Origin of the sequence: Streptomyces sp. 8N114 (genome assembly GCF_052245835.1) — a bacterium.
Classification (GTDB): Bacteria; Actinomycetota; Actinomycetes; order Streptomycetales; family Streptomycetaceae; genus Streptomyces.
This window is the reverse complement of sequence record NZ_JBQQBT010000019.1, coordinates 57,672-139,984: the sequence shown is the minus strand read 5'-3', so window position 1 is coordinate 139,984 and position 82,313 is coordinate 57,672. Positions and strand designations below refer to the sequence as shown.

General features: G+C 70.3%; 58 protein-coding genes, 1 tRNA gene, 1 rRNA gene and 1 pseudogene (1 of these 61 only partly in view). 41 read left to right on the top strand and 20 right to left on the bottom strand.

The features are described from left to right. Positions 1-9 precede the first annotated feature (9 nt). From rrf to ACTWQF_RS28745, 3 genes are all read left to right on the top strand, one after another. Positions 10-126: ribosomal RNA gene (gene rrf / locus ACTWQF_RS28755) — 5S ribosomal RNA — on the top strand. Between the two features lie 98 nt (positions 127-224). Next, entirely contained in the window at positions 225-929 is a 705-nt protein-coding gene (locus ACTWQF_RS28750; RefSeq protein WP_443282614.1) for a DegT/DnrJ/EryC1/StrS family aminotransferase, read from the top strand. A gap of 71 nt (positions 930-1,000) precedes the next feature. Next, positions 1,001-1,076 (top strand) — tRNA-Thr (locus ACTWQF_RS28745). 80 nt (positions 1,077-1,156) lie between these two features. Here the strand turns inward: ACTWQF_RS28745 and ACTWQF_RS28740 are convergent. Continuing rightward, entirely contained in the window at positions 1,157-3,778 is a 2,622-nt protein-coding gene (locus ACTWQF_RS28740) for a SpoIIE family protein phosphatase (protein WP_443282613.1), read from the bottom strand. Positions 3,779-4,239: 461 nt separating this feature from the next. On the opposite strand from ACTWQF_RS28740, the gene ACTWQF_RS28735 reads away from it, so the two are divergent. The 8 genes from ACTWQF_RS28735 to ACTWQF_RS28700 all read left to right on the top strand — a co-directional run bounded on the left by ACTWQF_RS28735 (position 4,240) and on the right by ACTWQF_RS28700 (position 18,656). Further along, entirely contained in the window at positions 4,240-9,924 is a 5,685-nt protein-coding gene (locus tag ACTWQF_RS28735; RefSeq protein WP_443282612.1) for a HAMP domain-containing protein, read from the top strand. Between the two features lie 248 nt (positions 9,925-10,172). After that, complete coding sequence (locus tag ACTWQF_RS28730; RefSeq protein WP_443282611.1) at positions 10,173-10,868, top strand: response regulator; 696 nt, start codon at positions 10,173-10,175, stop codon at positions 10,866-10,868. Positions 10,869-11,058: 190 nt separating this feature from the next. Continuing rightward, complete coding sequence (locus ACTWQF_RS28725) at positions 11,059-13,878, top strand: DNA translocase FtsK (RefSeq protein WP_443282610.1); 2,820 nt, start codon at positions 11,059-11,061, stop codon at positions 13,876-13,878. 313 nt (positions 13,879-14,191) lie between these two features. Continuing rightward, positions 14,192-14,995, top strand: coding sequence for a helix-turn-helix domain-containing protein (locus tag ACTWQF_RS28720; RefSeq protein ID WP_443282609.1), 804 nt, complete (start codon positions 14,192-14,194; stop codon positions 14,993-14,995). A gap of 119 nt (positions 14,996-15,114) precedes the next feature. After that, entirely contained in the window at positions 15,115-16,737 is a 1,623-nt protein-coding gene (gene rimO, locus ACTWQF_RS28715) for a 30S ribosomal protein S12 methylthiotransferase RimO (RefSeq protein WP_443282608.1), read from the top strand. Continuing rightward, positions 16,734-17,561, top strand: coding sequence for a CDP-diacylglycerol--glycerol-3-phosphate 3-phosphatidyltransferase (gene pgsA / locus ACTWQF_RS28710; protein ID WP_443282607.1), 828 nt, complete (start codon positions 16,734-16,736; stop codon positions 17,559-17,561). The genes rimO and pgsA overlap by 4 nt, the downstream gene beginning before the upstream one ends. Then, a complete protein-coding gene (locus ACTWQF_RS28705) occupies positions 17,558-18,145 on the top strand; it encodes a CinA family protein (protein WP_443282623.1) in 588 nt (195 codons plus the stop codon). The genes pgsA and ACTWQF_RS28705 overlap by 4 nt, the downstream gene beginning before the upstream one ends. Positions 18,146-18,275: 130 nt before the next feature. After that, positions 18,276-18,656: a helix-turn-helix domain-containing protein gene (locus tag ACTWQF_RS28700; protein ID WP_443245279.1), complete on the top strand. Its 381-nt coding sequence runs from the start codon at positions 18,276-18,278 to the stop codon at positions 18,654-18,656. Between the two features lie 642 nt (positions 18,657-19,298). Here the strand turns inward: ACTWQF_RS28700 and ACTWQF_RS28695 are convergent. Beyond that, on the bottom strand, positions 19,299-20,093 hold the full coding sequence (locus ACTWQF_RS28695; RefSeq protein ID WP_443282606.1) for an SDR family NAD(P)-dependent oxidoreductase: 795 nt from the start codon (positions 20,091-20,093) through the stop codon (positions 19,299-19,301). Positions 20,094-20,142: 49 nt separating this feature from the next. Continuing rightward, positions 20,143-20,988, bottom strand: coding sequence for an Fpg/Nei family DNA glycosylase (locus ACTWQF_RS28690; RefSeq protein WP_443282605.1), 846 nt, complete (start codon positions 20,986-20,988; stop codon positions 20,143-20,145). A 157-nt stretch (positions 20,989-21,145) separates the two neighbouring features. On the opposite strand from ACTWQF_RS28690, the gene ACTWQF_RS28685 reads away from it, so the two are divergent. Then, positions 21,146-21,778: a MarR family winged helix-turn-helix transcriptional regulator gene (locus tag ACTWQF_RS28685; RefSeq protein WP_443282604.1), complete on the top strand. Its 633-nt coding sequence runs from the start codon at positions 21,146-21,148 to the stop codon at positions 21,776-21,778. Positions 21,779-21,864: 86 nt separating this feature from the next. On the opposite strand, the gene ACTWQF_RS28680 is transcribed toward ACTWQF_RS28685, so the two are convergent. After that, entirely contained in the window at positions 21,865-26,703 is a 4,839-nt protein-coding gene (locus ACTWQF_RS28680; RefSeq protein WP_443282603.1) for a DNA glycosylase AlkZ-like family protein, read from the bottom strand. A gap of 127 nt (positions 26,704-26,830) precedes the next feature. On the opposite strand from ACTWQF_RS28680, the gene ACTWQF_RS28675 reads away from it, so the two are divergent. The 3 genes from ACTWQF_RS28675 (at position 26,831) to ACTWQF_RS28665 (ending at position 28,893) form a co-directional block, all read left to right on the top strand. Next, positions 26,831-27,682, top strand: a complete 852-nt coding sequence (locus ACTWQF_RS28675; protein ID WP_443282602.1) for an AraC family transcriptional regulator — start codon at positions 26,831-26,833, stop codon at positions 27,680-27,682. A gap of 201 nt (positions 27,683-27,883) precedes the next feature. Next, positions 27,884-28,591, top strand: a complete 708-nt coding sequence (locus ACTWQF_RS28670) for an AzlC family ABC transporter permease (protein ID WP_443282622.1) — start codon at positions 27,884-27,886, stop codon at positions 28,589-28,591. After that, the gene (locus ACTWQF_RS28665) at positions 28,588-28,893 is read left to right on the top strand and encodes an AzlD domain-containing protein (RefSeq protein ID WP_443282601.1); all 306 of its coding nucleotides are present in this window, start codon (positions 28,588-28,590) and stop codon (positions 28,891-28,893) included. Before ACTWQF_RS28670 ends, ACTWQF_RS28665 begins: the two co-directional genes overlap by 4 nt. A 178-nt stretch (positions 28,894-29,071) precedes the next feature. Here the strand turns inward: ACTWQF_RS28665 and ACTWQF_RS28660 are convergent, their stop codons facing one another. Next, complete coding sequence (locus tag ACTWQF_RS28660; RefSeq protein ID WP_443282600.1) at positions 29,072-29,977, bottom strand: hypothetical protein; 906 nt, start codon at positions 29,975-29,977, stop codon at positions 29,072-29,074. Between the two features lie 79 nt (positions 29,978-30,056). Here ACTWQF_RS28660 and ACTWQF_RS28655 point away from each other — a divergent pair, with 79 nt between their 5' ends. From ACTWQF_RS28655 to recX, 4 genes are all read left to right on the top strand, one after another. Continuing rightward, entirely contained in the window at positions 30,057-30,251 is a 195-nt protein-coding gene (locus ACTWQF_RS28655) for a DUF3046 domain-containing protein (RefSeq protein WP_443245287.1), read from the top strand. A 259-nt stretch (positions 30,252-30,510) separates the two neighbouring features. Then, entirely contained in the window at positions 30,511-31,617 is a 1,107-nt protein-coding gene (locus ACTWQF_RS28650) for an AI-2E family transporter (protein WP_443282621.1), read from the top strand. Between the two features lie 267 nt (positions 31,618-31,884). Then, on the top strand, positions 31,885-33,057 hold the full coding sequence (recA, locus tag ACTWQF_RS28645) for a recombinase RecA (protein WP_443282599.1): 1,173 nt from the start codon (positions 31,885-31,887) through the stop codon (positions 33,055-33,057). Between the two features lie 3 nt (positions 33,058-33,060). Further along, positions 33,061-33,780, top strand: a complete 720-nt coding sequence (gene recX / locus ACTWQF_RS28640; protein ID WP_443282598.1) for a recombination regulator RecX — start codon at positions 33,061-33,063, stop codon at positions 33,778-33,780. A 120-nt stretch (positions 33,781-33,900) separates the two neighbouring features. Here the strand turns inward: recX and ACTWQF_RS28635 are convergent, their stop codons facing one another. The 5 genes from ACTWQF_RS28635 to ACTWQF_RS28615 all read right to left on the bottom strand — a co-directional run bounded on the left by ACTWQF_RS28635 (position 33,901) and on the right by ACTWQF_RS28615 (position 39,406). Continuing rightward, positions 33,901-35,595 carry an FAD-dependent monooxygenase gene (locus ACTWQF_RS28635; RefSeq protein ID WP_443282597.1) on the bottom strand — a complete coding sequence of 565 codons (1,695 nt, stop codon included), beginning with the start codon at positions 35,593-35,595 and terminating at the stop codon, positions 33,901-33,903. Between the two features lie 248 nt (positions 35,596-35,843). Continuing rightward, complete coding sequence (locus tag ACTWQF_RS28630; protein WP_443282596.1) at positions 35,844-36,770, bottom strand: amino acid ABC transporter permease; 927 nt, start codon at positions 36,768-36,770, stop codon at positions 35,844-35,846. Further along, positions 36,767-37,414, bottom strand: a complete 648-nt coding sequence (locus ACTWQF_RS28625) for an amino acid ABC transporter permease (RefSeq protein ID WP_443282595.1) — start codon at positions 37,412-37,414, stop codon at positions 36,767-36,769. The genes ACTWQF_RS28630 and ACTWQF_RS28625 overlap by 4 nt, the downstream gene beginning before the upstream one ends. 181 nt (positions 37,415-37,595) lie before the next feature. Next, complete coding sequence (locus ACTWQF_RS28620) at positions 37,596-38,507, bottom strand: glutamate ABC transporter substrate-binding protein (RefSeq protein WP_443282594.1); 912 nt, start codon at positions 38,505-38,507, stop codon at positions 37,596-37,598. 113 nt (positions 38,508-38,620) lie between these two features. Then, complete coding sequence (locus tag ACTWQF_RS28615) at positions 38,621-39,406, bottom strand: amino acid ABC transporter ATP-binding protein (protein WP_443282593.1); 786 nt, start codon at positions 39,404-39,406, stop codon at positions 38,621-38,623. Between the two features lie 450 nt (positions 39,407-39,856). Here ACTWQF_RS28615 and ACTWQF_RS28610 point away from each other — a divergent pair, with 450 nt between their 5' ends. Together ACTWQF_RS28610 and ACTWQF_RS28605 are read left to right on the top strand one after the other, a co-directional pair. After that, on the top strand, positions 39,857-40,585 hold the full coding sequence (locus tag ACTWQF_RS28610) for a response regulator transcription factor (protein ID WP_443282592.1): 729 nt from the start codon (positions 39,857-39,859) through the stop codon (positions 40,583-40,585). Between the two features lie 30 nt (positions 40,586-40,615). Further along, the gene (locus ACTWQF_RS28605; protein ID WP_443282591.1) at positions 40,616-42,043 is read left to right on the top strand and encodes a sensor histidine kinase; all 1,428 of its coding nucleotides are present in this window, start codon (positions 40,616-40,618) and stop codon (positions 42,041-42,043) included. Here the strand turns inward: ACTWQF_RS28605 and ACTWQF_RS28600 are convergent. Continuing rightward, on the bottom strand, positions 42,009-45,080 hold the full coding sequence (locus ACTWQF_RS28600; RefSeq protein WP_443282590.1) for an alpha-mannosidase: 3,072 nt from the start codon (positions 45,078-45,080) through the stop codon (positions 42,009-42,011). The two genes, ACTWQF_RS28605 and ACTWQF_RS28600, sit on opposite strands and share 35 nt — an antisense overlap. 85 nt (positions 45,081-45,165) lie before the next feature. Then, positions 45,166-46,200, bottom strand: coding sequence for a TAXI family TRAP transporter solute-binding subunit (locus ACTWQF_RS28595; protein ID WP_443282589.1), 1,035 nt, complete (start codon positions 46,198-46,200; stop codon positions 45,166-45,168). 306 nt (positions 46,201-46,506) lie between these two features. Here ACTWQF_RS28595 and ACTWQF_RS28590 point away from each other — a divergent pair, with 306 nt between their 5' ends. The 3 genes from ACTWQF_RS28590 to ACTWQF_RS28580 all read left to right on the top strand — a co-directional run bounded on the left by ACTWQF_RS28590 (position 46,507) and on the right by ACTWQF_RS28580 (position 49,436). Continuing rightward, on the top strand, positions 46,507-46,992 hold the full coding sequence (locus ACTWQF_RS28590; RefSeq protein WP_443282588.1) for an ATP-binding protein: 486 nt from the start codon (positions 46,507-46,509) through the stop codon (positions 46,990-46,992). 81 nt (positions 46,993-47,073) lie between these two features. Next, positions 47,074-48,594 (top strand): tRNA (N6-isopentenyl adenosine(37)-C2)-methylthiotransferase MiaB, encoded by a 1,521-nt coding sequence (gene miaB / locus ACTWQF_RS28585; protein ID WP_443282587.1) that lies wholly within the window; start codon positions 47,074-47,076, stop codon positions 48,592-48,594. 134 nt (positions 48,595-48,728) lie between these two features. Beyond that, positions 48,729-49,436 (top strand): class III extradiol dioxygenase subunit B-like domain-containing protein, encoded by a 708-nt coding sequence (locus ACTWQF_RS28580; protein ID WP_443282586.1) that lies wholly within the window; start codon positions 48,729-48,731, stop codon positions 49,434-49,436. A gap of 201 nt (positions 49,437-49,637) precedes the next feature. On the opposite strand, the gene ACTWQF_RS28575 is transcribed toward ACTWQF_RS28580, so the two are convergent. Then, positions 49,638-49,919 (bottom strand): antitoxin, encoded by a 282-nt coding sequence (locus ACTWQF_RS28575; RefSeq protein WP_443282585.1) that lies wholly within the window; start codon positions 49,917-49,919, stop codon positions 49,638-49,640. Between the two features lie 44 nt (positions 49,920-49,963). Next, positions 49,964-50,356: a hypothetical protein gene (locus ACTWQF_RS28570; protein ID WP_443282584.1), complete on the bottom strand. Its 393-nt coding sequence runs from the start codon at positions 50,354-50,356 to the stop codon at positions 49,964-49,966. A gap of 182 nt (positions 50,357-50,538) precedes the next feature. On the opposite strand from ACTWQF_RS28570, the gene miaA reads away from it, so the two are divergent. From miaA to hflX, 6 genes are all read left to right on the top strand, one after another. Continuing rightward, positions 50,539-51,507, top strand: a complete 969-nt coding sequence (miaA, locus tag ACTWQF_RS28565; protein WP_443282583.1) for a tRNA (adenosine(37)-N6)-dimethylallyltransferase MiaA — start codon at positions 50,539-50,541, stop codon at positions 51,505-51,507. A 107-nt stretch (positions 51,508-51,614) separates the two neighbouring features. Further along, positions 51,615-52,157, top strand: a complete 543-nt coding sequence (locus ACTWQF_RS28560; RefSeq protein ID WP_443282620.1) for a hypothetical protein — start codon at positions 51,615-51,617, stop codon at positions 52,155-52,157. Between the two features lie 72 nt (positions 52,158-52,229). Further along, positions 52,230-53,111, top strand: coding sequence for a diaminopimelate epimerase (gene dapF / locus ACTWQF_RS28555; RefSeq protein ID WP_443282582.1), 882 nt, complete (start codon positions 52,230-52,232; stop codon positions 53,109-53,111). A gap of 207 nt (positions 53,112-53,318) precedes the next feature. Further along, positions 53,319-55,466, top strand: coding sequence for a RelA/SpoT family protein (locus ACTWQF_RS28550; RefSeq protein WP_443282581.1), 2,148 nt, complete (start codon positions 53,319-53,321; stop codon positions 55,464-55,466). Between the two features lie 147 nt (positions 55,467-55,613). Next, entirely contained in the window at positions 55,614-57,161 is a 1,548-nt protein-coding gene (locus tag ACTWQF_RS28545) for a M1 family metallopeptidase (RefSeq protein ID WP_443282580.1), read from the top strand. Positions 57,162-57,363: 202 nt separating this feature from the next. Then, a complete protein-coding gene (gene hflX / locus ACTWQF_RS28540) occupies positions 57,364-58,863 on the top strand; it encodes a GTPase HflX (RefSeq protein ID WP_443245311.1) in 1,500 nt (499 codons plus the stop codon). Positions 58,864-58,997: 134 nt separating this feature from the next. On the opposite strand, the gene ACTWQF_RS28535 is transcribed toward hflX, so the two are convergent. Together ACTWQF_RS28535 and ACTWQF_RS28530 are read right to left on the bottom strand one after the other, a co-directional pair. Then, the gene (locus ACTWQF_RS28535) at positions 58,998-60,200 is read right to left on the bottom strand and encodes a trypsin-like serine peptidase (protein WP_443282579.1); all 1,203 of its coding nucleotides are present in this window, start codon (positions 60,198-60,200) and stop codon (positions 58,998-59,000) included. Positions 60,201-60,272: 72 nt separating this feature from the next. Continuing rightward, a complete protein-coding gene (locus tag ACTWQF_RS28530; RefSeq protein ID WP_443282578.1) occupies positions 60,273-61,499 on the bottom strand; it encodes a trypsin-like serine peptidase in 1,227 nt (408 codons plus the stop codon). Between the two features lie 291 nt (positions 61,500-61,790). Between ACTWQF_RS28530 and ACTWQF_RS28525 the strand changes: the two genes are divergently transcribed. The 4 genes from ACTWQF_RS28525 to ACTWQF_RS28510 all read left to right on the top strand — a co-directional run bounded on the left by ACTWQF_RS28525 (position 61,791) and on the right by ACTWQF_RS28510 (position 68,791). Further along, positions 61,791-63,914: an IucA/IucC family protein gene (locus tag ACTWQF_RS28525; protein ID WP_443282577.1), complete on the top strand. Its 2,124-nt coding sequence runs from the start codon at positions 61,791-61,793 to the stop codon at positions 63,912-63,914. A 40-nt stretch (positions 63,915-63,954) separates the two neighbouring features. Next, on the top strand, positions 63,955-64,761 hold the full coding sequence (locus ACTWQF_RS28520; RefSeq protein ID WP_443282576.1) for a GNAT family N-acetyltransferase: 807 nt from the start codon (positions 63,955-63,957) through the stop codon (positions 64,759-64,761). 73 nt (positions 64,762-64,834) lie between these two features. Beyond that, entirely contained in the window at positions 64,835-66,634 is a 1,800-nt protein-coding gene (locus ACTWQF_RS28515) for an IucA/IucC family protein (protein ID WP_443282575.1), read from the top strand. 174 nt (positions 66,635-66,808) lie between these two features. Further along, the gene (locus tag ACTWQF_RS28510; RefSeq protein WP_443282574.1) at positions 66,809-68,791 is read left to right on the top strand and encodes an ATP-dependent DNA helicase; all 1,983 of its coding nucleotides are present in this window, start codon (positions 66,809-66,811) and stop codon (positions 68,789-68,791) included. Positions 68,792-68,983: 192 nt separating this feature from the next. On the opposite strand, the gene lexA is transcribed toward ACTWQF_RS28510, so the two are convergent. Then, positions 68,984-69,793, bottom strand: coding sequence for a transcriptional repressor LexA (gene lexA / locus ACTWQF_RS28505; RefSeq protein ID WP_443245318.1), 810 nt, complete (start codon positions 69,791-69,793; stop codon positions 68,984-68,986). 722 nt (positions 69,794-70,515) lie between these two features. On the opposite strand from lexA, the gene nrdR reads away from it, so the two are divergent. Together nrdR and ACTWQF_RS28495 are read left to right on the top strand one after the other, a co-directional pair. Beyond that, positions 70,516-71,193: a transcriptional regulator NrdR gene (nrdR, locus tag ACTWQF_RS28500; protein ID WP_443282573.1), complete on the top strand. Its 678-nt coding sequence runs from the start codon at positions 70,516-70,518 to the stop codon at positions 71,191-71,193. 163 nt (positions 71,194-71,356) lie between these two features. Continuing rightward, positions 71,357-74,254, top strand: a complete 2,898-nt coding sequence (locus tag ACTWQF_RS28495) for a vitamin B12-dependent ribonucleotide reductase (protein ID WP_443282572.1) — start codon at positions 71,357-71,359, stop codon at positions 74,252-74,254. 145 nt (positions 74,255-74,399) lie between these two features. Here the strand turns inward: ACTWQF_RS28495 and ACTWQF_RS28490 are convergent, their stop codons facing one another. Further along, positions 74,400-75,233 carry a MerR family transcriptional regulator gene (locus ACTWQF_RS28490; RefSeq protein WP_443282571.1) on the bottom strand — a complete coding sequence of 278 codons (834 nt, stop codon included), beginning with the start codon at positions 75,231-75,233 and terminating at the stop codon, positions 74,400-74,402. 46 nt (positions 75,234-75,279) lie between these two features. Further along, positions 75,280-75,685: pseudogene (locus ACTWQF_RS28485) on the bottom strand (ATP-binding cassette domain-containing protein); the annotation flags it as partial. 272 nt (positions 75,686-75,957) lie between these two features. Between ACTWQF_RS28485 and ACTWQF_RS28480 the strand changes: the two are divergent. From ACTWQF_RS28480 to ACTWQF_RS28460, 5 genes are all read left to right on the top strand, one after another. After that, on the top strand, positions 75,958-76,566 hold the full coding sequence (locus ACTWQF_RS28480; protein WP_443282570.1) for a YdbC family protein: 609 nt from the start codon (positions 75,958-75,960) through the stop codon (positions 76,564-76,566). A 15-nt stretch (positions 76,567-76,581) separates the two neighbouring features. Beyond that, entirely contained in the window at positions 76,582-77,259 is a 678-nt protein-coding gene (locus ACTWQF_RS28475) for a histidine phosphatase family protein (RefSeq protein WP_443282569.1), read from the top strand. A gap of 12 nt (positions 77,260-77,271) precedes the next feature. Beyond that, positions 77,272-78,441: an ADP-ribosylglycohydrolase family protein gene (locus ACTWQF_RS28470; RefSeq protein WP_443282568.1), complete on the top strand. Its 1,170-nt coding sequence runs from the start codon at positions 77,272-77,274 to the stop codon at positions 78,439-78,441. A 164-nt stretch (positions 78,442-78,605) separates the two neighbouring features. Continuing rightward, the gene (locus ACTWQF_RS28465) at positions 78,606-79,283 is read left to right on the top strand and encodes a ribonuclease HII (protein ID WP_443282619.1); all 678 of its coding nucleotides are present in this window, start codon (positions 78,606-78,608) and stop codon (positions 79,281-79,283) included. A gap of 395 nt (positions 79,284-79,678) precedes the next feature. Further along, complete coding sequence (locus ACTWQF_RS28460; RefSeq protein WP_443282567.1) at positions 79,679-80,014, top strand: hypothetical protein; 336 nt, start codon at positions 79,679-79,681, stop codon at positions 80,012-80,014. A gap of 351 nt (positions 80,015-80,365) precedes the next feature. On the opposite strand, the gene ACTWQF_RS28455 is transcribed toward ACTWQF_RS28460, so the two are convergent. Next, positions 80,366-82,313: the 3' portion of a RecQ family ATP-dependent DNA helicase gene (locus ACTWQF_RS28455; RefSeq protein ID WP_443282566.1), read on the bottom strand. It continues 245 nt past the right edge of the window; only the last 1,948 of its 2,193 coding nucleotides appear in the window; its start codon lies beyond the right edge, outside the window; its stop codon occupies positions 80,366-80,368.

The following is an 82,313-nucleotide window of genomic DNA, read 5'->3' as shown; positions in this document are numbered from 1 at the left end:
TCGCCGTGTTTCGGTGGTCATAGCGTGAGGGAAACGCCCGGTTACATTCCGAACCCGGAAGCTAAGCCTTACAGCGCCGATGGTACTGCATGCGGGAGCGTGTGGGAGAGTAGGACACCGCCGAACTAACTTTGCAAGTCGTGGTCCCTGGACGTCAGTCCAGGGACCACGACTCTTTTGTATGCGGACACCGGCAGTTCACATTGCGTGGACATGATCCGACCATGGGGACAACACAGTTGACCGCAGCGGGCGTCGGTGCAGGTGACGAGGTCGTGGTGCCGTCGTTCGGCGGGGCCGACGTCGCGCAGGCCGTACGAGAGCTCGGAGCGCGGCCTGTCTTTGCCGACATCGATGCCGACACCTATTGCCTGGATCCCGCGTCTGTGGCACATGCGGTGACTTCGCGGACCGCAGCCATCGTTCCGGTTCATCTCTTCGGTCACGCCGCGGATGTGAACGGCCTGCGCGGGCTGGGCGCGGAGCATGACGTACCTGTCGTCGAGTGGGAGCCACTGCCTCGTACGGACGCGATCGACGCGGTCCGGCGGCGCCAGTACGCCACGTACCTGGGGCGCCGTCTCAGGGGTGTCGTCGTGCCGACGGCCGGAGACGGAGATGAGCACGCCTTCACGGCGTATGTCGTGCGAGTGCTCGGGAACGGGCGGCCCGACCGCGACGCCTTTCGGAGGGCGCTGCGGATGAGGGGCCTTGAGTGTGAGGTTCCGGTGCGGGTGCCGGCTCACCGGCTGCCGGAGTTCGCGCAGTACACGGAATACGCGCCGACTGTGCCGCTGCCGGAAGCGGAGCGGGCTGCTGACGAGTGCTTGTCGCTTCCACTGAGTGCTGCCATGACGAAGAAGGACCTGCACCGCGTGGTGTCGGCATGCAACGGGCTCGGAGGGCTGTTGCGGGAGCGCGCCAGCTGAGCGTGGTGGGGCGGCCCAGCGCCAGTTCGATCCAGTGCCGTGGATCGGGTAAGATCTCTTTCGCTGACCGCGCCCCAATAGCTCAGTCGGCAGAGCGTCTCCATGGTAAGGAGAAGGTCAACGGTTCGATTCCGTTTTGGGGCTCCATACAAGCGAGTTGAAGGCCCCCGCCGTATGGCGGGGGCCTTCTTCGTTTGGTGTTCCGCTGTATGCGTTATCCCGAGCTTCTACTCCGGGACCCGCATCGCCAGGATGGCCATGTCGTCAGAGGGGGCGTCGGTGGCGAAGCGTTCGACAGCGCGCATGATGCGGGCTGCCACCGCACCGGCGTTGAGGCCCGTGCAGGTGCCGAGGACGTCGGCCAGGCCGTCGTCGCCGAGCATGCGGGTGCCCTCACGGCGTTCTGTCACGCCGTCCGTCACGCACAGCAGTACGTCGCCCGGGTCGAGGGAGACGGTCTGCTCGTACAGTTCCAGGTCCTCCATGACGCCGAGCAGGGGCTGGGGGTCGGCGGCGGGTTCCACGCTGCCGTCCTGGCGGAGGCGCAGCGGCAGGGGGTGGCCCGCGCAGACGACCTTCAGCTCGGCGCTGCCGTCCTCCTGGGGACGCATCTCGCCGTAGAGGAGGGTGAGGAAGCGGCTGCGCGCCCCCTCGTCCAGGATGGCGGTGTTGAGGCGTTCCAGTACGGCCGGTCCGCCGAGGCCCTCGCGGGCGAGCAGGCGGAGCGCGTGCCGGGCGAGGCCGGTGACTGCTGCTGCTTCAGGGCCCGTACCGCAGACGTCGCCGATGGCGAAGCCGTAGACACCTTCGCGGATCTCGAAGAGGTCGTAGAAGTCGCCGCCGACCTCGTTGCCCTCGCCCGCGGCGCGGTAGATGACCTCACGCTCGATCCCGCCTGTGATGTCGGGCAGTTCGGGCGGCAGGAGGCTGCGCTGGAGGGACTGGCTGATGGCGGTGCGCTCGGAGTAGAGGCGCGCGTTGTCCAGGGCGAGCGCGGCGCGGCGGGAGAGGTCCTCGGCCAGTTCCAGGATCTCCTGCCGGAACCGCTCGTCGGTGGGCTTGCCCAGGGTCAGCATGCCGATGACGCGGTTGCGCGCCACCAGAGGCAGTACGACGGTCTCGCCGCCGACGGCCGCCGCGGTGGCCAGGCTTGTGCCGGGGGAGAGTTGGTGGTTCTCGCCGTCCAGCGAGACGTTGCGCAGCGAGGTGCGCAATGCGGCCGAGTGCGCGGCCTCGGTGGGCGCCGTCCAGACGCGTGCTCCGGGCGTGGGGACGGGCTCGGGCGGGTCGACCTTGGCGAGCAGCGCCTTGAGGTTGTCGATGCGGTCCTCGTCCTCGTGCAGTACGTACGAGAGCTTGGGGTCCGAGCCCTGGTCGGCGACGGTGTAGACGGCGCACCAGGTGGCAAGCGTGGGGACCGTCATCTGGGCCATCAGGGCGAGCGTCTGGTCGCGGTCGAGGGTGCCGGCGAGCAGGTCGGAGGCTTCGACGAGGAAGGAGAGCGAGCCGCGTCGCAGCCGTTCCAGTTCGGTGAGGCGGGCGCGCTCCACGGCGAGTGCGATGCGGTCGGCGGCGAACTGGAGGCGCAGGGCTTCCTCGTTCGTGTAGCGGCCGGGCGCCTCAGTGGCGACGCCGAGGGAGCCGGTGAGCCGACCCTCGACCTTGAGCGGGACGGTGACAACGGAGCGCATGCCCGTGCCGTCCAGGAGCGGCACGGCGCCGGGTACGACGGTGAGGTCCTCGTGCACCGAAGGCATCCGGGCCGAGCCGTACCGGCCGCTGCCGGTCTCGACGGGGACGCGGGCGAACCGCTGGCGGGCCGAGGGGAGACCTGTGGAGGCGCGGACCTCCAGTTCGGTCTCGTCGTCGGTGGCCAGCAGCAGATAGGCGGAGTCGCCGTCGAGCATGTCCCTGGCGCGTTCGACGGTGCGCTGGAGAAGGCCGTCGAGGTCGTCGGGGGCCGGGGAGCCGATGAAGACCTCGAAGGGGTCGGCGGCGGACTGCTCCTGGGAGTCGCCAGCGGTGCCGGTGTTGTCGTGGGAGTGCACGCGGGGCGGCGACTGGAGCACGGCGCGCTCGTGCTCCCGTACCAGCAGGCAGACCGTGGAGGGCTCGCCGTCGCTGTCCCGTACCCGAAGGTGGGAGGCGTAGACGGGGATGGTGCGGCCGTCCGAGCCGCGCATGCCGTAGGAGCCCTCCCAGCGGGAGAGGCGCAGCGCCTCGGCGACGCCGGTGCCGGTACCGGGGGTGTGGGGCCAGGCGGCGAGGTCGGTGAGGGGTTTGCCGACGACCTGTTCCGCCGGGTAGTCGAACAGCTCCGTGGCGTCCTCGTTCCAGGCGCTGATCGAGCCGCTGCGGTCCACCTGGATGACGGCTACCCGGACGCGGGTGTCGGTGACCGGCAGTGCGGTGTCCGGGAGCGCCGGGCCTGCCGTACGGGTGCCGACGGGGCGCTCGGGGAGGTCGAGACGGAACCAGACGCGCTTGTCGGCCGCCGTGTAGTCGACGCCCCAGCGGGTGGCCAGTGCCGAGGCCAGCAGCAGCCCGCGGCCCCCTTCGCGGTCGGGGCTGGCGGGCTGCGGGTTGACTTCTTGGAGGGGCAGCTCGCGCTCGGGGTAGCGGTCGATGACCTCGATGCGGACGCCGTCCTCGTCACGCAGGCACAGCACCTCGGCAGCCGTGCCGGCGTGCACCACGGCATTGGTGACCAGCTCGCTGGTCAGGACGACGGCGTCGTCGACGATGTCGGACAGGCCCCAGCCCTGGAGGGTGTCGCGTACGAAGCCGCGCGCGGTGGCGACGGACCGGCCCACCGGCTCGAAGGTGGCGGCGGCTCGTGCGGTGATCACTTGTCTCCCCATGGATGTCCTGTCGGCCAGGCGCACTCCTGTGCGCTGTGCGGTCAGGGCCGTAACGGTCCCCGCCTCGTCGTTCGGGCCTTGTTGTGAGCCCACGGCGCTCGGGGGGACCCCGGTCGGGAGCCCCCCGCGCTCGGCGCTCTGCTCTTGCGTCACCGCAGCGCCCCTCCGTCGCCCTTCGTACTCACACCGCTGCCCCCTGCGAAGCCCCTACCCAATCGGACCCGGTCGGGCACCCCGCCGACATGGGGGTGAACGGACAGCCGGGTGCCAGGTTACTTACGTATCCACGGCGAGTGGCTGCCGGATGCGGGTGATTTCCCTCCGGGCCCGCGAACGCAGTGCGATATGCCATGCTGCCGAACTGTTATCGCCGGGTTCGGGCAGGGTGAAACACTGGGAAGGCTCGGAGTACAAGGGCCCGGGCAGGAAGGTCGACCGCAGGAGGGGCAGTGGAGTCTGGCACAACCGCGCGTAGCGCCAACACGCGCGTGAAGGGCGGACGGTCCCGGAAGAGCGGGACGATCGAGGTGGACGCCGCCGCCGTCAACAAGCTCCTGGCTGGGCTGACGGCGATGCGGGACGGCAATTTCCGCAAGCGGCTCACCGTGACCGGTGAGGGCCCGATGGCCGAGATCGCCGCGGTCTTCAACGAGGTCGCGGACCAGAATCTGCATCTGACGGGCGAGCTGTCCCGGGTGCGGCGGGTGGTGGGCCGTGAGGGAAAACTCACAGAGCGGTTGCAGACCGGTACCTGTGAGGGCTCCTGGGCGTCGGCGATCGATGCGGCGAACGCGTTGGTGGACGACCTGGTGTGGCCCGTCTCCGAGGTGGGGAGGGTGCTGTCGGCCGTCGCCGACGGTGATCTGGAGCAGCGCATGGATCTGCGCTCGCGCGGGGCCGAGGGCGGCGGGCATCCGCTGCGCGGGGAGTTCCTGAAGGTCGGCCGTACGGTCAACGGGCTGGTGGACCAGCTGTCGGCGTTCACGGACGAGGTGACGAGAGTCGCCAGCGAAGTCGGCACCGAGGGCAAGCTGGGCGGCCAGGCGCGGGTGCGCGGAATGTCCGGTTCCTGGAAGGATCTGACCGATTCCGTCAACACCATGGCGTCGCGGCTGACGGCCCAGGTGCGGGACATCGCGCTGGTGACGACGGCGGTGGCCAAGGGCGACCTGTCACGCAAGGTGACCGTTCATGTCGCCGGTGAAATGCTGGAGCTGAAGAACACCGTCAACACGATGGTCGACCAGCTTTCCTCCTTCCAGTCCGAGGTCACCCGGGTCGCCCGCGAGGTCGGCACCGAGGGTGAGCTGGGCGGCCAGGCGCGGGTGCAGGGCGTCGCGGGCGTGTGGAAGGACCTGACGGACTCCGTCAACCTGATGGCGGGAAATCTGACCTCCCAGGTGCGCGAGATCGCCCAGGTGACCACGGCGGTCGCGAACGGCGACCTGTCGCAGAAGATCACCGTGAACGCGCGGGGCGAGGTGGCGCAGCTCGCCGAGACGATCAACGCGATGACGGACACGCTGCGCACGCTCGCGGACGAGGTCACGCGGGCCGCCAGCGAGGTCGGTACGGACGGTGTGCTGGGCGGCCAGGCGGTCGTCCCGGGCGCTGCCGGGATCTGGAAGGATCTGACCGATTCGGTCAACTCCGCTTTCCGGAATCTGACCGCTCAGGTGCGGGACATCGCTCAGGTGACGACGGCGGTGGCGAACGGTGATCTGTCGCAGAAGGTCACCGTGGATGTCTCCGGCGAGATGCAGGAGTTGAAGAACACCGTCAACACGATGGTGGACCAGCTCTCCGCGTTCGGCGCGGAGGTGACCCGCGTCGCCCGGGAGATCGGCGTCGAGGGTGAGCTGGGCGGCCAGGCGGCAGTGCCGGGCGCGGCCGGCACCTGGAAGGATCTGACCGATTCGGTCAACACCGCCTTCCGCAACCTGACGGGCCAGGTGCGCAACATCGCTCAGGTGACGACGGCGGTGGCGAACGGTGATCTGTCGCAGAAGGTCACCGTGGATGTCTCCGGCGAGATGCTTCAGCTGAAGAACACGGTCAACACGATGGTGGACCAGCTGTCGTCCTTCGCCGAGCAGGTGACCCGGATGGCCCGGGACGTGGGCACAGAAGGCCGACTGGGCGGTCAGGCGCGGGTGGACGGCGTCTCGGGTACCTGGAAGGACCTGACGAACTCCGTCAACTTCATGGCCAACAACCTGACTTCTCAGGTGCGGCAGATCGCTCAGGTGACGACGGCGGTCGCGCGCGGTGATCTGTCGCAGAAGATCGAGGTCGATGCCCGGGGCGAGATCCTGGAGCTGAAGAACACCATCAACACGATGGTCGACCAGCTCTCCGCCTTCGCCGACCAGGTCACGCGAGTGGCCCGGGAAGTCGGTACGGAGGGCCGGCTGGGCGGTCAGGCCCAGGTGCCGGGCGTCGCGGGTGTGTGGCGAGATCTGACTGATTCCGTGAACGGTATGGCGGGCAACCTGACCAGCCAGGTGCGCAACATCTCGCAGGTGGCGACCGCGGTCGCGCGCGGTGATCTCTCGCAGAAGATCGACGTGGACGCCCGGGGCGAGATCCTGGAGCTGAAGACCACGCTGAACACGATGGTCGACCAGCTGTCGTCGTTCGCCGAGGAGGTCACGCGGGTCGCCCGTGAGGTCGGCACTGAGGGCATGCTGGGCGGTCAGGCAGAGGTCAAGGGCGTCTCGGGCACCTGGAAAGACCTCACCCAGTCCGTGAACTTCATGGCGAACAACCTGACTTCGCAGGTCCGCAACATCGCCGAGGTGACGACGGCTGTCGCACAGGGCGATCTGTCCAAGAAGATCACCGTCGACGCCAAGGGCGAGGTGCTCGCCCTGGTGACGACCGTCAACACCATGGTGGACACGCTCTCGTCGTTCGCCGAGCAGGTGACCCGGGTGGCCCGTGAGGTGGGCACCGAGGGCATCCTCGGCGGTCAGGCGCGGGTGCGTGATGTGTCGGGTATCTGGAAGGACCTGACCGACAACGTCAACATCATGGCCAACAACCTGACCAGCCAGGTGCGGAACATCTCGCAGGTCGCCACCGCGGTCGCGGGCGGCGACCTGACCAAGAAGGTCACCGTCGAGGCCAGTGGCGAAGTGGCGCAGCTCGCGGACACCGTCAACACGATGGTCACGACGCTCTCGTCGTTCGCGGAGCAGGTGACCCGGGTGGCCCGTGAGGTGGGCACCGACGGCGTGCTGGGCGGTCAGGCGCGCGTGCAGGGCGTCGCGGGTACGTGGAAGGACCTGACGGAGTCCGTGAACTCCATGGCGTCCAATCTGACCGGCCAGGTGCGGCAGATCGCCATGGTCACCACCGCAATCGCCAAGGGTGATCTGACCAAGAAGATCGACATCGAGGCCAACGGCGAGATCCTCCAGCTGAAGACGACCATCAACACGATGGTCGACCAGCTGTCGTCGTTCGCCGAGCAGGTGACCCGGGTGGCCCGCGAAGTGGGCACCGAGGGCCAGTTGGGCGGTCAGGCGCGCGTGCCGGGCGTCGCCGGTACGTGGAAGGACCTGACCGACTCCGTCAACGAGATGGCGGGCAACCTCACCCGTCAGGTGCGGGCGATCGCCGAGGTCGCCACCGCGGTGACCCGCGGCGACCACAACGTCCACATCGACGTGGAGGCGGCCGGGGAGATCCTGGAGCTTCAGGGCTACATCAACACGATGATCGCGAACCTGCGCGACACCACCCAGGCCAACCAGGAGCAGGACTGGCTCAAGGGCAACCTGGCGCGGATCTCCGGACTGATGCAGGGCCGCCGCGACCTGCGGGACGTGGCCGGGCTCATCATGAGTGAGCTGACGCCGGTGGTCTCCGCACAGCATGGCGCGTTCTTCATCTCGCTGCCGGAGGGCACCCCCGAGGGTGCGGTGGGCGTCGGCGCGGGGCCCGGCGAGGACGGCTCGTACGAGCTGCGGATGCTGGGCAGTTACGGCTACTGCACCGACAGCATGCCCACCTCCTTCCTGCCCGGCGAGTCCCTGGTCGGGACGGCCGCGAAGGAGAAGCGCACCATCGAGATGGGCAATGTGCCGCCCGGCTATCTGAAGATCGCCTCGGGGCTGGGTGAGGCGCCGCCCGCGCATCTGGTGGTGCTCCCCGTCATCTTCGAGGGCACGGTGCTCGGCGTGATCGAGCTGGCATCCTTCCAGCCGTTCGGGCAGATCCAGCGGGACTTCCTCAACCAGATCGCCGAGATGATCGCGACGAGCGTCAACACCATCAGCGTCAATATGCGTACGGAACGGCTGCTGGAGCAGTCGCAGGAGCTGACGGCGCAGCTGAAGGAGCGCTCGGGGGAGCTGGAGAGCCGGCAGAAGGCACTCCAGGAGTCCAACGCGGCGCTGGAGGAGAAGGCCGAACAGCTCGCCCAGACCAACAGCGACATCGAGATCAAGAACCGGGAGATCGAGGAAGCGCGGCAGGTGCTGGAGGAGCGTGCCGAGCAGCTGTCCGTCTCGATGCGTTACAAGTCCGAGTTCCTGGCCAACATGTCGCACGAGTTGCGTACGCCGCTCAACTCGCTGCTGATCCTGGCCAAGCTGCTGGCGGACAACGCGGAGAACAACCTGTCGCCCAAACAGGTCGAGTTCGCCGAGACGATCCACGGAGCGGGCTCCGACCTGTTGCAGCTGATCAACGACATCCTCGATCTGTCGAAGGTCGAGGCGGGCAAGATGGACGTCAGCCCGACGCGGATCGCACTGGTGCAACTGGTCGACTATGTGGAGGCCACTTTCCGGCCGCTGACGGTGGAGAAGGGGCTGGATTTCTCGGTGAGTGTCTCGCCGGAACTGCCGGCCACGCTGCACACCGACGAGCAGCGGCTGCTGCAGGTGCTGCGCAACCTGCTGTCGAACGCTGTCAAGTTCACCGACAGCGGCGCCGTCGAGCTGGTGATCCGCTCGGCCCGTTCGGATGTGCCCGACGCGATCCGCGAGCAGATGCTGGAGCACGGCTCGCTGCGGGACCCGGACGCCGACCTGATCGCGTTCTCGGTGACGGACACCGGTATCGGTATCGCGCAGAGCAAGATGCGCGTCATCTTCGAGGCGTTCAAGCAGGCGGACGGCACCACCTCGCGCAAGTACGGCGGCACGGGCCTGGGGCTGTCCATCAGCCGGGAGATCGCCCGGCTGCTGGGCGGCGAGATCTACGCGGTCAGCGAGCCGGGCCGTGGCTCGACCTTCACTCTCTATCTGCCGCTGCATCCCACGGAGCTGCCGCCGCAGGGTTACGGGCAGCTCGCCTCCGGCAGCAGCCCGCTGGCCCTCCCGGAGGCGCGTACGGCCGCGGCGGCGGCCCGGGCCGCCGAGCACGACGAGGAGGCGGCGCAGGCGGCACCCGGCGAGGGCGGCGAGACGCCCCCGGAGGCCGTCGAGCAGACCGCGGAGGAGGCGGCGCACTCACTGGCCGACCGGCGGCGGCTGCGGGACGCCAGCGGACAGGCGCAGCCCGAACTGCCCCCGGAGGCCCGCCCGTCGTCCCCGAGTGCCGAGAACGGCGCAGGGGCGGTCAACGGGGCCGTCAACGGGGCAGGGCCATGGGGCAACGGGGCGACGCCGCGAGCTGCCGCGCCCGATGGGCAGCAGGGAGGGGCCGCGGCCGACACCGCCGGCGGGACCGCCCAGGCGCCCGGACTGGGAGCGGCCACCCAGAGTGACCAGGCGCCGTCCCCCGCAGCGGGAGGAACCGGCGATCTGGCCGGCCGGAAGGTGCTCATCGTCGACGACGACATCCGCAATGTCTTCGCGCTCACCAGCGTGCTGGAGCAGCACGGACTGCAGGTGCTCTACGCCGAGAACGGCCGGGAGGGCATCGAGGTGCTCGAACAGCACGACGACGCGGCCGTGGTCCTGATGGACATCATGATGCCGGAGATGGACGGTTACGCGACGACGGCGGCCATCCGTAAGATGCCGCAGTTCGCCGGGCTGCCGATCATCGCGCTGACCGCCAAGGCGATGAAGGGCGACCGGGAGAAGAGCATCGAGGCCGGTGCTTCCGACTACGTCACCAAGCCGGTGGACACTGATCATCTGCTGGATGTCATGAGGCGGTGGATGGATGGCGGGTGAATATGACACCGTGTCGATGAGGGCCACATGTTGACTCAGTGTGGTCAAGTGCGTGTGGAAACACGGTAAAGCGGGAACCTTTTGGTCCCCTGGGGCGTTTCTGCTACGTGCACAGTGACATCTCGGTGACAGGGTGTGGCGGACCGCAGGGTGCGGCTACCATGACCGGCACAAGGACGGGCGGCGGCGACAGGAAGCCGCTCCCAGGGGCGGCGTCCGAAAGGCTGCCGGGGCGAGGAGGACGGGCCATGGTGCAGAAGGCCAAGATCCTCCTGGTCGATGACCGGCCGGAGAATCTGCTGGCGCTGGAGGCCATTCTCTCCGCGCTCGATCAGACGCTGGTACGGGCATCGTCAGGGGAGGAAGCGCTCAAAGCGCTGCTGACCGACGACTTCGCGGTCATTCTGCTGGATGTCCAGATGCCGGGGATGGACGGTTTCGAGACGGCGGCCCATATCAAGCGCCGCGAGCGCACCCGCGACATCCCGATCATCTTCCTCACGGCCATCAACCACGGTCCGCACCACACCTTCCGCGGCTATGCGGCCGGTGCGGTCGACTACATCTCCAAGCCGTTCGACCCCTGGGTGCTGCGGGCGAAGGTCTCGGTCTTCGTCGACCTGTACATGAAGAACGTTCAGCTGCGCGAGCAGGCGTCGCTGCTGCGGCTCCAGTTGGAGGGCAACGGCGAGCGGCGTTCCGGCACTGCCGAGGACGGCGACGACGAGGCTCAGGGCCTGCTGGTCGAGCTCTCGGCGCGGCTGGCAGCCGTCGAGGAGCAGGCCGAGGCGCTCACCAAGCAGCTGGGCGACTCGGCTGACGCAGCGACAGCCGCGACCGCCGCACATCTGGAGCGCAAACTGGCCGGGCTGCGCAGCGCACTTGACGCGCTGGGGCCGGGCGCCGACGGAGACCCCTCGCCCCAGGTTCCCTCCCAGAACTGACCGGTTCCTTCCGCAGGCGACGGCCGCTTCCTTCCGCGGCCGACGGGTTCGTCCCGGAACTCACAAGCTCCTCCCGGAACTGACGCCGGGTCCGGCCCGAGCTGCCTCCAGCTCCGGAATCGGGCCCGGTGCATGTGTGGTGCCCCGGGCATCCGTGCCTCGGGTGCCCGGCACAGGTAACCTCACACCTATGGCCTCACGCGCGTCGGGAACAGGAAAGGCTGCCAAGAAAGCACCCGCGAAAAAGGCTGCCCCGAAAGCCGCGAAGGCGGCCCCGGCGAAGAAGACGCCGCCCAAGAAGGCACCCGCCAAGAAGACCGCGGCCAAGGGCGGCAAGGGCAACGGCAAGGCCAAGGCGGCGCCGTCGCCCACCAGTGGCGTCCTCAAGGTGCTGAAGGCGTGCTGGCTCGGTCTCGCCCACGCCGTCGGTGCTCTCTTCCGCGGTATAGGACGCAGCGGCAAGGCGCTGGACCCGGCCCATCGCAAGGACGGCCTGGCGCTGCTGCTGCTCGGGATCGCGCTGATCGTCGCGGCGGGCACCTGGTCCAACCTCCAGGGCCCGGTCGGTGATCTGGTGGAGATGCTGGTGACCGGCGCGTTCGGCAGGCTCGACCTGCTGGTGCCGATACTGCTCGCCGTCATCTCCGTGCGGCTGATCCGCCATCCGGAGAAGCCCGAGGCCAACGGCCGTATCGTGATCGGGCTTTCGGCACTCCTCATCGGCGTGCTGGGGCTCGTCCACATCGGCTGCGGTGCACCCGGCAGGGGCGAGGGCGACGACGCGCTGCGGGACGCGGGCGGTCTGATCGGCTGGGGGGTCTCCCGGCCGCTGATCGTCACCATGGGCGAGATGCTGGCTGTGGCGCTGCTGGCGCTCGTCACCGTCTTCGGGCTGCTGGTCGTGACGGCCACCCCGGTCAACGCCATCCCGCAGCGGCTGCGGGCCGCCGGGGTCCGGCTCGGCATCGTCCAGCCGGTGGCCGGCTACGACTACGACACCGAGCCGGACGACGAGGACCAACCGGCTTCCGCGCGGCGTGCGCACAACATGCGCAAGGAACAGATCGCACCCGCGCTCGCCGAGAAGGAAGCGCTCGACCGCCGTCGGCGCTCCGGCCGCCAGGGCAGGCGGGGTGCCGGGACGCAGGAGCCGCTGCCCGAGGACGGCGTGGTGGTCAGCGCGAGCGCGGGCGAGACCGAGCGGACGCTGGACGCCGTCGATGTGGCCGCCGCTGCCGCCGCCTCGCTGGACGGCGCCGTGGTCAACGGCATCCAGCCCTCTCCGGTGGTGGCCGATCTGACCAGTTCGGTCGCCAAGTCCCGCGGCAGGAAGCGCCGGGGCGGGGACGCGGAGCCCTCCGTGCCGGGTGCCCGGGGCGACGGCGGCCGGCACGGCGCCCAGGCCGGCCACGCCCAGTACGCCGACCCGGCGGGCAACGACGTCACCGAGCAGACCCCCGTGCCGGACCTGACCAGGGCGCCGGCGGCGCCGGAGCCCGCCGACCTCCCCCCGCGTGCCGAACAGCTCCAGCTGGCCGGGGACATCACCTACGCGCTGCCGTCGCTGGACCTGCTGGAGCGCGGCGGCCCGGGGCGCTCCCGCAGCGCCGCCAACGACCAGGTGGTGCGATCGCTGACCACCGTCTTCACCGAGTTCAAGGTGGACGCCGCGGTCACCGGCTTCACCCGCGGCCCGACCGTCACCCGCTACGAGGTCGAGTTGGGCCCGGGCGTGAAGGTCGAGAAGATCACGGCGCTGGCCAAGAACATCGCCTACGCCGTCGCCAGCCCCGATGTGCGCATCATCAACCCGATCCCCGGCAAGTCCGCGGTGGGCATCGAGATCCCCAACAGCGACCGGGAGATGGTCAATCTCGGCGATGTGCTGCGCTCCGCCGAGGCCGCGGGCGAGGAGCATCCGCTGCTGGTCGGGCTCGGCAAGGACGTCGAGGGCGGTTATGTCTCGGCCAACCTGGCGAAGATGCCGCACATCCTGGTCGCGGGGTCCACCGGCTCGGGTAAGTCCTCCTGCATCAACTGCCTCATCACTTCGGTGATGGCCCGGGCCACGCCGGAGGATGTCCGGATGGTGCTCGTGGACCCCAAGCGGGTCGAGCTGACCGCCTACGAGGGCATTCCGCACCTGATCACGCCGATCATCACCAACCCGAAGAAGGCCGCCGAGGCGCTGCAGTGGGTCGTCCGCGAGATGGACCTGCGCTACGACGACCTGGCGGCGTTCGGATTCCGCCATATCGACGACTTCAACGACGCGGTGCGCTCCGGACGGGTCCAGGCGCCGGAGGGCAGCGAGCGGGAGCTGACGCCGTACCCCTATCTGCTGGTGATCGTGGACGAGCTGGCGGACCTGATGATGGTGGCTCCGCGCGACGTGGAGGACGCGATCGTACGGATCACCCAGCTGGCGCGGGCCGCAGGCATCCATCTGGTGCTGGCCACACAGCGGCCCTCGGTCGACGTCGTCACCGGTCTCATCAAGGCCAACGTCCCCTCCCGGCTCGGTTTCTCCACCTCCTCCCTGGCCGACAGCCGCGTGATCCTCGACCAGGGCGGCGCCGAGAAGCTCATCGGCAAGGGCGACGGGCTGTTCCTGCCGATGGGCGCCAGCAAGCCGATCCGGATGCAGGGCGCCTACGTCAACGAGCGCGAGATCCAAGCGGTCGTCGAGCACTGCAAGGGGCAGATGACGCCCGTCTTCCGGGAGGACGTCACCGTTGGCGAGGGCAAGAAGAAGGAGATCGACGAGGAGATCGGCGACGACATGGATCTGCTCTGCCAGGCGGCGGAGCTGGTCGTCTCCACGCAGTTCGGCTCCACCTCGATGCTCCAGCGCAAGCTGCGGGTGGGCTTCGCCAAGGCAGGGCGGCTGATGGACCTGATGGAGTCGCGGGGTGTGGTGGGCCCGAGCGAGGGCTCCAAGGCGCGCGACGTACTGGTCAAGCCCGACGAGCTGGACGAGGTGCTCGCGGCCATCAGAGGCGACGAGTAGCCCTCGCGGCACCGAGCGGATCCCGCGGCACTGAGCGGACCCCGCAGCGCTGGTGACACCCGCTGCGCGGGCGGCACGCTCACTCGAAAGGGCGAGCGAGGCAACCGTTTCCGTGGTCTGTACGTCAAGTTGAGGGAAGGGACGGCTAAGGCGTCGGCGCACCCGGTTCGCGCGGGCGCCCACCCGGCGCAGCTCGGTCATACGTACGCCATACATATGGCGTACAAAGTTGCTCCGCCCGCTTGCCCCACCCTTTTGCCTCGCCCCTAGACTGAACCTCCAGCAGGTGGCTACACGCTCGAAAGGCGCCCCCGTGTCCATCGGCAACTCCCCCGAAGAGGACCGGCCTCCGGTCGGTCGAGCCCTCCAGCAGGCCCGTATCGACGCACGGTTGACCGTGGAAGAGATCAGTACCTCCACGCGGGTGCGAGCCCCGATCGTGCAGGCGATCGAGCAGGACGACTACTCCCGGTGCGGTGGGGACGTGTACGCGCGCGGCCATATCCGCACTCTGGCGCGCGCTGTCGGACTCGACGGTGACGCCCTGGTCGCGCAGTACGACGAGGAGCACGGCGGCCGTCCCGAGCCGACCCCGCCCGCCACGCTGTTCGAGGCGGAGCGCATCCGCGCCGAGCCGCGCAGGCCCAACTGGACCGCTGCCATGGTCGCCGCCATCGTCGTGGTGATCGGTTTCGTCGGCTTCACTCTCGTCAGCGGTGGCGGCGGGGACTCCGGCAAGCAGGCCGCCGAGGAGGCACCGTCCCCGGCCCCGTCCAAGGGAGCCTCCGACAAGCCGTCCCCCTCCAGGACGAGCGACCCCAAGCCCTCCGAGAGCGCCATCGCAGGGGCACCCGCCGACAAGGTCACCGTGCGGATGACCGCGGAGAAGGGCAACAGCTGGGTGTCCGCCAAGGACCACAACGGGCGGCTGGTCCACGAAGGAGTGCTCAAGGAGGGCCGCTCCAAAACCCTCACCGACGACAAGCGGCTCGACCTGGTGCTGGGCAACGCGGGCGGCGTGAAGCTGTACGTCAACGGCAAGCAGGTCAAGCACGCGGGCGAGGTCGGCCAGGTGCAGCGCCTCAGCTACACCCGCGGCGACCCGGAGGCCGGCTGACCAGCTGTCGGCCATCCCTGACCGACCGGCCCACGGTGACGCAGCTCGCCGGGGCCGGTGAGCTGCGCGGTCGCAACCTGGCGGCGGGTGGTGCTTACGGGACGAAGTAGGCTGAGCCCATGCCCGATCGCCGTACCGTCGCCCTTGTCACTCTCGGCTGCGCACGTAACGAGGTGGACTCGGAGGAGCTCGCAGGCCGCCTGGCGGCGGATGGCTGGGATCTCGTCGAGGACGCCGCAGAAGCCGATGTCGCCGTCGTCAACACCTGTGGTTTCGTCGAAGCCGCCAAGAAGGACTCCGTCGACGCGCTGCTGGAGGCGAACGACCTCAAGAGTGCGGCCCGTCAGGGCGAGGGCAGAACCCAGGCTGTGGTGGCCGTCGGCTGCATGGCCGAGCGGTACGGCAAGGAGCTCGCCGACGCGCTGCCGGAGGCGGACGGAGTCCTCGGGTTCGACGACTACGCGGATATCTCCGACCGGCTCCAGACCATCCTGAGCGGCGGCGTGCACGCGCCGCACGTCCCGCGCGACCGGCGCAAGCTGCTGCCTGTGAGCCCCGCCGAGCGCCAGGGCGCCGCCGTCGCGCTGCCCGGGCACGGTGCATCCGAGCCGGCCGGGGCTGCTGCGGCCGATGCGGTCGAGGCGGCCGAGTCCGCGCCCGCGGACCTGCCCGAAGGGGTCGCGCCTGCCTCGGGGCCGCGTGCGCCACTGCGGCGGCGGCTGGGCAGCAGCCCCGTCGCCTCTGTCAAGCTTGCCTCCGGCTGCGACCGGCGCTGCACCTTCTGCGCCATCCCCTCCTTCCGCGGCTCCTTCATCTCCCGCCGGCCCGCGGACGTGCTCACCGAGACCCGGTGGCTGGCCGAGCAGGGCGTGCGGGAGATCATGCTCGTCTCGGAGAACAACACCTCCTACGGCAAGGACCTGGGCGACATCCGGCTGCTGGAGACGCTGCTGCCCGAGCTGGCGGCCGTCGACGGCATCGAGCGGGTACGGGTGAGCTACCTGCAGCCCGCCGAGATGCGGCCGGGGCTGATCGACGTCCTGACCGGTACGGAGAAGGTTGCGCCGTACTTCGACCTGTCCTTCCAGCACTCGGCGCCGGGCGTGCTGCGCGCAATGCGGCGCTTCGGCGACACCGACCGTTTCCTCGGGCTGCTGGAGGAGATCCGCAAGCGGGCGCCCCAGGCGGGTGCGCGGTCGAACTTCATCGTCGGCTTCCCCGGGGAGACCGAGCAGGACCTGGCCGAACTTGAGCGGTTCCTGACCGAGGCCCGCCTCGACGCGATCGGTGTGTTCGGGTACTCGGACGAGGAGGGCACCGAGGCCGCCGGATACGCGGAGAAGGTGCCCGCCGACGAGGTCGCCGAGCGGCTCGCACACATCTCGCGGCTCGCCGAGGAGCTGACAGCCCAGCGCGCCGAGGATCGTGTGGGGGAGACCGTGCGGGTATTGGTCGAGGCGGTGGACGAGGAAGAGGGCCCCCTCGGGCGCGGTGCGCACCAGGCCCCGGAGACCGACGGTCAGGTGCGGCTGGAGCTGCCGGGGACGTCCGGTCCGGCGGCGGACGCGGGGCAGGACCTGGCGGTCGGCCGTATGGTCGAGGCGCGGGTGGTCGCTGCCGAGGGCGTTGACCTGGTCGCGGAGCCGCTCGTGGCGGCCGTTGCGGGGCAGGGCGCTGCGTCGGCCCCTCGCGCCGGCGTTGCCGGCGGGGCTCGCCAGGTCCGCGAGGAGGCGGGCAGATGACCGGAGTCCCGGCCTCCGCGGCACGGCATGGCACCGTCCCCAAGCCGAAGGCGGTGAGCACCGTACGCCCTGTGAGCCTGTGGAACATCGCGAACATCCTGACCATGGTGCGGCTGCTGCTGGTGCCGGGGTTCGTGCTGCTCATGCTGGCGGACGGCGGGCACGATCCGGCCTGGCGCTCGTTCGCCTGGGCGGCCTTCATCATCGCCATGATCACCGACCTGTTCGACGGGGAGCTGGCCCGTCGGTACAACCTCGTCACGGACTTCGGGAAGATCGCCGACCCCATCGCGGACAAGGCGATCATGGGCGCCGCGCTGATCTGTCTCTCCGCCCTCTCCGACCTGCCCTGGTGGGTCACCGGCGTGATCCTCTTCCGGGAGCTGGGCATCACGCTGCTGCGGTTCTGGGTGATCAGACACGGAGTGATTCCGGCCAGCCGTGGCGGCAAGATGAAGACGCTCGCTCAGGGCGTCGCCGTCGGCATGTACATCCTGGTGATGACCGGGCCGCTGGCGACCGCGCGGTGGTGGGTGATGGCGGTGGCCGTCGCTCTGACGGTCGTCACCGGCCTCGACTACGTACGGCAGGCCGTCGTGCTGCGCCGGGCCGGGCTGGCGGCCGAGGCCCCCGGAGCCGCTTCCTCCGCATCGAGGAGCGAAGGGGACGGTCCCAACAGCGCCGCAGCGGCCGACGGCGCCGACGAGGCAAACGGCAGCAACGCGGGGAACGGCAGTGCTGCGGGGAACCGCAGTAACGCCGGAAGCGTGGGGAACGAAGTAGACCCAGAAGGCGAGGGGAACGCGGGGGGTGAACGATCCTGACGGACGTGGATTCGCGGGCCGGCGGTGTGCTGGCACTGCTCACCGGGCGGAGCCAGACGCTCGCCGTCGCGGAGTCGCTGACCGGAGGGCTGCTCGCAGCTGAGATCACTGCCGTCCCCGGAGCCTCACGAGCCTTCCGCGGTTCCGTGACGGCATATGCGACCGCACTCAAGAGGGATGTACTCGACGTGGACGGGGCACTCCTTGAGGAGCGGGGCGCTGTCGACGCCGAGGTCGCGCTCCAGATGGCGCGGGGCGTACGTACCGCGCTCGGTGCCGACTGGGGCCTCGCGACGACGGGTGTGGCCGGTCCCGAGCCCCAGGACGGGCAGCCGGTCGGAACGGTCTACGTCGCCGTCGTCGGTCCCACGGCCGCGGCGGTGGTGGAGAAACTGCAGCTCGAGCGCAGCCGGAGCGGCGATCGAGCTGGCGAAACCGGTGAGGAAGCCGGGGAACGTGTGCGTGCCGGTATCCGTACGGAGAGTGTTCGAGGAGCGCTGGAGCTGCTCTACAAGGAACTGATCGAAAATGCTGGAGGGCAGGATAGGGAACAGGCCGGGGGGAATGGATGTTTGCAGCCCTGAGTGAACACGACATCGCTCCCCGCACGCCTGCGTGCCAAGGCGGTACGGTGGAGCCTGAAGGAGTCGGGGCCAACTGGCCGTCCCGATACAGGCTGTGGAAGACGCCGCGCGTTGAGAGGGAGGAGCACCGATGATTCTGCTCCGTCGCCTGTTGGGTGACGTGCTGCGTCGGCAGCGCCAACGTCAGGGTCGTACCCTGCGCGAAGTCTCTTCGTCCGCCAGGGTCTCGCTCGGATACCTCTCCGAGGTCGAGCGTGGCCAGAAGGAAGCCTCGTCCGAACTGCTCTCATCGATCTGTGATGCGCTCGATGTGCGGATGTCCGAGCTGATGCGAGAGGTCAGCGATGAGCTGGCGCTCGCGGAGCTGGCCGCGTCCGCGCAGAGCGACGCCGTGCCCGCGCCCATGCGGCCGGTGCTCAACCCGCTGTCCGTCACCTCGGTCACCGGAGTGCCCGAGGAGCGTGTCACGATCAAGGCGCCGACGGAGGCCGTGGACGTGGTCGCGGCCTGACCGCCGTGCGATCGTCCCAGGCCGTGCCTGCGCCGTGCCGCGTACCGCTTCGGTCGCGTGGCCTCCGGGCCGCGGAAGGCACGTGAGACGTGAACGAGCGCTTGAGACGTGAACGAGCGCTTGAAGCAGGAACGAGCGCATGAGACGTGAACGACAGGCCCCGCCGGACCGGCGGGGCCTTCGTGCGTTCGGAGGGCCGGACTTTCCTGAGGCCCCACTTTTGGCGGCGCAGGGGGCGTTGTTGCAGGCCGGGTGCGTGAGGGCTGTTCGTCGCACTGTGTGACCTACGTTCCGTGGTCGCGAGGTCGCCCGGAGTGCGGGACGATGGCGGTGTTCTCGACTTCGTCGACGGTCTCGCGTCCTTGCCGCGCGTGGCGTTGCCGCCCGGTCTGGACGGGCACCGTCGCGGGAGGTGGCGGCGTGCCGGGTGTGAGGCCCTTGCTGCTGTGCCGCTGGGCGCTGGGCAGCGCCTGTGCTGTCGGCTGGCTGTGTGCGATATGGCGGCTGGCCGTTGGGGAAGGCGGCCCGGTGGAAGCCTCGGTGACCGCGGGGGGATGGGGGTTGAGCGTGCTGCCCGTGCATGTGGCGCAGGGCGGTGCGCGAGAGGGGGCGCGGGAGAGAGGGGCCGGCGCCTCCGGCCGGTTACCACGGCATCGCGACGCCGCCGTTGGGCCGCAGGATCTGCCCCGTCGTGAAGGATGAGGCGTCCGATACCAGATGCAGCACCGTGTGGGCGACCTCCTGGGCCTCGCCGACCCGCCCCAGCGGCGACATCCTGGCCAGCGCCTCTTCCGTACGCTGCCGGTCGGCCGCGTCCTCCCGTTCCGTCATGGGCGTACGCACCCAGCCGGGTGCCACCGCGTTGACCCGGATGCCGTGCCCGCCGAGCTCGGTGGCGAGGGTTCTGGTGAGCTGGACGACGGCGGCCTTGGCGACGCCGTAGCACAGCAGCCCTGGGGAGCCGGTGTCCACCGCGCCGGAGGCCATGGTCACGAGGGCGCCCCGGGTGCCGGTTCCGATCATGCTGCGGGCGGCCTCCTGGCAGGTGTACAGGACGCCCTTGAAGTTGACGGCCAGGACTCGGTCCAGGTCGGCGTCCTCGGTCTCCAGGACGGTGCTGCGGTGCATGACACCGGCTATTGCGGCGGCGATGTCGAGACGGCCGGTGGTGCGCGCCGCGGCGGCGACAGCGCCGCCGAGCGCCGCACGGTCGGTCACATCCAGCGGGTGCGCCCAGGCGTCGCCTCCCGCCTGGCTCATCAGCTCCGTGGTGTCTGCCAGGGCCTTCTCGTCCCGGTCCGCGCAGTGCACGGCTGCGCCCGCCTGGGCGAGCAGCACGGCGGTCGCGCGGCCGATGCCGCTGGCGGCGCCGGTCACCAGGGCGGTCCGGCCGGTCAGGTCGTAGGCCGGAAGGCTGTTGTGCGCCGGGAGGCTCATGGTGAACGACGCTACGGAGAAGCTGACGGGACGTCAATTAGTTGGTCGTCTATGAGTCGTTGCTGCGGTCGACGGGTGATTCCCCGTTGTGCGGCGGCTGGCAGTGCGGGCAGTACCAGACCGTGCGCGGACGGTCCGGCGGGCCGTGTGAGCCTGTGCGGACGGGGGTGCCGCAGCGGTAGCAGGGGCGGTTCTCACGGCCGTAGACGGCCAGATTGCGGTCAGGGCGCGGGCTGTTGGTCGTACGGCGGCGGACGCGGTCCTTGTTCGCCTCCAGCAGGCGCTTGGCCGCCGTGAGCAGGCGGGCAGGCAGCGGAGCCGACAGCGAACTGACCGGAGCCCAGGGGGAGGTGCGGGCGAGGAAGCACAGTTCGGCCGCGTAGACGTTCCCGATGCCGGCGAGGTTGCGCTGATCCAGCAGCGCCTCGACCAGCGGCCGTGCCGGGTCCTGGAGCAGCCGCCGCTCCGCTTCGGCCGCGTCCCAGTCGGGACCGAGCAGATCCGGCCCCAGATGGCCGACCGCCGTGAACTCCTCCGCCGTACGCAGCAGTTCCAGTACGGGAAGCCGGATTCCGGCCGCGGTGTGCGAGCCGGTGGCCAACAGGGCGCGGATCTGGTGAGCCGGTCCGAAGCCGCCGGGAGAGCTGGTCCTGCCGGGCGGGTTGGCCTTCACGCGCCAGGCGCCCTCCATGCCCAGGTGCGAGTGCACCGTCAGGCCACCCTCGACGCGCATCAGCAGGTGTTTGCCCCGCGGGGTCACGTTCAGCAGCGTGCGGCCGGAAAGATCGACGGTCGCCAGCCGGGGCACCCGGAAGTCGGTACGGGCCAGCACCTGCCCGGCCAGCGCGGAGTGCAGGGTGTGCGCCGTACGCCAGACGGTGTCTCCCTCGGGCATCCGACCGTCACCCCTTCAGTGATCTTCCGGCATGCTGGCGGCATCGTCCGTCATCAGCGGCCCCATAAGGACATATGCCCATGGTCGCAGGTACCACTGACCGAACAGGGGACAGCGGCGAGAAGTGGGAGACGATCACGGGATACGATCCGGGGCCATGGGGCAGTGGGGATACGAACGACAGCACGACGCGCTCGATGTGGACGGAGAGGCCGAGGCCGAGCAGAGGGACGCGCTGGAGGGGGCGCGGGACTGGGTCGACGACCATGTGGACCGCTGGCAGCCGGTGCTGCCCGAGCTCAACCCCCATATCGAGGGCGCCGTCACCCGCATGCAGTTTCTCGCCGACCATTTGCGACGGGCGGGTGAGCGGGCCCTGGCGGAGTTCGGACTGCGCCGGGAGGAGCACGAGGCGCTGCACATGCTCGCCGGACACGGCGGACGCAGAGACCTCACCCAGCTCGCCATCGACCTGGGGGCGGCGCCCAACGCCTTGTCCGAGCGGCTGGACGTACTGGAGAAGCGCGGCTTCGTGGCTCGTAAGTCCGCCGGCCGCCGGTCTTCGGCCGAGGGCGAGGGGGGCGACCAGCTCGAACTGACCGACGAGGGGCACGCCACCTGGCTCGCCGCCATCGAGGCGGCAGGCGAGGAAGAACGCCGCCTGTTCGGCACGCTCGACTGGCATGAACAGCGCCTACTCTCCGGCCTCCTCCGCCAGATCATGCTGGCGACCGAGACGTCGTACGACGAGACGGACGGGACGTACGAAGAGACGGACGACGAGGGCTGACGGGGAGCTGCCGCGGGCCGGCCTTGTGTCGGCGGCAGTGGTGGCGGGACGGCAGCCGCAGGCGATAGGGCGCCGCCGTCGGTCGGCTAGCCCGCCCGCAGCCGCAGACCGCGCGGGGTCGGGTGGAAGCCCGCGGCCTCCAGCGCCGTGCCCAGCGGGGCGGAGAGGGCCGCAGTGCCGTTGACACGCTCCACCGTGACGGTACCCAGCGCTCCCTCGCGTGCTGCCTGGGCCAGCGCCTCGACGGCGGCGGCCAGCCGGGCGGTGCCTGCCTCGCTGTCGGCATACGGGGCCGCCTCGGGTTCCCCGGCGGGACCCTCCGGCGACTCGGGGTCGTGTGTCCAGGCCAGCAGCGTCTTGCCGCCCCGTTCGACATAGAGCGTCAGCACACCGTCGACCAGCACCACCAGGGCGCCCGCCTTGCGGCCCGGCTTGTGTGTGGCGCCCGGTGGGGGCGACGGCCAGGGCAGAGCCGCGCCGTAGGCGTTCGCGGGATCGGCGGCGGCCAGCACCAGCGCGCGCGGCCCGGTGCGGGCGCCGCCCCGGCGCGACCCGCCGTACGCCCCCAGCCCGCCGTACGCACCCGGCGCTTCGCCCTCCCGTTCGCGGGCCGTGCTGACCGCGCGGAGCCTGTCCACGGCGCCGTCCATCGCGAACTGCGCGGCGCCCAGGCCCTCGACCACATAACCGCGTCGCGCCTGCCCGCTCTCCTCGAAGGCCGACAGCACGCGGTACGCCGCGGAGAAACCGCCCTCCACCCCTTCGGCGGCCACGGCACCACGCGTCACCACACCGTGCCGGTCCAGCAGCGTCCGGGCCAACGCGTGTGCCCGGTGGGTGGGTTCGCTCTCCGGCGTGGGCAGCAGCGACCAGCGGCCGGCGACGGTCGGTGGCGCGGAGGCCGGTGCGCGGCCCGGCCCCCGGCGCCCGACACCGCTGCCCGCGGCAACCGCGGCCGCGGTGAAGGAGCCGTAACGCCCGCGTGGGGTGGGCCGCTTGGCCCGGTGCGCCGTCGATCCCGCCGTACGGCCCGAGCCCAGCAGCGCCCGCAGCGGTGCGAGCGTGTCGCCGGTGACCCTGCCCGACCACACCAGGTCCCACAGCGCCTCGGTGATGTGTGGATCGGTCGCTTCCGGGTGCTCGGCGCGTGCTCGTTCGGCGAGCTGCCGGAAGAACAGCCCGTATCCGCCCTCCAGCGCGGCAAGCACCGCCTGGTGCACAGGTGTCAGCTCCAAGGGGTGCGGGGGAGGCAGCAACAGCGGGGCGGTGTCGGCCAGGTGGAGGGAGATCCAGCCGTCCTTGCCGGGCAGCGCCCCGGCACCCGCCCAGACGACCTCCCCGGAGGCGGTCAGCTCGTCCAGCATGGGCGGGGCGTAGTCCGCGACCCGGCCGGGCAGCACCAGCTTCTCCAGCGAGGACGCGGGAACGGGCGCGCCCTGCAACTGCTCCACTGTGCGCAGCAGTCCCTCCACACCGCGCAGGCTGTTGGTGCCCACGTGCTGCCACTGCGGCAGAAAGGCGGCCAGCGCCTGTGGTGCGACCGGCTCCAGCTCCTGGCGCAGCGCCGCCAGGGAACGGCGGCGCAGCCTGCGCAGCACGCCTGCGTCGCACCACTCCTGGCCGATCCCGGACGGGTGGAACTCGCCCTGCACCAGTCGCCCGCTCGCCGCCAGCCGGTGCAGTGCGCCGTCCGCGACGGCGGTGCCGAGACCGAAGCGGGCCGCGGCGTCGGCGGAGGTGAACGGGCCGTGCGTACGGGCGTAGCGCGCGAGCAGGTCGCCCAGCGGATCGGCGACGGGCTCGGTGAACGCCTCGGGTACGCCGACCGGCAGTGCGGCACCCAGTGCGTCCCGCAGCCGTCCAGCGTCCTCCACCGCCGCCCAGTGCTCACGGCCCGCGACCCGTACCCGGATGGCCCGGCGGGTCGCCTCCAACTCGGGTGCCCAGCCCGGCTCCGCGCCGCGCTCGGCCAGCTCCTCGGAGGTGAGTGGGCCCAGCAGCCGCAGCAGGTCCGCCACGCCTTCCACGTCCTTGAGGCGGCGGTCCTCGGTGCGCCACTGGAGCTCGCGCTCCAACTCGTGCAGTACGTCGGCGTCCAGCAGTTCCCGCAGCTCCGCCTGGCCCAGCAGTTCCGACAGCAGCCGCGAATCCAGGGAGAGCGCGGCGGCCCGGCGTTCGGCCAGCGGGGAGTCGCCCTCGTACAAGTACTGCGCCACATAGCCGAACAGCAGGGAGCGGGCGAACGGGGACGGCTCCGGAGTGGTGACCTCGACCACCCGCACCCGGCGGGACTCGATGTCGCCCATCAGCTCTGTCAGGCCCGGCAGGTCGAACACGTCCTGGAGGCACTCGCGGACCGCCTCCAGAATGATCGGGAAGGAGCCGAACTCGCTGGCGACCTGGAGCAGCTGGGAGGCGCGCTGCCGCTGCTGCCACAGCGGGGTGCGCTTCCCCGGGCTGCGGCGCGGCAGCAGCAGTGCGCGCGAGGCGCACTCCCGGAATCGGGCCGCGAACAGCGCCGAGCTGCCCACCTGGTCGGTGACGGTCTGCTCGATCTCGCCCTTGTCGAAGAGCACGTCGCTCACGCCCAGCGGCGGCTGGTCCGGGTCTGCCGGGAGGTCCTGTTCCGGTGTGCGGGGGGAGCGGGGCTCAGCGTCGAGGTCGGTGTCGAACTTCGGGTCGAACAGGTCGAGGTCCATCAGCTCGGCGTCCGGCAGCCGCAGCACCAGTCCGTCGTCGGCGTGCATGACTTGGGCGTCCATGCCGTACCGCTCCGACAGCCGGGCGCCGATGGCCAGCGCCCAGGGGGCGTGCACCTGCGCACCGAACGGGGAGTGCACCACGATGCGCCAGTCGCCCAGCTCGTCGCGGAAACGCTCCACGACGATCGTCCTGTCGTCCGGCACATGTCCTGCCGCCTCGCGCTGTTCCCCCAGGTAGGCCAGCAGATTGCTGATCGCCAACGCGTCCATGCCGGAGGCCGTCAGCCGCTCCTCGGCCTGCTCGCGGCTCAGCGAGCCGATCTCGCGCAGGAATGCGCCCAGCGCCCGGCCCAGCTCCAGCGGCCTGCCCAGCTGGTCGCCCCGCCAGAACGGCAACCTGCCCGGCACCCCGGGCGCGGGAGTGACCAGCACGCGGTCCCGGGTGATGTCCTCGATCCGCCACGTCGTCGTCCCCAGGGTGAAGACATCGCCCACCCGGGACTCGTAGACCATCTCCTCGTCCAGCTCCCCGACACGGCCGCCGCCCTTCTTGGGGTCGGCGCCCGCCAGGAAGACCCCGAACAGTCCGCGGTCCGGGATGGTGCCGCCGGAGGTGACGGCCAGCCGCTGAGCTCCCGGCCGGCCGGCAACCGTGTTCGCCACCCGGTCCCACACCAGGCGCGGGCGCAGCTCGGCGAACGCGTCGGACGGATACCTCCCGGCGAGCATGTCCAGCACCGACGTGTACGCGGACTCCGGGAGCGCGGCGAAGGGCGCTGCCCGCCGCACGAGAGCCAGCAGCTCGTCCACGTCCCACGTGTCGACAGCCGTCATGGCGACGATCTGCTGGGCGAGGACGTCCAGGGGGTTGGCGGGGACGCGCAGCGCCTCGATGGCCCCCTCGCGCATCCGCTCGGTGACCACGGCGGACTGCACCAGGTCGCCCCGGTACTTCGGGAAGACCACGCCTGCCGAGACGGCACCCACCTGGTGACCCGCCCGCCCCACGCGTTGCAGCCCCGAGGCGACCGAGGGCGGCGACTCGACCTGGATCACCAGATCGACCGCACCCATGTCGATCCCCAGCTCCAGGCTGGAGGTGGCCACCACGGCGGGCAGCCTGCCTGCCTTGAGGTCCTCCTCGACCTGGGAGCGCTGTTCCTTGGAGACGGAGCCGTGGTGTGCCCGGGCGATGAGCGCCGGGGCACCGGTGACCGCGCCCGCGTTGCCCATCAGTTCGGCCGGTGAGTGGTCCTCGGGCATGGGCTCGCCCGTGGCTCGCTCGTAGGCGATCTCGTTCAGCCTGTTGCACAGCCGTTCGGCCAGGCGGCGCGAGTTGGCGAAGACGATGGTGGAGCGGTGCTCCTGGATGAGATCGGCGATCCGCTCCTCCACCGAGGGCCAGATCGACGGCTTGCCGCCACCACCCGGGCCCGAGCCGTCGGTTCCCGCTGCGTCCTGCGCCGGGGAACTGCCCAGCTCGCCCATGTCCTCGACAGGCACCACGACCGACAGCTCGAACTGCTTGCCCGAGGGCGGCTGCACGATCGCGGCGTTCCGGCGGGGCGAGAGGAAGCGGGCCACCTCGTCCACCGGGCGTACGGTCGCCGACAGCCCGATACGGCGCGCGGGCCGTTCCAGCAGTTGGTCCAGCCGCTCCAGGGAGAGCGCCAGATGAGCGCCGCGCTTGGTGCCCGCCACCGCGTGCACCTCGTCGACGATCACCGTCTCGACGCCACCGAGCGCGTCCCGGGCGCCGGAGGTCAGCATCAGGAACAGCGACTCGGGCGTGGTGATCAGGATGTCCGGCGGACGGCGGGCGATCGACCTGCGCTCGGTGGCGGGGGTGTCACCGGAGCGGATCCCGACCTTGATCTCCGGCTCGGGCAGGCCCAGCCGCAGCGACTCCTGCCGGATGCCGGTGAGCGGGCTGCGCAGGTTGCGCTCCACATCGACGGCGAGCGCCTTCAGCGGCGACACGTACAGCACGCGGCAGCGCTTGAGCGGGTCGGCGGGGGGCGGCGTTGCGGCGAGGGCGTCCAGCGAGGCGAGGAATGCGGCCAGCGTCTTGCCGGACCCGGTCGGCGCCACCACCAGCGCGTCCGAATCCTCGGCAAGCGCACGCCAAGCCCCCTCCTGCGCCGCAGTGGGCTCGCTGAAGGCGCCCGTGAACCATGCACGGGTCGCAGGTGAGAAGGCGTCCAGCGCCGATGTCCGACCCATGCTCCCCATCGTGCAGCACGCCACTGACAGCGGCCTGAGGCCGGCGCCGAAGGCAGCGCCGGAAGCCGGGGCGCGGGCGGTGCGGGCGGGGCCCGGTCGTTGCGCTGCCGGGGCGGAGAATGGGGGCATGACGCAGAGGGAGAGCGCGCACTACTGGCAGTCGCCGAAGCTGCCCGGTGTCGACCTGCTGCGTGCACGCTACATACGCAAGATCTTCGCGCGGCACACCCACGAGACCTATGTGATCGCCGCGATAACGGAAGGCGTGGAGGCGTTCCACCACGGCGGCAGCGTGCACCGGGTGGGCCCCGGAGGACTGGCTCTGATCAACCCCGACACGACGCACACCGGGCACGCCGGGACGCCCGAGGGCTGGTCGTACGAGGTGCTCTACCCGGACGCCTCCTTGGTGGCCCGGATCGCGGCCGAGACCACCACCATCCGGGGCACCCCCGGATTCACCGCCCCCACGGCCGACGACTCCGTCTCGGCCCGCCATGTGCAGGCGATCCACCGAGCCCTTGAGGAGGGCAACGCGCTGGCCGCCGACACTCTCATGCATGCGGTGGTCGCCCGGCTCCTGCGGCTGCACGGAGGCCCGCTGCCCGAGCGGTCCGTTCGCACTGCGGGCGCCCGGTACGCGCTGCGGGCCCGCGCGGTGCTGGAGGAGCGGATGGCGGACCCGCCGTCCTTGGAGCGCCTCGCCACCGAGCTGGGTACCAGCCCCTTCGCGCTGCTGCGCGCCTTCCGGCAGGTGTACGGAATGCCGCCGCACACCTGGCTGACGGACGCGCGCGTACACCGGGCACGTGCCCTGCTGGACGCGGGACTGCCGCTCGCCGAGACCGCCACCGCCGTCGGCTTCACGGACCAGGCCCATCTGACGCGGCACTTCGGGCGGATCATGGGCGTCCCGCCCGGCGCCTACCGCCGCGGGCGTGCAAGAACGTACAAGAACGGGTGGTCCCCGGCCTCCTAGCGTGGCCGTGTGCCACAGCAGAGAGAAACCTTCGACCAACCGAAGGCGCCGGACACCGGTCCGGCGCGCGAAACCCCCGCCATACCGGACACACCCGATGAGAGCGCATCGGAAAGCCCACAGGGCGGACCGGACGGCAGTGCTGTCGTACGGGACGACGGTGCTGTCGAAAGGGACGATCGTGCAGTCGTACGGGATGCGCTGGGCGTCGGGATCGCCGTCGGGCTGTCCGGCTTCGCATTCGGTGTGACGGCCGCCGGTGCCGGCATCTCCCTGGCCCAGACGTGTGCGCTGAGCCTGTTCGTGTTCACCGGGGCCTCGCAGTTCGCCCTCGTCAGCGCGCTGGCCGCCGGTGGCGGTCCACTGACGGCCGCTGCCGGTGCCTTCTTCCTGGGCTTCCGGAACGCCTTCTACGGACTACGGCTGTCCCGTCTTCTGGGGCTGCGCGGTGGTGCGCGGCTCGCAGCGGCGCACTGGGTGATCGACGAGACTTCGGCCGTCGCTCTCGCGCAGCGCGGACAGCACGCCGTCCGGCTCGGCTTCACCGTGACAGGGGCGACACTGTTCGTCCTGTGGAACCTCACCACCCTGCTCGGCGCGCTGGGTGCGGAAGCACTGGGCGACACGAACGCCTGGGGCCTGGACGTGGCCGGCCCTGCGGCCTTCCTCGCGCTACTGGCGCCCATGCTCCGAGGCGGCGTCGAGCGGGCGACAGCCGGACTCGCCGTCGTCCTGGGCCTGGGCCTGCTGCCCGTGCTGCCCGCCGGTGTGCCGGTCCTGGTGGCAGCCCTGGCGGCACCTCTCGTCCTGCTCGTGCACAGCAGAGCGCTGCCAGGGAAGTGGGCGGAGCGAGATGCAAAGTCGGCGGGGCGAGCCGGAAAGCGGACGGCGAAGGAGGAGTCGCGGTGAACGTGTGGATCGCCATCGGGGCCACGGCCCTCGGCTGCTATCTGGTGAAGCTGCTCGGTCTCTCGGTGCCCACGGGCGTGCTGGAGCGGCCGTTGGTCCAGCGGCTGGCAGCGCTGCTGCCGGTGGCGCTGCTGGCGGCACTGATCGCTCAGCAGACGTTCGCCGAGGGAACGACGCTCGTACTCGACGCCCGTACAGCCGGGCTCGCTGCTGCCGGGCTCGCACTGGTCCTGCGGGCGCCGTTCCTCGTGGTCGTTGCCGCCGCCGTGCTGGTGACGGCCGGGGTGCGGGCGCTGGGTTAGCAGAGGTGGACGGAAGTCGGTGGCGCACTGCTGCGGCACGCTGTTCGTCTATGACTGCGACGGCGACTGCGTCTGACGCGCCAGGGGGCACCCTCGCCTGTTGAGGGTGCCCCTGCCGCAACCGTTCTGGCGCGCTGCCGCAACCGCCGTGAGCGCGCCCGCCCGCCGTGGGCGTATGTCAGAGCCGTCCGTACGCGCGCAGCGTGTGCAGGGCCTCCAAGGTGACCAGAGGGCGCCCCTCCAGGGCTGTTCCGGGGGCCCATTTGCGCCAGTTGATCTCCCATCCGCCGTCGTCCTGCTGGCGGCTGACCAGGTGGTCGAGTCCGCGTTGCAGCTCCGCGTCGGAGAACCAGCGGCGGGCCAGGGAATCGGGCCGGTGCGCGAAGTCGGTCACATAGTGGTACTCGCCCGGCGCGTAGCCGTCGGGGAGGGGGAAGTCGGCCGTGCGGTCCGGTTCCGTCACGGCGAGCCGCTGCTCGCGAACGAGAGTGCCCAGCCGACCCGCCGCGGCCTCGGCGCGCGGCCGGTCGGGGACGCCGTCGAGGAAGGCGAGCGCTGCCCGCACCTCGTACGGATGGGTCTTGCCCATGGACTCGATGGTGCTCCAGCAGTAGTCCGTGGCGCGGAACAGCCAGGCGTGCCAGACGCTGTTGCGGTGCAGGGTGCCGACCACCGGGCCGGTCGCCAGCAGGTCGCTGGGCGGCGAGTCCTGCACCGGGATCCAGGGCGCGACGGGGTAGCCGCGCAGCGAGGGGTGTACAGCGGGCAGGGCACCCTCCGGTGTGGAGACCGCCGTCAGATAGCGGCCGATGCGTTCCACCCGCTGCCCGGCACAGCGCCCGATGCTGTCCAGTACCTGCACAGCGGTGGCCGTGTGCAGCGGCTGGCTCACGGGACCGCGCAGGTCGGGCTCCAGCGCGTGGCCGTAGCCGCCGTCGGCATTGCGATAGGCGTCGAGGGCGGTCTCGACAGTGCTCGGGTCGCCGTCCAGGAAGTCGTGCTCGAAACGCCGCTGTTCCAGCACGCGCGCTGTCAGCCAGATGAAATTCTCCGCGCGGGAGAGAACCGATCCACAGGGAGCCATTCTCCGACGGTAGGCCCGCGCGGTCCCCGGGTCACGGCTGTCGGCCGGAGCCAACCCTTCAGGGCGGGATACTGGAGTCATGCGGTTGACGGACTTCTGGCAGCGAATGGCGGAGCACTTCGGCGAGACATACGCCGACTCCTTCGCGCACGACCACGTGATGTCCGGTCTCGGCGGCCGGACGGTGCACGAGGCTCTCGCCGCGGGCTGGGACGCGAAGGACGTCTGGCGCGTGGTGTGTGACGTCATGGAGGTACCGGCGCACAAGAGGTGAGTCGTTTGCCGGGCGCCGTGTTCCAGGGCGCGAAACTTGCCCGGTGGGTGCACCAGACGACGGCGACCGGGACCGGGACGAGAGGGACGGCGACGGGGAGCGGGACGGTGGTGCCGAGAACCACGCCGACAGGAGCGGTGCGGACGGCCCTCCGGACGCGAGTGCGGGGCCACCGAGCGGGGGTGGGGGACCGCAGGGTGGGAGTGGGGGATCGCCGGGGACTGCTCAGGGGCCGGATCGGGAGTTGCGGTCCGCACGCATGCCGCGCTGGCTGCCGCGTGCCTTCGTGCTCGCCCTGGCCCTCTTCGGTGCCTACCAGATCCTCAGCTGGGCATTCCTGCGCACTCTCGGACTGCTGCTGAACGTTCTGATCGCGTTCTTCCTGGCGCTGGCCATGGAGCCTGCCGTCGCGGGTCTGGCCCGGCGCGGTATGCGGCGCGGGCCGGCCACCGCGCTGGTCTCCGTGGTGCTCCTGGCCGCCGCGGCCGGATTCTTCGCGGCGCTGGGCTCACTCTTCGCCGAGCAGATCAGCCGCATCGTGGAGAACCTGCCCCGATACGTCTCCGAGGTGCTGCGCTGGAGCAACGCCCACTTCCACACCGATCTGGACGTCGACAAGCTCCGCTCCAAGGTCATCCACTCCGACTGGGCACAGAGCTTTCTGCGCAGCGGAGCGCAGAACGTGTGGGGCATCTCCGCGACCGTGCTGGGCGGGGTCTTCCAACTCCTGACGGTCGCCCTGTTCACCTTCTACTTCGCCGCCGACGGGCCCCGGCTGCGGGTGGCGCTGTGCTCCGTACTGCCGCCCGCACGGCAGGCGGAGGTGCTGCGTGCCTGGGAGATCGCGGTGGCCAAGACCGGGGGCTACATCTACTCGCGTGCGCTGATGGCGCTGATCTCCGCGGGTGCGCACTACGTCTTCCTGGAACTGCTCGGGGTGCCCTACGCCGCCGCGCTGGCCGTCTGGGTCGGGGTGGTCTCGCAGTTCGTGCCCACGGTCGGTACCTACATCGCCGGCGCGCTGCCGTTGCTGATCGCGTTCACCGTCGATCCCTGGTCGGCCTTGTGGGTGCTGGTGTTCATCGTCATCTACCAGCAGCTCGAGAACTACATCCTCCAGCCGCGCATCACCGCGAGGACCGTGAACATCCATCCCGCCGTCGCCTTCGGCTCGGTGATCGCCGGGACCTCGCTGATGGGGGTCGTCGGCGCGCTGGTCGCGATCCCCGCCATGGCGACACTCCAGGGGTTCCTCAGCGCGTATGTGAAGCGCTACGACGTGCCGGACGAGAGGCCCGGGAGAAGGACATGGGGGCGCCGAGGCGGAAGTGGACGCGGACGGTGGCGGTGGCGGCGCAGCCGATGAACGGGGTGCTTTTCCGTCGGCGCACGGCTTGAAGCGCCTCCGCGAGACCGCCTCAAAACCACCTCTCACCTGGGCTTTTCTGAGTTATCCACAGGAAAACGGGGCGACTTGACGCAAAAATCGAACATCGATTCTTATAGAGGCTCCGGTGAGCACGCCGCTCAGGCCATGGCCCAGAGAGCGCGGGTCCGGACCGATTGTCAGTGGCAGGCGCTAGCGTCTTGAGACGTGAAGCGATCGACTCAAGCAAACAACCGGGTGGCACCCATGGCAGGAACCGACCGCGAGAAGGCGCTCGACGCCGCGCTCGCGCAGATTGAACGGCAATTCGGCAAGGGCGCCGTGATGCGCATGGGCGAGCGGCCGAACGAGCCGGTCGAGGTCATCCCCACCGGGTCGACCGCCCTTGACGTGGCCCTCGGCGTCGGCGGTCTCCCCCGCGGCCGTGTGGTCGAGGTCTACGGACCGGAGTCCTCCGGTAAGACGACCCTGACTCTGCACGCGGTGGCCAACGCCCAGAAGGCAGGCGGCACGGTGGCCTTCGTGGACGCCGAGCACGCGCTCGACCCCGAGTACGCCAAGCGCCTCGGTGTCGACACCGACGCGCTGATCCTCTCCCAGCCGGACAACGGCGAGCAGGCCCTCGAGATCACCGACATGCTGATCCGCTCCGGCGCGCTCGACCTGATCATCATCGACTCGGTCGCGGCGCTGGTGCCCCGGGCGGAGATCGAGGGCGAGATGGGCGACTCCCACGTCGGCCTCCAGGCCCGGCTGATGAGCCAGGCGCTGCGGAAGATCGCCGGTGCGCTCAACCAGTCCAAGACCACCGCGATCTTCATCAACCAGCTCCGTGAGAAGGTCGGCGTGATGTTCGGCTCTCCGGAGACCACCACCGGTGGCCGTGCGCTGAAGTTCTACGCCTCGGTGCGGCTCGACATCCGTCGGATCGAGACCCTGAAGGACGGCACGGACGCCGTCGGCAACCGCACCCGCGTCAAGGTCGTCAAGAACAAGGTCGCGCCGCCCTTCAAGCAGGCCGAGTTCGACATCCTCTACGGCATGGGCATCAGTCGCGAGGGCGGCCTGATCGACATGGGCGTGGAGAACGGCTTCATCCGCAAGTCCGGCGCCTGGTACACCTACGAGGGCGATCAGCTCGGCCAGGGCAAGGAGAACGCCCGCAACTTCCTGCGGGACAACCCCGACCTCGCCAACGAGATCGAGAAGAAGATCAAGGAGAAGCTGGGCATCGGCGTACAGCCGCAGGATCCAGCGGGCGAGCCCGGCGCGGACGCCGCGGACAGTACCCCGGCAGCTCCCGCAGCGGCGGCCACGCCGGACGGCACGGACGCCGCAGCGGCCAAGACCGTTCCGGCCCCGGCGGCCAAGACGGCGAAGACGAGCAAGACGTCCAAGGCCGCAGCGGCCAAGAGCTAGCCCGTGACACGGCGCAGCGACTGGCCGGAGTACACCCCGTCCCCGGAACCGGTCCCGGCCTCCGCCCCTTGGGCTGAAGCCGGCCCGGTGGCGGACGTTCAGGACAGCGATGGTCCCGCTTCGTCGAGGGCCGAAGCGGGACCATCGCGTGCGTCGGCCCGGAAACCGGGCCGAGGCCGGGCCGGGGGCCGGGGGCAGGAGGGGGACGCGGAGCCGGCGGATCCGGTCGAGCGGGCCAGAGCCATCTGCCTGCGGCTGCTCACCGGTACGCCCAGGACGCGTCAGCAACTCGCCGACGCGCTCCGCAAACGCGAGGTGCCCGAGGAGGCCGCCGAGGAAGTGCTGGCCAGGTTCGAGGACGTCGGCCTCATCGACGACACCGCGTTCGCCGCAGCCTGGGTGGAGTCCCGTCATCACAGCCGGGGGCTGGCCCGCAGGGCGCTCGCCCGCGAACTGCGGACCAAAGGCGTGGACTCCACGGTGATCGACGAGGCCGTCGGCCAGCTCGATTCCGAGCGCGAGGAGGAGACGGCACGCGCCCTGGTGGCCCGCAAGCTGCGCTCCACCAGGGGGCTCGACAGAGACAAGCGCCTCCGCCGGCTCGCCGGAATGCTGGCCCGTAAGGGCTACTCCGAGGGCCTCGCTCTCCGGGTGGTCCGGCGAGCGCTGGAAGAGGAGGGCGAGGATCCTGAAGTGCTGGAAGAGCACTTCCCCGGCCTTTGAGGGGAGGCCGGTCGGGTGGTTCAGCCGTGGCCGGGCAGAGCCGTCGGGCCTTGGACTCGTTCTTGAGCTTCGCGCCCCCCGCCGCGCCCTCGCTCAGACGCACCCCCGCCCCGCCCTCACTCAGGAGTGCGCTCCTCCGCGTACCACCTCCGCGCAGGTGCGCAGCGCGTTGGAGCGTCCCGCGGGGAAGGCGGCCGCGAGGTGGCCGTCGGCGCGGATGGCCAGCACGGTGTGCGCCGCCGCCCCCGGATAGCTCTCGGCGACCAGTAGTTTGGCGCGCAGCGGAAGTGCGTCAACGGTGGCCGCCAGTTCGGGCATCATTCCCGCCGTCAACCAATGGCGGCTGTCCCACACCCCGGTCCCCGGCGCCACCAGCAGCACCAGTAGCTCCCCGCCCGGGCCGCCCAGCCAGTCGTGCAGATTGCCGCGCGACCCGTCGGCAGCGGTGACCGGGACGTCGCACACGGGGGCGCCGGGTGCCGTACCGACGGACACTTCACCGATACTCCCGCGCGCCGGTGTCAACGGCGTGCGGGAGTACGCGGGCGGTGCGCCCAGCAGGCCCCGCCCCAGGTGACCATCGGTGAGCAGGCCCAGATCGGCGCGTGCGCCGCCGCCGGGGAGCAGCGCGCGCAGTCCGCCGCCGCGCCGTACGACGGGCAGGGCCTGGTCGACGGCGCGCAGCCGGGCGACCATGGCGCCGCGCCGCTCCGTCTCGTAGCTGTCCAGCAAGGTGTCGGCTGCCGGGCCGTGCCCGTGGTGCCAGGCCAGCGCGAGCTTCCAGGCGAGGTTGGCGGTGTCCCGCAGTCCCTCGTCGACGGACTGCACCCCCAGCGCACCGGTCAGATGTGCGGCGTCCCCGGCGAGGAAGACCCGGTTCACACGCCAGTGCCGGGCCAGCCGCTGATGCGCGGTGTGGACACCGGTGTCCACGAGCTCGTACGGGCCGATGCCGCTGCTCGGGCCTCCGTCCTCGGTGCCGGTCCCACGTCCGCCGGCTCCCACGGGCCTGCGGCGGGCAGGTGCGGTGCTAGCGGCAGATTTCAGCGACTCCTCGGACCAGACGGCGAGGGTGTCCGCCACCCGTTCCAGCATCTCCTCGGGGGTCACCAGATCGCCGCGCGGGGGCAGCAGCCAGTCCAGCCGCCACCGGCCTCCGGCGAGCGGCCGGGCCGTGACCTCGCCCGGCGTACCGCCCGGGTCGCGGTGCAGCAGTGCGCCGCCCGCCTCTCCGGGCTGCCATGCGCCCTCCTCGTCGTACTCCCCTTCCTCCCACGGCAGCCGCACCCGCAGCGCGGCGACCGCGTGCCGCTCGACCGCCGTACGACCGGGGAAACGCACCCCGAGCAGTTTGCGGACCATGGAGCGCGCGCCGTCGCAGCCGACCGCGTAACTGCCGCGCCACCAAGTGCCGGAAGCGCCACGGGTGTGCACCGTGACGCCGCTCGCGTCCTGTTCCAGCAGGTCGACGTGGCTGCCGGTGACGATCCGGGCGAGCTTCTCGTCCGCCAGCGCGCTGCGCAACGCGCGCTCCAAGGCGTGCTGTTCGATGTGCACCGGTGCCTGCTCCGGGGCGAGATCGACCTGGTCGACCGGCTGCGCGCGCCGCTGGGTGCGCCAGGAGCGCCAGCGCAGTCCGGGTAGTACGGGCAGGACGGCGGCGGTGTCCGGGCGCAGTACGCAGGTGCGCGCCGCGCGGGGCGGCGGGTTGCCGTCGGTGGAGTCCAGGACGACGGAGGGGACGGCGTGCCGGGCGAGAGCGAGGGAGAGGGCGAGTCCGGCCGGACCCGCCCCGACGACGATCACCGGATCCACAGTGTGGAAACCTCACAGCCCTGGTGGTGCTGACGGGGGCGGGGTTTCTCTGGTGGTGGAGCCTGGTGCGCGATCACGCTGGTATGCAACCCACTGCCTGAGCACGCGTCAAGTGACGCCATAAGATGCCAACGCGGCCCACGGCGCGGGCGGGTGGCCCGCGCCATGGGCCGCGGCGGATGTGCGGTCCGGGGCACTGGTGTCCCGGGGGTGGTGTTCGGCTCAGCCGCTGGACACCGCCTTGTGGCTCAGTCCTTGGGCCGGGCGTCCTCGGGCTCGGCGTCCTTGGGGTTGGGCACCGGCGTCAGGTCCGTGCTGCCGGACGGCACCATCTCCTTGGGCTCCTTCGCCTCCGCGGGGACGATGCCCGCCTTGGACCGGCGCCCGCGCTGCTCGACGAACTTCGCCAGCCAGGCCAGGGCCAGACACAGCACGATGTAGATGGCGCCGAAGACGATGACCGTCTGGACGGTCGGGTAGACGCCGCCCACCGGGGTGTTGTTGGCGATGAGCCGGGCCGAGTACAGCAGCTCCGGGTAGAGGATCATGAAGCCCAGCGAGGTGTCCTTCAGGGTCACCACCAGCTGGCTGATGATCGAGGGCAGCATGGAGCGCACGGCCTGCGGGAAGAGGATCGAGGCGGTCACCTGCGTCTTGCGCAGTCCGAGCGCGTATGCCGCCTCCACCTGGCCCTTGGGCACCGCGTTCACACCGGCGCGCAGCACCTCCGCCTGGACGCAGCCGTTGTAGATGGTCAGGCCCAGCACGAGCGCCCACATGGGCGTCATGTCGCCGAGAATGCCGACCCACAGCGCGAAGATGGTGATGAGCAGCGGGATCGACCGGAACAGGTCGATGAAGACGACGGCCACCCAGCGCACCGGCTTGTGGTCCGACAGCCGTGCCACGCACAGCACCACGGCGAAGACCAGCGAGAAGACACCCGCAAGGGCGAACACCTTCAGTGTGGACAGCAGGGCGTCGAGGATGTTCTCCCGGATGCCCGAGTAGTTGAAGATGTCCCACAGCTCGCCCGCGAACTGCCCCTTGTCGTACAGCCGGTAGCAGACCCAGGCGATCAGGCCGAGGACGGCGAGACTGCCGACGACGGAGTAGATCAGATTGCGGACGCGAGCCTTCGGGCCGGGCGCGTCGAACAGGACGCTCGCGCTCATCGGGCGACCTCCAGACGGTTCTCCAGCAGCCGGAAGAGGCCGTTGATTGCGTAGGTGATGATCAGGTAGCCGACGGTGATCCAGATGAAGATCATGGCGATGTCGTAGCCGTCGTTGCTCAGCGTCTTCGAGACGTTGAACAGGTCGACGTTGTCGAAGGCGCCGGCGATCGCGGTGTTCTTCGTCAGGGCGATGAAGATGCTGCTCAGCGGCGGCACCACCGCGCGCGTGGCCTGGGGGAGCACCACGATCCGCATGGTCTGGGTGAACGTCATACCGATGGCGCGGGCGGCCTCGGCCTGGCCCATCGACACGGTGTTGATGCCGGAGCGGACGGCCTCGGCGACGAAGGACGAGGTGTAGAAGCCGCAGGCGCAGACGGCCAGGACGAAGGAGTTGATGCCCGGGAAGAGCACCTTGGGCACCACGAAGAACGCCACCAGGAAGAGCAGCGTCAGCGGGGTGTTCCGCAGCACCGTCACCCACAGCGTGCCGAATATGCGCAGCGGGGGCACGGGCGAGACGCGGCAGCCCGCGATCACCAGACCGAGCACGACGGCGAGCACCGCGCTGACGACCGTCAGCCACAAGGTGCCGAGGAATCCCTCGCGGAACAGCGCCAGGTTGTCGAGAAGTACGTTCATGAATTCTCCGCGAGGAGTCGCGTAGGGGCGGCGGAAAGGGCCGGACCGGGCACGGGACTGTCACCCGCCGGGTGGGGGGCGACGCCGGAGCGAACGGTGTGCCCGCAGGAGCGAACTGTGTGCCCGCAACAGCACGCCCCGCCCCGCGCGGCGCTGACGCCGGGGAGCGGGGCGTGGGACATCACTTCTCGGTGATCTGGGGCGGCGTCTTGAACTTGGAGCCGGACTTGCCCAGCGTGGCGTCGTACGCCTTCTTGTAGTCGCCGTTGTCCTCGTGCTTCTTGATGGCGTCGGCGACGGCCTTCTGGAGGGCCTTGTCGCCCTTCTTCAGCCCGACGCCGTACGGCTCGTCGGAGAAGGGCTTGCCGACGACCTTCAGCTTGCCGGGGTTCTGCGCGGCGTAACCCATGAGGATCGCGTCGTCCGTGGTGACCGCGTCGACCTGGCCGTCCAGGAGCTGCGAGACGCACTCCGAGTACTTGCTCAGCTCGGTGACCTTGGCGCCGTACTTGGGCTCCTTGATGGTCTGCAGCGGCGTCGAGCCGACGATGGAGCAGACCTTCTTGCCCTTGACGCTGTCCGGCCCGGTGACCGACTTCTCGTCCTTGCGGACGAGCAGCGAGGCGCCGGCGTGGAAGTACGGACCCGCGAAGTCGATCTGCTTCTTGCGCTCGTCGTTGATCGAGTACGTACCGATCATCAGGTCGACGTCGCCCTTGGAGACGGTGGTCTCACGCGCCCCGGAGTCGACCGTCTTCCACTCGATCTGCTTGGGGGAGAAGCCCAGGTCGGCCGCGATCATCTTGGCGATCTCGATGTCGAAGCCGGAGTACTTCTTGGTCGACTGGTCCTGGAACCCGAGGTAGGGCTGGTCGGCCTTGGCGCCGATGATGATCTTCCCGCGCTTCTGGGCCTTCTTCAGGACGGCGGAGTCGACCTTGACGTCCTTGGCGACCGAGTACTTCGGCAGCGCCTTCTCGTCCGTCTGGTCCTTCGGCTTGTCGCCGGCCGAACCCTCCTTGCCACCGCAGGCCGCGGTGGCGGCGAGAGCCAGGACAGCGGCTGCCGCCGCGGCGGTCTTGTGGAACTTCATAGTGAACATCCCTTGCTTGAACAGTCGTTGGCCCAGTGCGCTGGTGCGCCGCCCGCTCGGCGCACCGTCCCTGCTCGGGGCGGGGCCGCGGTGCGGCCTCAAGTGGTGAAGGCTCAGTGGTGCAGGATCTTCGAGAGGAAGTCCTTGGCACGGTCGCTGCGCGGGTTGCTGAAGAACTGCTCGGGGGTGGCCTCCTCCACGATTCGGCCGTCCGCCATGAAGACCACGCGGTTCGCGGCCGACCGTGCGAAGCCCATCTCGTGCGTGACGACGACCATGGTCATTCCGTCCCGGGCCAGCTGCTGCATGACCTCCAGAACCTCGTTGATCATCTCGGGGTCGAGGGCCGAGGTCGGCTCGTCGAAGAGCATCACCTTCGGGTCCATCGCCAGTGCCCGAGCGATCGCGACGCGCTGCTGCTGGCCGCCGGAGAGCTGTGCGGGGTACTTGTCGGCCTGGTTGCCGACGCCGACCCGGTCGAGCAGCGTGCGGGCCTTCTCCTCCGCCACCCGCTTGTCCGTCTTGCGGACCTTTATCTGGCCCAGCGTGACGTTCTCCAGCACCGTCTTGTGCGCGAAGAGGTTGAAGGACTGGAAGACCATGCCGACGTCGGCACGGAGCTTCGCCAGTTCCTTGCCCTCCGCGGGCAGCGGCTTGCCGTCGATCGTGATGCTGCCCGAGTCGACCGTCTCCAGCCGGTTGATGGTGCGGCACAGCGTGGACTTGCCGGACCCTGAGGGGCCGATGACGACCACGACCTCGCCCGGGGCGATGGTCAGGTCGATGTCCTGGAGGACGTGCAGCGCACCGAAGTGCTTGTTGATGTTGTCCAGCACGACCAGCTTGTCGGTCGCGGACTCGGGACCGCCTGCGTCCTTGGTCACCGATACTTCGCTCATCGACGTGTAGCTCCGTCCTCGTCGGTTGCGAGGACCTTAGTGAGCTGCCGACGTGACCGTCATTACATCTGAGCTGAAATTGAGGATAACGATCCGGCTGCGACCCGGTGCACTGGGTAGAGAGGGCAGTGGAGGGCTGTCAGGCGGTTCTCCGGCCCGCACAGGCTCCGGCACGCAGCTGCCACCGGCCGGTCGGCGGCCCGCACAGGCCCCTGGCCGGCAGCCGCCAGGACGGTCGCCGTACCGGCGCGTGACGGCTGCTGCACCGGTTGTTGCACTGGATGTACGGCTGTCGTCGGACGGCTGTATGACGGTCGTCGTACCGGCTGTATAACGGATGCCCGCGCGGGCCCGGGGACCCCTTGACTCACCTGCGTCGATCGGCGTGGATGCACTGTTGGACCGTTTTCGGGAGCGGTGGAGAACAGTGGGAGAACAGGAGAGTGTCGGGTGAGACTGCTGCTCGTCGAGGACGACGACCGCGTCGCCGCGGCGCTCTCCGCCGTGCTGGCACGGCACGGCTTCGAGGTCACCCATGTACGCAGCGGCGCCGAGGCACTCGACGAGCTGCTGGTCGGCGGCCAGGAGGGGCCCGGCTTCGCCGTCGTCCTGCTCGATCTGGGCCTGCCCGACCAGGACGGCTTCGAGGTGTGCGGCCGTATCCGGCGTACCAGCTCCACCCCTGTGATCATGGTGACCGCGCGCGCCGACGTACGGTCCCGGATACATGGCCTCAACCTCGGCGCCGACGACTATGTCGTCAAGCCCTACGACATGGGTGAGCTGCTCGCCCGCATCCACGCCGTCGGTCGCCGTACGGCCGGCGAGGACGCTCCCGCGGTCGGCGAGCGGGGGACCACAGCGCAGGGCTCGGAGGGGACCGGCACACTGCGGCTGGGCGCGGTGACCATCGAGCTGCCCACCCGGCAGGTCAGCGTGGACGGCGCTGCGGTGCCGCTGACCCGTAAGGAGTTCGACCTGCTGGCGCTGCTGGCCCAGCGTCCCGGCGTCGTCTTCCGGCGCGAGCAGATCATCAGCGAGGTCTGGCGTACCAGCTGGGAGGGGACCGGGCGCACGCTGGAGGTGCACGTCGCCTCGCTCCGCTCCAAGCTGCAGCGGCCCGCACTCATCGAGACGGTGCGCGGGGTGGGCTACCGCATGGCCGCCCAGGGCGACTGACCGGCCAGGGCCGACAGGAACGACGACGACGTGCGCAGCCGCCTCCTCCCGCTTCTGATCATCCTGCTGGCCGGGATCCTGCTCGCGCTGGGCTTCCCACTGGCGTTGAGCCAGGCACAGGCCGAGCAGCAGCAGGTGGTGGTCGACAGGATCGACGACACCGCGCGCTTCGCCTCGCTCGCCCAGTTCGTCACCTCCACCAGCCAGCCGGACGAGCGCCGGGCCACCCTCCAGCACGAACTGAACCGCTACCACGACCTCTACGGCATCCGTGCGGGCGTCTTCTACCGCGACGGCCGAACCATGGCCGCCGCTCCCGACGACTGGCGAGTACCCGGAGACGGCCAGGAGGCCGGGCAGAAGGGCCGGCCGGACGGCGCACGGGCCTTCGCCGAGGCACTGGCCGGACGCCGCAGCCACGACCCGCCCCAGGTGTGGCCCTGGCAGGGCGGCGGCCGGATCGCTGTGGCCTCCCCCGTCATCCGGGACGGTGACGTGGCCGCCGTGGTGCTGACGGACTCGCCCACCGGGCCGATGCGGTCGCGGATCCTGCGCGGCTGGCTGGCCATCGCCGTCGGCGAGGCCGCAGCGATGCTGCTGGCTCTCGGGGCCGCGCTGCGCCTGACCGGATGGGTGCTCAAGCCCGTACGGACGCTGGACCGGGCAGCCCACGAGATCGCCACCGGCAAGCTCACCTCCCGCGTCGTCGACTCGGTGGGCCCTCCGGAGCTGCGCAGACTGGCGCACTCCTTCAACGAGATGGCGGGCAACGTGGAGAGCGTGCTGGAGCAGCAGCGCGCCTTTGTCGCCGACGCCTCCCATCAGCTGCGCAACCCGCTCTCCGCGCTGCTGCTGCGCATCGAACTGCTCGCACTGGAGCTGCCCGACGGCAACGAGGAGATGGCCTCGGTACGTGCGGAGGGCAAGCGGCTGGCGCGGGTGCTGGACGACCTCCTCGACCTGGCGCTGGCCGAACACTCCGACACCGCGCACGTCCAGCTGACCGACGTCGCCGAGATCGCCGCCGAACGCGTCGCCGCCTGGCGGCCCAGCGCCGAGCAGAAGGGCGTCGGGCTGACGGCGGCCGGACAGTCGGCCGCGACCGGGTGGGCCGACCCGGTGGCGCTCTCCAGCGCCCTGGACGCCGTTGTCGACAACGCCGTGAAGTTCACCCCGGAAGGCGGCAACGTCACCGTCACGGTGCGCGCGGAGGGCGACAGCGTGACGGTCGAGACGGCGGACGGCGGCCCCGGGCTGACCGACGACGAACTGGAGCGGGTGGGCGACCGCTTCTGGCGCAGCGGCCGCCACCAGAACGTCTCCGGCTCGGGGCTCGGCCTGTCCATCACCCGCGCCCTGCTCGCCGGGGGCGGCGCGAAGCTGTCCTTCGCGCACAACGAGCCGCAGGGACTGCGGGTGCTGATCACCGTTCCCCGGAACGCCCCAGCCGAAGGGTGAGGATCTGGAACGGCCGAAGCGTCACCCGGACACCGGTTTCCTCCACGGTGTGGTGCGCCTGCGGGTCGGCCAGCGGTCGCTCCAGCAGATCCGTCTCGGCCACTGATGTGACGGGGAAACCGGGTGCCAGCAGTGCGCTCGCCCGGCCGCCCAGCGACTCGTAGAGGCGTACGACGACATCGCCGCTGCGGTCATCCGCCAGTTTCACCGTCTCGGCGACGATCTGGTCGCCCTGCTCGCCTTCCAGGGCGACCAGTGGTGTGACGGGGCTGCCGTCGCCCAGGACGGTCCGCTCGGGCAGGTTGATCCAGTGGCCCTCGCGCACCGCGTCCTGGAGGGTCGCGCCCGGCGCCAGTCCGTAGCGCATCCGGTGCCGCCCCTGGTCCGTCTCCGGGTCCGGATAGCGGGGAGCGCGCAGCAGCGAGAGCCGGACCGTGGTCGTCTGGCCACCGTCCTCGCGGATGTCCCGCGTGACGTCGTGCCCATACGTCGAGTCGTTGACCAGCGCGGCGCCCCAGCCCGGCTCCTCCACCTGCAGCCACCGGTGCGCACAGATCTCGAACTTGGCAGCCTCCCAGGAGGTGTTGGTGTGGGTGGGCCGGAAGACGTGCCCGAACTGTGTCTCGGCGGCGGACCTGTCGGCCTTCACATCCAGCGGGAACGCCGCCTTGAGCAGCTTCTCGCTCTCGTGCCAGTCGACCTCGGCCTCCATGAGTAGCACAGCGCTGCCCGCCTGCAGGGTCACCGTCTGCACCACGGTCGACCGTCCGAACGACCGGGTCGCCCGGACAGTGGCACTGTTCCCGTCGGCCTCGGCGACGGTCAGCTCATCTGCGTGCGTCAGATCGGTGACCGTGTGCCGGTAGAAGGCATCGACATCCCAGGCGTCCCAGTGGTTGGGCAGATCGGGATGCAACTGGAGGAGGTTGGCCGCCTGCCCCGGTGCCACCGCTTCACGCCCGGCGCGCTGGTCGTAGGCGGAGACGACCAGACCCCGGCCGTCCACCTCCACGCGCAACAGCCCGTTGTCCAGCGTCCAGCCGCCGCTTGCCCGTTCGGCCACCGTGACGGCCCCTTCGCGCTGCTCAGCCCCGTACTGCCGGCGCTCGTCGGCCGGTCGGGCGCCGCCTGCCTGGATGCCACAGCGAGAGTGCGGCGAGCCGTTGAAGACGAGCTCCCGCTCGCCACGCCCGGCGAGGGCCTGCTGCGCCCCGTCGACGATCTCCGTCAGCTCCTGGGCGACCCGTTCGTACGTCTCGCGGGCCTCCCGGTGCACCCAGGCGATGGAGGAGCCCGGCAGGATGTCGTGGAACTGGTGCAGCAGCACCGTCTTCCACAGCCCCTCGAGCCGCTCGTACGGATATGTGTAGCCGCTGCTGCGCACAGCCGCGGTCGCCGCCCACAGCTCGGCCTCGTGCAGCAGCGACTCCGAGCGCCGGTTGCCCTGCTTGGTCTTGGCCTGCGAGGTGTACGTCCCCCGGTGCAGCTCCAGATACAGCTCGCCCTGCCACACAGGTGCGTTCGGATACTCCTGCCGCGCCTTCTCGAAGAACGCCGCGGGCTTCTCCACCGTCACCCGCGGGGCGCCGTCCAGATCCCGCAGGCGGGCCGCGCGGGCCAGCATCTCGCGGGTCGCGCCGCCCCCGCCGTCGCCGTGGCCGAACGGGACGAGGGAGCGCGAGGCGGCGCCCTTCTCACGGAAGTTGCGTGCCGCGTGTGCCAGCTCCCTGCCGCTGAGCGTCGAGTTGTAGGTGTCGACCGGCGGGAAGTGCGTGAAGACCCTCGTCCCGTCGATGCCCTCCCACCAGAAGGTGTGGTGCGGGAAGGGGTTGGAGCTGCTCCAGGAGATCTTCTGGGTCAGGAACCAACTGGAGCCCGACAGCTTCACCAGCTGCGGCATGGCTGCCGTGTAGCCGAAGGAGTCGGGCAGCCACACCTCCTGCGTCTCGATTCCGAACTCCTCCAGGAAGAACTTCTTGCCGTAACCGAGCTGCCGCGCCATGGCTTCGCCGCCCACCATGTTGGTGTCCGACTCCACCCACATGCCGCCCACAGGTACGAACCGGCCCTCGGCGACCTTCTCCTTGACCCTGGCGTACACCTCGGGCCGGTGCTCCTTGATCCAGGCGAACTGCTGGGCCTGCGACATGGCGAAGACGAAGTCGGGATGGTCGTCCATCAGCGCCACCATGTTGGAGGCCGTACGCGCCACCTTCCGCACCGTCTCGCGCAGCGGCCACAGCCACGCCGAGTCGATGTGCGCGTGCCCCACGGCGCTGACCCGGTGCGCGGAGGCCCGCGCGGGAGCCGTCAGCACGGCGGTGAGCCGCTCCCGGGCGCGGTCGGCGCTGTCGGGTACGTCGGCCAGGTCCAGGGCGTCCAGCGCCCGTTCCAGGGCGCGCAGGAGTTCCCAGCGGCGGGCGTCCTCCAGCGGCAGCTCGTGCATCAGCGAGCCCGCCACCTCCAGATCCAGCGCCAGCTCCCACACTTGCGGCTCGAAGAGCGCCAGATCCATCCGCGCCAGCCGGTACAGGGGCGTGCTGTCGGCGGTGAGCACGTCGCCCTGGTAGGTCGGCGTCTGCGGCGTGTTGACGACCGGGTTGGAGGCCGCCTCGACGTACAACTCGATCTCCTCCCCGCCGACGGCCGCATCCGCCAGCCGCACCCAGGAGTTGCGCGGGTGCAGTCCTTTGACCGCCTCGCCGTCCGCGCGGTAGACCAGCCCCTCGCACTGGAAGCCCGGCATGTTCCGCTCGAAGCCCAGGTCCAGCACGGCCTCCACGGTTCGGCCCGCCCACTCGTGCGGCACCTGCCCTCTCACCCGGAACCAGGTGGTGCCCCAGGCCGGCCCCCAGGCTTCGCCCACCGCGGCCGGTCCATAGGGCGCCGAGATGCCCTCCGCGACCGGTACAGGCTCTCCGGGCGCCTCCCAGCGCTCGACGGTCAGCGGCAGCGCGGAGGTGTGGACAGCGGGTCGTACGCGCTCGTCCAGCACGCGGCGCAGCCGGTCCTCGACAGTACGGCGGTCGTCATGCATCGATCGGCTCCTTGGTGGGGTCGGGGCCTGGCGTCGGCAGCGACGTTCCGGTCAGGGCGATGTTGCTGTCAGGACGATGTTCCCGTCAGGGCTTGGACGAGCGGTAGTAGCGGCGGGCTCCTTCGTGCAGCGGCACGGGATCGGTGTAGATGGCGGTGCGCAGATCCACCTTCTGTGCGGCGTGCACCTCACGCCCGATCTGGTCCCGGCTCTTGATGACGGAGCGGGTGATGCTCTCCGTCAGCGCCGCGTCCGTACGGTCCGTGGTGACCAGCAGGTTGGCGATGGCCACGGTCTTGACGGACCGGCCGCGCTGCACGGTGGGGTAGGCGTCGGGTGCCATCACGGCCGCGCGGTAGTAGCGCATTTCCGGGCGCTGTTCGTGCAGCCGGGGCAGCAGATCGCCGAGCTGCACCAGACGGATGTCCGTCCGTTCCGCCAGGCGCTCGATCGCACCGGTCGGCAGTCCGCCAGACCAGAAGAACGCGTCCAGCTTCCCCTCGGACAGCAGCTTGGGCATCGTGTCGATGCCCTTGCGGACCGGACGCACATCGTGGTCCATGTCCAGCCCGGCGGCCTTCAGCAGCCTCTTGGTCACCAGAGCGACCCCGGAGCTCCTCTCACCCACTCCGACACGGAGCCCTTTGAGGTCCTTGGCGCTGTCGACCGGCGAGTCCCTGGGCACCACCAGGTGCATGTAGTCGTCGTAGAGCCGCGCGCACGCCCGGATGTGCGAGGCGCCCTTTCCGCCCTTCTCCCGGTAGGCGGCGAGCGCATCGGAGGCAGTGATGGTGAAGTCCGCCTGCCCGGAGACGATCCGGGACACGTTCTGCACGGAACCCTGGCTGCGCTGGAGCGTCAGGTCGACCTGCGGCAGGTCCCGGGCCAGCCGCTGCTTGAACAGGGTGCCGTAACGCTCGTACACACCGGTGCGCACACCGGTGGCGAAGGTGATCTTTCCGCTCGGCGAAGGGGAGGGGGACGGCCGTACCCACCACACCAGCAACCCGCACACCACGAGCACCGCAGCCGCAGCCCACAGAACGCGTCGCCGACCGGTGCTGAGTCCGCCCGGGCGGCGCATCGGACGGGACACCGTTCGCGGACGCAGGCTGGCCATGAAGGGGATACTGCCAGCACCGCGGTCCCGAGGGGAGTGGCAGGAGTCACCCGGAGCCGTCACCAGGAGCACCCGCCCGGTGCGAACGCGCCGATTCGCGAACTGCAAATTTCACACTGTCGCTTGCTGAGTGGAACTGCATGGGGCCATAGTGACGGTCAGACCACGCGCGTCACGGCCCTTCCGCGGGGCCGGGACCAGCTCGACGGAAGGCGCCTCCACGTGTACGCCGCCCCCGCTCGCAGGGATCCCGCAGCAGCCGCCACGACAGCGTCTCCGGCGTCCGAAGGTGCCTCGCACCCGGCAGTGCCGTCCGGACACGCGGAAGACCCCACCTGGCAGCTGCGCTTTCCGGCGCGGGAGCAGTACATCGCGCGGGCGCGCGTCGCCTTCACCTCATGGCTGAAGGAGCGGCAGGATCCGGAGATACCGGAGATATCCGCCGAGACGGTGGACGACGCCGTGCTCCTGCTCTCGGAGCTGGCCACCAACGCCGTCGTGCACACCCGCTGTCTGCCCGACGCGGAGCTGGTCTGCCGCGCCACCCTGGCCGCCCGGGAAACCCCCGCTGCCGCACTGCTGCGCATCGAGGTGCACGACCACGCGGAAGGCGACGACAGGCCGCAGTTGAAGGACAGCGAGGCCGCCGACGAGAGCGGCCGGGGGCTGTGCATCGTGGCGGCGCTCGCCGCCGACTGGGGAGTACGGCCCTCCACCGTCACCGACGGCAACGCGGTCTGGGCGACGCTGCGGCTCCCCCGCGAACTCCCAGGCGAACTCCCCGCGCAGTGACGTGCATCACAGTGCTCCGGTAACGGTTCCGGGCACCCGCCCGGGGGCCGGGACACCCGCGCGAACGCCTACCCTTGTCGCATGAGCAGTAGCGACCGGGGTCAGACAGTGGACGTCAAGGGGACGTACGAGGTGCGCACCTTCGGGTGTCAGATGAACGTCCATGACTCCGAGCGGATGGCGGGCCTGTTGGAGGACGCCGGCTACGTCCGTGCGCCCCAGGGTGCCGACGCCGCTGACGTCGTCGTCTTCAACACCTGTGCCGTACGCGAGAACGCCGACAACCGGCTCTACGGCAACCTCGGCCAACTCGCCCCCAAGAAGGCCGCACGCCCCGGCATGCAGATCGCGGTCGGCGGCTGTCTGGCCCAGAAGGACCGGGACACCATCGTCAAGAAGGCGCCCTGGGTCGACGTCGTCTTCGGCACCCACAACGTCGGCAAGCTGCCCGTGCTGCTGGAGCGCGCCCGCCTCCAGAACGAGGCGCAGGTCGAGATCGCCGAGTCGCTGGAAGCGTTCCCCTCGACCCTGCCGACCCGCCGCGAGAGTGCCTATGCGGCATGGGTCTCGGTCTCCGTGGGCTGCAACAACACCTGTACCTTCTGCATCGTCCCGCAGCTGCGCGGCAAGGAGAAGGACCGCCGCCCCGGAGACATCCTCGCCGAGATCGAGGCGCTGGTCGACGAAGGCGTCAGCGAGATCACCCTGCTCGGCCAGAACGTGAACGCCTACGGCTCCGACATCGGCGACCGGGAGGCATTCAGCAAGCTGCTGCGCGCCTGTGGCCGCATCGAGGGGCTGGAGCGCGTCCGCTTCACCTCACCGCACCCCCGCGACTTCACCGACGACGTGATCGCCGCCATGGCCGAGACGCCGAACGTGATGCCGCAGCTGCACATGCCGCTCCAGTCCGGCTCCTCGCGCATCCTCAAGGCGATGCGCCGCTCCTACCGGCAGGAGCGCTTCCTCGGCATCATCGAGAAGGTCCGCGCCGCCATTCCCGAGGCCGCGCTCTCGACGGACATCATCGTCGGCTTCCCCGGCGAGACCGAGGAGGACTTCGCCGAGACGCTGCACGTGGTGCGCGAGGCCCGGTTCGCCCAGGCGTTCACCTTCCAGTACAGCAAGCGCCCCGGTACGCCGGCGGCCGAGATGCCCGGCCAGATCCCCAAGGAGGTCGTCCAGGAGCGCTACGAGCGCCTGGTGGCCCTCCAGGAGGAGATCTCCTGGGAGGAGAACAAGAAGCAGGTCGGCCGCACGCTGGAGCTGATGGTCGCCGAGGGCGAGGGCCGCAAGGACGATGCCACCCAGCGGCTGTCCGGCCGCGCCCCCGACAACCGTCTGGTGCACTTCACCCGGCCCGAGGAGCCGGTGCGCCCCGGCGACGTCGTGACTGTCGACATCACCTATGCCGCGCCGCACCATCTGCTCGCCGAGGGCCCCGCCAAGGACGTACGCCGCACCCGCGCCGGCGACGCCTGGGAGCGGCGCACCATGGCACCCGAGGAGCCGCAGCAGGGCAAGGGCGTCATGCTCGGCCTGCCCACCGTCGGTGCCCCGGACCCGCTGCCCGCCGCCACCGGCGGCTGCGGCCTGGGCTGACGCCCGGCGCGACCGGCAGGGCGTAGGCCGTCGGACGCGCCCGTGTCATCTGTTTCAGCCGATCTCGCACGCGCGGGTGAGTCACGGCGCGGGCAGGGTGGGAAGTGCTGCGCAGGGCACTTAAGCTGCGCGCCATGCTTGTCGCCGCAGCCGTATGTCCCTGCCCCCCGCTGCTCGTACCCGAGGTCGCCGGCGGTGCCGCTCCCGAGATGGACGCCGCGCGCGCCGCCTGTTACGACGCCCTCGGCGTCCTGGCGGCGGCCCGCCCCGACCAGCTGTACGTGCTCGGCCCCGCCGAACCGTCCGGCCGCGGACCGCACCCGCAGGGCGCGCGCGGATCGTTCGCCGGATTCGGCGTTCCCCTCGAAGTGAGCCTCGGCAAGGGGGAGCCTGCCCGGCGTGAGCTGCCCCCGTCGCTGGCTGTCGGCGCGTGGCTGCTGGAGCGCACCGACTGGACCTGCTGCCCGGTCGAGGGGTTGGGCATCGGAGAACCGCTCGCGCGGGCCCGCTGCGAGGAGACGGGCCGTGAGCTGGCGGCGCATGCTGACCGGGTCGCGCTGCTGGTGATGGGTGACGGCAGCAACTGCCGCACGCTCAAGGCACCCGGCTACTTCGACGAGCGGGCCGTCGCCTTCGATGCGGAGGCAGCGCGTGCGCTGGGCGACGCCGACAGCCCGGCGCTGCTTGCCCTGGACGAGGAGCTGGCGTACGAACTGAAGGCCGCCGGGCGCTCTTCCTGGCAGACGCTCGCTGGCGCCGCCCAGGGCGCCGATCTGGCCGGACGGCTGCTGTACGACGAGGCGCCCTACGGCGTCGGCTACATGGTCGCGAGCTGGTCGTAACGGAGCGTGCGCCTGAGAGTACGTACCTCGGACGGGTACTCACAGACGTACACACGCACTCTCAGGCGTACCCGCACGACAGCGGGGGTGTTCGGTGCGCATCGGCACCGAACACCCCCGCTGAGCGTCGGCAATCTCTGTCAATGAAACGCGTTCCCGAAACGCGTTCTCGTGCGCCTAAGAGCCCAAGAATTCAGGAGCTCAGGAGCCGGACGGGCCGCTTCCGCTGCCGGTCGGGCCGGAGCCGCTGCCGCCCCCACTGGGGCCGGAGCCGGTCGGACCACTGCCCGAGCCGCCTTCGCCGCGGCCTTCGTCGGCCATTCGCCGGGTCGCGTCCTTGGCCTTCCGGGCACCGGTATTGATCTTGTCGCTGTACTTGCCCTTGGTCTTGGAATCCGCAAGCTTCGCGGCCTTGTCCACGCCCTGCTGAACCTTGTCGCCGTGCTGGCCGAGCAAGCCCTTGACCTTGTCCATGAAGCCCATCACGGTCCCCTTTCTCCCATGCCGCGCGGGCCTGGCCGCGCGGCCTACTTGCGGGCGTTGTCGCCTGTCTCGCTGTCGGCGGCCTGTTCGGCGGACGGCTGCTTGGGGATGCCGACGCCCGCCTCGCCGGTGCCGGTACCAGCCCCCGCCGCATCAGCCGCATCCGCCGCCTTGGCGACGTCGTCCGTGTCGACCGTATCGTTCTCGCCTGCCGGGGCTTCGGCCTCGGCCGACGACGGGCTCTCCCTGGAGTCACCGTCCGGGCTCTGCGCTCCGTCCGGTCCCGGCGCTCCGGCATCCGGCTCCACCTGTGCGGATCCGTCGCCACGCTCGGCGGCGCGCTCCTCCGGTCCGGTTTCCTCCGCGGGAGTGGCCTCGCGGCTGCCCTGTGTTGACTTGCTGGACGAACGACGGAGAAGCTTCGCAAAAACGCCCATATCTACTCCAGATCTTACTCGTGTGGGCGAAATCCCGCGCCTTGCGGAGCGTCCCTTTGCGCCGCCCCGGGGCACCGGTGCGGAAACCGGCTGTCGGAACCTCGCAACGGGCAACGACCCCGAGAGCGTCCCGTCACGTCGCTCGTTCGAGGAGCCTCAGGCGGGTTTGCGAGACTTGAGCCGTGAATGCCGACGCCGCCCCCTCGCCCGCCTCGTCAGACGCCACGCCCTCCCCGCCGGTCATCGCCGTCGTGGGCCCCACAGCGGCCGGCAAATCCGATCTGGGGGTCTTCCTAGCTCGCGAGCTGGGTGGTGAGGTCATCAACGCCGACTCGATGCAGCTCTACCGCGGTATGGACATCGGCACCGCCAAGCTGACCGTCGAGGAGCGGCAGGGCGTGCCGCACCACCTCCTCGACATCTGGGATGTCACCGCCGCCGCCAGCGTCGCGGAGTACCAGCGGCTGGCCCGTGCCGAGATCGACCGGTTGCGTGCCCAAGGGCGCGTGCCCGTGCTGGTCGGGGGCTCCGGACTGTACGTGCGCGGGGCACTGGATGCCATGGAGTTCCCCGGCACCGACCCTCAGGTGCGTGCCCGGCTGGAGACGGAACTGGCCGAGCACGGCCCCGGCGTCCTGCACGCGCGACTGGCGGCGGCCGATCCGGAGGCCGCCCGCGCCATCCTGCCCAGCAACGGACGCCGCATCGTGCGGGCCCTGGAGGTCATCGAGATCACCGGGCGGCCCTTCACGGCCAATCTGCCGGGCCATGAGGCCGTGTACGACACCGTGCAGATCGGCGTGGACGTGGCCAGGCCCGAACTGGACGAACGGATCGCCCGCCGGGTCGACCGGATGTGGGGGGCCGGGCTGGTGGACGAGGTGCGCGAGTTGGAGCGGCAGGGGCTGCGGGAGGGGCGTACGGCCTCGCGCGCCCTCGGCTACCAGCAGGTGCTCGCGGCGCTGGCGGGGGAGTGCACCCTCGAGGAGGCGCGTGCGGAGACGGTCCGCGCTACCAAGCGCTTCGCGCGCCGTCAGGATTCCTGGTTTCGCCGCGATCCACGGGTGAACTGGCTCAGTGGAGCGGCGGCGGACAGGGGGGAACTGCCGGGTGCCGCGCTGGCGTTGCTCACAAGGGCGGTTACAGCCTGATCACGTGATGGCATCGGGAAGCCCTGAGCGACCGTCCCGTTACCCCCGGCGTGCCATCATCGACCATCGTTGGGTGCCGTGAAGCGGAGTTGGGAGGGCGCGTGGCAATGGAGGCCAGCCCTCGGGACAACTCCTCACCTGCGGATGCCGAGCCGCTTTCGGACCGGGAGCCGGTGTCGGACCGCGAGCCCTTGTCGGACCGCGAGCCGCCACGCGGCCATGAGCCGCTGCCGGGGCCTGAGCCCTCATCGGACCGTGAGCCGCCGGAGGATTCCTCCGCCGAGGAGCCCGGGCCGGAGCCGGGTCCGCCGGTGGAGCCGCACGAGCTGCGCCCGCAGCGCAAGCTTCGCCTCTGGCAGCTGGCCCCCATCGTGATACTCGGCGCCCTCGGGTCGCTGATGTTCGCCTTCCCGCTCGCCTTCGAGCCCGGTGGCAGCTCCGGCGCGGTGGTCTCGATGCTCGGGCTCCTGCTGTGCGGCTGTGCGGCGGGCTGGGGCGTGATGGCGGCCCGCCGGGTGGGGCACACCTGGCCGGGGCTCCCGGCACGCGGCTCCGGCGGACGTCCCGACTGGCGTGTGGTCCTGATCTACGCCGTCGTGGTCGGCACCGCCGTCGTCCTGGCCGTCTGGCGGGTCGCCCGGCTGCGCTGACCGGCGTGCTGCCCCATCGTCGGGGCTTGCCCGCAGCCGGGGTGCGCCGGGATCTCCCGTACGATCGGCAGCGTGACCAGCGCAGCAGGCGTGCCGTTCCTCAAGGGCCACGGCACAGAGAACGACTTCGTGATCATTCCGGACCCGGACGGGCTGCTCGACCTGTCGCCGACGGCAGTGGCCCGGCTGTGCGACCGGAGGGCGGGCATCGGCGGGGACGGTGTGCTCCGCGTCGTCCGGTCGGCGGCGCACCCCGAGGCGAAGCACATGGCCGCCGAGGCGGAGTGGTTCATGGATTACCGCAACGGCGACGGCTCCGTCGCGGAGATGTGCGGCAACGGCACCCGGGTCTTCGCCCGCTATCTGGAGCGTGCGGGGCTGGCCGGGCCCGGCGACCTCGCCATCGCGACCCGGGCGGGCGTGCGCCGGATCCACATCGCCAAGAACGGTGGTGACATCACCACCGCCATGGGCAGGGCCCAGCTGACGGGGCCGGACGAGACCGGGGACGGGATCACCGTCAGCGTCGCAGGGCACACCTGGCCGGTGCGCAAGGTCGGTATGGGCAATCCGCACGCCGTGGCGTTCGTCTCGGACCTGGCGGACGCGGGCCGGCTGCTGGAGGCTCCCGAGGTGCGGCCTGCCACCGCGTTCCCGGACGGCGTCAATGTCGAGTTCGTCGTCTCACGGGGGACCAGGCACGTGGCACTGCGGGTACATGAGCGGGGCGCGGGGGAGACCCGGTCCTGCGGCACCGGCGCCTGCGCCGTGATGGTCGCGGCAGCGCGCAGGGACGGCGTGGATCCGCGCAGGGACGGCACCGCGGTGACCTACACCGTGGACGTGCCCGGAGGCCGGCTGGAGATCACCGAGCGGGCCGACGGCGAGATCGAGATGTCCGGCCCGGCCGAGATCGTCGCGGAAGGCAGCATCGACCCCGCCCTGCTGTCATGAGCGATCCGGCGTTGCTCCTGTGACCGATCGGCCGACCCAGCACCGCTCTCGTGACCGATCCCCATGCTGCTTCCGTGAGCGGCCGGTGACCCGGCGTCGCACGATGGGGTGATCCGCCTCACGCTGGACAGGAGCCGGTCGGTGGCACGTGATGGGGTCGGTACCATCGCACCCCCGGCCCGGGGTGCGCGAAAGCGGGAGGTGCCCATGAGCGCGGTGCGCAGTCTGCGGAAACTCAGCAGAGTGGCACTGCTGGGCGCCACGCCACGGGACTCACTGCCGGACGCCATCGAACACGTCGCGAAGGTGCACAGGGCGCACCATCCAGGGGCCGATCTGCGGCCGCTGCGCAAGGCATACATGCTGGCCGAGTCCTCGCACCGGGGACAGATGCGCAAGAGCGGCGAGCCCTACATCACCCACCCTCTCGCGGTCACCCTGCTGCTGGCCCAGCTCGGCGCGGAGACAACCACGTTGACCGCCTCGCTGCTGCACGACACCGTCGAGGACACCGCGGTGACGCTGGAACAGGTACGCCGCGAGTTCGGGGACCAGGTCTGCTACCTCGTCGACGGCGTCACCAAGCTCGAGAAGGTCGACTACGGTTCGGCCGCCGAGCCGGAGACGTTCCGCAAGATGCTCGTCGCCACGGGCAACGACGTACGGGTCATGTCGATCAAGCTTGCCGACCGGCTGCACAACATGCGCACCCTCGGTGTGATGCGGCGTGAGAAACAGGTCCGCATCGCCAAGGTGACGCGGGACGTGCTGATCCCGCTCGCCGAGCGGCTCGGCATCCAGGCGCTCAAGAGCGAACTGGAGGACCTGGTATTCGCGATCCTCCATCCCGAAGAGCACACCACAACACGTGAGTTGATCCGTGAGCACAACTCGTGCCCCGACCCGCTGACAGGTTTCGCGACTCAAGTACGCCGCACACTGCGCGAGGCCGGAATCACGGCGCAGGTGCTCATCCGTCCCAGGCACACCGTCTCCGTGCACCGGCTGCGGCTCAAACGCGGCCAGTTGGGCGACTGCGACTTCGCCCGGCTGCTGGTCCTCGTGGACGAGGACGCCGACTGCTATGCGGTGCTGGGGGAGTTGCACACCTGCTTCGCCCCTCTCGTCTCGGAGTTCAAGGACTTCATCGCCGCTCCGAAGTTCAACCTCTACCAGTCGCTGCACACCGCGATCGCCGACGAGGAGGGCAGGGTCGCCGAAGTGCTCGTACGCACCCGCCGGATGCACCAGGTGGCCGAGACCGGTGTCATCGCCCTCGGCGACCCGCACGCAACGGCGGAGGCGGCTCCCGACGCGGCCGAGGGAGGCGCAGGGGGCGCGTCAGCGGCGACCGCCGAAGGGGCCGGGGAGCGGACCGACCCGACCCGCCCCGGATGGCTCTCACGCCTGCTGGAGTGGCAGAGCCACGCGCCCGACCCGAACACCTTCTGGCAGGAGCTGCGCGACGATCTGGCGCAGGACCTGGAGATCACCGTCTACTGCGCCGTCCCCGGAGCGGAGGGTGCCGCCGGGGGCGCGCTGCCGCTGCCCGGCGGTGCGACATGTGTGGATGCCGCCTACGCCAGGCTGGGGGAGGCGGCTCACCGGTGCATCGGGGCCCGAGTCAACGGCCGGCTGGCGGCGCTCACCACGGTGCTGCGGGACGGGGACGCGCTGCAGCTCTTCCTGGAGTCCAACCACGGCAGCCCCTCGGGGCCGTCCCCGGAGTGGCTCGACCACGTACGCACGCCGTCCGCGCGGCTGGCCATCCGGGAGTGGCTCGCCGCGCACGGACGGCGTGAAGCCGACGACTCCAGGAGCGATCGCGCTCCCGCCGAGAGTGAAAGCACCCTCGGCCCGGAGCAGGAGGAGCAGGAGCAGCACGCGGAGTACGGGGAGAACATTCCCGTGGTGCCCGGCCACCCCGGCACGCCCGTTCGGCTCGCCCGGTGTTGCACACCTGTACCGACGGATGCGGTCACCGGGTTCCCGGTGCGGGGCGGTGCCGTCACGGTGCACCGCGACAGTTGCCGGTCGGTGGCCCGGATGGCCTCCGACGGGCGCCTCACCCTTCCGGTGCGCTGGGAGCAGGGCGAGGCCGGATGCAGGGTCACCCTGCGGGCCGAGGCGTTCGGTCGTGCGCACCTGCTGGCCGACCTCACCGAGACCATCGCGGCGCAGGGCGCGGCTGTCGTCTCGGCCGATGTGGAACCCCCGCGCGAGCAGCGCGTGCGGCACACCTACACTCTGCAACTCCCTGACGCTGCGGGGCTTCCCGCACTGATGCGTGCCATGCGGCAGGTGCCGGGCGTCTACGACGTCACCCGCTCCGTCCGCCAGGCCGCTGCGAACTGACGGGCCGGTCCCCCCGGCCGCGAACCGACGGCTTGCCGCTCCGCGGGCATAGGGGAACCGTTCGGGCGGAGGCGCGGTACGTCCCCATTCGGGTGGACGAGCCCGGGCGGAGCCACCACCGGCTGCGGCCGCTGGTAGCGATGACCCATGGCCCTCACAGCCCCCGCAGCACGCACAGTCTCCCCCCGCTCACCCGCCGGACGGCGCGGTGCGGTCGCCGGTACGGTCACCGCCACGGCCCTCGCCCTGGTCGGCGCCGCGCTCCCCGCACCCCAGGCGGCCGGTATCGGCGACCACCTCTTCCCTCATCTCGGCAACCCCGGCTACGACGTCCGTGCGTACGACATCTCCTTCGACTACAGCGGTGACAACGGCAAGCCGCTCACTGCCCGGACCGTCATCGACGCGCGGGTCACCGCCGGGCCCATGGACCGGTTCAACCTGGACTTCGCAGGCGGCGATGTCCGCTCGGTCGAGGTCAACGGGCAGCCCGCCGGGCACGCCCGCGCGGGCGAGGATCTGGTGGTCACTCCGCGGACACAGTTGCGGCGGGGTTCCTGGCTGCACATCGAGGTCCGTCACACCAGCGACCCCACCATCAAGAACGGCGGCTGGGTGCGTACCAAGGACGGTCTGGCGATGGCCAACCAGGCCGACGCCGCGCACCGTGTGTTCCCCGGCAACGACCACCCCGCGGACAAGGCCATGTTCACCTTCCGGGTTCGGGCGCCGCGCGGGCTGACCGCCGTGGCGGGCGGACTGCCGGCCGGACGGTCCCGCGCGGGGAAGGACACCGTCTGGACGTACCGGATGGGCCACCCTATGGCCACCGAGCTGGCCCAGGTGTCGATCGGCCGCTCCACTGTCGTGCGCTCGACAGGCCCGCACGGGCTGCCGTTGCGCCACGTCGTACCCGTCAAGCAGCGCGAGGCGCTGGAGCCCGCGCTGAACGAGACGTCCCGGCAGATCGCCTGGATGGAGCGGCATGCGGGGGAGTATCCGTTCGAGAACTACGGGCTGCTGGCCGCCGAGGCGGCCACCGGCTTCGAACTGGAGACACAGACCCTCTCGCTCTTCGAGAGCGAACTGCTGTCCTCCCGTAAGTACCCGGACTGGTACAGAGAGTCACTGATGGTGCACGAGTTGGCGCACCAGTGGTTCGGCGACAGCGTCTCCCCGCGCCGCTGGACCGATCTGTGGCTGAACGAGGGCCACGCGAGCTGGTACGAGTGGGCGTACGGCGCTGAGCGGGGCGGTTTTTCGGTCGACGCGAGGGCGCGCGCCTCGTACGAGCAGTCCGACGCCTGGCGCAAGCGTTACGGGCCTCCCGCAGCCCTCCTACCCACCCGGAAGGGCGGGAAGATCGAGCTGTTCAGCCCGATCGTCTACAACGGTTCCGCCGTCGTTCTCTACGCACTGCGCGAGCGGATCGGCAAGGAGGCGTTCGCCCGGCTGCAGCGCGCCTGGCCGCGCAAGTACCGCGACTCCAGCGCCAGCACCGCCGACTTCATCGCTCTGGCCAGTGAGATCTCCGGCAAGGATCAGAGCGCCTTCCTGAAGAAATGGCTCTACGGGAGGACCACCCCGCCCATGCCTGGGCACCCGGACTGGACCCAGAAGAAGCCGGCCAAGAGCCCGCCAGGGAAAACGGGCGCGAGTTCCGCGAGGACGGTCGAAAAGAGCCGCCGTCCGTAGTCCTGACGCCGCAGCCCCGGGAGCGCCCCGGGAAGGGCGGCAAATACGGGTGACGACGTCGCTGCGCCGTGCGACCATCCTTGTGGCCGCGCGGCGCGGCGCGGGAGCGGTCCGCCCAGGACCGGGCCCGGCGCCCGGGGAATCTTCCCCGCCGCCGGGGCGTTGTGCGGTACGTAAGCTTCCCTCGACCTTAAGGATCCACTTGACCCACTCCTCTTCCCTTCCACAGAACGGCCAGCGCATCGCCAAGACGAACCGCCGAGCCGACGCCCTGATGGAAGAGGACGTCGCTCTTAGTCACACGTTCGACGAGAACCGTGACGGTGATCAGCTCGACCGCTCCGACCGGGCGGCGCTGCGGCGAGTGGCCGGTCTCTCCACCGAGCTGGAGGACGTCACAGAGGTTGAGTACCGGCAGCTGCGCCTGGAGCGTGTCGTGCTGGTCGGCGTCTGGACCTCCGGTACGGCGAACGACGCCGAGAACTCCCTCGCGGAGCTGGCAGCCCTCGCCGAGACGGCTGGAGCGGTGGTGCTCGACGGCGTCATCCAGCGCCGGGACAAGCCTGACGCTGCGACGTACATCGGCTCCGGCAAGGCCGCCGAGCTGCGGGACATCGTCCTGGAGACCGGCGCCGACACCGTCGTGTGCGACGGTGAGCTGACTCCTGGCCAGCTCATCCACCTTGAGGACGTCGTCAAGGTCAAGGTGGTCGACCGTACGGCCCTGATCCTCGACATCTTCGCCCAGCACGCCAAGTCCCGAGAGGGCAAGGCGCAGGTGGCGCTGGCACAGATGAACTACATGCTCCCCAGGCTGCGAGGCTGGGGCCAGTCGCTCTCCCGGCAGATGGGTGGCGGTGGCTCGGGTTCGGCCGGCGGCGGCATGGCCACGCGTGGTCCTGGTGAGACCAAGATCGAGACGGACCGGCGGCGGATCCGCGAGAAGATGGCGAAGATGCGCCGGGAGATCGCGGAGATGAAGACCGGCCGCGAGGTGCAGCGGCAGGACCGCAAGCGCAACAAGGTGCCCTCGGTTGCCATAGCGGGCTACACCAACGCGGGCAAGTCCTCGCTGCTCAACCGGCTCACAGGGGCGGGCGTGCTGGTGGAGAACGCACTGTTCGCCACCCTGGACCCGACCGTGCGCAAGGCCGAGACCCCCAGCGGCAGGGGCTACACGCTGGCCGACACGGTCGGTTTCGTCCGGCACCTTCCGCACCACCTGGTGGAGGCGTTCCGCTCCACCATGGAGGAGGTCGGTGACGCCGACCTGATCCTGCATGTGGTGGACGGGGCGCACCCCGCGCCGGAGGAGCAGCTCGCCGCCGTGCGCGAGGTCGTCCGCGATGTGGGTGCAGCCGACGTGCCCGAGATCGTCGTGGTCAACAAGGCGGACGCGGCCGACCCGCTCGTCCTGCAACGGCTGCTGCGGGCCGAGAAGCACGCACTGGTCGTCTCCGCCCGCACCGGGCAGGGCGTCGACCAACTGCGCGAGCTGATCGACAACGAGCTGCCCCGCCCCTCCGTCGAGCTGGAGGTGCTGCTGCCCTACACCGAGGGCAAGCTCGTTTCCCGGGTGCACAACCAGGGCGAGGTGCTCTCCGAGGAGCATCTCGAGCAGGGCACGCTGCTCAAGGCCCGGGTGCACGAGGAGCTCGCCGCGGAGCTGCGCGCATTCCAGCCGCTGGCCGCCCGGCCGTAGCCGGGGCGGCGCCGCAAGGGCAGCCGAAAACCGCATAGCAGCCGAAAATTGCATAGAAGAAGGCCCGCCCCCTCCCGGCTTCCGGGAGGGGGCGGGCCTTCGTTCAGTGCTGGTGCGGTGTGCCGGTCAGCGGGTCAGCCCTTGCGGCTGGCGGCGTTGAAGACCTGCTTGGCCGTCGGGCCCAGCTGCGGCCCCGCGAGCCAGGTGGCCGGGTGCGGGCCGATCGAGTTGACGGAGATCAGCTCGGGCTTGCCGCCCGCGCCCTTGATCAGCCAGGCGCCACCGGAGGAACCGCCCGTCATGGTGCAGCCGATGCGGTACAGCGCGGGCTGCGACGGGTCGATCGTCAGCGCGCCGGGACGGTCGGTGCAGGAGTACATCCGGGCGCCGTCGAAGGGCGGTGCCGCCGGGTAGCCGTAGTTGCTGACGCCGCGGATCCTGGACGACGAGGGCGCATGGAAGTTGACCTTGATGGCGTTGCCGACGGTCTCCTCCAGCGACTTGCCGGACTTGTTCACCGGCTCGACGCGCACCACCGCGAAGTCCTGCTGGGAGCCGCCGCCCCCGGACTTGGCGCCCTTCTGGATCCAGTAGTTGGTGGTCTGGGCCCACTTCACCCACCACTCGCCGTACGGGGCGACCTCCTGGGGCGGGGAGCTGTTGACCGCCGGCATGGAGCGGCCCTTGTCGTTGAAGGCCGGGATGAAGGTGATGTTGCGCAGCCAGCCGCCGCTCTTGCCGGAGTGGACGCAGTGGCCCGCGGTCGCGACCAGGTTGGACTTGCCCGGGTGGCGCGGGTCCTTGATGACCGTGCCGGAGCAGACCATCGGGCCTTCGGGAGTGTCCATGAAGATCTTGCCGGCGGGAGCCGCGTTCCGCGTGTACGGCGTCTTCACGGCGTCCGCCTTGACCGGGCGCGGCTCCGCGGGGTTGGCGGCACCCGAGGTGCTCTTGACGTTTTTCGGGACCTTCTTCTCGTTGTCCTGGGCCTTCTTCATCCGCCCCAGGTCCCAGTGGCCCTTGATGTAGGGGTTGACGAAGTCCTTGGCCTCACGCACCCACTGGTCCTTGTCCCAGTTCTTCCAGGCGCCCTGCTTCCACTTGTCGAGGTCCTGGAGGGAGGTGGGAAGGTCCTTCGGCAGCTTGTCGGGGATGCCGATCTGGTCCTTGCCGCCACCGGAGTCCTGGGCGCCTTCGGAGGCGGCGGGCTTGGCGTCCGTCTTCTTCTTGCCGTCATCGTCGCCCGTGCAGGCGGTGGCGGTGAGGGCGAGGGTGGCGGCCAGGGCCGCCGTGACCAGGACCGGACGCCCACGTCCGGCGTTGCGTATACGTGACATGGTTCTGGGTCCCTTTGAGGAGTCGTACGAAAAGCGCTCGTCGTGCGCAGGGTGTTCTGGCCGCATCGGCACTCAGCCCTCCTTGCTGACCGCGTCGAAGACGGCCTTGGCCTCCTTGCCGAGGCGGGCGCCGGCCAGCCAGTCGGCGGTGATGGGGCCGATGGAGGTCACCGAGAGCAGCCGGGTGCCCGAGGCGTCGAGCCAGGGGCCGCCGGACGAACCGGCCGTCATGGTGCAGCCGATGCGGTACATGGTGGGCTGCTCCGGGTCGATCGTGAGACGGCTCGGCTTGTCGGCGCAGCGGTACATCCGGGCGCCGTCGAAGGGCGGTGCCGCCGGGTAGCCAACGGCGCTGAGGCTCTTGAGCGACTTGACCCGGGGAGTGCTGAAGGCGGGCTTGACGGCGCCGCCGGCCTTCTCCTCCAGCGAGGGGCCGCTGCTCTTGTCCTCGGGCTGCACCTGGAGCACCGCGAAGTCCTGCTGTGCACCCTTGCCGCCGCGCTCGGCGCCGTTCTGGATCCAGTGCTTGGTGGTACGGGCGTGCTTGGCCCACCAGATGCCGTCAGGGGCGACGTCGCTCTTGGAGGCGTTCGCCAGCTGCTGGTTCGACATCCCCTTGGGGTTGTAGTCCGGGACGAAGACCACGTTGCGGTACCAGCCCTTGCCCGCGCCGCCGTGCACACAGTGCCCCGCGGTGGCGACCAGGTTGGACTTACCCGGGTGGCGCGGATCCTTCAGGACGGAGCCGGAGCAGACCATGGCACCCTTCGGGGTGTCCATGAAGACCTTGCCGACGGGCAGGTCGTCCTGGGTGTACGGCGCCTTGACCGCGGCGGCCTTGACTTCCTTCGGCGTCGGATCGGTGACGCCCTCGTCCTCGCCGGAGCCGTCGTTGCCGCCGCTGGGCTTGTCGTCGATGTCCGAGTCGTCGACCTTACGGTCGTTGCCGTCCGCGTCCTTCATCCGGTCCGGGTTCCACAGGTCGCGGATGATCGGGTTGAAGAAGTGCTTGGCTTCCTTCACCCACTTGTCCCGGTCCCAGTTCTTCCAGGCGCCCTTCTTCCAGGCGTCCAGGTCGTCCAGAGAGGTCGGCAGATCCTTCGGGAGGTCGTCAGGGAGCCCCAGGTCCTTCTTCAGGTCCCGGCTCGGCTTCTTCTCCTGGGAGGCAGCCTTGCTGGGCTTGTCGTCCGCCTTCTTCTCCTCCGGGCCGCAGGCCGTAGCGGTGACCGCCAGCACGGCGGCGACCGCGGCCGCGGCCAGCGCCGGACGGCGCCGCGCGGACCTGGCTATCGATGGCATCGCTGAACTCCCCCTGAATGGATCTCGTGCCTCTTGACTTGTCATGCACCTCGCCGGGGCGGGGCGGCCCCCACTATGCCCGGTGGTGTTCGGGACGGGCACACCAGGGTCCGCGGTTCCCCCAGCGCACATGCGCTCGCAGCGCGCCCCCGGATTGCTCCGTATTCCGCCCCAGCCGGAGAGGGAACTTCAACGAGCCCGTGATCCCGGGCCGTTCACCTCGTTGGTTCGTACGGGGGACAGTGGCTCGCTGCCCAGCGCGCCCAGTCGACACCAGCCAAGGAGACCTCAGTGAACGCGCGCTCCGGAGCCGACGAGCCAAAGGACCCGGTCCGTCGGAGGCCCGCTGACCTGATCGAACCGACGGTGCCGCAACAGGAGCGGCGTATCGCCACACAGCCCCCCGAGCCGCCGGAGCACCCCGAATCGCCGCAGCACGGCGAATTGCCGCAGCACCGCCAATCGCCGCAGCACCTCGAAGTACACCAGCACCTCGAAGTACCGCAGCACCCTGAAGTGGCGCAGCACCGCGATCCGCTGGAGCACCCGGACCCGCGCGCAGCCGCCGACGCCGCAGCGCTGGAGAACCTGCTCCGGTGCTGGGTGCGCGAGACGGCTCCGGCCCGTCCTCGGAACGGCGTGCTGCGTATCCCGCTGCCCGTCAGCGGGAGCGCGCTGCTGGTTCCGGTACGGCACTGGTCACCCGTCGGCTGGCACCGCTTCGATCCGCCTTCGCTCGAGGGAGCGCCCGAGTCCGCCGCACCGCTGCAAGCCGTCGCGGTCGCGGCCCTGATCGGCCGCGAGGCCGCACACACCGCCCGGAGCACCGCGGGGACCAGGTCCGGTCCCGCCGGTAACGGAGCCGGCACCGATGCCTACGAGGGCGCCAGCGCCGCCGAGAACACCGCGCTCGTGGGCCGCGTCGCCGACTCCGTACAGCGCACCGCCCGGTTCCTGGGCGACCGCCGCAACTACCCGGAGCCCCCTCCCGCCACCAGCCCGTTCCTCGACGGCGAGCAGGCGCTGGTCTTCGGCCATCCCCTGCACCCCACCCCCAAGAGCCGCGAGGGGCTCTCCGACGCGGAGGAAAGCGCCTACTCGCCCGAACTGCGCGGCAGCTTCCCGTTGCACTGGATGGCCGTCCACCGCTCGGCGCTGGCGGGGGACTCCGCATGGACAGATCGCGGCAAGCCCGTCTCCGCCACCCAACTCGCGCTGCGCCTGAGCGGGCAGGCACTGGCCGGACGGATCCCCGAAGAGTACGTACCCCTGCCCCTGCACCCCTGGCAGGCCCGGGAGGTACGGCACAGCCCCGCCGTCCGCACACTGCTGGACGCGGGGCTGCTGCACGATCTGGGGCAGACGGGGGAGCGCTGGAGCCCGACTTCCTCGGTGCGTACTGTCTTCCGGCCGGACAGCGTGGCGATGCTCAAGCTGTCCGTCGGGCTGCGTATCACCAACTCCCGCCGCGAGAACCTCCGCAAGGAACTGCTGCGCGGCGTGGAGGTGCACCGGCTGCTCCGCGGAGATCTGGGCCGCGCCTGGCGGGCGGCCCACCCGGGCTTCGACATCGTGCGGGACCCGGCCTGGCTCGGCGTCGACGTGCCCGGTGAGGGACGGCTGCCCGGCTTCGACACCGTCATCCGGCACAACCCTTTCGGCGCGGGGGAGGACGCCGTCTGCCTCGCCGGACTGACAGCGCCCGTCCCTCTCGCGCCCGCCCCCGGCGCACCTCTCCGCACCACGTCTGTCCTGTCCGCACCCGACCCTGGGTCGCACGGCCCGCCCGTCGCGCTGCGTTCCCGACTCGGACGTGTGATCCATGCGCTCGCGCAGCGCTCCCGGCGGCAGTTGGGGGCGGTGGCTGCCGAGTGGTTCCTGCGCTATCTGGACGCCGTCGTACGACCCATTCTCTGGCTGGACGCGCACGGGGGCATCGCCCTGGAGGCACACCAGCAGAACACAGTCGTACTGCTGGACGCACACGGCTGGCCCCAGGGCGGGCGCTACAGGGACAACCAGGGGTACTACTTCCGTGCCTCCTACCGGGACGCGCTCAGCCGTCGGCTGCCCGGGGTGCAGGTCGGCCTGGCGAGCGACACCTTCGTCGCCGACGACGTCACTGACGAGCGGTTCGCCTACTACCTGGGCATCAACAACGTCCTGGGCCTCATCGGAGCCTTCGGCTCCCAGCGGCTGACCGACGAGCGGCTGCTGCTCGCGGCGTTCCGGCGCTTCCTGCAGGGCGCCGCACGCGAGGAGCCCGCCTCGCCGCTGCCCGCGCTGCTGCTCGACTCCCCGACGCTGCGCTGCAAGGCGAACCTCCTCACCCGGCTGCACGGCATGGACGAACTCGTCGGCCCGGTCGACACCCAGTCCGTCTACGTCACCCTCGACAACCCGCTCATCCCCTGACCTCCTGGCCCTCGGCCCCTCGCAGAGAGGAGACGTCGTCATGCCGCACCCCCAGCCGGGCTCCGCACCGCCGGCCGATACCCCCGGCGCGGACCCGGCGGAGCCCGGCTCCAGCACCAGCAGCGACGACCCCCTCACAGCCCACCGCGGCACCGCCGCCGGGGAGGACACTCTCAACCTCGGACTGCCGCGGGAACGACCCGAGCCGCCGTCCCGGCGAGAGCCCCGGTCCCACGCCTTCTCCGCACCCTGCGTCAACGTCGGCAGGGAGCACGCCGACGCGCCCGACACCCCCGCCGACTGGCCCGCCGTGGTGACCGACGCGGGCCGGTTCCAGCTGGTGCCCGTACACCTCGCCCGCGACCTGCCGCTGATCTCCGCATGGATGAACGACCCGGTGGTCGCGGCCTTCTGGGAACTGGCCGGTCCCGAACGGGTCACCGAGGCCCATCTGCGCCCCCAGCTGGAGGGCGACGGACGCAGCATTCCGTGCCTCGGTGTGCTGGACGGCGCGCCGATGAGCTACTGGGAGCTCTACCGTGCCGACCTCGACCCGCTCGCGCGGCACTGCCGTACCCGGCCGCACGACACCGGTCTGCATCTGCTCATCGGTGCAGCTGCGCACCGCGGAAGAGGGCTCGGCTCGCTGCTGCTGCGTACGGTCGCCGACCTCGTTCTGGACCAGCGCCCCCGGTGTACGCGCGTGCTGGCGGAACCGGACGTGCGCAACGTCCCCTCCGTCGCCGCCTTCCTCGGTGCGGGCTTCCGGCTCAGCGCCGAGATCCAGCTCCCCGGCAAGCGCGCGGCCCTGATGGTGCGGGACCGCGAGCTGCGCCACGCGCTCTGACCCGGTGGCCGCGGCCCGTGTGCTCCGCGGCCACCGCCACTTGAATCCACGCCTCCCACAAGGAGCAACTCCCGTGTCCCGAACCTCGTCCTCCTCCTCCCATGACGTAGCGCCGCTAGCCGTCCCCGCGGGCCTCGAGAGAGGGTCCGACCCCTGGAGCCGCGCGTCCCGGCGGCTGCTCGCCAAGATGATCGCGGAGTTCTCCTACGAGGAGATCCTTCAGCCCCAGCCCGCGCCCGGTGCCGCACCCGGGTGCTACGTCCTCCCCGTGGACGACGGCCTCACCGTCCGCTTCCGGGCCCGCCGGGGGGCCTACGGTCACTGGAGCGTCGACGACGCCTCGCTGGAGCCCGGACTGGACCCGCTGGGCTTCGTCGCCCGTGCCCGCACGCTGCTCGGACTGAGCGGCGAGACAGCCGGCCACTACATCCGCGAGCTGACCGCCACGCTCACTGCCGACACCCAACTGCTGGCCTCCGAACTGCCCGTCGCCGACCTCGCCTCGCTGGGCTACGCCGAGCTGGAGGGACATATGGTCGGACACCCCTGGCTGGTCGCCAACAAGGGGCGGCTCGGTTTCTCCGGCGCCGACGCCGCACACTGGGCACCCGAGATCCGCACGGCACGGCCGCTGCCGTGGCTCGCCGTCCACCGGCGTCTGGCGAGCTACCACGGGGTGTCCCGGCTGGCCGACGCGGAGCGGCTGTACGCGCGCGAGCTGAGCGAGGAGACAGTCGCCGCCTTCCACCAGAGGCTGCGGTCGTGCGGAGTGTCCCCCGGCGACTACCTCTGCATGCCCGTGCACCCCTGGCAGTGGGACGAGACGGTCGTGCCGCTGTTCGCCGCGCAGCTGGCCGCGCAGGAGATCCTTCCGCTGCCCAGCGACGGCGATCTGCGGCTGCCGCAACAGTCCATCCGTACGTTCTTGAACATCAGCAGGCCCGACCGGCATGCCGTCAAGCTGCCGCTCGCCATCCTCAACACGCTGGTGTGGCGGGGTCTGCCGACCGACCGTACGCTCGCAGCGCCGTCGGTCACCGGCTGGGTGCAGCGACTGTGCGAGCAGGACGCGTTCCTGTCCGAGGAGTGCCGGGTGATCCTGCTGGGCGAGGTCGCCTCGGTGGCCGTCACGCACCCGGTGTACGAGCCGCTGGCCGATGCGCCCTACCAGTACCGCGAACTGCTCGGCTGTATCTGGCGCGAACCCCTCATCCCGCTGCTCGGTCCGGACGAGCGGGCCCGCACGCTCGCCTCCTTGATCCACACGGATGTGCACGGCAACTCCCTCACCGCCGAACTGGTGGCGCGCTCCCGGCTGGAGCCCCGGGTCTGGCTCAAGCACCTGTTCGGGTCGCTGCTCCCGCCGCTGCTGCACTTTCTCTACCGCTACGGCACGGTCTTCTCACCGCACGGGGAGAACGCCATCGTCGTCTTCGACGGGCACGACGTACCGGTCCGGCTGGCGATCAAGGACTTCGTGGACGACGTCAACGTCAGCGCAGAGCCGGTTCCCGAGCTCGATTCCATGCCGGAGGACGTACGAGGTGTGCTGCTCAGCGAACCGCCCATGTTCCTCACCCAGTTCATCCACTCCGCGCTCTTCGTCGGCGTCTTCCGCTACCTGGCCCCGCTGTGCGAGGCGCAACTCGGCGTCAGTGAGGACGATTTCTGGGCACTCGTACGGGCGGAGATCGATCGCTACCACGAGCGCTTCCCCGGACTGAAGCCCCGCTTCGAGACCTTCGACCTGCTGACCCCGCGCATCGAGCGGCTCTGCCTCAACCGCAACCGGCTGCACGCCGACGGCTACCGCGACAGAACCGAGCGCCCGCACGCCGCGGTCCATGGAACGGTGCGCAATCCGCTGTACTGAGGACGGCAACCGTCACGCGGAGGGCGGCTCCGTACCACCGAAGGCGGACCGAGAGTGCGCGCGTGCGCACAGAGCGCACCCGTCCGTACCGATCCGGTGATGGCTGGAAGCAACCGTTCGCGGTGGGAAGCAGCGGGGCGGGGTGTCAGTGGTGCCGCGTAAGGTGTCGGGTCTATGAGCAAGCCCGCCGTCACCGAACTCCTCCAGGCCGCCGTCACCGCCGTTGGCGGCACGGAACGCCCAGGTCAGGCTGCCATGGCCGAGGCCGTCGCCGAGGCTGTCGAGACCGGCCGCCACCTCCTCGTACAGGCGGGCACCGGCACCGGAAAGTCGCTCGCCTATCTGGTTCCCGCGCTGGCTCACGGTGAGCGAGTGGTGGTCGCGACCGCCACGCTCGCACTCCAGCGCCAGCTCGTCGAGCGCGACCTGCCGCGCACCGTCGAGGCACTGCATCCGCTGCTGCGCCGCCGCCCCGAGTTCGCCATGCTCAAGGGCCGGTCGAACTACCTGTGCCTGCACCGGCTGCACGAAGGGGTCCCGCAGGAAGAGGAGAGCGGGCTCTTCGACCCCTTCGAGAGCGCCGCCCCCACATCCAAGCTCGGCACGGACCTGCTGCGGCTGCGCGACTGGTCGGACGAGACGGAGACGGGCGACCGCGATGATCTGAAGCCGGGCGTCTCCGACCGTGCCTGGGGCCAGGTCTCCGTCTCCTCCCGGGAGTGCCTGGGCGCCAGCAAGTGCGCGTACGGTGCCGAGTGCTTCGCGGAGGCTGCCCGGGAGCGCGCCAAGCTCGCCGAGGTGATCGTCACCAATCATGCGCTGCTGGCCATCGACGCCATCGAGGGCGCCCCCGTGCTCCCCAGCCACGAGGTGCTCATCGTCGACGAGGCACACGAGCTCGTCTCCCGCGTCACCGGCGTCGCCACGGGCGAGCTCACCCCCGGCAGCGTCAACCGCGCGGTGCGCCGTGTCGCCAAGTTGGTGGACGAAAAAGCAGCCGACCAGCTCCAGACCGCCTCCGAAACCTTCGAACGGTTGATGGAGCTCGCCCTGCCGGGCCGGCTGGAGACCGTTCCGGAGGACCTGGAGTACGCGCTGATGGCGCTGCGCGACGCCGGGCGCACCTGCCTGAGCGCGCTGGGCAACACCCGGGACAAGTCCGTCCAGGACGAGGACGCGGTCCGCAAGCAGGCCAAAGCCTCGATCGAGAACGTCCACGATGTCGCCGAACGCATCCTGGAGCACTCCGACTTCGACGTCATCTGGTACGAGCGGCACGAGCGCTACGGAGCCTCGCTGCGGGTGGCACCGCTGTCGGTGTCCGGCCTGCTGCGCGAGAAGCTCTTCGCCGACCGCTCCGTCGTTCTCACCTCCGCCACCCTCAAACTGGGCGGGGACTTCAACGGGGTCGGCGCCTCACTCGGTCTCGCCCCGGAGGGGATCGGCAGCGACACCGACGGCGAAGAGGCCGAGACGCCGCCCTGGAAGGGGCTTGACGTCGGCTCCCCGTTCGACTACCGCAAGCAGGGCATTCTCTACGTCGCCAAGCATCTGACGCCCCCGGGCCGGGACGCCCAGCGCAACGACATGCTGGATGAGCTCGCGGAACTGGTGGAGGCGGCCGGCGGCCGGACGCTGGGGCTCTTCTCCTCCATGCGCGGCGCGCGGGCCGCCGCCGAGGAACTGCGCGGCAGGCTGGGTCTGCCGATCCTGCTGCAGGGCGAGGAGACGCTGGGAGAGCTCATCCGGCGGTTCGCGGACGACGCGGAGACCTGTCTGTTCGGCACGCTCTCCCTGTGGCAGGGCGTGGACGTGCCGGGCGCCAACTGTCAGCTGGTGGTGATGGACAGGGTGCCGTTCCCGCGGCCCGACGATCCGCTGATGAGCGCCCGGCAGAAGGCGGTCGAGGAGGCCGGCGGCAACGGCTTCATGGCGGTGGCGGCCACTCACGCGGCGCTGCTGATGGCGCAGGGCGCGGGCCGGCTCGTACGGGCGACGGGGGACCGCGGCGTGGTCGCGGTCCTGGACCCGCGCCTGGAGCGGGCCCGGTACGGCAGCTTCCTGCGGGCCTCGATGCCGGACTTCTGGTACACGACGGACCGCAACCAGGTCCGCCGCTCCCTCGCCGCCATCGACGAGGCGGCCAAGCGGGCGTAGCAGCCCCGGCGTGCGCCAGAGTCGACGGCGACGACGGCCGTCTCCGTACGACGGCGGGCCGCCGGTTCCGGTGCGGAGGGAACCAGCGGCCCGTAAGCCTTCGACCCGCGAGGGGGCCGCCCAGCTGTCTGTCGTACGCGGCTGTTCGTCGTACGCCGTATGTCGTACGCCGTATAGAGAGGCGGCGAGGGGTCAGACCCGGCGCAGCACGGCGACGACCTTGCCGAGGATGGTCGCGTCGTCGCCCGGGATCGGCTGGTACGAGGAGTTGTGCGGCAGCAGCCATACATGCCCGTCCTCGCGCTTGAAGCGCTTCACGGTGGCCTCGCCGTCCAGCATCGCGGCCACGATGTCGCCGTTCTCGGCGACGGGCTGGCGGCGCACGGTGACCCAGTCGCCGTCACAGATCGCGGCCTCGATCATCGAGTCGCCGATGACCTTGAGGACGAACAGTTCGCCGTCGCCGACCAGTTGGCGCGGCAGCGGGAAGACGTCCTCGACCGACTCCTCGGCGAGAATGGGGCCGCCCGCCGCGATACGTCCGACCAGCGGAACGTAGGAGGCCGACGGCTTGCCCGTGGTGTCGGCGGCGGCCTGTGCGCTGCTCGGGGCGTCCGAGCCGCGCACCTCGTAGGCGCGGGGACGGTGGGGATCACGGCGGAGGAAGCCCTTGCGCTCGAGGGCCATCAGCTGGTGCGCCACCGAGGAGGTGCTGGAGAGCCCGACCGCCTGGCCGATCTCCCGCATGGACGGTGGGTAGCCGCGCCGCTGGACCGAATCGCGGATCACCTCGATCACCCGGCGCTGCCGGTCGGTGAGCCCCGAGCTGTCGGCGCGGATGCCTGGAGGTCGGCCGGGAAGCGATCGCTTCGCTTGTTGGCCTTCCTGAATCTCTGCGTTCATGGCGTCATTCACGGGCTGAATTTCGTCAATCGGCTGAGCCGCTGCCGGAGCTGTGCGGTTCTGGGAGGTGATGGTGGCGCTGTCTGCGGTCGTGGTCACGTCGTCGGCCCCTCTCGAGAAGTTCTCCCTAGCTGGACAACGGTAGTTGGTTTCGAAAGGTTGCGCCAAACACACGTTCGAGTGAAAATCCGGAGTTCGCCTGACTTCTGCAGCTCGATGGGTGTATGGGCCGCGCCGTCTGTCTCGCGGGGCGTGGCGGGTCCTTTCGGAATGTGTGGACGCCGCGTATGTCGTGTGCCTCTGTCATGTGTCTCGGATGCGCCACGCAAACATCGCGTCCGTCGTTCGCTGTTCGCTTCCCCGCGCGGTTCGGTGCTGCCGCCACGGTGTTTCCGCGTCCTGTTTCCCGTTGCCGCCCGTTGCTGTCCGTAATTACTTATGTCGTCGAACTTCTATCCCGCTGCGTCGCCACTTCGGGTCACCGCCGCGCCGTCGCCGTTCCGCCGCCGCACTGCCCGCGGCGCGCCGCCGCCGTCCCACACAGTCTGGCAGGCGTGCCCCGGCGGCTGCCCGCCGCCCCGCTTCGCGTAGGCTCGTGGGCCGCGCCAGGGGGCGACACGCGTGGTGGCCGTCTTGACCATCGGCTACCAGATCTAGTGGTTTGATGAGCGCGCGCCACCAGAAGTTGTGTCCCTGGGTGCTCACGCCGGGGGGACTTCGCCTATGCTGGTGGCCCGTCGAGGGGCCCCTGTGACGGGGGTGCCGCGGCGTGATCTGTCATGCACGGTGAGGGCCCTGTGGGCCCTGGGAGGGTGGAAACGATGCATTGCCCCTTCTGCCGGCACCCTGACAGCCGCGTGGTCGACAGCCGTACAGCCGACGACGGAGCGGCCATCAGGCGGCGGCGCCAGTGTCCGCACTGCTCCCGCCGCTTCACGACCGTGGAAAACGCATCACTCACAGTGATCAAGCGGAGCGGCGTCACCGAGCCCTTCAGCCGGGACAAGGTGATTGCCGGAGTCCGCAAGGCGTGCCAGGGGCGCCCCGTCACCGAGGATGCCCTCGCTCAGCTCGGACAGCGGGTCGAGGAAGCTGTCCGGGCCACCGGGAGCGCGGAGTTGTCCACGCACGACGTCGGACTGGCCATACTCGGCCCGCTCCAGGACCTCGATCTGGTCGCCTACTTGCGGTTCGCCTCCGTCTACAAGGCGTTCGAGTCCCTGGAGGACTTCGAGGCGGCCATAGCCGAACTGCGTGAAGCACATCCGCGTGACTCCGGCCCCGGAGCGCAGGGCGGCGAAACCGCCGGGGGCCAGGAGGAGACCGCTGCCCGCGAGGGGGCAGTCCGGACCGGGAAGGGCCGGATGGCCGGGGGAGAGGCGCAGGCGTCGCCGGGGTTGCCCACACCCCTCGGCGGTGCCGGAGTCCGGGCGGAGGACCCCTCGGGCGGACAGACCGGCGGGGCCGGCGGCGCCCCCGCGGCCACTGCCGCCGACTGACGGCGGCCGGCCCCGCGGTGCGGGGCCCACAGGCCGGGGCACGGCCTCGGCGTACACAGAGACCTGGCCTGGACACGCACCGTGTCCGGGTCACCAGACAGGCACAGTTCTCGGGGAAGAACCGGGGCATGTTGGGGCGTTATGCCCCACACAGGGAGGCGGAATGACAGAGACGACGAGCGGCCCGGCACGCGGCTCCCGCGCAAAGGGCAGCAAGGCGAACAACGGACTGCGCATCGAGCGCATCCACACGACCCCCGGAGTGCACCCCTACGACGAGGTGAACTGGGAGCGCCGCGACGTCGTCATGACCAACTGGCGCGACGGCTCGATCAACTTCGAGCAGCGTGGCGTCGAATTCCCCGACTTCTGGTCGGTGAATGCGGTCAATATCGTCACGAGCAAGTATTTCCGCGGTGCCGTGGGGACTCCGCAGCGGGAGAACAGCCTCAAGCAGCTGATCGACCGGGTGGTGAAGACCTACCGGGCGGCCGGCGAGAAGCACGGGTACTTCGCCTCCCCCGAGGACGCCGAGATCTTCGAGCACGAGCTCGCCTACGCCGTGCTGCACCAGATCTTCGCCTTCAACTCCCCTGTGTGGTTCAACGTCGGAACCAAGCAGCCCCAGCAGGTCAGCGCGTGCTTCATCCTGTCCGTCGACGACTCCATGGAGTCGATCCTCGACTGGTACAAGGAAGAGGGCATGATCTTCAAGGGCGGCTCCGGAGCCGGTCTGAACCTCTCCCGCATCCGCTCCTCCAAGGAACTCCTCTCCTCGGGCGGCAACGCCTCGGGCCCCGTCTCCTTCATGCGCGGTGCCGACGCCTCCGCCGGCACGATCAAGTCGGGCGGTGCGACCCGCCGGGCCGCGAAGATGGTCGTCCTCGACGTCGACCACCCCGACGTCGAAGCCTTCATCGACACCAAGGTGAAGGAAGAGGAGAAGATCCGTGCCCTGCGCGACGCGGGCTTCGACATGGACCTGGGCGGCGAGGACATCGCCTCCGTCCAGTACCAGAACGCCAACAACTCGGTCCGCGTCAACGACGAGTTCATGAAGGCCGTCGAGTCCGGCTCGAAGTTCCCGCTGCGTGCCCGGATGACCGGTGAGGTCGTCGAGGAGGTGGACGCCAGGAAGCTCTTCCGCAAGATGGCCGAGGCCGCCCACGTCTGCGCCGACCCCGGCATCCAGTACGACGACACCATCAACCACTGGCACACCTCACCGGAGACGGGCCGCATCACCGCCTCCAACCCGTGCAGTGAGTACATGCACTTGGACAACTCCTCGTGCAACCTGGCGTCGCTCAACCTGATGAAGTTCCTGCGTGACGACGACAAGGGCAACCAGTCCTTCGACGCGGAGCGCTTCGCGAAGGTGACCGAGCTGGTCATCACGGCGATGGACATCTCCATCTGCTTCGCCGACTTCCCGACCGAGAAGATCGGCGAGACCACCCGCGCCTTCCGCCAGCTGGGCATCGGCTACGCCAACCTCGGCGCCCTGCTGATGGCCACCGGCCACGCCTACGACAGCGACGGCGGCCGCGCTCTCGCCGGTGCGATCACCTCCCTGATGACCGGCACCTCCTACAAGCGTTCGGCCGAGCTTGCCGCCGTGGTGGGCCCCTACGAGGGGTACGCCCGCAACGCCGAGGCGCACCGCCGCGTCATGAAGCAGCACAGCGACGCCAACGACGCCGCCACCCGGATGGACGACCTCGACACCCCGGTGTGGGCGGCGGCCACCGAGGCGTGGCAGGACGTGCAGCGGATCGGTAAGAAGAACGGTTTCCGCAATGCGCAGGCATCGGTGCTGGCACCGACCGGCACCATCGGCCTGATGATGGACTGCGACACCACCGGCGTCGAGCCCGACCTGGCCCTGGTCAAGTTCAAGAAGCTCGTCGGCGGCGGCTCCATGCAGATCGTGAACAACACGGTCCCCAAGGCCCTCAAGCGCCTCGGCTACCAGCCCGAGCAGATCGAGGCGGTCGTCGAGCACATCGCCGAGCACGGCAACGTCATGAACGCACCCGGTCTCAAGCCCGAGCACTACGAGGTCTTCGACTGCGCCATGGGCGAGCGCTCCATCTCCCCGATGGGCCACGTTCGGATGATGGCGGCAGCCCAGCCGTTCCTGTCCGGCGCCATTTCCAAGACGGTCAACATGCCGGCGAGCAGCACCGTCGAGGACGTCGAGGAGATCTACCTCCAGGGCTGGAAGCTCGGCACCAAGGCGCTGGCCGTCTACGTCGAGAACAGCAAGGTCGGCCAGCCGCTTTCGGCCAAGGCCAAGGAGGAGAAGAAGGCGGAGGCGCCCGAGCCGGAGAAGGTCGTCGAGTACCGGCCGGTCCGCCGTCGGCTGCCCAAGGGCCGTCCCGGCATCACCACTTCCTTCACGGTGGGCGGCGCCGAGGGCTACATGACGGCCAACTCCTACCCGGACGACGGCCTGGGCGAGGTCTTCCTCAAGATGTCCAAGCAGGGCTCCACCCTTGCGGGCATGATGGACGCCTTCTCCATCGCGGTCTCGGTCGGCCTCCAGTACGGCGTTCCGCTGGAGACCTACGTCTCGAAGTTCACCAACATGCGCTTCGAGCCGGCCGGGATGACGGACGACACCGATGTGCGGATGGCACAGTCGATCGTCGACTACATCTTCCGCCGCCTGGCGCTGGACTTCCTCCCCTTCGAGACCCGTTCGGCACTCGGTATCCACTCGGCGGCCGAGCGCCAGCGCCACCTGGAGACGGGCTCCTACGAGGCGACGGAGGAGGAGTTCGACGCCGACGCCCTGGCGCAGTCGGCCCCCAAGGCCGAGCAGTCGACGGCCCCCGTGGAGGAGGCCAAGGACGCCAAGGACGCGCAGCGGACGGCTGCCGAGCCCGAGGCCGCGACGCCCGCACCGAGGGAGGCCCACAACTCCACGGAACTGATGGAGATGCAGCTCGGCCTCAACGCCGATGCCCCCCTGTGCTTCTCCTGCGGCACCAAGATGCGCCGCGCGGGCAGCTGCTACCTGTGCGAGGGCTGCGGCTCGACCAGCGGTTGCAGCTGATAGCAGGCGGAAAAGCGTCCGATGCATCGTTGAGCATGCGTTGCGGAGGTCGTTGATCCGCATATGGGAGGGAGCCGACACTGGTCGGCTCCCTCTCTGCTGCGCACCGCCGTCCGATGGGGCGAACTCGTCAAGCGGGGCCGGATCAGCTGCCTCGCGGCTCGGAGCGGCAACTGGTGTCCTCCTGCCGTGCTCCGGCCGCACCGCGAGTCGGGTCCACGCGCTCGAGCTTGGTCCAGCCGGCCCAGCCTCGCTGCTTCAGCAGCTCGATCAGGCGACGGGCCGGCGGCGCGGTGTCGAAGGCCAGGGTGTCCATCAACTTGACGAACGGTGGCTCGATGTCGGCGTCGTCGACATAGTCCTCGCCCTGCTCGTCGGCCATCTGCGAGATGTAGGCGGCCAACTTGGTGGCCAGCTCGACCAGCCGCGGGTCGTCGTCGGTCCGGTCGAGAGCCTGGCCCAGGGTGAGATAGAAGTCGATGAGCTGCGGGTCGGCAATCTGCTCCCGCTTGCGGGCCACCCACTCCTGGACTCGCTCGGGTGAGTGTGCGGCCAGCGGAATCCAGCCGTCGCGTTCGACCTGGACGATCCGCTCGTCGACCCCGAGCGCCCGCAGTCGGTCGAGGAAATCGACCACCTCCGGAGGCAGCGCCAGGTTGTCCCCGGAGGCGAGGCGAGCGATCCGCTCGCGGTGCCGCTGCCGCTCCCGGATCTCCGCCCGCAGCTGCTTGTCGATGTCTGCGACCGCCGCGGCGAACTCCTCCTCGTCGGCCCGGAGCAGCTCCCGTACGCGCGCCAGCGGGACGCCGGCCTCGGCGAGGGTCCGGATCTTGATCAGCTCCACCACGGCGCCGGCACCGTACCTCCGATAGCCGGAGTGGTCCCGCTCCGGCTCCGGCAGCAGGCCCTTGGCGTGATAGTGCCGCACCGCGCGCACTGTCACTCCGGCGTACGACGCCAGTTCGCCGATGGTCAGCATCTGGTCAGTCTCCTAGTTCGCGGCGCGGGTCCGGTAGAGCCGTCGCGCCCAGGGGTAGCCGACCGATCCGGTCGGCGAGCTGGTCGGCCTGCTCGAGGTACTGGGTGGTCAGGAAGACCGTGACCCCGTCGGCCACCGGCTCCCGCACGATCTCCCCCAGGCCACGGCGGAGAACTGTCCTGCCACTCCGATCGACGCACGCACTTGGTCCCCCTCGCGGCGTACGTCGTACCCGGCGACCCGGGCCTCACTGGCGTCCGCGTCCGGGTCCGCGTCCGCGGGGAGCAACGTGGACAGGATCCGGACGGTGGTGGTCTTGCCGGCCCGTTGGGCCCGAGCAGGGCGTAGACGATGCCTGCGGGGACGGTCAGGTCGACTCCAGCGGCCCCCTCGTGGCCGCCGTACGACTTGCGCAGTCCGGCGACCTCGATCGCATGGGTTCTCGTAGTCATGCCAATCATGCTGAGAGGTTGACCCTGCGTCAGGGGCAACCGCCGCATACCGCCGTGGCGACCTGACCTCCGCGCAGCCGTCGCCGTCGACCTCTGCCCCATGACGAGAGTCGACCTCTGCCCCATGACGAGATAGGCGCATCAGAAAGTGGTGAGGCGAGGTACACCGGACGTGGTGGGCGGAGGCAGACCGGAAGTGGGGCACATCAGTACGAGATGCAGGGTGCTCTCGTCCGGGGTTGGGGTCGCTGGGATGGCCGTACGATAGCGCGGTGCTGGTCAAGTGGATGCGCTGCACCGTCGTCGACCGCCCGGGGTTCGCACGGGCACAGCGGAAATGGGCCGGTCTGCTCGGCGAGCCCGGTTTCCGTGGGCAGGGCGGCGGGTGGAGTCGGTCCCGGGAAGGAGTCGTCCACCTCTTCGGCTTCTGGGAGAGCCGGGCCTTCTACGACTCCTTCATGGCGCGTTCCCACGACCGGCTGCACGCCGCCCAGCTCGGTACATACAAGGACATGCAGGTCAGGCTCTTCGAATACCGCTTCGATGTGAAGACCGGCTTCCGTCCCGTCTTCACGGACGCGGATCTGCTGCGCGTGGCCCACTGCCGGGTGCGACCCGACCGGATCGAGCACTACACGCTGATGCAGGAGAAGGTGTGGAACCCGGCCATGGCAGGCTCCCCGGGAATGCTGCGCGGCGTCTTCGCCCAGGCGAACACGGAGGACGAGTTCCTGGTCCTCTCGATGTGGGACTCCACCGCCGAATACGGAAAGTATCGGGTGGAGCGTGTGGAGCGGCTGGCGCTGCGAGCCCAGACCGGGGCCGACCTCGCCCACGTCACCGGAGACGTGATCGATCTGGAGCCGTCCTGGACCGTCTGACCTAGGGTGGGGCTCATGGCACGTCCTCGCCGTATCGTCCTGCTCCGCCACGGAGAGTCGGAGGGAAACGCCGACGACAGCATCTACGAGCGCGTGCCTGATCACGCACTGCCACTGACCGAGCGCGGGCTGCGCCAGGCTGAAGAGGCAGGCAAGCGGCTCCGTGAGGTCTTCGGCGAGGAGCGCGTCTCCGCCTACGTATCGCCCTACCGCCGCACCCGCGAAACCCTCGCCGCGCTCGGCATCGGCCCCGCCCAGATGCGGGTCCGTGAGGAACCCAGGCTCCGCGAACAGGACTGGGGGAACTGGCAGGACCGGGAGGACGTGCGGCAGCAGAAGAAGTACCGCGACGCATACGGCCACTTCTTCTACCGCTTCGCCCAGGGCGAGTCCGGCGCCGACGTCTACGACCGTGTCGGCGCCTTCCTGGAGAGCCTGTGGCGCAGCTTCGAGGCGCCCGACAACCCGCCGAACGTACTGCTGGTCACGCACGGCCTCACCATGCGGCTGTTCTGCATGCGCTGGTTCCATTGGACGGTGGAGGAGTTCGAGTGCCTCTCCAACCCCCGCAACGGTGAGACCCGCGCCCTCCTTCTCGGACCCGAAGGCCGCTACCACCTCGACCAGCCCTTCGAACGCTGGCAGCCCCCTCGCCCCTATGGGAGCCCGCGCTCCTACGGGAGTCACCGCTAACATCGTCGGGACATGAGCGCTCGATTCCCTGCCCCCGACCCCGACTCCGACCCTGCCCGCGGTGAGCGGGTATCCCGTGCCCTCGCCAGCCTGCGCGGCCTGGCAGTGGGCGATGCCCTGGGCTCCCAATTCTTCGTTCCCGCCAATCTCTCCTGCCTGCGCCGCCGGGAGCTGCCGCCCGGCCACTGGCAGTGGACCGACGACACCGAAATGGCCGCCTCCGTGGTGGCCGTTCTCGCGGCGCACGGTCATATCGACCAGGACGCACTGGCCGCCTCCTTCTCCGAGCACCACGACTTCGACCGCGGCTACGGCCCCGCGGTGAACCGAATGCTGCGTCTCATCCGCCAGGAGGGCGGCGACTGGCGCGAGTTGGCCGCCTCCCTCTTCGAGGGGCAGGGCTCCTGGGGCAATGGCGGCGCCATGCGGGTGGCCCCGCTCGGCGCCTGGTTCGCCGGCGACCCCGAGCGCGCGGCTGCGGAGGCCGAACGCTCCGCCGAGGTCACCCACCGGCACCCCGAGGCCGTCGCCGGTACGCGCGCGGTCGCCGCAGCCGCAGCCCTCGTTGCCGGTGAGCAGCAGGGCCGCCCCGAGGCGCCCGACCGTGCGGAAGAGGGCGGGGACGTGGGCGCCGCCTCCGCGGCAGGCGCAGGTCTGGGCGCGGACGACGGTACGGCCGGCGGCTCGGGCGAAGGCGCAGGTGAGGACGGCGGCGGCAGGAGCGCGGGCGGCGGCACGGGCCGGGGCCCCGGCGAGGCCAGAGGCGGGCCGACTGCGCCGCCGCTGACCGAGTCGCAGGCGCCGACCGCGCCGCTTACCCCCGAGAGGCTCCTGACCCGCGTCCAGGAACTCGTCCCGCGCAGCGCCGTCCAGGCGGGGCTGCGCCGTGCCGCCGACCTGCTCGACTACGCCGACGTCGGCACGGTCGCCGCGGTCCTCGGCTGCGGTCGGCGCACCAGCACACAGGACACGGTGCCGTTCACGCTCTGGGCTGCTGCCCGGAATCTTGGCGACTTCCGCGCGGCGTTCTGGACCACTGCGAGCGCCGGCGGCGACGTGGACACCACCTGCGCCATTGTCGGCGGGATCGTGGCCGCGGCGGGACCCGCCTCGGCTCCGCCCGAGGAATGGCACCAACGCACCGAGGGATTTCCCGGCTGGCTGCTCGATGCCATGCGCTGAGGACCTCGCAGCCGGAAGTCGGGAGTGTGCGCTCCATTTCGCGGACTCTCCGTTACCAATTCACCCCCTTCCGCGATCACCGGTGCCTTATCCGGACTCTTTCGCTCTCTTCGGTGGACTCCCCTGAACTCGCCGCCCCCGCAGCGGATACGCTAGTTATTGCCATGCCGTACGAGTCTCCAACCCATCGCGTCGAGCGTTCGCTCCGCGCCACCACCGGCGCCAAGATTGTCGCCGGAGTAGATGAGGTCGGCCGTGGAGCCTGGGCGGGACCCGTGACGGTCTGCGCCGCAATCACGGGCCTGCGTCGTCCTCCTGCCGGCCTCACCGACTCCAAACTCATCCCCGAACCCCGCCGCAGCGAGCTCGCCGAAGAACTGACCAGTTGGGTCACCGCCTACTCTCTCGGTCACTCCACCCCGGAGGAGATCGACGAACACGGCATGACCGCCGCCCTCCGATTCGCCGCCGTCCGCGCCCTGGACGGCCTGCCCCAGCGCCCCGACGCCGTGATCCTGGACGGCAAGCACGACTACCTCGGAGCGCCCTGGCGCGTGCGTACCGTCATCAAGGGCGATCAGTCGTGCGTCGCCGTCGCGGCTGCTTCCGTCATCGCCAAGGTGCGCCGCGATGCCCTTATGGCCGAACTCGCCCCCGACCACGCCGAGTTCGCATTCGAGGACAACGCGGGATACCCATCACCGGTGCACAAGGCGGCCTTGGAAAAGATCGGTCCCACCCCGCACCACCGGCTGTCCTGGGCATATATGGACGCCCTGACCCGCTGGAAGCACCTCAAGCGCATCCGGAGCGAGCCAACAGAGCAGATCGGCCTCTTCTGAACCGGAACGGTCGGACGGCGCCGTCACGAAGTACCGGAACTCAGCCGCGGGAATACTCGCGTAACCCGTACCCGCTGACACGTCTGTTTCCGTCCTTTGATAGACAACACCTCATGCCTCTCACTCCCGAGGAGCCACAGATTTACGAGAGCGTCCCGGGTGCCCGCACATCAGCGGGAGCATCCCGAACTCCGCAGGCATCCCGCACAGCAGCCCCTATTCCCGGCCCTCGCCAAGCGCCGCGCCCCGCACCACCGCGCGCCGCCAGCAGAGGCCCCAACACCCCGGGCCGTCCCGGCGGTCCTCGCCAGTCGAACCCACCGACTTCGGCGAAGCCGGCCTCCCCGGTCGCCACGGCCCGCATCCACCTTGTCGCCGCGACCGACACGACCGCGGTGGAGGTTGCCGACGAGACCGTCGACAAGCTCCTCGACGAAGGCCGGGCGCCCGGTGAGATCCTGCTTCTGACCACGGGTGGCCAGCACCCCTGGGCAGAGCATGAACTCTCCTTCGGTGAGGAGTCCTACTGGCGCCAACTCACCGACGCCGAGGACGTCTTCTGTGCCCACGCCGCCGTCGTGGCCAGTACCACCCAGCGCCCTATCGTGCTGCTCGCCGTCAACGGCGGCACCGACCCGGAGGCGGCGGCAGCCCTTCCGGCGGCCCTGGGGAAGGCCACCGAGCAGCTCATCGTCTGCGGCGATCCCGAGCGCGTGCGCGCCCTGCTCTGACCCGCGCCCCTCGCCAAGTCCGGCGCCGACGTGATCTGACGCTGACCTCGATGCGGCGCTGATCTCGCTGGTGCGCCGGCCTCGAAGGGCGAGGCACGTGTGGGGACGAGCGGAGCGAAGTTGGGCGAGGAGTGGTGCGCGCCCGGCAGCGAAGCCCGTGTGGGACCGAGCGGAGTGAGGCGGCGTGCGGACCGGTGACGGCGCGCCCGACGCCGGTCCCTGGACCTGCAACGCCAAGGTCACGTCCTGAGCTGCAACGTGTCTTGGGTTGCAACCCGTCTTGAGTTGCAACGCCGCCGTCCGCCGAGCTGTTCGGGCATCGCGGCACCCCTGGCCGAGCACGCCATACGGTCAATTCTGGGTTGCGAGAACCAATGGCAGCACCCCCTTAGCGCCGGCTTGGCGGAGCATCCGTGCGGCCACGGCGAGCGTCCACCCTGTATCGGTGTAGTCGTCCACCAGCAGGAGCGGGCCCTCCAGCAGGGGGAGGGACCCAGCCAGCTCCGGCGGGAGCGCCAGGGTCTCGTGGACTGCGCGCAGACGCTGTGCTCCGTTGCTGCGTGCCGCGTTCAGCACCCCGAACTCGTCCGCGCATGTCACCGCTCCGAGCAGCGGGATGCGGCCGATCTCGGCGATCCGTTCCGCGAAAGACCGCACCAGTTGCGGACGGGTACGGGACTCGATTGCCACGATGCCCGCCGGCCGCTCGGATGCGTCCGGTGCCCCCGAGGTCCAGCCGCCGGGCCCTTTGGCCCAGTCCGAAAGAACGGTCACCGCACCGTGCAGCACGTCTTCCGGAACCGGCCCGTCCCCTCCTTGAGGGGACAGCAACGGACGCAGCCGGTTCCCCCAGCCGATGTCGGACAGCCTGCCGAGGGCTCGCCCGGTCGATGCCTGCTGCTGCTCAGGGATCCGCCCCCTGAGGTCTAGGCCGACGACCTGCATACCGGTGGGCCACATCTTCCGGGGCTCGATCGGCACCCCGGGCCTGCGCAGCTCGCCGCGGGCTGCCACAACGAGGGACTCGTCCACATCCGGGCTGAATCTGCTGCCTGCGCAGTTGTCGCACCTGCCGCAACGAGCCGCTGCCTCGTCGTCCAGCTCGCGCCGCAGATACTCCATCCGGCACTCGCTCGTCTCGGCGTAGTGGCGCATCGACCGCTGCTCGGCCTGGCGTTGTCGTTCGACCCACTCGTAGCGGTCGGCCTCGTATCGCCACGGCCGGCCCGTGGCGATCCAGCCGCCCTTGACCCGCTGCACGGCTCCGTCCACGTCGAGGACCTTCAGCATCATCTCCAGCCGGGAGCGGCGCAGCTCAACCCGGGGCTCCAAAGCGGCCAGCGACATCGGGCCGTTCGCGGCCGCCAGCACATCGAGGGTGCGCCGCACCTGTTCCTCCGGAGGGAAGGCCAGTGATGCGAAGTAGCGCCAGATCGCTTCGTCCTCCTGGCCGGGCAGCAGCAGCACCTCCGCATGATCCACACCGCGGCCCGCCCGGCCGACCTGCTGGTAGTAGGCGATGGGGGAGGAGGGTGAGCCGAGGTGGACGACGAAGCCGAGATCTGGCTTGTCGAAGCCCATGCCCAGCGCCGATGTCGCTACCAGAGCCTTCACACGGTTGGCGAGGAGGTCGCCTTCGGCAGCTTCACGGTCGGCATTCTCCGTTTTGCCCGTATAGGAGGTCACCTCGTGTCCGCACTGGCGGAGGAAGGCCGCGACCTCTGTGGCGGCTGCAACCGTAAGGGTGTAGATGATGCCCGAGCCAGGCAGGGATTTGAGGTGCTCTCCCAGCCAGGCGAGACGGTGCGGAGCATCCGGGAGCCGCAGGACGTTGAGGCTCAGGCTCTCTCTGTCCAGGGAGCCGCGCAATACCAGCGCGGGGGCAGAGCCTGCTTGGTTGCCACTGCCCTCTGCCGCGCCTCCGGTGCCGAGCTGGTCAGCCACGTCGGCTGTGACACGCGCGTTGGCCGTGGCGGTGGTGGCCAGTACCGGGACGCCGGACGGCAGCTCCCCCAGCATGGTGCGCAGCCTCCGGTAGTCCGGGCGGAAGTCGTGGCCCCAGTCGGAAATGCAGTGTGCCTCGTCCACGACGAGCAGGCCCGTGGAGGCGGTAAGGCTGGGCAAGACGTGATCACGGAAATCCGGATTGTTGAGGCGCTCTGGGCTGACCAGCAGCACATCGACCTGTCCGGCGGCGACCTCTGCCTCGATCGCCCGCCACTCCTCCGGGTTCGCGGAATTGATCGTACGGGCATTGATTCCCGCTCGCGCGGCGGCCTCGACCTGGTTACGCATCAGT

Excerpts from the sequence above, each read along its gene's own strand:
- miaB (WP_443282587.1), top strand. The coding sequence starts at position 47,074 with ATGAGCAGTAGCGACCGGGGTCAGACAGTGGACGTCAAGGGGACGTAC.
- ACTWQF_RS28660 (WP_443282600.1), bottom strand. The coding sequence starts at position 29,977 with ATGGCTCCCTGTGGATCGGTTCTCTCCCGCGCGGAGAATTTCATCTGG.
- ACTWQF_RS28620 (WP_443282594.1), bottom strand. The coding sequence starts at position 38,507 with ATGAAGTTCCACAAGACCGCCGCGGCGGCAGCCGCTGTCCTGGCTCTC.
- recA (WP_443282599.1), top strand. The coding sequence starts at position 31,885 with ATGGCAGGAACCGACCGCGAGAAGGCGCTCGACGCCGCGCTCGCGCAG.
- ACTWQF_RS28510 (WP_443282574.1), top strand. The coding sequence starts at position 66,809 with ATGAGCAAGCCCGCCGTCACCGAACTCCTCCAGGCCGCCGTCACCGCC.
- ACTWQF_RS28520 (WP_443282576.1), top strand. The coding sequence starts at position 63,955 with ATGCCGCACCCCCAGCCGGGCTCCGCACCGCCGGCCGATACCCCCGGC.
- nrdR (WP_443282573.1), top strand. The coding sequence starts at position 70,516 with ATGCATTGCCCCTTCTGCCGGCACCCTGACAGCCGCGTGGTCGACAGC.
- ACTWQF_RS28690 (WP_443282605.1), bottom strand. The coding sequence starts at position 20,988 with ATGCCCGAGGGAGACACCGTCTGGCGTACGGCGCACACCCTGCACTCC.
- ACTWQF_RS28580 (WP_443282586.1), top strand. The coding sequence starts at position 48,729 with ATGCTTGTCGCCGCAGCCGTATGTCCCTGCCCCCCGCTGCTCGTACCC.
- ACTWQF_RS28560 (WP_443282620.1), top strand. The coding sequence starts at position 51,615 with ATGGAGGCCAGCCCTCGGGACAACTCCTCACCTGCGGATGCCGAGCCG.
- ACTWQF_RS28630 (WP_443282596.1), bottom strand. The coding sequence starts at position 36,770 with ATGAGCGCGAGCGTCCTGTTCGACGCGCCCGGCCCGAAGGCTCGCGTC.
- ACTWQF_RS28530 (WP_443282578.1), bottom strand. The coding sequence starts at position 61,499 with ATGCCATCGATAGCCAGGTCCGCGCGGCGCCGTCCGGCGCTGGCCGCG.
- ACTWQF_RS28750 (WP_443282614.1), top strand. The coding sequence starts at position 225 with ATGGGGACAACACAGTTGACCGCAGCGGGCGTCGGTGCAGGTGACGAG.
- pgsA (WP_443282607.1), top strand. The coding sequence starts at position 16,734 with ATGACCGGAGTCCCGGCCTCCGCGGCACGGCATGGCACCGTCCCCAAG.
- ACTWQF_RS28490 (WP_443282571.1), bottom strand. The coding sequence starts at position 75,233 with ATGCTGACCATCGGCGAACTGGCGTCGTACGCCGGAGTGACAGTGCGC.
- ACTWQF_RS28695 (WP_443282606.1), bottom strand. The coding sequence starts at position 20,093 with ATGAGCCTCCCGGCGCACAACAGCCTTCCGGCCTACGACCTGACCGGC.
- ACTWQF_RS28625 (WP_443282595.1), bottom strand. The coding sequence starts at position 37,414 with ATGAACGTACTTCTCGACAACCTGGCGCTGTTCCGCGAGGGATTCCTC.
- rimO (WP_443282608.1), top strand. The coding sequence starts at position 15,115 with ATGCCCGATCGCCGTACCGTCGCCCTTGTCACTCTCGGCTGCGCACGT.
- ACTWQF_RS28575 (WP_443282585.1), bottom strand. The coding sequence starts at position 49,919 with ATGGGCTTCATGGACAAGGTCAAGGGCTTGCTCGGCCAGCACGGCGAC.
- ACTWQF_RS28465 (WP_443282619.1), top strand. The coding sequence starts at position 78,606 with ATGCCGTACGAGTCTCCAACCCATCGCGTCGAGCGTTCGCTCCGCGCC.
- ACTWQF_RS28675 (WP_443282602.1), top strand. The coding sequence starts at position 26,831 with ATGACGCAGAGGGAGAGCGCGCACTACTGGCAGTCGCCGAAGCTGCCC.
- ACTWQF_RS28725 (WP_443282610.1), top strand. The coding sequence starts at position 11,059 with ATGGCCTCACGCGCGTCGGGAACAGGAAAGGCTGCCAAGAAAGCACCC.
- ACTWQF_RS28550 (WP_443282581.1), top strand. The coding sequence starts at position 53,319 with ATGAGCGCGGTGCGCAGTCTGCGGAAACTCAGCAGAGTGGCACTGCTG.
- ACTWQF_RS28595 (WP_443282589.1), bottom strand. The coding sequence starts at position 46,200 with ATGGCCAGCCTGCGTCCGCGAACGGTGTCCCGTCCGATGCGCCGCCCG.
- ACTWQF_RS28535 (WP_443282579.1), bottom strand. The coding sequence starts at position 60,200 with ATGTCACGTATACGCAACGCCGGACGTGGGCGTCCGGTCCTGGTCACG.
- ACTWQF_RS28685 (WP_443282604.1), top strand. The coding sequence starts at position 21,146 with ATGGGGCAGTGGGGATACGAACGACAGCACGACGCGCTCGATGTGGAC.
- ACTWQF_RS28470 (WP_443282568.1), top strand. The coding sequence starts at position 77,272 with ATGAGCGCTCGATTCCCTGCCCCCGACCCCGACTCCGACCCTGCCCGC.
- ACTWQF_RS28655 (WP_443245287.1), top strand. The coding sequence starts at position 30,057 with ATGCGGTTGACGGACTTCTGGCAGCGAATGGCGGAGCACTTCGGCGAG.
- ACTWQF_RS28475 (WP_443282569.1), top strand. The coding sequence starts at position 76,582 with ATGGCACGTCCTCGCCGTATCGTCCTGCTCCGCCACGGAGAGTCGGAG.
- ACTWQF_RS28680 (WP_443282603.1), bottom strand. The coding sequence starts at position 26,703 with ATGGGTCGGACATCGGCGCTGGACGCCTTCTCACCTGCGACCCGTGCA.
- ACTWQF_RS28650 (WP_443282621.1), top strand. The coding sequence starts at position 30,511 with ATGCCGCGCTGGCTGCCGCGTGCCTTCGTGCTCGCCCTGGCCCTCTTC.
- ACTWQF_RS28615 (WP_443282593.1), bottom strand. The coding sequence starts at position 39,406 with ATGAGCGAAGTATCGGTGACCAAGGACGCAGGCGGTCCCGAGTCCGCG.
- ACTWQF_RS28495 (WP_443282572.1), top strand. The coding sequence starts at position 71,357 with ATGACAGAGACGACGAGCGGCCCGGCACGCGGCTCCCGCGCAAAGGGC.
- ACTWQF_RS28600 (WP_443282590.1), bottom strand. The coding sequence starts at position 45,080 with ATGCATGACGACCGCCGTACTGTCGAGGACCGGCTGCGCCGCGTGCTG.
- ACTWQF_RS28730 (WP_443282611.1), top strand. The coding sequence starts at position 10,173 with ATGGTGCAGAAGGCCAAGATCCTCCTGGTCGATGACCGGCCGGAGAAT.
- ACTWQF_RS28545 (WP_443282580.1), top strand. The coding sequence starts at position 55,614 with ATGGCCCTCACAGCCCCCGCAGCACGCACAGTCTCCCCCCGCTCACCC.
- ACTWQF_RS28570 (WP_443282584.1), bottom strand. The coding sequence starts at position 50,356 with ATGGGCGTTTTTGCGAAGCTTCTCCGTCGTTCGTCCAGCAAGTCAACA.
- ACTWQF_RS28700 (WP_443245279.1), top strand. The coding sequence starts at position 18,276 with ATGATTCTGCTCCGTCGCCTGTTGGGTGACGTGCTGCGTCGGCAGCGC.